Origin of the sequence: Microbulbifer pacificus, assembly GCF_002959965.1 — a bacterium.
GTDB lineage: Bacteria > Pseudomonadota > Gammaproteobacteria > Pseudomonadales > Cellvibrionaceae > Microbulbifer > Microbulbifer pacificus_A.
In genome coordinates this window covers 1-115,343 of the sequence record NZ_PREV01000027.1, presented here as the reverse complement: position 1 = coordinate 115,343, position 115,343 = coordinate 1, and the positions used below count along the sequence as shown (strand labels likewise).

At 57.8% G+C, this 115,343-nt stretch carries 90 protein-coding genes, 1 tRNA gene, 1 other RNA gene and 1 pseudogene (1 of these 93 running past the window's edge); 42 read left to right on the top strand and 51 right to left on the bottom strand.

Annotated elements, in window-relative coordinates:
* Together guaD and C3938_RS11385 are read right to left on the bottom strand one after the other, a co-directional pair.
* A protein-coding gene (guaD, locus tag C3938_RS11390; protein ID WP_105103430.1) for a guanine deaminase crosses the window boundary here: on the bottom strand, positions 1 to 394 show its 5' portion. 905 nt of this gene lie to the left of the window's left edge; only the first 394 of its 1,299 coding nucleotides appear in the window; it begins with the start codon at positions 392 to 394; the stop codon falls past the left edge of the window.
* Between the two features lie 138 nt (positions 395 to 532).
* The gene (locus C3938_RS11385) at positions 533 to 1,306 is read right to left on the bottom strand and encodes a TetR/AcrR family transcriptional regulator (protein WP_233998845.1); all 774 of its coding nucleotides are present in this window, start codon (positions 1,304 to 1,306) and stop codon (positions 533 to 535) included.
* A 439-nt stretch (positions 1,307 to 1,745) separates the two neighbouring features.
* Between C3938_RS11385 and xdhA the strand changes: the two genes are divergently transcribed.
* The 3 genes from xdhA to xdhC are packed head-to-tail and all read left to right on the top strand — an operon-like array spanning position 1,746 to position 6,587.
* Positions 1,746 to 3,293: a xanthine dehydrogenase small subunit gene (gene xdhA / locus C3938_RS11380; RefSeq protein WP_105103429.1), complete on the top strand. Its 1,548-nt coding sequence runs from the start codon at positions 1,746 to 1,748 to the stop codon at positions 3,291 to 3,293.
* A complete protein-coding gene (gene xdhB / locus C3938_RS11375; RefSeq protein ID WP_105104480.1) occupies positions 3,286 to 5,700 on the top strand; it encodes a xanthine dehydrogenase molybdopterin binding subunit in 2,415 nt (804 codons plus the stop codon). The genes xdhA and xdhB overlap by 8 nt, the downstream gene beginning before the upstream one ends.
* Entirely contained in the window at positions 5,697 to 6,587 is an 891-nt protein-coding gene (gene xdhC / locus C3938_RS11370) for a xanthine dehydrogenase accessory protein XdhC (RefSeq protein WP_105103428.1), read from the top strand. The genes xdhB and xdhC overlap by 4 nt, the downstream gene beginning before the upstream one ends.
* Before the next feature lie 89 nt (positions 6,588 to 6,676).
* Here the strand turns inward: xdhC and C3938_RS11365 are convergent, their stop codons facing one another.
* On the bottom strand, positions 6,677 to 13,234 hold the full coding sequence (locus C3938_RS11365; protein ID WP_105103427.1) for a PQQ-binding-like beta-propeller repeat protein: 6,558 nt from the start codon (positions 13,232 to 13,234) through the stop codon (positions 6,677 to 6,679).
* 278 nt (positions 13,235 to 13,512) lie between these two features.
* On the opposite strand from C3938_RS11365, the gene C3938_RS11360 reads away from it, so the two are divergent.
* Both C3938_RS11360 and C3938_RS11355 read left to right on the top strand, forming a co-directional pair.
* A complete protein-coding gene (locus tag C3938_RS11360) occupies positions 13,513 to 14,232 on the top strand; it encodes a YebC/PmpR family DNA-binding transcriptional regulator (RefSeq protein WP_105103426.1) in 720 nt (239 codons plus the stop codon).
* 267 nt (positions 14,233 to 14,499) lie between these two features.
* Entirely contained in the window at positions 14,500 to 16,494 is a 1,995-nt protein-coding gene (locus C3938_RS11355) for a ferric reductase-like transmembrane domain-containing protein (protein ID WP_105103425.1), read from the top strand.
* 117 nt (positions 16,495 to 16,611) lie between these two features.
* Here the strand turns inward: C3938_RS11355 and C3938_RS11350 are convergent.
* The 7 genes from C3938_RS11350 to rlmE all read right to left on the bottom strand — a co-directional run bounded on the left by C3938_RS11350 (position 16,612) and on the right by rlmE (position 23,196).
* Positions 16,612 to 16,696, bottom strand: a tRNA-Leu gene (locus C3938_RS11350).
* A 35-nt stretch (positions 16,697 to 16,731) separates the two neighbouring features.
* Entirely contained in the window at positions 16,732 to 17,178 is a 447-nt protein-coding gene (gene secG / locus C3938_RS11345; protein ID WP_105103424.1) for a preprotein translocase subunit SecG, read from the bottom strand.
* 59 nt (positions 17,179 to 17,237) lie between these two features.
* Positions 17,238 to 17,984 carry a triose-phosphate isomerase gene (gene tpiA, locus C3938_RS11340; protein ID WP_105103423.1) on the bottom strand — a complete coding sequence of 249 codons (747 nt, stop codon included), beginning with the start codon at positions 17,982 to 17,984 and terminating at the stop codon, positions 17,238 to 17,240.
* A 119-nt stretch (positions 17,985 to 18,103) separates the two neighbouring features.
* Complete coding sequence (gene glmM, locus C3938_RS11335) at positions 18,104 to 19,450, bottom strand: phosphoglucosamine mutase (RefSeq protein WP_105103422.1); 1,347 nt, start codon at positions 19,448 to 19,450, stop codon at positions 18,104 to 18,106.
* 67 nt (positions 19,451 to 19,517) lie between these two features.
* Positions 19,518 to 20,360, bottom strand: a complete 843-nt coding sequence (folP, locus tag C3938_RS11330) for a dihydropteroate synthase (RefSeq protein ID WP_105103421.1) — start codon at positions 20,358 to 20,360, stop codon at positions 19,518 to 19,520.
* Positions 20,361 to 20,457: 97 nt separating this feature from the next.
* A complete protein-coding gene (ftsH, locus tag C3938_RS11325; RefSeq protein WP_105103420.1) occupies positions 20,458 to 22,368 on the bottom strand; it encodes an ATP-dependent zinc metalloprotease FtsH in 1,911 nt (636 codons plus the stop codon).
* 207 nt (positions 22,369 to 22,575) lie between these two features.
* Entirely contained in the window at positions 22,576 to 23,196 is a 621-nt protein-coding gene (gene rlmE / locus C3938_RS11320) for a 23S rRNA (uridine(2552)-2'-O)-methyltransferase RlmE (RefSeq protein WP_105103419.1), read from the bottom strand.
* 217 nt (positions 23,197 to 23,413) lie between these two features.
* On the opposite strand from rlmE, the gene C3938_RS11315 reads away from it, so the two are divergent.
* The 3 genes from C3938_RS11315 (at position 23,414) to C3938_RS11305 (ending at position 25,754) form a co-directional block, all read left to right on the top strand.
* Entirely contained in the window at positions 23,414 to 23,716 is a 303-nt protein-coding gene (locus C3938_RS11315; protein ID WP_105103418.1) for a YhbY family RNA-binding protein, read from the top strand.
* A 167-nt stretch (positions 23,717 to 23,883) separates the two neighbouring features.
* Positions 23,884 to 24,642 carry a c-type cytochrome gene (locus C3938_RS11310; protein ID WP_158681660.1) on the top strand — a complete coding sequence of 253 codons (759 nt, stop codon included), beginning with the start codon at positions 23,884 to 23,886 and terminating at the stop codon, positions 24,640 to 24,642.
* Positions 24,642 to 25,754, top strand: a complete 1,113-nt coding sequence (locus tag C3938_RS11305) for a c-type cytochrome (protein ID WP_105103416.1) — start codon at positions 24,642 to 24,644, stop codon at positions 25,752 to 25,754. Before C3938_RS11310 ends, C3938_RS11305 begins: the two co-directional genes overlap by 1 nt.
* Positions 25,755 to 25,830: 76 nt before the next feature.
* Here C3938_RS11305 and C3938_RS11300 read toward each other — a convergent pair whose 3' ends face one another.
* The 13 genes from C3938_RS11300 to C3938_RS11240 all read right to left on the bottom strand — a co-directional run bounded on the left by C3938_RS11300 (position 25,831) and on the right by C3938_RS11240 (position 41,231).
* Positions 25,831 to 26,604, bottom strand: a complete 774-nt coding sequence (locus tag C3938_RS11300; RefSeq protein ID WP_105103415.1) for a rhamnogalacturonan acetylesterase — start codon at positions 26,602 to 26,604, stop codon at positions 25,831 to 25,833.
* 73 nt (positions 26,605 to 26,677) lie between these two features.
* A complete protein-coding gene (locus tag C3938_RS11295; RefSeq protein ID WP_158681659.1) occupies positions 26,678 to 26,947 on the bottom strand; it encodes a hypothetical protein in 270 nt (89 codons plus the stop codon).
* A gap of 130 nt (positions 26,948 to 27,077) precedes the next feature.
* Positions 27,078 to 28,616, bottom strand: coding sequence for a S41 family peptidase (locus tag C3938_RS11290; RefSeq protein WP_233998843.1), 1,539 nt, complete (start codon positions 28,614 to 28,616; stop codon positions 27,078 to 27,080).
* Between the two features lie 279 nt (positions 28,617 to 28,895).
* Entirely contained in the window at positions 28,896 to 30,293 is a 1,398-nt protein-coding gene (gene pntB, locus C3938_RS11285; protein ID WP_105103412.1) for a Re/Si-specific NAD(P)(+) transhydrogenase subunit beta, read from the bottom strand.
* Between the two features lie 12 nt (positions 30,294 to 30,305).
* A complete protein-coding gene (locus C3938_RS11280) occupies positions 30,306 to 31,850 on the bottom strand; it encodes a Re/Si-specific NAD(P)(+) transhydrogenase subunit alpha (RefSeq protein WP_105103411.1) in 1,545 nt (514 codons plus the stop codon).
* A gap of 541 nt (positions 31,851 to 32,391) precedes the next feature.
* On the bottom strand, positions 32,392 to 33,393 hold the full coding sequence (gene modA, locus C3938_RS11275) for a molybdate ABC transporter substrate-binding protein (protein ID WP_105103410.1): 1,002 nt from the start codon (positions 33,391 to 33,393) through the stop codon (positions 32,392 to 32,394).
* A gap of 85 nt (positions 33,394 to 33,478) precedes the next feature.
* On the bottom strand, positions 33,479 to 34,105 hold the full coding sequence (gene mobA / locus C3938_RS11270; protein ID WP_105103409.1) for a molybdenum cofactor guanylyltransferase: 627 nt from the start codon (positions 34,103 to 34,105) through the stop codon (positions 33,479 to 33,481).
* A 123-nt stretch (positions 34,106 to 34,228) separates the two neighbouring features.
* Positions 34,229 to 34,852, bottom strand: coding sequence for a nucleotidyltransferase family protein (locus C3938_RS11265; RefSeq protein WP_199775586.1), 624 nt, complete (start codon positions 34,850 to 34,852; stop codon positions 34,229 to 34,231).
* Entirely contained in the window at positions 34,818 to 35,798 is a 981-nt protein-coding gene (locus C3938_RS11260) for an XdhC family protein (RefSeq protein WP_105103408.1), read from the bottom strand. The genes C3938_RS11265 and C3938_RS11260 overlap by 35 nt, the downstream gene beginning before the upstream one ends.
* A gap of 36 nt (positions 35,799 to 35,834) precedes the next feature.
* Entirely contained in the window at positions 35,835 to 36,617 is a 783-nt protein-coding gene (locus C3938_RS11255; protein ID WP_105103407.1) for an outer membrane protein OmpK, read from the bottom strand.
* On the bottom strand, positions 36,614 to 37,858 hold the full coding sequence (locus C3938_RS11250; RefSeq protein WP_105103406.1) for a cytochrome c: 1,245 nt from the start codon (positions 37,856 to 37,858) through the stop codon (positions 36,614 to 36,616). The genes C3938_RS11255 and C3938_RS11250 overlap by 4 nt, the downstream gene beginning before the upstream one ends.
* Positions 37,859 to 38,404: a (2Fe-2S)-binding protein gene (locus C3938_RS11245; protein WP_105103405.1), complete on the bottom strand. Its 546-nt coding sequence runs from the start codon at positions 38,402 to 38,404 to the stop codon at positions 37,859 to 37,861.
* Between the two features lie 13 nt (positions 38,405 to 38,417).
* Positions 38,418 to 41,231: a xanthine dehydrogenase family protein molybdopterin-binding subunit gene (locus C3938_RS11240; protein ID WP_105103404.1), complete on the bottom strand. Its 2,814-nt coding sequence runs from the start codon at positions 41,229 to 41,231 to the stop codon at positions 38,418 to 38,420.
* Positions 41,232 to 41,834: 603 nt separating this feature from the next.
* Between C3938_RS11240 and C3938_RS11230 the strand changes: the two genes are divergently transcribed.
* From C3938_RS11230 to C3938_RS11175, 11 genes are all read left to right on the top strand, one after another.
* Positions 41,835 to 42,425 (top strand): ANTAR domain-containing response regulator, encoded by a 591-nt coding sequence (locus C3938_RS11230; protein WP_105103402.1) that lies wholly within the window; start codon positions 41,835 to 41,837, stop codon positions 42,423 to 42,425.
* Between the two features lie 45 nt (positions 42,426 to 42,470).
* Complete coding sequence (locus C3938_RS11225; RefSeq protein WP_105103401.1) at positions 42,471 to 43,529, top strand: CmpA/NrtA family ABC transporter substrate-binding protein; 1,059 nt, start codon at positions 42,471 to 42,473, stop codon at positions 43,527 to 43,529.
* Between the two features lie 490 nt (positions 43,530 to 44,019).
* The gene (locus C3938_RS11215; protein WP_105103399.1) at positions 44,020 to 45,486 is read left to right on the top strand and encodes a NarK family nitrate/nitrite MFS transporter; all 1,467 of its coding nucleotides are present in this window, start codon (positions 44,020 to 44,022) and stop codon (positions 45,484 to 45,486) included.
* Between the two features lie 207 nt (positions 45,487 to 45,693).
* Complete coding sequence (locus tag C3938_RS11210; protein WP_233998842.1) at positions 45,694 to 47,415, top strand: bifunctional protein-serine/threonine kinase/phosphatase; 1,722 nt, start codon at positions 45,694 to 45,696, stop codon at positions 47,413 to 47,415.
* 318 nt (positions 47,416 to 47,733) lie between these two features.
* Positions 47,734 to 50,262: a nitrite reductase large subunit NirB gene (gene nirB / locus C3938_RS11205; protein ID WP_105103397.1), complete on the top strand. Its 2,529-nt coding sequence runs from the start codon at positions 47,734 to 47,736 to the stop codon at positions 50,260 to 50,262.
* Positions 50,263 to 50,516: 254 nt separating this feature from the next.
* Positions 50,517 to 50,873 (top strand): nitrite reductase small subunit NirD, encoded by a 357-nt coding sequence (gene nirD, locus C3938_RS11200; RefSeq protein WP_105103396.1) that lies wholly within the window; start codon positions 50,517 to 50,519, stop codon positions 50,871 to 50,873.
* 24 nt (positions 50,874 to 50,897) lie between these two features.
* Complete coding sequence (locus C3938_RS11195; RefSeq protein WP_105103395.1) at positions 50,898 to 53,600, top strand: nitrate reductase; 2,703 nt, start codon at positions 50,898 to 50,900, stop codon at positions 53,598 to 53,600.
* Between the two features lie 67 nt (positions 53,601 to 53,667).
* On the top strand, positions 53,668 to 54,921 hold the full coding sequence (glp, locus tag C3938_RS11190; protein ID WP_105103394.1) for a gephyrin-like molybdotransferase Glp: 1,254 nt from the start codon (positions 53,668 to 53,670) through the stop codon (positions 54,919 to 54,921).
* Positions 54,922 to 55,021: 100 nt separating this feature from the next.
* Positions 55,022 to 55,315 carry an antibiotic biosynthesis monooxygenase family protein gene (locus C3938_RS11185; protein ID WP_105103393.1) on the top strand — a complete coding sequence of 98 codons (294 nt, stop codon included), beginning with the start codon at positions 55,022 to 55,024 and terminating at the stop codon, positions 55,313 to 55,315.
* A gap of 109 nt (positions 55,316 to 55,424) precedes the next feature.
* Positions 55,425 to 56,111, top strand: coding sequence for a tRNA (guanosine(18)-2'-O)-methyltransferase TrmH (trmH, locus tag C3938_RS11180; RefSeq protein ID WP_105103392.1), 687 nt, complete (start codon positions 55,425 to 55,427; stop codon positions 56,109 to 56,111).
* Positions 56,112 to 56,195: 84 nt separating this feature from the next.
* Complete coding sequence (locus C3938_RS11175) at positions 56,196 to 56,924, top strand: dienelactone hydrolase family protein (protein ID WP_105103391.1); 729 nt, start codon at positions 56,196 to 56,198, stop codon at positions 56,922 to 56,924.
* Positions 56,925 to 56,957: 33 nt separating this feature from the next.
* Here the strand turns inward: C3938_RS11175 and soxR are convergent, their stop codons facing one another.
* Positions 56,958 to 57,419: a redox-sensitive transcriptional activator SoxR gene (soxR, locus tag C3938_RS11170; protein ID WP_105104478.1), complete on the bottom strand. Its 462-nt coding sequence runs from the start codon at positions 57,417 to 57,419 to the stop codon at positions 56,958 to 56,960.
* A 302-nt stretch (positions 57,420 to 57,721) separates the two neighbouring features.
* Here soxR and C3938_RS11160 point away from each other — a divergent pair, with 302 nt between their 5' ends.
* The gene (locus tag C3938_RS11160) at positions 57,722 to 58,669 is read left to right on the top strand and encodes an ABC transporter ATP-binding protein (RefSeq protein ID WP_105103389.1); all 948 of its coding nucleotides are present in this window, start codon (positions 57,722 to 57,724) and stop codon (positions 58,667 to 58,669) included.
* A gap of 16 nt (positions 58,670 to 58,685) precedes the next feature.
* Positions 58,686 to 59,447 (top strand): ABC transporter permease, encoded by a 762-nt coding sequence (locus C3938_RS11155; protein ID WP_105103388.1) that lies wholly within the window; start codon positions 58,686 to 58,688, stop codon positions 59,445 to 59,447.
* 97 nt (positions 59,448 to 59,544) lie between these two features.
* Here the strand turns inward: C3938_RS11155 and C3938_RS11150 are convergent, their stop codons facing one another.
* Entirely contained in the window at positions 59,545 to 60,189 is a 645-nt protein-coding gene (locus C3938_RS11150) for a TetR/AcrR family transcriptional regulator (protein WP_105103387.1), read from the bottom strand.
* 218 nt (positions 60,190 to 60,407) lie between these two features.
* Between C3938_RS11150 and C3938_RS11145 the strand changes: the two genes are divergently transcribed.
* Both C3938_RS11145 and C3938_RS11140 read left to right on the top strand, forming a co-directional pair.
* A complete protein-coding gene (locus C3938_RS11145; RefSeq protein ID WP_105103386.1) occupies positions 60,408 to 61,550 on the top strand; it encodes an efflux RND transporter periplasmic adaptor subunit in 1,143 nt (380 codons plus the stop codon).
* Between the two features lie 76 nt (positions 61,551 to 61,626).
* The gene (locus tag C3938_RS11140; RefSeq protein ID WP_105103385.1) at positions 61,627 to 64,668 is read left to right on the top strand and encodes an efflux RND transporter permease subunit; all 3,042 of its coding nucleotides are present in this window, start codon (positions 61,627 to 61,629) and stop codon (positions 64,666 to 64,668) included.
* A 271-nt stretch (positions 64,669 to 64,939) separates the two neighbouring features.
* Here the strand turns inward: C3938_RS11140 and C3938_RS11135 are convergent, their stop codons facing one another.
* From C3938_RS11135 to C3938_RS11105, 7 genes are all read right to left on the bottom strand, one after another.
* Complete coding sequence (locus tag C3938_RS11135) at positions 64,940 to 65,863, bottom strand: glycerophosphodiester phosphodiesterase (RefSeq protein WP_105103384.1); 924 nt, start codon at positions 65,861 to 65,863, stop codon at positions 64,940 to 64,942.
* Positions 65,864 to 66,625 (bottom strand): glycerophosphodiester phosphodiesterase, encoded by a 762-nt coding sequence (locus C3938_RS11130; protein ID WP_158681658.1) that lies wholly within the window; start codon positions 66,623 to 66,625, stop codon positions 65,864 to 65,866.
* Positions 66,626 to 66,702: 77 nt separating this feature from the next.
* Complete coding sequence (locus C3938_RS11125) at positions 66,703 to 67,353, bottom strand: VWA domain-containing protein (RefSeq protein WP_105103382.1); 651 nt, start codon at positions 67,351 to 67,353, stop codon at positions 66,703 to 66,705.
* Positions 67,350 to 68,780: a hypothetical protein gene (locus C3938_RS11120; protein ID WP_105103381.1), complete on the bottom strand. Its 1,431-nt coding sequence runs from the start codon at positions 68,778 to 68,780 to the stop codon at positions 67,350 to 67,352. Before C3938_RS11120 ends, C3938_RS11125 begins: the two co-directional genes overlap by 4 nt.
* 241 nt (positions 68,781 to 69,021) lie before the next feature.
* On the bottom strand, positions 69,022 to 70,146 hold the full coding sequence (locus tag C3938_RS11115; protein ID WP_105103380.1) for an ABC transporter permease: 1,125 nt from the start codon (positions 70,144 to 70,146) through the stop codon (positions 69,022 to 69,024).
* Positions 70,143 to 71,129, bottom strand: coding sequence for an ABC transporter ATP-binding protein (locus C3938_RS11110; RefSeq protein WP_199775584.1), 987 nt, complete (start codon positions 71,127 to 71,129; stop codon positions 70,143 to 70,145). Before C3938_RS11110 ends, C3938_RS11115 begins: the two co-directional genes overlap by 4 nt.
* 15 nt (positions 71,130 to 71,144) lie before the next feature.
* Entirely contained in the window at positions 71,145 to 72,269 is a 1,125-nt protein-coding gene (locus C3938_RS11105) for an HlyD family secretion protein (RefSeq protein WP_199775583.1), read from the bottom strand.
* 485 nt (positions 72,270 to 72,754) lie between these two features.
* Between C3938_RS11105 and C3938_RS11100 the strand changes: the two genes are divergently transcribed.
* The 8 genes from C3938_RS11100 to C3938_RS11065 all read left to right on the top strand — a co-directional run bounded on the left by C3938_RS11100 (position 72,755) and on the right by C3938_RS11065 (position 79,109).
* The gene (locus C3938_RS11100; protein ID WP_105103378.1) at positions 72,755 to 73,348 is read left to right on the top strand and encodes a response regulator transcription factor; all 594 of its coding nucleotides are present in this window, start codon (positions 72,755 to 72,757) and stop codon (positions 73,346 to 73,348) included.
* Positions 73,345 to 73,788, top strand: a complete 444-nt coding sequence (locus C3938_RS11095; RefSeq protein ID WP_105103377.1) for a curli production assembly/transport protein CsgE — start codon at positions 73,345 to 73,347, stop codon at positions 73,786 to 73,788. Before C3938_RS11100 ends, C3938_RS11095 begins: the two co-directional genes overlap by 4 nt.
* Positions 73,788 to 74,207, top strand: a complete 420-nt coding sequence (locus C3938_RS11090; RefSeq protein ID WP_105103376.1) for a curli assembly protein CsgF — start codon at positions 73,788 to 73,790, stop codon at positions 74,205 to 74,207. The genes C3938_RS11095 and C3938_RS11090 overlap by 1 nt, the downstream gene beginning before the upstream one ends.
* Positions 74,208 to 74,332: 125 nt before the next feature.
* Positions 74,333 to 75,196, top strand: coding sequence for a CsgG/HfaB family protein (locus tag C3938_RS11085; protein WP_105103375.1), 864 nt, complete (start codon positions 74,333 to 74,335; stop codon positions 75,194 to 75,196).
* Positions 75,197 to 75,248: 52 nt separating this feature from the next.
* Entirely contained in the window at positions 75,249 to 75,803 is a 555-nt protein-coding gene (locus C3938_RS11080; protein ID WP_158681657.1) for a hypothetical protein, read from the top strand.
* Positions 75,804 to 75,838: 35 nt separating this feature from the next.
* Positions 75,839 to 76,747, top strand: a complete 909-nt coding sequence (locus C3938_RS11075; RefSeq protein ID WP_105103373.1) for a hypothetical protein — start codon at positions 75,839 to 75,841, stop codon at positions 76,745 to 76,747.
* 499 nt (positions 76,748 to 77,246) lie between these two features.
* The gene (locus C3938_RS11070) at positions 77,247 to 78,134 is read left to right on the top strand and encodes a hypothetical protein (RefSeq protein WP_105103372.1); all 888 of its coding nucleotides are present in this window, start codon (positions 77,247 to 77,249) and stop codon (positions 78,132 to 78,134) included.
* A gap of 102 nt (positions 78,135 to 78,236) precedes the next feature.
* On the top strand, positions 78,237 to 79,109 hold the full coding sequence (locus C3938_RS11065) for a hypothetical protein (RefSeq protein ID WP_105103371.1): 873 nt from the start codon (positions 78,237 to 78,239) through the stop codon (positions 79,107 to 79,109).
* 73 nt (positions 79,110 to 79,182) lie between these two features.
* Here C3938_RS11065 and greA read toward each other — a convergent pair whose 3' ends face one another.
* From greA to dapB, 7 genes and pseudogenes are all read right to left on the bottom strand, one after another.
* Entirely contained in the window at positions 79,183 to 79,659 is a 477-nt protein-coding gene (greA, locus tag C3938_RS11060) for a transcription elongation factor GreA (RefSeq protein WP_105103370.1), read from the bottom strand.
* A 115-nt stretch (positions 79,660 to 79,774) separates the two neighbouring features.
* The gene (carB, locus tag C3938_RS11055; protein WP_105103369.1) at positions 79,775 to 83,005 is read right to left on the bottom strand and encodes a carbamoyl-phosphate synthase large subunit; all 3,231 of its coding nucleotides are present in this window, start codon (positions 83,003 to 83,005) and stop codon (positions 79,775 to 79,777) included.
* A 101-nt stretch (positions 83,006 to 83,106) separates the two neighbouring features.
* Positions 83,107 to 84,243, bottom strand: coding sequence for a glutamine-hydrolyzing carbamoyl-phosphate synthase small subunit (gene carA / locus C3938_RS11050; protein WP_105104476.1), 1,137 nt, complete (start codon positions 84,241 to 84,243; stop codon positions 83,107 to 83,109).
* Positions 84,244 to 84,787: 544 nt separating this feature from the next.
* Positions 84,788 to 85,318, bottom strand: a complete 531-nt coding sequence (locus C3938_RS11045; protein WP_233998841.1) for a YfiR family protein — start codon at positions 85,316 to 85,318, stop codon at positions 84,788 to 84,790.
* Between the two features lie 255 nt (positions 85,319 to 85,573).
* On the bottom strand, positions 85,574 to 86,494 hold the full coding sequence (rimK, locus tag C3938_RS11040; protein WP_233998974.1) for a 30S ribosomal protein S6--L-glutamate ligase: 921 nt from the start codon (positions 86,492 to 86,494) through the stop codon (positions 85,574 to 85,576).
* 84 nt (positions 86,495 to 86,578) lie between these two features.
* Positions 86,579 to 86,980: pseudogene (locus C3938_RS18215) on the bottom strand (ATP-dependent zinc protease); the annotation flags it as partial.
* 18 nt (positions 86,981 to 86,998) lie between these two features.
* The gene (gene dapB / locus C3938_RS11035) at positions 86,999 to 87,808 is read right to left on the bottom strand and encodes a 4-hydroxy-tetrahydrodipicolinate reductase (RefSeq protein ID WP_105104474.1); all 810 of its coding nucleotides are present in this window, start codon (positions 87,806 to 87,808) and stop codon (positions 86,999 to 87,001) included.
* A gap of 184 nt (positions 87,809 to 87,992) precedes the next feature.
* Here dapB and C3938_RS11030 point away from each other — a divergent pair, with 184 nt between their 5' ends.
* Entirely contained in the window at positions 87,993 to 88,448 is a 456-nt protein-coding gene (locus tag C3938_RS11030; RefSeq protein ID WP_158681656.1) for a hypothetical protein, read from the top strand.
* A gap of 59 nt (positions 88,449 to 88,507) precedes the next feature.
* Here C3938_RS11030 and dnaJ read toward each other — a convergent pair whose 3' ends face one another.
* From dnaJ to grpE, 3 genes are all read right to left on the bottom strand, one after another.
* Positions 88,508 to 89,629 carry a molecular chaperone DnaJ gene (gene dnaJ / locus C3938_RS11025; protein ID WP_105103366.1) on the bottom strand — a complete coding sequence of 374 codons (1,122 nt, stop codon included), beginning with the start codon at positions 89,627 to 89,629 and terminating at the stop codon, positions 88,508 to 88,510.
* A 144-nt stretch (positions 89,630 to 89,773) separates the two neighbouring features.
* On the bottom strand, positions 89,774 to 91,717 hold the full coding sequence (gene dnaK, locus C3938_RS11020; RefSeq protein ID WP_105103365.1) for a molecular chaperone DnaK: 1,944 nt from the start codon (positions 91,715 to 91,717) through the stop codon (positions 89,774 to 89,776).
* Positions 91,718 to 91,970: 253 nt separating this feature from the next.
* Positions 91,971 to 92,576: a nucleotide exchange factor GrpE gene (gene grpE / locus C3938_RS11015; RefSeq protein ID WP_105103364.1), complete on the bottom strand. Its 606-nt coding sequence runs from the start codon at positions 92,574 to 92,576 to the stop codon at positions 91,971 to 91,973.
* A 286-nt stretch (positions 92,577 to 92,862) separates the two neighbouring features.
* On the opposite strand from grpE, the gene recN reads away from it, so the two are divergent.
* Both recN and C3938_RS11005 read left to right on the top strand, forming a co-directional pair.
* Positions 92,863 to 94,515 (top strand): DNA repair protein RecN, encoded by a 1,653-nt coding sequence (recN, locus tag C3938_RS11010; RefSeq protein ID WP_105103363.1) that lies wholly within the window; start codon positions 92,863 to 92,865, stop codon positions 94,513 to 94,515.
* A gap of 189 nt (positions 94,516 to 94,704) precedes the next feature.
* Positions 94,705 to 95,298, top strand: coding sequence for a 1-acyl-sn-glycerol-3-phosphate acyltransferase (locus C3938_RS11005; RefSeq protein ID WP_105103362.1), 594 nt, complete (start codon positions 94,705 to 94,707; stop codon positions 95,296 to 95,298).
* Positions 95,299 to 95,377: 79 nt separating this feature from the next.
* Here the strand turns inward: C3938_RS11005 and fur are convergent, their stop codons facing one another.
* The gene (fur, locus tag C3938_RS11000; RefSeq protein ID WP_105103361.1) at positions 95,378 to 95,788 is read right to left on the bottom strand and encodes a ferric iron uptake transcriptional regulator; all 411 of its coding nucleotides are present in this window, start codon (positions 95,786 to 95,788) and stop codon (positions 95,378 to 95,380) included.
* A gap of 362 nt (positions 95,789 to 96,150) precedes the next feature.
* On the opposite strand from fur, the gene C3938_RS10995 reads away from it, so the two are divergent.
* Positions 96,151 to 96,495, top strand: a complete 345-nt coding sequence (locus C3938_RS10995; RefSeq protein ID WP_105103360.1) for an outer membrane protein assembly factor BamE — start codon at positions 96,151 to 96,153, stop codon at positions 96,493 to 96,495.
* Positions 96,496 to 96,514: 19 nt separating this feature from the next.
* Here the strand turns inward: C3938_RS10995 and C3938_RS10990 are convergent, their stop codons facing one another.
* Together C3938_RS10990 and C3938_RS10985 are read right to left on the bottom strand one after the other, a co-directional pair.
* Entirely contained in the window at positions 96,515 to 96,844 is a 330-nt protein-coding gene (locus C3938_RS10990) for an RnfH family protein (RefSeq protein ID WP_105103359.1), read from the bottom strand.
* Positions 96,841 to 97,296 carry a type II toxin-antitoxin system RatA family toxin gene (locus tag C3938_RS10985; RefSeq protein ID WP_105103358.1) on the bottom strand — a complete coding sequence of 152 codons (456 nt, stop codon included), beginning with the start codon at positions 97,294 to 97,296 and terminating at the stop codon, positions 96,841 to 96,843. Before C3938_RS10985 ends, C3938_RS10990 begins: the two co-directional genes overlap by 4 nt.
* A gap of 271 nt (positions 97,297 to 97,567) precedes the next feature.
* Here C3938_RS10985 and C3938_RS10980 point away from each other — a divergent pair, with 271 nt between their 5' ends.
* From C3938_RS10980 to ssrA, 5 genes are all read left to right on the top strand, one after another.
* The gene (locus tag C3938_RS10980; RefSeq protein ID WP_105103357.1) at positions 97,568 to 98,986 is read left to right on the top strand and encodes a sodium-dependent transporter; all 1,419 of its coding nucleotides are present in this window, start codon (positions 97,568 to 97,570) and stop codon (positions 98,984 to 98,986) included.
* 46 nt (positions 98,987 to 99,032) lie between these two features.
* Positions 99,033 to 99,512: an SsrA-binding protein SmpB gene (gene smpB / locus C3938_RS10975; protein WP_105103356.1), complete on the top strand. Its 480-nt coding sequence runs from the start codon at positions 99,033 to 99,035 to the stop codon at positions 99,510 to 99,512.
* 101 nt (positions 99,513 to 99,613) lie between these two features.
* The gene (locus C3938_RS10970) at positions 99,614 to 100,960 is read left to right on the top strand and encodes a sodium-dependent transporter (protein ID WP_105103355.1); all 1,347 of its coding nucleotides are present in this window, start codon (positions 99,614 to 99,616) and stop codon (positions 100,958 to 100,960) included.
* A gap of 48 nt (positions 100,961 to 101,008) precedes the next feature.
* The gene (rlmD, locus tag C3938_RS10965) at positions 101,009 to 102,394 is read left to right on the top strand and encodes a 23S rRNA (uracil(1939)-C(5))-methyltransferase RlmD (RefSeq protein ID WP_105103354.1); all 1,386 of its coding nucleotides are present in this window, start codon (positions 101,009 to 101,011) and stop codon (positions 102,392 to 102,394) included.
* 122 nt (positions 102,395 to 102,516) lie between these two features.
* Positions 102,517 to 102,904, top strand: a transfer-messenger RNA (tmRNA) gene (gene ssrA, locus C3938_RS10960).
* A 509-nt stretch (positions 102,905 to 103,413) separates the two neighbouring features.
* On the opposite strand, the gene C3938_RS10955 is transcribed toward ssrA, so the two are convergent.
* The 5 genes from C3938_RS10955 to C3938_RS10935 are packed head-to-tail and all read right to left on the bottom strand — an operon-like array spanning position 103,414 to position 112,308.
* Positions 103,414 to 103,671 carry a hypothetical protein gene (locus tag C3938_RS10955; protein WP_105103353.1) on the bottom strand — a complete coding sequence of 86 codons (258 nt, stop codon included), beginning with the start codon at positions 103,669 to 103,671 and terminating at the stop codon, positions 103,414 to 103,416.
* 34 nt (positions 103,672 to 103,705) lie between these two features.
* Entirely contained in the window at positions 103,706 to 105,382 is a 1,677-nt protein-coding gene (locus tag C3938_RS10950) for an NERD domain-containing protein (protein WP_105103352.1), read from the bottom strand.
* Positions 105,382 to 107,241 carry a DUF1998 domain-containing protein gene (drmB, locus tag C3938_RS10945; protein ID WP_105103351.1) on the bottom strand — a complete coding sequence of 620 codons (1,860 nt, stop codon included), beginning with the start codon at positions 107,239 to 107,241 and terminating at the stop codon, positions 105,382 to 105,384. The genes C3938_RS10950 and drmB overlap by 1 nt, the downstream gene beginning before the upstream one ends.
* A complete protein-coding gene (locus C3938_RS10940) occupies positions 107,231 to 110,428 on the bottom strand; it encodes a helicase-related protein (protein WP_105103350.1) in 3,198 nt (1,065 codons plus the stop codon). The genes drmB and C3938_RS10940 overlap by 11 nt, the downstream gene beginning before the upstream one ends.
* Before the next feature lie 5 nt (positions 110,429 to 110,433).
* Positions 110,434 to 112,308, bottom strand: coding sequence for a UvrD-helicase domain-containing protein (locus C3938_RS10935; protein ID WP_105103349.1), 1,875 nt, complete (start codon positions 112,306 to 112,308; stop codon positions 110,434 to 110,436).
* A gap of 278 nt (positions 112,309 to 112,586) precedes the next feature.
* Between C3938_RS10935 and C3938_RS10930 the strand changes: the two genes are divergently transcribed.
* Both C3938_RS10930 and C3938_RS10925 read left to right on the top strand, forming a co-directional pair.
* Positions 112,587 to 113,570 carry a DNA cytosine methyltransferase gene (locus tag C3938_RS10930; protein WP_105101276.1) on the top strand — a complete coding sequence of 328 codons (984 nt, stop codon included), beginning with the start codon at positions 112,587 to 112,589 and terminating at the stop codon, positions 113,568 to 113,570.
* A complete protein-coding gene (locus tag C3938_RS10925) occupies positions 113,571 to 114,728 on the top strand; it encodes a restriction endonuclease (RefSeq protein WP_105103348.1) in 1,158 nt (385 codons plus the stop codon).
* Here the strand turns inward: C3938_RS10925 and C3938_RS10920 are convergent.
* Positions 114,718 to 115,137, bottom strand: coding sequence for a very short patch repair endonuclease (locus C3938_RS10920; protein WP_105101274.1), 420 nt, complete (start codon positions 115,135 to 115,137; stop codon positions 114,718 to 114,720). The two genes, C3938_RS10925 and C3938_RS10920, sit on opposite strands and share 11 nt — an antisense overlap.
* Between the last annotated feature and the right edge of the window lie 206 nt (positions 115,138 to 115,343).

Here is a 115,343-nt window from a genome sequence, read left to right as displayed (position 1 = left end):
CGGTGGTGGTACCGTTGCGCAGCAGTTCTTCCAGAAAGACCTGGGCAAGCCGGGTGGCATGCTCGGGATCTTCGAATTTGCGCTCCGCCGGGAAGGTATACGTCTCCAGCCACTCCAGCAGCTGTTCGCCGTAGGCGCCGATGATGTCCAGCTGTGGATAGTGGATATGGGTATCGATAAAGCCGGCGGTAATCAGGGTGTCGGAGTAGGTCGTCAGATCCGCATCGGAGAACTTGCCAAGCAGCGTATCCGCGTGCCCGACGTCGAGCACTTTGCCGTCTTCGACCACCAGCAGGCCGTCTTCAAAATATGCGTAAGAAGCCTCGATTCCGACATCACGGGGATCGGCGATGCTGTGGAGAATGGCGGATCGGTAGGCTTTGCGTTGGGACATGGTAACTCTCATCTGGACATAATTTTATTGTGGCCCGCGGTCTCTCCCCTCCGCGGGCAGCAAAAAATTAAACCAGTGAGTGGACCGACGTCAACAAAAACCTGATCAAATGGTCAGAAAAATAGCCTGTCTCGCCTTTCATCCCTCGGCATCGAAATCCAGGTCCACCTCCACCGACTCAAACGGAGGCACGTTCAGCCCACAGCCCCGCAGAATTACCTCGATCAGGAATTTCGCCGCGTGATCGAAGTCCTCGCGGGTGTACTCCGCTTTATTCTCGATCACCAGAATCTGGGTCTGGAAATCCGCATAGTGCTGGGTGGAGGACCAGATCAACAGGATCAGCTGCACCGGGTCCACGGGCGCCATGCGCCCCTCGTCGACCCACTGCTGCATCACCCGTGAGCGGTCGCGTACCCAGTCGCGCATATTGGTGCGCAGATGCTCTTTCAGCACCGGCGCCCCCTGGATCACCTCCATGGCGAACAGGCGTGAAGCCAGGGGGTGGGTGCGGGACATCTCCACTTTGGCCTTGATAAAGCGCGCCAGTGTCATCGCCGGGTCGTCTTCCGGTTTGATGGACTCCAGCATGGCATTCCAACGCCCGGTAATCGTGTCAAACAAGGCGGTGTACAGGCGCTCCTTATTGCTGAAGTAATACAGCACATTGGATTTCGGCAGCTCGGCGCGCTCGGCTATACGCTGGATGGTGGTACCGCGGAAACCGTTCAGGGCAAACTCTTCCTCTGCCGCCATCAGGATCCGCTCGCGGTTGCGCGTGCGGATTTTACCCGGGCGCTTTTTGCGGCCGGGCCTGCCGGCACCTTCAACGTCCATATCCAGTGCGCGGGCAAGTTCGATTTCTTCAGCGTTGTGCGAAGAGCTCAGTGGCGAGTTTTTGGGACGGGGCATAGCGGCAAGTTTGTGATTGTTTTTTACAGGCGACCGACAATAGCTTAACTGCCCGGCGCAGGCAAAAAAGCGCAGACCGATGCCCCCGGCATACCGGCCCACACTTTCCCCCCTCCCCCAACCGGTCATCCCACCCCTCTCCAAGAACCTGTACCGGGACCGAAACGGCGAGCTCGGTCGCAATTTATTTTCAAACCAAATGGTCAGCTTTTACGGCGCATACGGCCACACAACCTTCAAATCAGACTATTTGATCAAATTTTTTACTTGTCCATTTGGTCAAGAAAATGTAAAACAAAGGCTCGCCAGGTTATTCGGAGCGCTGTCCTGGCGGTCGTAACAAAGATGCGGAGAGAGAAATCTGCCGGAACCCGACACCCACAGGGCCGGCAAACACCATCGCAAAATCAATAAGCAAACGAGAAATGCGAGGATCACTGTGATCGAGTTCTATCTGAATGGGCGGCATCGGCAGTTGGCGAGCGTCGACCCCAACCTCACCGTTCTGGAATGGCTGCGCACCGAGGCACGGCTGACCGGCACCAAGGAAGGCTGCGCCTCCGGCGATTGCGGTGCCTGCACCGTGGCCATCGGCACCTTGGATTCCTCCACCGACAGCGAGCGCCTGCGCTACGACAGCGTCAACAGCTGCATCGCCCTGGTGGGCAGCCTGCACGGCAAACACCTGATTACCGTAGACGGTCTGCAAAGCGAGCCCGCACACCCGGTACAGAAAGAAATGGTGGAATGCCACGGCGCCCAGTGCGGCTTCTGTACACCGGGGATCATCATGTCCCTGTTTGCATTACACACCGAAAGCCGCGCCCGCGGTAAAACCGTAGACGATGCGGCGCTGATGGAATCTCTCGGCGGCAACCTGTGCCGTTGCACCGGCTACCGCCCCATTGTGGAAGCGGGGCGCAAGGCCGCGGTACAGGAGTGGCAGCCCGCAGAGGGAACAGAGCAGAAAAGCACACCCGCTGAAATCGATCTGCGCGGCCCCGCCTGGCTGCAAAATCCGGCGATGATCGCGCAACTCAAGCAGGTGCAGAACAACCCGGTTACGGTCGCCGCCGAGAACGGCCGCCGCTACGATGCCCCCATCACCCTCGCCCAGCTGCGCCAACTGCGCGCGGAATTTCCACAGGCCCGCCTGGTGGCCGGCGGCACCGACCTTTCATTGGAAATTACCCAGTTCCTGCGAGATTTGGACCATGTCATCAGCGTAAACAACATTCCCGAGCTCCAGGAAATCCGCGAACAGCAGGACGGCCTCTACCTCGGTGCCGCCGCCAGTTACCGCGCCGCGGAACACGCGCTGGCCAGTCGCTGGCCCCACTTTCACACCATGCTGGAGCGCCTCGGCTCCAAACAGATCCGCAACCGCGGCACCGTGGGTGGCAATATCGGCAACGCGTCCCCCATCGGTGACATGCCACCGGCGTTGATTGCGCTCGGTGCCGAGCTGGAGCTGGACGGTGTGGACGGCGTTCGCCGCCTGCCATTGCAGGAGTTTTTCCACGACTACAAAAAAACCGACCTGCGCCCCAATGAATTTATCCGCGGCGTATGGATCCCGGCCTCCCTGTCCGATGAACAGCTGCTGATCTACAAAATCTCCAAACGCCTGGACGACGATATTTCCGCGGTGCTCGGTGCTTTCTGGCTGAAGCTCGACGGTGCCATTGTGGAAGACTGCCGTCTCGCTTTCGGCGGCATGGCGGCCATCCCCAAGCGCGCGGCCAATGCCGAAGCGGCACTGCGTGGCCAGCCCTGGAACCTGAGTTCCGTCGCCCGCGCGGTCGGCGCACTCGCGGAAGACTTCTCCCCCATGAGCGACGTGCGCGCCTCCGCGGAATACCGCCAGCAGGTGGCCGGCAACCTGATCCGTCGCGCCCTGCTCGACTCGGCGCGCAGCGACTTCAAGCCCGTCAAACACCACACGGACAATAACCACAAGCCATTGATGGTGAATGAATATGCGTAAACTCCCGGACGTTTCCAACACAGAAGAAAACGCACGCAACAGCACGCAGACACAATCCGCTCGCGGCGTCGCCGGCCTTTCCGCCATGCACGACAGCGCCTGGAAACATGTGCGCGGCGAAGCCCGCTATATCGACGACCTTCCAGAACCGGAAGGACTGCTGCACGCCGCTGTCGGCCACAGCACGGTGGCTCACGCCAAAGTCCTGTCCATGGATTTATCCGCGGTGCGCGCCTACCCCGGCGTGGTGGACGTCATCACCGCGGACGACGTACCCGGGCATATCGATATCGGCCCGGTATTCCCCGGCGACCCGGTACTGGTCAACGGACTGGCGGAACACATCGGCCAGCCACTGTTCGCGGTCGCCGCCACCAGCCTGCGCGCCGCGCGCCAGGCCGCGCGTCTCGCCAAAGTGGAATACGAACCTCTCGATCACGCGGTCACCGTGCACGATGCACTGAAAAAACAGCTGTTCGTGCGACCGGACCACACCCAGCAGCGCGGCGATTTTGAAAAAGCATTAAAGGAAGCCCCGCACCGGCTGCAGGGTGAAATCAACGTGGGCGGTCAGGAACACTTTTACCTGGAAGGCCAGGCCTGCCTGGTGGAACCCACCGAAGATGCCGGCGTGCACGTGCACACCTCCAGCCAGCACCCGTCGGAAGTGCAAACCCTGGTGGCCGAAGTACTGAACCTGCCGATTCACGAAGTCACCGTGGAAGTGCGCCGTATGGGTGGCGGCTTCGGCGGCAAGGAAACCCAGGCCGCACCGCTGGCCTGCGTGGCCGCACTGCTCGCGCGCAAAACCGGCCGCGCGGTGAAATACCGCCTGGCCCGCTACGACGACATGGTGCAGACCGGCAAGCGCCACGATTTTTACAACACCTACGATCTCGGCTTCGACGACGACGGCGTACTGCAGGGCGCAGACATTGTGGTCGCCGGCCGTTGTGGTTACTCCCCGGACTTGTCTGACGCTATCGTCGACCGCGCCATGTTCCACTCGGACAACGCCTACAGCCTAGGCCCGGCGCGGGTCACCGGCCACCGCTGCAAAACCCACACGGTTTCCAACACTGCCTTCCGCGGTTTCGGCGGCCCCCAGGGCATGATGACCATTGAAATGGCCATGGACGATATCGCCCGCTACCTGAATCTGGACCCACTGGATGTGCGCAAGCGCAACCTCTACCGGCCGGGACGCGACACCACCCACTACGGCCAGGTGGTGGAACAGCACGTGCTGGCAGATCTGATTGAAAAACTCGAAACCAGTTCGGACTACCGCAAACGCCGGCAAGAAATCGCCGCGTTCAACCGCAGTAATCCGGTGCTGAAACGGGGCATCGCACTCACCCCGGTTAAATTCGGTATTTCCTTTACCGTGCAGCACCTGAACCAGGCCGGCGCGCTGGTGCATATCTATACCGACGGCAGCATTCTGGTGAACCACGGCGGTACTGAAATGGGCCAGGGCCTGTATATCAAGGTCGCCCAGGTGGTTGCCGCGGCCTTCCAGGTGGACCTCGACAAGATCAAGGTCACATCCACCCGCACGGACAAGGTGCCTAACACTTCCCCCACCGCCGCCTCTTCCGGCTCCGACCTGAACGGCATGGCCGCGCTGGATGCCTGCGAAAAAATCAAGGCCAACCTGGTGGCCTTCGCCGCACAGAAATTCAACGTGGCGGAAAGCGAAGTCCAGTTCGCCAACAATCAGGTGATCGCCGGTGACCACCGCGAAGATTGGGCCGCGCTTGTACAGAGCGCCTACACCGCGCGTATTCCACTGTTCTCCAGCGGCTATTACAAAACCCCGAAAATCCACTACGACCGCAGCACCGGCACCGGCCGGCCGTTCTATTACTACGCCAACGGCGCTGCCTGCTCGGAAGTGATCGTCGACACCCTCACCGGGGAATACCGCACCCTGCGCGCGGATATCCTCCACGACGTGGGCCAGTCCCTGAACCCGGCCATCGACATCGGCCAGATCGAGGGGGCCTTTGTGCAGGGTGCCGGCTGGCTCACCACCGAGGAACTGGTCTACGCCGATGACGGCCGCCTGCTCAGCAACGGTCCGGCCACCTACAAAATCCCCGCGGTGTCTGACGCGCCGCTGGATTTCCGGGTCAGCCTGCTGGAAAACAGTCCCAACAAAGAGGCCACCGTATTCCGCTCCAAAGCCGTGGGCGAACCGCCGTTTATGCTGGGCATGTCGGTGTGGTCGGCACTGCGCGACGCCGTCGCCAGTGTCGCGGATTATCGTCACAGCACCCCGCTGGATACGCCGGCCACGCCGGAGCGCGTCCTCGCCGCCGTTACCCGCACCCAGCAATGGGTTGAGGCGCAGGCGAAAGCAAAACCATCTGCGGACAAAGCTCGGGAGGGCGAACCGGCATGATGCAGCGACTCCCCTGGCACAAGGCCGTTGCCGACTGTGAACAACGGGGCGAACCCTATGTACTGGTGACGGTACTTGGGGTCACCGGCTCTGTGCCGCGGGAGCCCGCGAGCAAAATGGTGATCACCGCCGCCGACACTTTCGACACCATCGGCGGCGGTCACCTGGAGTACAAGGTCATCGAACGCGCGCGCGAGCGTCTCAGTAGCCGGCAGCTCGGCTTTGACCTCGCTCACTTCCCCCTCGGCGCCAGCCTCGGCCAGTGCTGCGGCGGCAGCGTCGCGGTATTGATGGAAACGCAGGGTGGCAGTGATGCCAGGCTGGTGGTATTCGGTGCCGGGCACGTCGCCCAGGCATTGATGACGATCGTCGGGCAACTGCCGTGGCAGGTCACTTGGGTGGACTCCCGCGCGGACACCTTCCCGCAGCAGATTCCCGCCAATGTCACCGTGCATCACACCGACGACCCGGCCGGCGACGCCGCCGAATTGTGCGAGAACGCCCACGTACTGATCCTCACCCACAACCACGCGCTGGACTTCGACCTGTGCTGGAAACTGCTGGAACAACGGCGCCAGGGCCCTCCTCCCGCCTCCATCGGCCTGATCGGTTCCCAGACCAAGGCCGTGCGCTTCCAGCAACGGCTGCTGCAGCGGGGATTCAGTGAAGAGGAAATTGCCAACATCCGCTGCCCGGTAGGGCGCTCAGATGTGCCCGGTAAACGTCCCATGGAAGTGGCGGTTTCCATCAGCGCAGAGTTGATCGCACTGGTAGCCACGGAGTCCGGTACCGCGGACAAGCAAAGCCGGCGCGGGCTCCAGTGGAGTCAGCTCAAAACACTGAGTGCACCAGGCGGTGCGGGTGCGTTAAACGCGAAAGCCGGCTGAAGCCGGCCCGCAGCAGTAAAGTTCACAGAGGGTACCAACACCTACCCTGTCTTGCGACCGGCCTCGTGCCGGTCTTTTTTTCCGAGCGACTATTCAGGTAACAAATCGATAGCCGTCAATGCGTTGCCGGAAATATACAGCACACCCTCGTCACTGAGGCCAAGCGCGCCGGAGGCGGCGTAATTCCACACGGATGTTTTGCTATCCAGATCTATTGCGAAAGTTGTCGTGCTGCCGCCGACAAACACGTGCGTCCGTGTGACAACAATATTGGACGACAGGGGTTCACTCGCCTCATAGTTCCACAATACCGTGCCTGTGGACTCATCGATCACCTTGAGAACTCCGGATTCGATGGCAAAAATTTGCCCAAGATGGGAGGAGGGTTGGCCGCGGTAGCTACCGCTTTTCTCCCATAGGATAGATTTTTGCCCGAGGTCAAACACCACCAGGGTTCCATTCTGGATTGCAACGGAATTACCCAGCCCGGTTAGCACCGTCGCCATACCCACGTCATAGCCATGCCAATCAAAACTGGGAAAATCAATACGGTAGGCAAGTTCACCGGTCAGGCGGTCGTACGCGGCAAAGTCTGTGATAAATGCATACACATACTGCTCATCCACGGCCGGAGTAAAGCCGTCGTACTGGGCGGTATTGGCAAACCAGTTTTGTACACCGGTTTCTGCATTGTGCGAATACATACCGCCATAGTAGCCTCCCGCCATGTACAGCTGGCCGTCGAATAGAGTCGGCGCGAGATATTCTGACCATTGATTGCCGTAGGAGGTAGCAAACAGCAAGTTCCCGGTTGTGGCATCAACGCTGCGGATAAAGGAATCCTCATGCCCACCACTTTGAAAATAGACGTTGCCTCCTTCATATGCCGGTGGATTCACACTGTGAATATCATCGTAAGACTTCTCCCACAGAATTTCTCCCGCTGTGCTGCCCAGTCCATAAATACGTTGGTTGCCAAAATAGCTGTCACTGGAAACAAAGACTTTTCCATCACCAGCCGCAACACCGTTCAACTGTGGGGTATCGGCAAAAACCTTGCTCCAGCGGAAGGCAAAGTCACCTTCGTCAAGATCCCACGGGGTATAACCGGTATGATCTGGACCGCCCTGCGAACTCCCCCACACAACCGGTACGGGAAACTCGGTCTGTTCCGTAGGTGAAGTATGAGCGACAAACTCTTCCAGATTGGAAAATGAATCGGAGTCCATGTCCGTTGCGGCATCGCTCGCGTCATTGGGATCCAGACCAACTGCAATTTCCCAATCGTCCCGCATCACATCGCCGTCAGTATCTTTCAACAGTGGAGATGTATTGTGGATCGCGTACTCGTCGAAATCGTTCAGGCCATCACCATCAGTATCGGACACTATGGGAGAGCTGCCCAAGATGGATTCTTCCAGATTTGTCAGGCCGTCATCATCAAAGTCACCCGATGCATCGTTGACGAGTGCATCCAGTCCGTAGGTAATTTCGTACCGATCATCCATACCATCACTATCAGAGTCACCACTCAAAGGATCGGTACCATATACCTTCACTTCATCACGGTCTGAAAGGCCGTCACTGTCGCTATCAATGAGATTGGGGTCAGTGCCCGCCGCAACCTCTTCGCCATCGTTCAGACCGTCTCCATCCGTATCAGGATTGAGCGGGTCGGTCCCTCTTACCAGAACCTCGTCACCATCGTTTACAGTGTCTCCGTCTGTATCTGCTTTATCTGCCCGGGTACCCAGCGCAAACTCTTCGGTGGCGGAGAGATTATCCATATCGTTGTCGGAGTCCGCATCACTGTCATTGTGAGCATCGAGACCATTGCCCGCTTCCCACCAGTCAGGCAGATCGTCGCTGTCGCTATCGATGTCTGGCGTAAAGTCGATAAATTCCGCATAGATCGGCAAGCGGACAAACCCGCTGAGGTTGGAATCCGTCACCACCAGATCTTCGAAACGAGATGACACCATCAAGTCACCATTCATGCGCAGTGATATATCGTAAAAACTGCCACCGATTTCCAGACTGGCCAGCTGATTGCCAGACTGGTCATACTTACGGACATAGCCACTCCAGTCGGCAACAAAAATTTCACCGGTCGCATTGACAGCCACTGATCTGCCGGTGCTTACCGCAATCTGCGACACTACTTGCAGCGTGTCAGGGTCGTACTTGTCAATGGTCGAACCGGTAAATGCGTAGAGGTAGCCGTCCTCTCCCACCGTCAGGTCGATATAGCCACTGCCACTGACAAATTCCAGAGTGCCATCGCTGAGATCGAATACCACCAGTCCCTGATTGGGGCTACCGGAAGTCGCCATATTGGTCACAAAAACCCGCTCTCCGATCGCGTCAATGCCACCGTAGGATGCGTTATTTATGGTGGACCACCCCGGCGCCGCATAGTGTTCCCACTCATGTCGCCTTGGAGAGTAAACACTCAAGATCGGCTCGAAGGTACCGTTGAACACCGCCACACGCCCATCTTCGAGAACGGAAATATCCCGTGCATATCCTGTGTACTCAGAATTACCGGTGACATCCACCTCCTTAAGCAGGCTTCCCTCCATGTCATAGAACTGGATTTTGTTGTTGTCGACGCCGACAAAGCTGGTGCCCATCTCAAAAATATTTTTCAGCGGTGCGACCACAAAATTATCCAGGTACACGGAGCAACCCGAACTACTGCTTTCAACGCTAATGGTCAGCTCTTTTTTTCCTGGAGACACCAAAAACTTGTGCGTTTTCCAGATGGATTGCTGTGGGTACCCAGAATAGATTTCTTCACCGTCGAGACGGACACTCAGATTTTTATGGTAGTTGCTGTAGCAATCCGACATGGCATCGAAAGACAACTCTATAGGAGAAAATGTACGCTCCCAGGTAATAGCGGCTTCACCATTCAGCGACAGACTCAACGCTCCATGACTTGCAAAATCCGCGGAAACCGCGATTTCGTCAGGCGAGGATACAACGACCAGTTCGTCGGGAACATTGCCATCTTCAAATGAGAACAGTACTTCCGACACACTATCGGGAAACGAGGTGTCATCCGAGGGATCAGAACCATTAATGAATTCGATATAGTTTGAGTAACTATCGCTGTCCAGGTCCCCTTCCATATCATCCGCGCTGTTGGGATCGAGCCCAGCAACCAACTCCCATGAATCGGGCATAAAGTCGCCATCGGAATCCTGGGAATTGGGGTCGGTTCCGTACAGTGACACCTCATCGCCATCACTTAAACCGTCGCCGTCGCTATCCGACACCCTTGCGGATGTTGAGGCAATAAATTCTTCCAGGTTGGTGAGGCCGTCGCTGTCCGGATCCTGTCCGGCGTCATCAGAATTATCGTCATCGAGAGAAAACTGAAGTTCCCACCAGTACGGAAGGCCATCACTGTCACCGTCGACAAGCAGCGGTAATTTCCGGAACGACATGCCGCTCCCGGCATCCGGTTCCAGATATACCAATCCCTCGTCATATTGCAGCACCTGCTGGCCATCCAGCACGCCAAGATCCAACCCAAACAGTTGTTTGTTCAGCTTTGTGTCATAGGCGGCCAGCCAAACACTTTCTCCGTTCTGGAACAGGGCCGCTGCCATCTCACTCCACCAGAAAGCGTCGCGCGGGTAAAACTGATTGCTGAGGGACGGCCATAGATCCGATATGGGCAGCTGTTGCAAATAAGGCTTGCCGAGTAGATTGCGCACCACAACATCCCCACCGACAAAAATACGTTCTTCATCGGTAGAAGGAGATACAAAAACAGGCAGCCCCGTATCCCCAAAACTGAAATTCCTGGAGCTTGTGGGATATCCAGAAACCGGGTCGAGGATGCTGCTGCGCAGCGAGCCGCCGGAGTAATCTTCCACCCAGTAAACCCGGCCGCTTTCCGCATGGTATTCAAGTTCGGTGTTATCGCCGTAAACGGTGAAATCTGCGAGTTTTTCAAATTGCTCGCTGAGAACATTCAACCGGCGGTACCCGTAGTCTGTGGCTTCGCCCACAATCAGCTGCTTACCCGCCTGAATCAAGCTGACATCACCACCGGTTACCCGGTATATCCGCTGCGCCTGCAATGGCAGGGAACTGGAAACCTGAAATACAGCGCCAGAATCATCGGCTACCAAAAGCTTGCCGGAATCGGACACTGCAATGGATACCGCGGGTGCGCCATTCAACTCACGCGTCAACAGCACCGGATTGAGAAGCTGCTCGTTAACAAGATCCCAACGGTAAACAGCCTGGTCAGCCGCTGACAGCGCGTAAACGATATTTTCATGGAGAATGGTTTGGGTAACTTCATCGATCACAACATGGCTTTCGACATCGCACTCACTGCCATTTCCCTCATTCACCTCCTGACAGGCAGAATCCTCGGGGTAGGCGTCAAGGGTAAGGCCACTGGTTGAATCTCCCTCGCTGTAGCCGGCGTTCCAGCTGTCTGGCCATCCATCACCATCCGTATCCAGCGATGCGGCCGGATCAGCGGGAAAGTGGTCATCAACATTATCTACTCCGTCATCATCCAGATCGCGATCGGTCACAAAAGTGTGAAAACGATACTCACCAGACCCGTCGCGGGCGACCAGCAGATAGTCATCATCGCGCTTGAGGAGGGTGCTGGGTGTGCCAGTAAATTCCAGTGACTGATAAAAGGCGCCACTAGCGGAATAGGCATTGACGTTTGCATTCCCGGCCGGGCTTGCCGTGGCTGCCACCAGGTCATTCCCGTCATACACCGCGCGATCAAACGGGGACACATCAAACGGGGAGCGTACAGAGCTGCCCATCTCGTATACCAGACCTGAACCCGTCGCTACCCGGTCCACATTATCGAGTACCAACACCTGGCCTTCCGGGTAAAACTCGCTGTCGTAGGAGTACAGACTTCCGGAGTCGAATTGACCTGTACTCTGGTTTACTGTCATGTAACCCAGGCGATAGGGCGCTGAGGAGGAATAGCGGAAATAGAGGCGATCACGGGATTCAGACCAGTCGAACGACTCAAAATGGCTCCGGTAATCCCTTCGGTACATCAGCTGCCCTGAACTGGATAGTGTCAGGTGCGTCTCGCCCACTTCATCATCGCCTATCACGAACAGGTAATTCCCCGCAAAGGCGAGATCGGAAATAGGGAAGCCGACATTTGTAAGCAGCCTGGGCTCGCCGCCAGCCAGATAGCGGATTGCACCGTCAGGATAGGCGACATAGGTTCTCTGGTGGCCTTTGTGAACGAGAATGGTAGTAGGCGTTACCCCGTCAACAGCGAGCCCAATTTTTTCCTCAATACGTTGCGAGTCAGGGAGAAACCGAAACAAAGCCAGCTCGGTTCCCGAGTTTGCAACAAGGAGAATACTGCCGTCTTCATCGGCAAAGCTGTCGGTCACGTCATAATTGGACAGTGCCGTCATGTAACATTGGGCACCATCACCGTGGGCCGCGACGCTGCAGTTACCATCCAGAGGGTAAGCGTCGCCATTGTCCCCAACACCGTCGCTATCGCTATCCATTGTTTCTGAAGGATCGCGAGGGAATGCATCTTCGGCATTGGCTACGCCATCGCCGTCGATATCCAGATCAATAGCATCGGGCTTACCATCTGCATCCATATCGGGGCCAACCGCCGCCAATATCACGGTCGATGGAGCATTTTCCAGCAACTGCACATCGGCAGAGGGGGCAGTAACTGCCGCTTCGGCGAGCAGCAGCTGAACGGTCTCGCCCGCCAGGTAGTCTCCTTCCCCACCAGAGCGTAATGCTCCGGTGCCTGGGATACTCAGTTCGGAGATCAACTGGCGCGCGGCGACTTCGAATACCTGCCGGCTTCCGTCGACGTAGTCAGCCGCAGCCAGAGAAGTGAGGCCATCGTATTGGCCATCGAGCAGGTCGGCAGCCATCCATTCGATTACCCGGTTAACGGGAACCCCAAGCTCTACCGAGATATACCAGATGAGGGCAGCCTGGGCTTCGAGTGCGGTTCGATAATTGAGCAATTGCTGAGTCGCGGGTGCGGTATCGGTAACGAGCGGGCTCTGTTCAAACAGGTCAATCCCCTGTAGCAAATCGAACCCCAACTCGGTAGCGACCGTAGTAGAGAAACTATTTAGTTGGCTGGCCAGTTCAGTGGTGTTTGCCACACCGCCTTTGAGGCGCAGCATTTCGAAGACCATGGTTGTACTAATAGTCGCATAGGCAGGTTCAGACTTTTTCAGCGCATCGGCCGAAACAAACGTTTTCAGCGTGGGGATTATGGGCGCTTCGCCCGTAGAGATGTCCAAGGTGTCCGCATCTGCAGTCACTTCTATCAGATAGAAATCACTCTTCTCCAATTCAAATTCGATGCCGTCGAACTGCCCTATGGCTCCCGTGCTCCCACTGGCGAGCTTGGTTCCCTTCAACGCGGCGTTTCCCATCTGTACGGTGTAAACACCGACATCCGCATTACTCAGAGGTCCCTTGACAGCGTAGCCACCCAGTGAAACCGGTTCGGGGGATTCGGAAGGTGGGTTCGTGGATGGGTCGGACGACTGGGAAGAGCCACCACCACCGCCTCCGCCACAAGCCGTAATAATGTTTACAGACAGCAGCAGCAGGCCGCGAGTTATGATTTTTCTTGTATTGATTGTCATTGTCCGAACCGGGCGTATATTTTTTATTCAAATGACCCCGAATGCCGCAAATTTTGGCACGGAATCCCCCCCATTTAGAGAAGCCACTAAAGCTACGACAAATTGATACATATATGCAATTACAGGTAATTACACGGGCTAGCATTCATTTGCCGGATTTCCAGCCACTCTCCGTGGGCTGGCAACACATCCAGTCCACAGTAACCCACTTCATTTCCCCCCGGGCCGACAGTAAAATCGCGCTTCAATGAAAACCTGCAGTACCGGAGCAATACCCCATGGGCCGAGCCTACCAGAACCGCAAAGAGTCAATGGCCAAGACCTCAAACATGAAGGCCAGGGTCTACAGCCGCTATGGGCGCGAGATTTACGTGACCGCAAAGTCTGGTGGCACCGATCCCAACGGCAACCTGGCCCTGCGCAGCCTGATCGAGCGCGCCAAGAAAGACCAGGTCCCCACCCACGTGATCGAGAAGGCCATCGACAAGGCCAAGGGTGGTGCCGGTGAAGACTTCGCCCGCGCCCGCTACGAAGGCTTTGGCCCCGGCGGCTGCATGGCCATCATCGAATGCCTGACCGACAACCCCAACCGCACCTTCGGCGACGTGCGCCAGGCCTTCACCAAAACCAAAACCAAAATTGGCACCGAAGGCTCCGTCAGCCACAGCTTCGATCACCTGGCCATCCTCGTGTTCAAACACGACGACGAAGAAGCCGCGCTGGAAGCGCTGATGGAAGCGGACGTGGATGTCACCGACATCGAAAACGAAGACGGCAAGCTCTCCGTATTCGCTCCGCATACGGATTACTTCAAGGCCAAGCAGGCGCTGATTGAGGCGTTTGGCGATATCGACTTTGAAGTGGACGAGATTCAGTTTGTACCGCAGACCTATACCCGGATCAGCGGGGACGATGTGGCGCTGTTTGAGAAGTTTATTAACATGCTGGAAGACCTGGAGGATGTGCAGGCGGTTTATCACAATGTGGAAAACCCGTAACTGAGCGGGTACAGCAACCCTTCCCTGGGGAGCCCACTCGGCGGCTCCCCTGATTGCTCTCCCCGAGCCCCTCTCCTTGTAACCGCCTCTCCTTGTATCCCCTCTCCGCTTAAACACCGCGCAAAGTTTTCCCCGTCAGTTTCACTCTGACAGGTACTGTAACCGGAAGAAATACACATATCATGGGCCGCATGTTCAGCGTCATCCCAATCGGCCGTGCCGATATCAGCGCCACCTACAGCGCAATACTAATAACGAGGGATACACATGTTCGCCGCCTTCTTTTCCCGATACCGCCTCAAACGCCGCGCCCGCAAAGCATTTTTTGCACTGGCCGGCACAGACAAGCTGATCGACTTCCGCGAGTGGCAGGCCGCTTTAGGACTCAAAAACCCACTGGTGGCACGCCGGCTGTTCGCCGCTATCGACACCGACGGCTCCGGCTATATTGATGAGGACGAATACTGCGAGTTTGTCGCCACGCTGAAAGACCGCCACTCCCCCCACCGCTACCAACTCCTGTTCGATATTTACGACCTCAACGACGACGGCGCACTGAACCAGAAAACCATGCGCGAAGTACTCGCCGCAAGCCTCGGTGAGCAGTCACTACAAGTGAGTGATGACGACCTGGCGGAACTGGCTCGCTGCTTTCTCTCCGCCTTTCCCAGCCAACGCCGGCACACCGTGAACAAGGCGGAATTTGTCGCCGCGATTGCAGACTTCCACAACACAGATTCGCTGTTTGAACGCTTCGCCCAGACCTGGATCGGCGGGCGAGCCGATAGCAGCGCCCCCGCGACCCAGTCTGCCCCCGAACTGTCCATCGGGCCCGGCCGGCGACTGAGCCATCTGCTGCAAATGCACGGGAAGACCCTGTTCTGGGCCAGCCTCTACCTGCTCGCCAACGGCTTGCTGTTTGCCCACGCCGCCAGCGAGTACGCCGCCCGCGGTGCCGGCACAGCCATCCAGATTGCCCGCAGCGCCGGTGCCTGTCTAAACTTTAACCTCGCCCTGATACTATTGCCCATCTGCCGCAGCCTGTGGACCTGGCTGCGGCACACCTGGGTGGCACACCTGCTCCCCATCGACAGTCTGATCGACATGCATCGGACTGTGGGCTACACCATCGTGCTGTTTACCCTGGTGCACCTCGCAGCTCACACCTTCAACTACTGGGGCGAAGGGTTGCTCACGCCGGATCTGCTGCAGGACTCCGCTTTTGCCACCGGCGCCATCTCCCTCGGGCTGCTGGCACTGATGCTCCGCGGGATCGCCGCCCGGCACAGCCGTCAGCGGGAGCGCTTTACCAGCAGCCATTTGCTCTACGCAGGGTTTATCATCGCGATACTGCTGCACGGCCCCGTCTTCTGGGCCTGGCTGGCGGTACCCGCCGGGCTGTTTTTCCTCGACGCCCTGTATCGCGCATTCATCAAAACCCGCCGGGTAGAAGTGCTCTCCGTGCGCCCCCTGGCAGACGGCGTCACCGCGGTGCGCTTCGCCAAACCTCGCGATTTCCGGTTTTTCCCCGGCGACTACTTGCGCCTGCGAGTGCCCGCCATCTCTCGCTGGGAATGGCACCCTTTTACCATCAGCGCCGCACCGGAAGCGGGCTACTTTGACGTGCATATCCGCAACAACGGCGACTGGAGCGGCGCCCTGCACAATCTCTCACGCAAACAAGACCTGCAACAGCAACTGGAAAACAACGGCCTGCGTGCACAAATCGACGGCCCTTACGGAGCCCCAACAAGCAGCATCTACCGTGCGCCGGTCGCCGTCATGGTGGCCGCCGGTATCGGCGTCACCCCCTTCGCCAGCGCGCTGGAAAGCCTGGTGATGCGACACGAGGCCGAAGACAAAAACCGCCCCCGACAAATCGTCTACTTCCACTGGCTCAACCGCTCCCAACGTTCCTACGAGTGGTTCCAGCACCTGCTCGCAAACGCCGAAACCCGTCTGGGCGATAACTTCCGCCTGCACATCCACCTCACAAGCCTGAGCCACAACCTCACCAACATCGCCATGCAAATTGCCGCCGATGCGTTTTACCGCAAGCACCAGCGGGATCCTTTCACCCAGCTACAGGCAGTCACCAGCCCAGGGCGGCCAGACTGGCAGGCGTTATTTGCGGGGCTTGCCGGCAAGCATGCCGGGCAAAAGGTGGTGGTTTACTACTGTGGCCCCGTGCCACTGGCTAAGGAACTGCAGCGGCATTGTCGGAACTTCGGGTTTGGGTTTTGTCGGGAGCGGTTTGATTAATAGAACAGCACCCCACAGTATCCAACGCACAATGGGGTATGTAAGCAATCCGAGAAACGAAAAAGCCCCGCAGGGCGGGGCTTTTCAGATGTTGCCAGATCTCTCTGGTCTTTGATGTGGTGCCCAGGGCGGGACTTGAACCCGCACGACCGAAGCCACTACCCCCTCAAGATAGCGTGTCTACCAATTCCACCACCTGGGCAAAAACTTTTCAGTTTTTGATTTAAGCCTTTCGGCTTACTGAGGCTGCTCCTCAGTTTGCTGCTCTTCAGCGCCGGCTTCCGGCAGTTCCGCCTGAGGGGCTTCTTCTGCTGCGGGCAGGTCACCTGCCGCCGGGGCTGCGTCCTGAACTTCAGGCACGTCACTTTCGATTGCTGCCGGTACATCATCCTGCTGTTCGCGGGATTCGATCGCCGCCGGCACCTGAGGGATACCGTCGAGCTCCGGCGCTTCATCGCGGCTGGACAGTACCGCCAGGCCGAAGCTGGTGGCGAAGAATACAGTGGCCAGAATTGCAGTCAAGCGGGAAAAGAAATTTCCACTGCCCTGGCTGCCAAATACGGTCTGGGAAGCGCCCGCACCGAAGGAGGCACCGGCTTCCGCACCTTTACCCTGCTGCAGCAGAATCAGGCCGATGATACCCAGCGCGGTGAGGATGTGAACCACTAAAACCAGTTTTTCCATTGTCCAGAAAACCTGCAATCGGGCATGTGCCCTTGCTCAAAAGATTTTGACCGGTTGCGCTAGTCAGCAGCGCGACAGATCTGGATAAATTCGTCCGCCTGCAGAGAGGCACCGCCCACCAGGGCGCCGTCGATGTCGTCCCGGGCGAACAGTTCTGCGGCATTGGCCGCTTTGACACTGCCTCCGTAGAGGATCTGCGTCACCGCGCCCGCTTCGCCGAGTTGCTGGCGAATGAACTGGTGCACTTCCTGCGCCTGCTCCGGGGTAGCGGTCTTGCCGGTACCAATGGCCCATACGGGCTCGTAGGCGACCACGGCATTGTGCCAGGTATCCGTCAGGCCCAGCTCGACAACGGCCTGGATCTGCCTGGCGATCACGTCCAGCGTTTTGCCCGCCTCGCGCTCCTGCAGCGATTCCCCCACACAGAGGATCGGCGTCAGGCCTGCGGCTTTGGCGGCGGCAAACTTGGCCGCGACCAGCTCGCTGCTTTCGCCGTACAGGCTGCGGCGCTCGGAGTGACCGACGATCACATAGCGCGCGCCGCAATCCAGCAGCATTTCTGCGGAAACTTCACCGGTGTATGCCCCGGAGGGTTGCTCGCTGAGGTTTTGCGCCCCCAGAACTACCTGTTCCGCATTTTTCGCCACCGCAGCCACTACGCAGAGGTAGGGAAAGGGCGGGCAAATGACAACTTCGGTGGAGCATTCGTCGGACTCCAGTCCGCTGTTCAGCTCGGCCAACAGTTGCTCGGCAAACGCTTTGCTACCGTGCATCTTCCAGTTGGCAGCTACCAGTGTTTTTCGCATCGGTGCTCCTCCAAGGGGCGCAAATCTTAGCGGTATTGCCGGGAACATACAACCAGGGTTTCCGGATATTTATTGAATTTTCAATGGCTTCCGGACGCGTCTACGAGATCGGGCGCTGTTCAAACGTTACCGACACGCTCCACCACACTGGCGATTTCTCCCGCCAGGCGCTCGACCAGCACGGGGTCCTTTCCCTCGACCATGACCCGGATCAGGGGTTCGGTGCCAGACGGACGCAGTAACACGCGGCCGTCGTTGGCGAGAGTGGACTCCGCCTGGGCCACCGCGGTCTGTACATCACTGTGCTCCAATACGCCGTCACGGCGAGCCAACCGCACGTTGATCATGTGCTGCGGCAGCATCTGCATCTTCTGGCTGAGGTGATCGAGAGGTTCGCCGAAGTCGCTCACCGCGCGCAGTACCTGCAGCGCAGAGATAATGCCGTCGCCAGTGGTGGTCACATCGGTACACACGATATGGCCGGAGGACTCGCCGCCGAGGGTCCAACCATTCTTGTACATCATTTCCAGAACATAGCGATCGCCCACTTTGGCGCGGGAGAACGGAATTTTGCGCTCCTTCAGCGCCAGCTCGAAGCCGTAGTTGCTCATCAGGGTGCCGACCACACCATTGCATCCACCGAGGAACTGCTGGCGGTGGATAGCAATGAGGAACAGCAGCTGGTCGCCATCGACGAGGTTGCCGTGGCGGTCTACGAACATGACACGGTCGCCGTCGCCGTCGAACGCGATGCCGAGATCGGCGCCGCGCTCCACCACCACGTTCTGTAGTTGCTGGGGCTTGGTGGAGCCACAATTCAGATTAATATTGAGGCCATCCGGCGCTACGCCGATGGCGTGTACCTCAGCGCCCAGCTCGCGGAACACCTTGGGGGCGATGTGATAGGTGGCGCCATTGGCACAGTCGAGCACGATATTGAGGCCCTGCAGGGAGTAGCGCCACGGGGTGCTGGCCTTGCAGAACTCGATATAGCGGCCGGCGGCGTCGTCGATACGCCAGGCCTTTCCGAGGTCGCCGGCGGTTTCCATGGGCAGGTCTAGGGCGGCTTCAATTTCGGCCTCCACCTCATCTGGCAACTTACTGCCGTCAGAGCTAAAGAACTTGATACCGTTATCCTGATACGGATTGTGGGAGGCGCTGATGACGATCCCCGCCTGGGCGTGGAAGGTGCGAGTGAGGTAGGCGATGGCGGGCGTGGGCATTGGGCCCAGCAGACCGACGTCGACACCGGCATTGATCAGGCCCGCCTCGAGCGCAGCTTCGAACATGTAGCCGGAAACCCGGGTGTCTTTGCCGATCAGGATACGGCTGCGGCCTTTTCCCTGGCGCTTAGCACCGAGTACTTTTCCGGCGGCGTAGCCGAGGCGCAACATGAAGTCCGGGGTGATAGCACCCTCGCCTACCTGGCCGCGGATGCCGTCTGTGCCAAAGTATTTTCTTGTCATCGTGTAACTCTCATATCCCTGATTCCCGGCCGCATGGGTTCCATACGGCCGCCGCAAACCACCCGGCTTATGGGCAGTCCACCACTTGTTGTAATTTCAGCACATCCACCGTCGCCGCCACATCGTGGACACGGATGATGTGCGCACCGCGCTGGGCGGACAGCATAGCCAGCGCCAGACTGCCCGCGAGGCGCTCGTCCACGGCGCGGTCCAGCAGTCGCCCGATCATGGATTTGCGCGACATGCCCACCAGCATTGGCTGCGCTGATGGCGCCAGCTCCGGCAATCGCCTGAGCAATTCGAGATTGTGCTCGTCATTTTTGCCAAAGCCGAAACCGGGGTCATAGATCACCTTTTCCCGGGAAATGCCCACGGCCACACAGGCGGCGAGGCGCTCATCGAGATAGGCACGCACCTCACTCACCGCATCGCGGTATTCCGGCTTCGCCTGCATAGAGCCAGGCTCCCCCTGCATATGCATGACACACACCGGCAGGCCGGTAGTGGCCGCGGCTTCCAGTGCGCCATTGCGTGTAAGTGCCCGCACGTCGTTGATGATACCCGCGCCAACGGCCGCGGATTCTCGCATTACCGAGGGGGTACTGGTGTCGACGGAGATCACAACATCAAAACGCTGTGCGATGGCCTCTACCGCCGGCACCACGCGATCCAGCTCCTGCTGTTCGGTAACCACTGCCGCGCCCGGGCGGGTGGATTCGCCGCCAATGTCCACAATAGTGCCGCCCTCGCGGCAGATCTGCTCAGCGCGGCGCAGTACCAGATCCAGATCGAGCCCGCCGTCGGCGTAGTAGCTGCCGCCGTCGGAAAAGGAATCCGGGGTAGTGTTGAGAATACCCATTACCTGGGGACGGGCGAGATCGAGGATGTGCTTTCCGCAGCTCAGCTTCATAGGACGGGTCATTAACAGGTCGGAAATACAAAAACGGGCCCGGGGGCCCGTTTTCCAGCGGTGTTTATTTCTTACACAGGAAAAAGCGCTGAATCGTTCAGTGGCCGTTGACTGGTCCACCGACGGGATTGTCGCCATCCTGGGGCTTGGTCTCGGGCTCCTGCACGCCATCGGCAGAGCCGCCGCCGGTGTAGTCGCTGTCGTGCCAGTCGCGCGGCGGGCGCACCTTGCGGCGGGCCATCAGATCATTGACCTGCTCGGCGTCCAGAGTTTCGTATTCCATCAGCGCGTCTTTCATCGCCTCGAGGATATCGCGGTTCTCTTCCAGCAGCTTTTGCGCGCGGGAGTAGCAGGTATCGATGATACGGCGCACTTCCTCGTCGATCTCGTTGGACGTCTTGCCGGAAATCGGGTTGCCGTGGCCGGGCTGGCCGCGGTCGTCCTCACCGTAGTGCAGCGGACCGAGCTTCTCGGACAGGCCCCACTTGGTGACCATGTTGCGCGCGATGTCGGTAGCGCGCTCGATGTCGTTGGAGGCGCCGGTGGTAACACCGTCGATTCCCAGGGTCATTTCTTCCGCAATACGGCCGCCAAACAGGGAGCACAACTGGGATTCCAGCGCGCGTTTGCTCAGGCTGTATTTGTCTTCCTCCGGCAGAAACTGGGTAACACCCAGCGCGCGACCGCGAGGAATGATGGTGACCTTGTGCACCGGATCGTGCTCCGGCACCAGGCGGCCGATGATCGCGTGGCCGGCCTCGTGGTAGGCGGTGTTGGTCTTTTCCTTCTCGTTCATCACCATGGATTTGCGCTCGGCACCCATCATGATCTTGTCGCGGGCGCGCTCAAACTCGTCCATGGTCACCATGCGCTTGTTGGCGCGGGCGGCAAACAGAGCGGCCTCGTTGACCAGGTTCGCGAGGTCCGCGCCGGAGAAGCCGGGGGTTCCGCGGGCGATGGTCTGCGGATCGACACGCTCGTCCAGCGGCACCTTGCGCATATGCACCTTCAGGATCTGCTCACGGCCGCGGATATCCGGCAGCCCGACGAACACCTGGCGGTCGAAACGGCCCGGGCGCAGCAGCGCGGAGTCGAGCACATCCGGGCGGTTGGTGGCGGCGATGACGATCACGCCCTCGTTGCCTTCAAAACCGTCCATTTCCACCAGCAGCTGGTTCAGGGTCTGTTCGCGCTCGTCGTGACCGCCGCCCACACCGGCACCGCGGTGACGGCCGACAGCGTCGATTTCGTCGATAAAGATGATGCACGGGGCCTGTTTCTTGGCCTGCTCGAACATATCGCGCACGCGGGACGCGCCCACACCCACAAACATTTCCACGAAGTCGGAACCGGAAATGGAGAAGAACGGCACCTTGGCCTCACCGGCAATGGCCTTGGCCAACAGGGTCTTACCGGTACCGGGAGGGCCCGCCATCAGTACACCGCGGGGGATGGCGCCACCCAAACGCTGGAATTTGGACGGATCTCGCAGGAACTCCACCAGTTCCTGCACATCTTCCTTCGCTTCATCCACCCCCGCCACATCGGCAAAGGTGGTTTTGATCTGGTCTTCACCCAGCAGGCGAGCCTTGCTCTTGCCAAACGCCATGGGGCCGGAACGGCCACCGGCGCCACCCTGCATCTGGCGCATGAAGAACATGAATACGGCGATGATAATCAGGATCGGGAAGCTGGCCACCAGCAGCTGCTGCCATATGCTGGGAGACTCCGGCTCGCGGCCGTTGAACTGCACGCCGCCGCGCACCATTTCATTGGTGAGCTCGTCGTCGATGATCTGGGGCTGAATGGTCTTGAAGCGGCTGCCATCGGCTTTCTCACCGGTGATCACCAGGCCGTCCACCATCACACTCTTCACCAGGCCGGACTGCACATCCTGTACAAACTGGGAATAGCTGAGGGCTTCATCCCTGGATTGCGGCTTGAAGTTCTGGAAGACCATCAGCAGCACCGCAGCGATGATCAGCCACAACACCAGATTCTTTGCCATATCGTTCAAAGGGTATGCCCTCTTGCCTACGCCTCGGCGTCTGCCTCGGCCGGTAATTCCATTCCACCCAGTATAGGCGGCGAAAATCGTAAATCTGTCGCACCAGTCACCCCGCCGCCACCGGTATCGGGCGAGGAGGGAGATTTGGCGCCTGGTCCTTTTACCACACCGGGAGGCCCGCACCAAAAGCGGACCCGATCCTATGACTCAGCCCTTGAAGCCGCGTGCGACTACATAGACCTCACGGGAGCGCGGGCGGGATGCACCGGGCTTGCGGGTGACAACGGTCTGATACTGACTGCGCAGATCGCGGATCAGTTCATCAAACCCCTCCCCCTGGAACACCTTGGCCACAAAGGCACCGCCGGGTTTCAGGGTCTGACGTGCCATATCCACAGCCAGCTCCACCAGATACATGGCCGCGGGCTGATCTGCCGCGCGTATTCCACTCATATTGGGGGCCATATCGGAAATCACAAGGTCCGCGCGCTCTTCGCCCAGCTTTTCCAGCAGCTCGTCGAACACCTTTTCCTCGGTGAAGTCTCCCTGCACGAAATCCACCCCGGCGAGGGCGTCCATGGGCAGGATATCGGAGGCCAGAACCCGCCCTTTGTGACCAACAAGTTCCGCAGCGACCTGAGACCAGCCGCCGGGGGCGGCCCCCAGGTCCACCACGGTCATGCCCGGTTTGAACAGGCGGTCCTTCTCCTGCAGTTCCTGCAGTTTATAGGACGCCCGCGAGCGGTAGCCGTCTTTCTGGGACTGTTTGACGTAGGGGTCGTTAAAGTGTTCGCGCAGCCAGCGGTGGCTGCTCTTTGATCGGGCCATCAGTTACAATACATCGCTGAAATCCGGGCCCCCGCAGCAAATACAGCGCGGTTGACCGGGATCGGGGTTGATAGAGGCGGGCACATGCAACGCTGCTGCTGACCACACTTTCGTATGACAGCGGGCTTTGTCCCTCTACGCTCACCTATACAGCGTAGGGAATTGCACTGCCTGCCCACAGCGGCAGCCTCTGCCGCATTTAAGGATGGAGTATTGTATGCCTTTAACCGCCGACCGCAAAAAAGCCTTGCGCACCATCGGTCACAACCTCAAGCCAGTGGTCACCGTAGCCGAGAAGGGAATGACGGAAGGGGTGGCGGAAGAACTGAACCGCGCCCTGAATGACCACGAGCTGATCAAGGTCAAGCTGGCCGTCAATGACCGCGATGCACGCCGCGAGCTGATCACCGAACTGTGCCAGCAGAGTGGTGCGGAGCTGGTGCAGGAAATCGGCAAGATCGCACTGATCTTCCGTAAAGCGGACAAACCCAACGCCAAGCTTTCCAATCTGTTGCGCTGACGTCTCCGCCGGGCCGGCCCGAGCCGGCCCTTACCTCCTCACCTCCCCTCACCTCTGCCCCCCGACCTCCCGCGGCCAGTTCAGACACATTCGCCCCTGCTGTCCTCTAGACTGAAAACACAGTTCCCAGAACTGTCTGTTCGTCTGCTGCGGCAACGGAGGCTTCCTTGAAACAGTCACGCAGGTACCGGGTTGTTTCCACCCTGATGTTCTGCGCCCTGCTGGCCGCGCTCGCCGGCCATGCCCAAACCGAAGGCGACAGAGACGGCACGCACATGGACGGCGTCAAACCCCGCGGTGAACCCTTCCGCCCCCAGCCAGACACGGTGCCTGAACGGCCCACTCCTGCCACCGATGCCGCCCGCGCAATTCCCGGTTTTCCCAAAGAAGCGGAAGTCTGTGCCGAGTGTCACGGCCTGCAGGGCGAGGGGCTTCCCGATCTGGGGCCACGCCTGGCTGGCCTCCCCTTCGACTATTTCCGCGAGCAGGTGCATGGATTCCAGACGGGCAAGCGCAACAACGAGACCATGGACACGCTCGGTAAGGAAATTTCCGGCGAACCGCTGGACCGGGTAGCCAGGTACTTTTCCAGCCGCCCGCTCCGCAATATCGCCCCCAAACTGCGCGGCGCCCAGGCAGTGTTCACTGACCCTGCGGAAAGACTCGCCTACCAGGGAGACTGGTCGCGCACCCTGCCCGCCTGTGTTACCTGCCACGGCGCCTCCGGGCTTGGTTCCGGCAATATTCCCCGGCTTGCGGGCCAACAGCAAAGCTACCTCAGGAATCAGCTGCTGGCCTGGAAGAGTGGCAAGCGCACCACCGACAACGACCGGGTGATGGCGACGATTGCCGACAAGTTGAGTGAACGGGAAATCGATGCACTGGCATCTTATTTCGCGACCATCGGCAAGGAGGGCGAACGGTGATGAGCGCATCACACAGCGCCATTCTGCTGTCGCTGTCTGCCGCTCTGGGCGCCCTGCTCCTCACGGCCTGCGACCGGGGTGAAACCCTCAAACCAGCGCCTGCGCTGGAACTGCCAGACCGACAGGCCCCAATCCCGAGTCCCGATCCTGATTCCGGTCTGCCGAGAATCCAGCCGCGACCACTGGAGCAGATTCCTCAGGGCGCCTTCGGCGACAAGGTTCGACGGGGTTACGAGTTGTTCGTGAACACTCAGGAACTGCGCGGCAAATATGTGGGTAATGCGCTCAATTGCGTGAATTGCCATGTGGACGCCGGTCGCCGCGCCCACGCTTCACCGCTGTGGGCGGCCTACTTCGCCTACCCGGCATTCCGCAAGAAAAACGACAAGGTGAACAGCTTTGCTGAACGGATACAGGGCTGCTTCACCTATTCAACCAACGGCGCGCCCCCGCCGGAGAACGGTCCCGAAATCATCGCCCTTTCCGCTTACGCTTACTGGTTGGCCATGGGCGGCCTGATGGATCACTTCGGCATCGACGGGGAGGTACCGGAGATCGCCGACGCGGACCTGGTGACCGGCGCCAGACGCGAGGACTTCCCGCTGCCTGCAGCAATCGCCAGCGCGCTGCCACTGGATCAGCGCGACCAGCTTCCGGGGCGCGGCTACCCCCCGGTGGGCAAACCCGCGCGCGCCTATTCACCCGCGGAAGGTGAAGTCGTTTACGCCGCGCACTGCATGAACTGCCACGGGGTCGATGGACAGGGATCGGAAGCCGCTGGCATTTACAATTTGCCGCCCCTGTGGGGGAAAGACAGTTACAACTGGGGCGCGGGAATGCACAGAGTGAACACCGCGGCGGCGTTCATTTACGAGAACATGCCGCTCGGTAAAAGCATCCAGTTAACGCCGCAACAGGCCTGGGATGTGGCCGCCTATATCAATTCCCGCGAGCGCCCACAGGACCCGCGCTTTGAAGGCGATGTGGAGGCCCTGCGCAAGCGCTATCACAACCACCCCGGTTACTACGGAAAAACCATCGACGGCAGCGTGCTCGGCAGCCACGCCTATGCAGATTTCAAGCAGATGCAATCCGAGGTAAAAAAACCCTGACAGCGGCGCGTTGAAATTGCCGTGCGGGATGCCCGGCGCGGCAGCGTGTAAGCCGCGCGCCGGGATAGCGGCGGGATCAGTATTGCAGGGCCAGATGTTTCGGGTCCGCGTTGCGCAGACGCTTGGCCAGTGGGTGTTCGCGCTTGCGCAGTTCCGCCAGCACCAGTTGCGCCACTTCACGCGCACCGAGGTTGTTCAGGTGAGTATCGTCGCGCACCCCCACCGGGTAATTCGGGTGAAGGTCCGGGGCGATGTGCATAAAGCGCAGCGCGCTGTCCCGGTCGCCCATGGCCTGGAAGTACTCGCGGGTGGTCACCTCCATATCGATGAACTCTACTTTTTCCTCAGCAGCCACTTCCCGTACCAGCGGTGCGTAGGGGTGGGTGTGCTTGATTTTGTACTCACCCTCGAAATAACGGCGGGTGATGGGCGACATCAAGATGGGCTCGGCCTTGGCCTTGCGCACATCGTTGATGAAACGGGACAGGTTAGTTTTGTACTGCTCCGGAGTGGTGTACCGGTCTTTCTTGCTCTCCGACTCGTCGTTGTGGCCGAATTGGATGATTACGTAGTCGCCGGCCTTGAGTTCATCCATGATGCCCTTCCAGCGCCCCTCCTCGATAAAGGTGCGGGTACTGCGGCCATTCATCGCCCGGTTGTCCACCTTAACGGAATCGTCAAAAAATACCGCGAAGGGCACACCCCAGCCCGTTTCCGGGTAATCCTTGATTTCCTTGATGGCCATGGTCGAGTCGCCGGCCATGAAAATGGTGGTCCGGGGTTCGGCAACGGCAGATGCACTGCACAGCAAACCGATGGCGGCAAACAAAAATCTACTCAAGCGTCTCATGGTTGTTAACTCTCTGAAAATTGCACTTACTGAAATTTGCCATTTGCGGAGATGAATGACCGTATTTTCGGCCTTAATCAATGATTTCGGGAATGCAGTTCAACTTGTCCAGCAACCAGCGCTCGCCATCTTCGTCACGCACCAGCCAGCATCCTCGCCTGTTTTTTACCAACCGGAAGATGCGGGGTTTGCCTGGATCCCTCCCCCGCAGATGGGGGGATTGCCCGTTAGCCAGCCGCCCCGTTTCCAGAGCAAGTCGGCTGCTGTCACTGAACACATTCTCAGTCACTGTGACAGATACGCCGTGGTTGGCCTCGATAAGTAACTGTCGCAGCTGTGCCATCCCGTCCACGCTCGGATTCGCTATCCGTGCCGGCTGTTCGGCGCCTACGGCGGTAATCGATCCGCAGGAAATCAATCCAGCAAAAACACAGCAAACGAACAGGTGCCCAAACGCATGCCACGTCATGTGATTACCTCACGTAGATACGGTTTTCACGCCAGACGGGCTTGGTCAGCCTGACGTCTTTTGACGGAGAACCAGCACGGGGTTCCGCTCTCGCACTCATCACACCGTAGCTGTAACAGGAGCCGCTGTTGATGTATGTCAGTGCGGTCGCGAAACGGGCCTCATTGATATCACCCAACGCGTGGTTCCAGTCGTCCGCGACCGGGCAACCGGCGATTTCCACGCCCGCATCACCGGAATGCTCTGGCGTAAAGCCATCGGCGTAGTCGCCGAAACCTTTGTCATTATTGCCCTGGAACTGGATGGTGAAATAGGTAGTGCCGCAATTGTCCGTGGGGTAAAAACCGTAGGGCTTGCCACAGGTGGTATCACCGATCTGAACCACCTCGATGTCGACACCGCGCAGACCGTTAATGATGGACTCACTGGCGGAACAGGTATTGGGGCCGGTGAGCACAAAGACTCTCGACAGGTCCAGCGTGGGCAGAGGGATACCTGCGGCGAGGGAGAAGTACCCGGTGGTTTCATTGATAAACGGTGTGCCCACCAACGGTTCACCGGTAACCGGGTTGGTCTCAGGGTGTTTGTCATTGAACGTCAGGGTTTCAAAAATCCTACCGGCAGTGGCCGCCTCACCCGCGATCATGTAGGACAGCTCACTGGCGAGTGCCAGATAACCGCCGCCGTTGTAACGCAAGTCCAGAACCAGGTCGTCGATGCGTTGGTCCTTCAGGTAATTCACGGCCTCCACCAGTCCCGTCTCGGCGGTGGCGATATGGTCGTTAAACAGCATGTAGCCGACCCTGCGTCCCATACTGCCGTCCACCACGTTTACATTCTGTACCGGGTCGGAAACCACTTCACCGGCGGTGAGTGTCATTGCGTGTTCGGAACCGTCGAGATAACGCATGACGAAATGATGGCTCTCGCCTTTAGCGGAGGGGAACAGACCAGCGTTCAGCGCGTCGATCCCCGCCTGGGTATTCACGTCGATGCTGTAACCGTCGATCGACAGGATACGTGCACCGCGCGGCGGCAGTCCGGGGTCATTTTCTTTTTCGGTATAGGCCACTACGGCTTCGCGCGGCGGTGTCGCACTCAGCAGTGCCCACTGCAGGCCGTAACCAACGGAAATACCCGACTGGGACTGCGCAATCCACTCGTCGGTGGGCACCAGAAAATGGAACTGGTCCTTGGGCGTGCCGGACACGGTGGATGCCGTGGTTACCAGCGTTTCGAAATAATCGTCCGTAGCATACCCTTCCGGATTCTGATCGACGATCTCGTCGTACCAGAGATAGAGGTCATTGCTCCAACTGCGCAGCCAGTTGTTCTCATCCAGCGTACTGCCCTTCACATCCGGGAATGGGTTTCCACTCGAATCAATGCCCGAGCGTGGCGATTCGCAGCGATTGGCGAAGGTTTCCGCTGGCAGGAACACACCCTGCTGCCAAACAACGTCGGTATTGTCGTCGGGGGTGCGGCTCGGCGCCGGTGAACCGCCGGAAGAGCCCCCGCCACCGCAGGCAGTCAGTGCGGCCACGGTCAGAGCCCCCCGCAGGGACTGAATCAGGGGGCGAACAAGGGGGCGAACAAGGGGCCGAACAAGGGAAGCAGGTGAGAAATACGATGCGGCTGCCATGGAGAGTCTTTTTATTGTTGATGCGTTGTATCGTGGGTAGTGCGTTGTATCGTGGATAGATAAACGCCATAGGTTACCACTGGCCTTACCAATGATCGACACCCGTAAATTGGCCAATTCATAAACAAAAAAAGCGGCCACCTCGCGGGGCCGCTTCCAAAAGAATACCGGTTTCGGTGATCAGGCCGGATTCAGCTTGCCCAGTACGCTCTGCAGGCTCTCTTTCGCATCACCGAACAGCATGCGCGAGTTGTCCTTGTAGAACAGCGGGTTGGCGACGCCGGCGTAGCCGGAGGCCATGGAGCGCTTCAGCACCACCACTTTGCCCGCCTTCCACACTTCCAGTACCGGCATGCCGGCGATGGGGGAACCGGGCTTCTCTACCGCGTCCGGGTTGACGGTGTCGTTGGCACCGATCACCAGCACCAGGTCGGTTTTTGGCAGATCGTCGTTGATCTCTTCCATTTCCAGCACGATGTCGTAGGGCACGTTGGCTTCCGCCAGCAGTACGTTCATGTGCCCGGGCAGACGCCCCGCCACCGGGTGGATACCAAAGCGCACGGTTTTGCCGGCCTTGCGCAGCTTGTCGGTAAGGTCGCTCACCGCCTGCTGGGCGTGGGCCACGGCCATACCGAAGCCGGGCACGATCACGATGCTTTCGGCATTGCGCAGGTCTTCCGCCAGCTCTTCATGGGAGGTGGCAACCACTTCGCCTTCGACTTCGCTGTCGCCACCGGCGACTTCACCGTCAGAACCGAAGCCTCCCAGGATCACGCTGATGAAGGAGCGATTCATGCCACGGCACATGATGTAGCTGAGGATGGCACCGGAGGAGCCGACCAGCGCACCGATCACAATCAGCAGGTCGTTGCTCAGCATGAAGCCGGTAGCCGCCGCCGCCCAGCCAGAGTAGCTGTTCAGCATCGATATCACCACCGGCATGTCGGCACCGCCGATCGCCGCGATCAGGTGTATGCCCAGCAGCAGCGCGATGGAGGTCATCACCAACAGATAGACGATCGTGGTGGAGCTCACATCCGCCGGAATGAACCAGGCACCCAGCAGCACACACACCAGAATCGCGATCAGATTCAGCCAGTGGCGCGCCGGTAGCATCAGCGGTTTACCGGAGATCAACCCCTGCAGCTTGCCGAAGGCGACAATGGAACCGGTCAGGGTGATGGCACCGATGAATACGCCGATGAAGATCTCGGAGTTGTGCACGATGTGCGCGGCACCTTCCAGGTTCACGCGCGGATCGAGGTAGCCACCCCAGCCGATCAGCACAGCGGCGAGACCCACAAAGCTGTGCAACAGGGCAACCAGCTGCGGCATCGCGGTCATCTCGACCTTGCGCGCCAGATGGATACCCACTACCGCACCCACGCCCATGGCGATGGCCACAGGCAGGTAGGCGCCGGAGGTGATGCCGGCCACGGTGGCGATGATGGCGACCGCCATCCCCACCATGCCGTAGAAGTTACCGCGCCTTGCGGTCTCGTGGGTGGACAGTCCGCCGAGGCTCAAGATGAACATCACCGCGGAGAACAGATAAGCCATGGATATAACGCTGTTCATGTCTGTTTCTCCTTATCGACGGAACATTTTCAGCATACGGTGGGTTACGAAGAAGCCACCGAAGATGTTGATACTGGCAAACAGTACCGCCACAAACGCCATCACGGTCACCAGCAGGGAACCGGTGGCCCCCACCTGCAGCAACGCGCCGATAATGACGATACCGGAGATGGCGTTGGTCACGCTCATCAATGGGGTGTGCAGCGCGTGGGACACGTTCCAGATCACCTGCCAACCGATGAAGATGGACAGCACGAACACGGTGAAGTGAGCGACGAAATCCGCCGGTGCGGATTTGCCCAACGCCAGCAGTAACGCACCGGCCACGGCCCAGAAGGCTACCAGCGAGAGCGGGGAAGATTTCTTCTCCGGCTTTGGCTCCACCTTGATCTGTGGTGCGGCTTCTTTCGGCTTCTGCGGCGCAGCAGACAGTTTCGGCGCGGGTGGCGGCCAGGTGATGGAGCCTTCCTTCACCACGGTGGCGCCGCGGATTGCCTCGTCGTCGAAGTTGATATTGATCTGGCCGTCTTTCTCCGGAGTCATGTCCGAGAGCAGGTGGCACAGGTTGGTGGCGTACAGGGTGGAAGACTGGGTGGCCGCGCGGCTCGCCAGGTTGGTGTAACCGAGAATGGTCACGCCGCTCTTCACCACCTTCTTGTCCGCTTCGGTGTAGTCGCAGTTGCCACCCATTTCCGCCGCCAGGTCCACGACCACAGAACCGTTCGCCATGGTGTCCACCATGTCGGCGAGCCACAGCTTCGGTGCCGGCTTGCCCGGGATCAGCGCAGTGGTGATGACAATGTCCACTTCCTTGGCCTGCTCACGGAACAGGGCCATTTCGGCATCGATGAATTCTTTCGACATCTGCTTTGCGTAGCCACCGGTACCGGAGCCGTCTTCCTCGATTTCCACGGTGAGGAACTCGGCCCCCATGGATTCCACCTGCTCGCGCACTTCCGGGCGGGTGTCAAAGGCGCGCACGATGGCGCCCATGCTCTTGGCGGTACCGATGGCGGACAGACCCGCCACACCGGCGCCAATCACCAGCACCTTGGCCGGTGGGATCTTGCCGGCAGCCGTGATCTGGCCGGTGAAGAAACGGCCGAACTCGTGGGCGGCCTCAATCACCGCGCGGTAACCGGCAATATTGGCCATGGAGCTCAGCGCATCCATCTTCTGCGCGCGGGAAATACGCGGAATGGACTCTACCGCCAGCGCGTTGATGTTTTTGTCTGCCAGCTTCTGCAGCAGTTCGCCGTTCTGGGCGGGCTTCAGGAAAGAAATCAGCGTGGCGCCAGCGGGGATCAATTCCAGCTCGGCGTCGGTGGGTCCCTGCACCTTCAGCACCAGGCCGGCCTGGCTCAGGCAGTCGGCAGCGTTGGCGCAGATTTTTGCCCCCGCTTTTTCGTATTCCGCATCGGGAAAGCTGGCGGCTTCCCCGGCACCCTGCTCAATGACAACATCAAAGCCCAGCGTTTGCAGTCGCAGTACGCTGGCTGGCGTTGCCGCGACCCGCGCCTCGCCCGGCGCCGTCTCCTTTGGTATGGCAATAATCACCGTTTTTGCTCCCGTTCATTACTCGTCGTTGTTATAGCACCCGTGAATCCGGGCGTGCCCTGAGTGGACACTTTGAATACCGCTGATTGATTCCCGGATATTTATTTCCCGTATTTATTCCGACTTCGGAGCACCCGACAACAGAGCGAAGGCGGGCGCCCCCGGGGAAAACAATTTTTCCAGAGAATTAAAACCTGTTCGGTAAGTCGATGCATTAAAGAAAATAAAATTGGGCGACGGAAATAGAGGTTTCTTATTAGATGGCCAATAGAATTCTATTAAAAATGTGTAAAAAACCGCTGTTTCGAGCATAAATCATCCGAAAAACCACAGGCTCAATGTGACTTTTGCGACAATTTGTTATTTTTCTCAATCGACGGTACTACCCGTCTGAAATTAATCAAATTCCCGCCAAGCGACGATATCCACTCATATAAAAGAATATTTAATTAACTATTCCAAACGGTTTGAAAAATAATAACCCTTTGAAATAGATATCAGTCAGCAATGGAATAGGTAACAGATAAAACCAATATTTGATTTAAATAGAAACGGATTTATCTGAAACCATTTTGACGACCCGCTCAAACCCGCTCGGCTCACCCGGGTCGAGACGCCGCCGATCCAACCCCGTCTCCTTCGGTGTCACACTGTCCGGCCCCGTGCCATCGGGGGCAGTTCTATCCGGAGAGGTGCCATCGGGGGAGGTGCCGTCGGGGGAGGTGCCATCCGTTGCGACGATCGCCAGATAACCGAGAGACTCCAGTCTCTTCTGCACCTGGGGAGACTGCAGGTACTGCAGCAACCGTATGGCCCGACTGCGCTCGCGTGTACCGCGCAGGATGACCAATTGATGCAGGATCGGTGGATGGAAGTGGATCGGAATCCGCATATATTGCCCCCCTTTGCCGGAGGCCAGTGCCTGCCCGTAGGGGATCACCCCCATCTCACCCTCGCCCTGGTGCAGCAGAATCTGCGCATGCCCGGCATGGCCCGCGTACACCATGCGGTTTTTCAGGCGCGGCCACAGACGGAATTTTTTCAGCATTTTCACTGCGGCGTCGCCATCCGGTGCCAGTTGCGGATCGGCGATCACCAGACGGTGCTTACCCTTTCCCAACAACAGGATCAGTTGGCGCGGTGTAAGCTCAATGCGATTGCCCGCCAGCTCCGCACTCAGCGCGGAAAACCCCGCCGCCTTCTCCGCGGGTAACTGCCGGCTCACCCACAACGCCAGCTGTCCGCGTGCGTATGCCTGACGACTGGAAGGAACAATGAGACCGGCTTTTTCCAGCAGGACCGGGCGCGCGCTGTCACCGGAAAGGAAAAGATCGAAAGGTTCGCCCGCGCGAATCTGGCTGTACAGCAGACCACTGGACCCGGCGACAAGCTTGAGCCGGCACTTGCACTGCGTTTCAAAATCCCCGCGCAGGGTCTCCATTGCCGGGTGAAACCCCGCATCGACGGCAAGCTTCAGTTCAGGAAGATCGCGATCGCAACCCGCGAGCAGCAACAAGGTGCACAGCAGAAGTCGTTTGAGCATGAGCCTGAATCTCCCTATCCCATCCCTGGCGCAATTCGCTCCAACCTGTGGCAAAGAGACGCTCGTCCGAAAAGGCTCTTGCCGGCTAGAGATTCAGGCGCTCGAAATCCTGCGGCCGATTGACGTTCAGGTGCCAGTCCCCCTCCGGTGCCGGCAGCTGCATGCAGCCCAGATATCCGAACAGCGCGCGCATCGAGGCAACGGCATTGCCCATGGCCGCGGCGTCGAGATAGCGGCGACAACGCGGATTTAACGGCAGCCAGCAGGGTAGATAAAAATCGCCGAAGCATACTGCCTGCTGCACCGTCTGCCCGGCTACACACAACTGCCGCAGCAGCGCCGGACTCAGCAGCGGCATGTCCACGGGCACAACCAGCAGGGCATCGCAGTCGAGCTGCCACTGCTGCAGATGATCGGCAATCGCCTGCAGCCCACCAAGAGGGCCCGCGGTTTGCACCCGGTCGGGTACACCACCGGGGCGTGTTCCGCTCACCAGAGGCAGCAGGATTTTCACTCCCGCAGGAGGGTTCAGATCATCAAACAGGGATTTGGCCTGCTCAAGAAGCGTGCGCCCATTGGGTAATTCTAGCAGCGCCTTATCGCGCCCCATGCGGCTGGATAGACCACCCGCCAAAACCACAGGACAGACACGACACACGGAATTTCGAGAATTGGCGCCCCCCTGACCGGTGGGCGCTGGTGGAGTGTTCATTTTGCTATCGTCACATCCTTTTGACCGGGCGTATGCCTGCGCGGGGCATCGCGCCGCAAACAGCCGCTACGCCTTTTACGGCAACAGAAAAGAAGCCCGTTTTCAAGCCTCTGTCGCCAACTTCTAGTGCGCAGTCTGATCAATATCCTCGGTGGTGTCGATATCGAAGGTTACCCCAGGGTCTGACACGGACAGCTCGCGGTAGTGCGAGTGAAAACGGCGGATCAGATTTCTCGCCCCGGTGTCGCCATCCAACGCGGCGAGCTCATCCCAGAAGTCCCGCCCGAAAACGACCGGATGCCCAACCTGGCCCCGGTAGGTGGGACGCAATATCGCGGAGCGGTCAGTCTGTGCCAGCAGGGTGCTCAGGGTATCGCGGCGGATCGCAGGCATATCCCCAAGAAAAATGGCCGCACTGTCTACGGTGGCCAAGAGGGGATCGGTGCGGATTGCACAAGCTGCGTCGGCGAGACTGCACCCCAGGCCGCCAGACGCACCGGGAGCATGAATAACCGGCGTATGCGCCGGCAGCCCGAAACTCTCGAGGTCATCCCGGCAGCGCCACACCAGACGCCAGTGGGGAAAGAAGGCTCGCACCCGCGCAACGGTACTCAGCAGCAGGGGCTGACCATTGGGCAACAGCGCGCGGCGTTTATCGGCTGAACCAAAGCGGCGCGAACACCCCGCCGCCATCACCAGTGCGACAGTTCCGTTAAAGCGCATGGCGAGCCAGGCCGCGCTGCACACGCACAATATCCGCCATAACAGCGAGCGCAATTTCTGCCGGAGTTTTGCTGCCCAGAGCCAGGCCCACAGGCATATGAATGCGTTCGATATCCAGCGCGCTCAATCCGCCGGAGCGGCGCAGACGCTGAGCACGAGCCTCAGACGTGCGCTTTGATCCCATTACGCCAATGTAGAAGGCTGGCGTATTCACCGCTTCCATCATGGCAAGATCGTCGATACGGGGATCGTGGGTAAGGGCAACCACCGCGGTGCCAGAGTGACAAACGCCCGGGCTGCCGATGACAAGAGAGGGCAGCACCGGGCGGAAGTCGATGCCAGCGCAATGGAACCCCGCTTGTGCGTCTTCCCGTGGATCGCAGACGATGACTTCGAAACCGAGAGTGCGGGCAAATTCGGCGCAGATTACCGACACCGGCGAAACGCCGGCGATGATCAATCTGGCCGCGGGGCCGACCCGGATTTGCACAGAGGATAAATCCGGGTGCCGTACAACACGCGCTCCGCCACTTTCGTCATCATGCAGTGTTCTGTCACCACCGACGAGATCCACTCTGCGCACCAGGCTGCGCTGACCACACAGGCTGTAAAGAAGGACTTCCAGGTGTTCCTGACTGGAGGGTTCCGCCGGAAAATGCTCAACTAGAACTTCCAGCGCGCCGCCACAGGGAAGCGACACCTTCGGTCCGCCGATACCATCATCGCCGTATCGCAATACACCGATGCCGTGATTCAGCGTTCCCTGAGTCAACCGCGCCAGAAAATCTTCTTCGATACAGCCCCCGGAAAGAGAGCCTATATGGCGGCCATTACCGAGTGCCGCCATCATGCAGCCCGGCGCGCGGGGGGACGACCCAAAGGTCGACAGGACCGTGCACAACCATACGTCTTCCCCCTGATTCACCCAGGTGAGTGCCTGCTCGACGACCTGCACATCCAGGTGCTGCATACTCACGCTACGACCCGGCCAGCGACAGGCCACGAATCAGAAACGCCATACCACCAACGCCTGCACGGCACTTTCATCGGTTTCGTTTCCCAGTTTATTGCGCCAGTACTGGTACTCGATGCCAATGAACAGTTGTTTGGGGCTCTTGAACAGGGCCTTTCCCAGGTCCCAGCGAAACTGGGGCTGTGCCAGCACCCAGTTTTTTACATCACCGAATTCACTGGTGCGGTTATGGATATATTCAATGTGCCCCTCGATACTGAAATCCTGATTGCCGATACTGAACGGAAAGGCGCCATTGAAGTCGATCATATAGCTGTCACCTTCTTTCGGCGCGCCATCGCCGTAGCCGATATCCTGGTAACCCGTAATATCCGTATTCAGGAACGCGTCTCCAGGTACTGCCCAGGCAATACGAATACCCGGCAGGAATTTTTCCACGTTGGCATCCGCGGAGTAGTTGAATCCGGCCACCAGGCCGAAATCTTTCACCGGCCCAAAACTCAGGTCACACCGGGTGATTTTCCCCAGACTGAAGCTTGGATACCACTCGGCGTACACATCCGTATCGTTGTAGCCATCGCGCACGCCATCGTTGATAAAATCCACGAAGAAAAAATTGTCCCCGTACTTCCAGCCACTCGCATGCTGAAGGGTAAGAATGGTGGTATCCGTGGAGCCTCCGGCAAATGGATTATCCAGCCGGCCATACTGCAACTGGGCTTCCGTTGCCGACCATTCCGCGGCCTCAGCGGGCAGCAGGCAGCCCGTTGCCAGGAGCAAGGTAGAGAGCCGAAAAAACCGGCGGTATCTGTTCATTCCATCGCATCCAGATAATCGTGTTCCCGCAACTGGCGACGTATTTCCGCCACGTCTTCCCGCGTCACCGGTTTCTCGGCACTTCCCCAAGCGGCGCGCATAAAATTCACCAGACCGGCCACTCGGGTATCATCCAGTTCGCGATGGAACCCGGGCATACCGGCACGGGCATTGGTGCGGTCCATACGCTGGGCCGGCAATCCGCGCAGAATGACGGCAATCGTGTTGTAGGGGTTTTCTCCGCGAACTGCGGCATTGCGATCCATGGGCGGCGCGAAAGAAAGTGTTATCCCACGACCTTCGCGGCCGTGGCAGGCCGCACAATAGGCAACAAAGTCCGCGCGCCCCTGTTTGAACTGCTCCGCAGCGACTTGTGGGTTACCGATAGTTTCGCTCGTGTTCTCGCTGTCATCCAGCAGATAGGTAATGATCGCGTTAACGTCGCTTTCGGAAAGATGACTCAGGCTGTGTTTCACTACGCTGAACATCTCCCCGACGGCGGTACCGCGCTCGCTGGCGCCAGTCGTAAACAGCAAGCGCAGCTGCTCACTGTTCCACCCCTGACGACGCAGTGACGCGGGCCGTATATCTACCGCATCCCATCCCTCGAGTATGTTGCCAGCAAATTTTTCATCACTTTTCATCGCAAATGCGAAATTGCGCGGCGTGTGGCACTCCCCGCAGTGACCCAGCGCATTGACCAGGTAATTGCCACGCTGCCACTCCGGGCTTTTGCCTTCAGGCGGCGGGAGTGGCGCTTTGTCAAAGAAAATCCAGTTCCAGAAGCCCAGGCCAAATCTCAGGTTGGCCGGAAAAAACAGATCATTCTCAGGGGGGACGTATTCCACCGGCGGCAATTGCATGAAATAACCATACAGCGATGCAATATCCTCATCGGGGATCAGGTAGTAAGACGTATAGGGCATGGCCGGATAGAGATTGCCGTGGGTTCCCTTTCCTCGACGCATGGCCGCCGTAAAATCCTCCAGGGTGTAGTTGCCGATTCCGGTTTTTTTGTCCGGCGTGATATTGGTGGAGTAGAGAATGCCAAACGGCGTATGAAAAGGCCTGCCGCCAATATATGGGCGACCATTGGTCGCCGTATGACAGGCGACACAGTCGCCGGCGGCAGCCAGGTAGCGGCCTTTTTCCGCTGCGGACGGTTTCACTGGCGCCGGCTGCTGCGCCGCCGCGTGGGCGCCTGTCAGCAGCAAAAGAAAAGCGAAAATAAACTTACCCATTTATTCTGCTTCCTTTAATAGCCCCGGGGTCGACTCGATTACCTCCCGGACGGCGCGAAAGTAACGTACATAACCCGTGCAGCGACAGATATGCTCCCCCAGCGCTTCGTCAATCACGCCCTCGATGGCGTTCGCCGATACCGGCTCACGCCGGAGGCGGTCGATCAGCGCGGTGGCGGCATTGACGAAGCCCGAGGTACACCAGCCACATTGAAATGAAAAATTGCGCAGAAATGCCTGCTGTATCGGCGACAGCGCTACAATCTCGCCGTCGCTGTTGCGCTCGGCCTGCCCTTCCACGGTAGTAACGGATGTACCGTTAAACCGGCCCACGTTATTGATACAGCTGCGCACCGGTTCCCGGGAACCGTCTTCACGCTCGACCAGAATCGTGCAGGCACGGCACACGCCAATACCGCAGCCCAGTTTGGTCCCCGTCAGGTTCAGGTACTCCTGGAGGAAATCCAGCAGCGAGGTATATTCCTCCACCTCAAGCGGGCCGATTTTCTCTCCGTTTACCACCATGGACACCGGAATCTTCGCCATTGGATTCGTCTCCTCACAGTACCTGGGGATTAAGCGCGCGGCGCAGTTTTTCCGGCGTGATGGGAACTTCGTTGAATCGCTTGCCCGTGGCCTGGTAAATCGCTTCCGCCAGAGCAGCCACAATGGGAATCATCACCACTTCGGCAATTCCCTTGTGCGGGTCTTTTTCCGTTGCGGGCGGCAGAATTTCGTGCTGTTGATTCCACACCGGCACATGTTTTGCGAGGGGTACCTGATAGCGATTCAAATTCCAGGTGCCGTTGCCGGCGCCCTCTGCAAGGGGTGGCAGGTATTCGTATAGCGCGTGGCCAATCCCCATGGCCACGCCGCCTTCAATCTGCCCCTCTACCAATGGACGTACGATCGTGCGACCGCAGTCCATATAGTTCTGCAGCCCGTGAATACGGACTTCGCCGGTGCCCGAATTCACGGCCACTTCCACCAGCGCCGCGGTCGGCGCGTAGTAGGTCACCATGGCATTGTTCAGCGCGGTACTCGGGTAGCGCACCGCAGAGCGCTTCTCGATCTGGTATTCGTCGCCGCGAACCGTCTCTGCACTGCCCCCGCGACGCAACGCGAGGCCATCGATACTCCAGGTCCACTGGCGCCCATCCAGTTCGAAATCCGCCTCGGTCCACTCCCAGCGATTGAAGCCGTGCACCATCACCCCGGTGACACCGCCATCGCGGTGGGCTTCCGCCGCCAATTGCGCCAGTGTCAGGGGCGGTAAGTCCCCGTAGTGAAGCTTGCCGTCGCGCCATTGCGCAGACGCGCCGTCCAGCTCATCTCTTTTCCACAGCCGCCGGGCCGCGGGTAACAGTCCTTGCTGAAACAGTATTTCAGCCGCTTGCAGTGTTACATGGCTCTGGAAATAGGCGGACATGGACGCGGCGCTCGCCATGGCGGTTACCGGCGTCCACAGGGGATCGGCAGACATCTGATCCTGATGCTGCTGGCTCATGGTATAGGGGCTTTCGGTCTGGAACTGCCGCAGCGCGTGCCAGGCGTCCACCTCCCCCACCGTACAGTGATCCGCCGCGCTGCCGAGAATGTTTTCCAGCAAAAGGGACTGGGCCGTGCCGATACCGGTGCCCATCTCCATGAACTCAACGGCCATCGACAGCCGGCCCGCGGCATCAAACTGAACCGCCGCGCTCGGGGCTGCGGCGCCGGTACCGTAATCCTTGGTGGCGATGGCGTAGCCAGTGCCGAACAGGTAGCCGGGATTCTCCTGCTCGAAGCGTTGTTTACGCTGGACTCGCTCGCGCCACATCGCGTGCTCTCGGGCACGCTCCAGAAGCTCCCGGTAGCGCAGGTCCACCTTGGGTACTGCCCCCTGGGTATTGCGCCAACCGTTCTGGAAGGCATTGCGCAATCGCAATTCGATGGGGTCAATTCCAAGCTCTTCCGCGGCCTGATTTACCATCATCTCCATGGCCGTCATGGTCTGCAGCGTGCCGTAACCACGCATGGAGCCGGAATCCACGTTCATGGATTGATTGGCGACCGCGGAAATATCGTTGCGAGGCAGATAATAGATACTCTGGATCGCACTGGCGCCCACCATGGAAACCGACGCGCTGAAATTTTGCCGACCACCGCCATCCACCTGCATCTCGGCAATCAGGGACTGAAACTTTCCCGTCTTTTTATCGATCGCCAGGGTATTGCGCATGTGGAAAGGATGACGCTTCAGACCCGCCTGGAATTGCTCGAAACGGTTATTTGCCAGCCGCACCGGCGCGGAACCGAAAAGCCCGGCGACCAAGCCGTAGTAGGGAAAAATCGAATGGTCTTTGGCGCCGAAGCCGCCGCCTACGACCGCGGAGTGCACCACGATATTCTTGATTTTTGTGGCGAATGCGCTCTCCGCAACCATATGCGCCGCCAATTCCTGGAAATCCTGCGGCGATTGACTGGTGATAACCAGATGCAGGGTTTGCTGTTCACCGTCGAGCCAGACGTTCGCCGCCTCCGGCTCCATCATCATCGGGTCAATGATCTGGGTCCGGTACTCACCACGCACAAGGTGCCAGTTGCCGGATTCGGTTTCACGCCGGGTTTGATCGTGAATCTGCTGCGCGTAGTACATACCGCGCTCGCTGACATTCCCCGACAGGTTCGCGCCCCTGGGCCACTCCGGCTTATGATCGCGGTAGATGGGAAAAAACAGACCGTCCTGCATTGGCGAGTAGAGATCTTCGCCCTCCGGCCCCTGCGCTCCCTCTACACGGATGATACGCCAGCTGGCGTAAGGGTCTCTCACCACTGGCGGTGTTTGCTCGCCGTAGCGAATCACCTGATCGTTAAACTGGAGTGCCTGTTTGGCGGTGGCGTATTTCTCAAAATCATCGAATAAGAGTATCGCTACCGCATGGCCGTAATAGAGTGGTGACGCGCCGGCGGACAACAGCATTGCCTCGCCGTAGAACGCGGGCAACTTCAGTTTTTTATCCGCCAGGGTCTCTGCCGTGATTTTCGCGTAGGGTTGTGCGTCTGCAGGTATCTGGCTCCAGTCAACACCATTGAACTGCCGCTCTACCCGATTGCAGCGCAGCACAAATGCGTAGTGCTGTTGCTGCTTCCAGCCTGGCATATCGCGGGCGCGAAAGTCCCGGCCAAATATTTTCTGGCCAGTCACCTTGGCTACGCCATCGGTACGAAATGCGGGTTCCGGACCACTGCCCCGCCAGCTCAGCCCATCGCGCCCCAGTTCAGACGGCCGGGCATTCCCCATCTGCCACAACGCCGGCGCCGCAAATATCGTAATGCCTGCCACGGTGCATAGCTTGATGAAGTTGCGCCGGTCGGGGTTGAATCCTTCCATAGTGTTCCTGGATTTGTAGTGCGGCCATGGCACAGGAATCGAACGTTTTGCGTCACAAATGCCGCATGTCGAGACCAGGCTGCCAGCTCCGATCCTGTCACTTCCCTGTATTTCCACCCGGAGCCCACAAACTAATAGCCCCTGGGACAGCGAAGTGCCACACCATCGGCACCGATTTCCCTGGGAAAAATCACGCGGTGAGTGCCGCCACCCCCTCAGCGCGAGCACCAAAAGCGCGCACACCAACCGCGACGCGCACCCTCGGCGTGCAAAATACCGCCTCCGCTGACGGGCAAAGCCAGCGCCCAGAGAGGTAACGCGGCACTGAATAGTTGGTACGACTTTTGATTGTATGAAGACACAGGCAACGGCGCCCGGCAGCACAGTCTGTGCCGCCGGGCTTTTTTATGCCCAGGGAAAAACGGACGACGGACACACCGCCGCTGCGATGCCGCGGGAGAACAGCGATGTGGAAAGCGACCGCCGCCTCCCACCGTACAAAAATATTCACCTGCCAAACATACAGGCGGGGTAAAAGCTGACGAATTCAGCAGCAATACCGACAGGTTCCAGCTGCTGTTCGAACTGAAGTTTTAACGAGCGATGACGACATCCCCCATCAGTATCCTGCTGGTCGACGATCAGCCTGAGCGCGCCGCCATGGTGGCCGAGCAGCTTCATGCCGCCGGCTACAACCTGTTGGCGCAACTCACCAGTGCCGAAGGCCTGCTGTTCCAGGTGGAGAAGCACCGCCCGGACATTGTCCTGATCGACATCGAGTCTCCCGATCGCGATATTCTCGAAAGTCTCGCGGTGATCAACCAGCACAACCCCACTCCGGTGGCCATGTTTTCCGTGCGCGGCGGTGCCGACTTCATCAGTAGCGCGGTGGAAGCCGGGGTGAGCGCCTATATGGTGGATGGCCTGTCCGCCGAGCGGGTGGCACCGGCCATCGAGATTGCCATGGCCCAGTTCCGCAGCTACCAGCACCTGCGCCAGTCTCTCGCGCGCACCCAGCAACAGCTGGACGAGCGCAAGATTATTGAGCGCGCCAAGGGCCTGCTGATGGCACGCAAGAATATCTGTGAGCAGGCCGCGCACCAGACGCTGCGCACCCTGGCCATGAACAGTAATTCCACCATGCGCAATGTGGCGGAACAGATCATCATCCATCTGCAGCGGCCAGTGAAATAGCCTGTGTACACATCCATCAAAGCCAGAACATGCGAGAGAACCACTGTGAGCAGTCTGCACGTCGAAAAACCCAACCTGAAACTCCTGTTCCTGCGCCTGACCGACAGCGCACCGCTCATCGTGGCGCAGGAGCTGGGCCTGTTTGCCCGCTGGGGACTCAAGGTAGTGCTGCAACGGGAAACATCCTGGGCAACCTTGCGCGACAAGCTGATCGGCGGCGCCGCGGACGCGGCCTCAATCCTCGCGCCAATGCCATTGACCCTGCCGCAGACACTCCCCCACTGCGACGAAGCGCTGCTGAGCGGTCTGATCCTGAGCTGTAATGGCAACGCCATCACCCTGTCGCGGACACTCCACGATCAGCTGGATCCCGCCATGAACGACACCGGCGCGGCGCTCAAATGCTTTATCGACATCCGCAGCGGCAAACCGCTGACATTCGCCAGCGTCTACCCCTTTGCCAGTCACACCCTGCAACTGCGTCACTGGCTTTCTGCGGCGGGTATCAACGTCGATGTGGATGTGCGCATCGTGGTACTGCCCCCGGAACAGATGGTGGATCACCTGCGCCGGGGCGATATCGATGGTTACTGTGTGGGTGAACCCTGGAATACCCTGGCGGTGCAGGAGGGGATCGGCGTTGTTGCCACCCCCTGCAATACGTTGCTGCCCGCCATGCCGGAAAAAGTACTGGCGGTTACCCGCAGCTGGCACGAAGCAAACCCGGCCACACACCTGGCGCTGCGCGCCGCGCTGCTGGAGTCCTGCGGCTGGCTGAGCGATCGCGACCGACGCCGGGATGCGGTAGGTATTCTGGCGCGCCCGGAATATCTCGATCTGCCGGAAGCCGCCATCGCCGCCTCTCTGAACGATGAACTGTTCACCCACTGCGGGCGGGCGGCGAGTACAAATCCCGGCTGGCATTTGTTTGCGCATCCGCAGAGCGACCACGGTCGCCCCACGGAACAAAAGGGTCGCGAACTGCTGGCCCTGTGTAACGATATCGCGCCGGTGGATACCGGCGCAGCCGAACTATTCCGCGCCGACCTGTACCAGCAGACCCTGGATTTCGTTCGCCACAATCAGCGACAGCAGGCGCCGTAACGACAGATGCCCTGGCAAGGCATGTTTCAGGAATGTGGTCCCCGCGCCCACTACCGGTGCAGGCAGCGGGCATTCGATACTTAACACACCCCAAAGCAGGGCATCACCGTGCGCCTCCTGCGTGATTCCGCATTTCCGCAGGCGGTCACTGACGCCCTGCCTCTCCGGTTCGCCCCAAAACTCCGCACTTTCGCGCACCAGAGCTGTTCCGTGCCCGGATGTGGCACAGAAATTGTATTCCATTAAGTTGAGTCGGATGCCTCTCTGCGCGGCAGCGAGGCATCCGACTCTCCGCCGGCGCATAAAGGGATTGGCCACAGGCCACCTGAGATAAATATTCCGGCGCAGCAAAAACCGAATACGCGGACATCGAAGTCCACCGGCACAGCCCGCCTGTGCCTGTGGACTTTTTTTATGCCTGTTGGAAACCCACTGGCACCTGTCCAATCACGCGTGATGAGAGAATCAAACGACGCATCGGGGATTTGTCATGGCTTCCGACTCCTTAAATCTGTTTTCCTTCACGGGAAAAATCCGGGTTTTACACCTGACCTGGATCGCTTTCTTCATTACCTTCTTTGCCTGGTTCAACCATGCACCGCTGCTGATGGCAATTGCCGACAGTCTTTCGCTCACCTCCGAGCAGGTGAAAACCCTGTTGATCCTGAACGTGGCGTTGACGATTCCCGCCCGTGTCATTATCGGCATGCTGACCGATAAATACGGGCCACGTCTGACGTACTCTCTGCTACTGGCAATCAGCAGTATTCCCTGCTTCATTTTCGCGCTGGCTGACAGTTTTACTGCGGCGGCCATCGGCCGCTTCCTGTTGGGCTTTATCGGGGCCGGTTTTGTCATCGGCATCCGCATGGTGTCCGAGTGGTTCCCGGCCCGGCAGCTGGGCACCGCTGAGGGTATTTACGGTGGCTGGGGAAATTTTGGTTCCGCCGCCGCAGCCATGACCCTGCCCACCATTGCCCTGCTGTTTGGCGGGCAGGACGGCTGGCGTTATGCCATCGGCATTACCGGCTTGATGGCATTGCTGTACAGCATCGTTTACTTTCGCTCGGTCACGGATACCCCCAAGGGGGGCACTTATTTCAAGCCGAAAAAAATTGGCGGTATGGAAGTGTCCACCCCATCGGACTTTCTGCTTTTGCTGGTCATGAAGGTGCCAATGTACGCGGCGCTGGCGCTGCTGACCTGGAAACTGTCACCCGCCGGGGTGGATATGCTGGCGATGCCACTGGCAATGGTGATGTATGTGGCTCTGGCAATGCTGTATGTGTTTGATGCGAAAAAGTGCTACGACGTCAACCGCGAGATTTTTGTAAAACTGCCGGAGCCGATTCATCGCTACAAGTTCAAGCAGGTAGCAGTGCTGAATATTCTGTACTTCGCCACTTTTGGCTCGGAGCTCGCGGTGATTTCCATGCTACCGCTGTTTTTTTCGGAGACATTTACGCTGGATCCGGTGAAGGCGGGACTGCTGGCTTCGGCCTATGCGTTCATGAATCTGATGTCGCGCCCGGCAGGCGGTCTGATCAGTGATCGTTTCGGGCGCAAGAGCACACTGCTGATTCTGACGGCGGGGCTGGCGCTGGGCTATCTGACGATGAGCATGATCGATGCGCAGTGGCCACTGTATCTGGCGGTGGCGGCGGCGATGGCCTGTTCCTTCTTCGTGCAGTCCGGGGAAGGCGCGGTGTTTGCGGTGGTGCCGCTGATCAAGCGTCGGCTGACGGGGCAGATTGCGGGGATGACCGGGGCTTACGGGAATGTGGGCGCGGTGTTTTACCTGACGGTATTGAGCATGGTTTCTTACCAGACGTTTTTTCTGGTGATTGCGGGCACGGCGGTGTTGGGGTTTGTTACGCTGCTGTTTCTTGAGGAACCGGAAGGTCAGATGGCGGAAGTCATGCCTGACGGTAGTGTGTCTCTGATCGACGTCGCCTGATCGTGCATTTTTTGGCGTTCCGGAACATGCTCCGGACGCCGGATACTTGTAAGCCTTTGCAGGACACACCGTGAACCCATCCATTGGGGGCTTGTCGAAAAGGTCCCTCTTTTCGACAGTCCTGCAAAGGCTTACCAGCACCCGGTTTCACTTCAACCTTCAGATATTTGATCGCCTATTTTGAATACCACCTGCGAAGTTTCGATCGTGCCTGAATCTGATCAAGCGGCTTCCTATTCCGAGAAGCTGGAATTCGCCACCGCCACCGAGTGCGGCCAGCGCGCGTACAACGACGACGCGGTGGCGGTGTATCGGGCGAGTGGGAGTGAGTTGCGGTATCGCGGTTCGCTGGCGGCGATTGCGGATGGGGTGGGGAGTGCGGAGGCCGGGGGTGCGGCGGCGCGGGCGGCCGTGAGTGGGTTTATTTCCGACTATTACAGTACGCCGGATTCCTGGTCGGTGAAGCAGGCGGCGGCGCGGGTGTTGCACGCGTTGAACGGTTGGCTGTATCGCCAGAGTGGCGGCGCGGATGAGGTGCAACGGGGTTGGCTGACGACGTTTTCGGCGGTGGTGTTGAAAAGTTCGACGGCCCACCTGATCCATATCGGGGATTCGCGGATTTACCGTCTGCGCAGTGGAAACCTTGAATGCCTGACGCGGGACCACAGTCGTACGCTGGGGCCGGACAGGACGTTTTTGAGTCGCGCGCTGGGAATGGATGCGCATATCGAGGTGGATTACCGGCAGGAGCCGCTGGAAGCGGGCGATCTTTTCTGTGTGACGACCGATGGCATCCACGATTTTCTGCCGCTGCCGCAGTTTGCGGCGTTGCTGGAAAAGTATCAGCTGGACGCGGCGCAGCCGTTGATTGCGGCCGCACTGGATAACGGCAGTAGCGACAATCTGAGCCTGGCACTGTGCCGGGTGAATATGCTGGAGGCGCTGGAGTCCGACGATCTTGTGCTGACCACCGGCCAGCTGCCCTTCCCGCCTGCGCTGCAGCCGGGCAACAAGATCGACGGCTATGAAGTGCTACAGGAGCTACATGCGAGTAGCCGCAGTTATCTGTACCTGGTGCGGGATCTGGACAGTGGAATTCTGTGTGCACTGAAGGCACCGTCGGAAAACTTCATTGATGATCCGGCCTATATCGAGCGTTTTATCGCCGAGGAATGGACCGGGCGCCGGCTGGATCATCCGGCCATCGTCAAGGTGTTTCCGCCAAAAAAGGAGCGCCGCTTTCTCTATCATGTTATGGAGTATGTGGACGGACAGAATCTGCGCCAGTGGATGCAGCTTAATCCGCAACCGCCGTTGGATCAGGTACGCAATCTGGTGCAACAGCTGGTGAGCGCTTTGCGCCGCCTGCAACGGCTGGAAATTGTGCACGGGGATCTGAAGCCCGAAAACATCATGCTGGATTCCTCAGGTCGCCTGAAGCTGATCGATCTCGGCGGTGCCAATGCGGCGGGACTACTGGAGCTACTGCGCTATCAGGACAGCGCACCACCCGGCAGCAAGAATTACTGTGCACCTGAGTATTTCGTGGGCGACGGCGCGAGCCACCGTTCGGATATTTTTTCCCTCGGCGTCATCGCCTATGAAATGCTTACCGGTCAGTATCCGTATAAAGAGCGCCTCGGCAGCCGCCACTATCAATTGAAGAATTACGCCGGTATGCGCTACATCAGTGCGCGCCAGCACAGAGACAACATTCCGGAATGGATCGACGGTGCTCTGCGCAAGGCCTGTGCGCCGGACCCGAAAAGCCGCTACCCGGCGCTGTCGGAATTTGTGCACGATCTCAGCACACCAAACAGGCGCTTCGCCAATACGGAAACACCGCCACTAATCGAGCGCAATCCACTGCTGTTCTGGCAGACACTGGCGGTGTTGGCGATCCTCTCGCATCTCATTTATTTTCTGTAAGTACCTTCTTTCGCCTGAGCCACCTTGGTGCGCAATTCGCCGGCGCGCACCAAGTTGTACCGCCGATACATTCAAAATCGTCAATAACCCATATAAATCCTGTGGTTTCCCACCACCTGTGCCACTTCAGAAAGTTGGCACAGAGATTGAATACCTAAAGTCACAATCCGAAACTTTTTCCGAACTATTCAGCAAGGCAACGGCGCCTGACGCTCTTCGACAGAAGAGAGGCAGCCGTGCGACCTCACGCCACCAAGCTCCCCTCTCCCTCTGCCGAAGAACCTCAGGTACGCCCAGCGGGCAAATACGGCAGAGATTATGGTCAAGCAGAAAATCGTCGTCATCGGCAACGGCATGGTGGGTCACCACTTCCTGGAACAACTGGCGAGCCGCCCGGAGCGGGCGATGTTCGACGTGCTGGTATTTTGCGCCGAACCCCGCCCCGCCTACGACCGGGTACACCTCTCAGAATATTTTGGCGGCCGCAGCGCGGACGACCTGGCCATGGGCAAGGTGGAGCAGTACCGCGAATGGGGCTACGACCTGCGCCTGAACGATGCCGCAGTGAACATCGATCGCGAAAACAAAATCGTGACCTCCGCCAGTGGCGCTTCCGAACCCTACGATCACCTGGTACTGGCCACCGGTTCCTATCCTTTCGTACCGCCAATTCCCGGTCACCAGCATGCGAAGTGTTTCGTTTACCGCACCCTCGAAGATCTCGACAAGATCCAGGCTGCCGCGCAAAGCGGCAAGGTCGGCGTAGTGGTGGGCGGCGGCCTGCTGGGCCTCGAGGCGGCCAATGCACTGAAACAGCTGGGCCTTGAAGCCCATGTGGTGGAGTTCGCCCCCGGTCTGATGTCCGTACAGCTGGACGAAGGCGGTTCCAAATTACTGCGGGAAAAAATCGAAGAGCTGGGCGTGACGGTGCACACCAGCACGGCCACGGAACTGATCGAGGAAGTGGACGGCGGCCGCCTGCGGATGCAGTTCAAAGGTGAGAGAGAACTGGTCACCGATCTGATCGTGTTCTCCGCCGGTATCCGTCCGGAAGACAACCTGGCCCGCTCTGCGGGTATCACCCTCGGCGAGCGCGGCGGTATCGTGATCGACAACCATTGCCGTACCTCCGACAAGAATATTTTCGCCATCGGAGAGTGTGCTCTGTTCGACAACCGCATCTTCGGCCTGGTGGCTCCAGGCTACTCCATGGCGCGCACGGCCATATCCCTCCTGTGCGGCGACGCGGCCGAGTTCAACGGCGCGGATATGAGTACCAAGTTGAAGTTACTCGGTGTGGATGTGGGATCCATCGGTGACGCCCACGGCCGCGCCGAAGATTCCGCCGCAATCACCTTTGTGGATGAACAGACCGGCGTCTACAAGCGCATGATCACCGATCGCACAGGCAAGAAACTTCGTGGCGCGGTGCTGGTGGGCGATACCGACGATTACGACACCCTGCTGCAGTATCACCTGAACGATATGGATCTTCCCGAGCACCCGGAGCAGCTGATCCTGCCGGCCCTGGACGGCGCCAAGCCTGGCCTGGGTGCAGGTGCGCTGCCAGACACAGCGACCATCTGTTCCTGCCACAACGTGAGCAAGGGCGACATCATTGGTGCGGTGCAGGGCGGCTGCTGTTCTGTGGGCGAAGTGAAAGACTGCACCAAGGCCGGCACCGGTTGTGGCGGTTGTTCCGCGCTGTTGAAAAATGTTGTGGACACGGAGCTGGCGGCGTTGGGAGTGGAGGTCAACAATGATCTGTGCCCGCACTTCCCCTACACCCGCCAGCAGATTTTCCACATGGTGCAGGTGGAAGAAATCAAGACCTTTGACGAGCTGCTGCACAAACACGGTCGCGGCAAGGGCTGCGAAATCTGCAAGCCCACTGCCGCTTCCATTTTTGCGTCCCTCTGGAACGAACATATCCACAAGAAACCGCACGTGGGTCTGCAGGACACCAACGATACGTTTATGGCGAATATGCAGAAAAACGGTACTTATTCCGTGGTTCCGCGCATCGCCGGCGGCGAGATCACACCGGACAAATTGATCGTGCTGGGGCAGGTGGCGAAAAAGTACGACCTGTACACGAAGATCACCGGTGGCCAGCGTATCGATCTGTTTGGTGCGCGTCTTGAGGAGCTGCCGGAGATCTGGCGCGAGTTGACGGATGCGGGCTTTGAGACCGGCCACGCGTATGGAAAGTCTTTGCGTACGGTGAAATCCTGTGTGGGCAGTACCTGGTGTCGCTTCGGTGTGCAGGACAGTGTGGGTATGGCGCTCACGGTCGAGAATCGCTACAAGGGTCTGCGTTCGCCGCACAAGATCAAGATGGCGGTGTCCGGTTGTACCCGGGAGTGTGCGGAGGCGCAGAGCAAGGATATCGGTGTAATTGCGACCGAGAAAGGCTGGAACCTGTATGTGTGTGGTAACGGCGGCATGCGCCCGCGCCATGCGGACCTGTTTGCGACGGATCTGGATGATGTCACCCTGATCAAATATATCGACCGCATTCTGATGTTCTATGTGCGCACGGCGGACAAGTTGCAGCGGACGTCGGTGTGGCTGGAAAACCTGGAAGGTGGTCTGGATTACCTGCGCGAGGTGGTGATCGAGGACAGTCTGGGACTCTGCGATGAGCTGGAACGTCAGATGGGCAATGTGGTGGGCACTTACCAGTGTGAGTGGAAGACTGCGATCAATGACCCTGAGATGGTTAAGCGTTTCCGCCAGTTTGTGAACACCGATGCGAAGGACGAGAAGATCGTATTCGTGGAAGAGCGCGAGCAGCGTCGGCCAGCGACCCGAGAGGAGATCGTCAAGATCTGCGAACCCGCCTAAGTTTTTAATTTGGCCCGGTAGCGGTGGAGCACCGGGTGTGAGGTTTCAGGACCGCGGTAAACCCATCCATGGGCGCTGCGGCGCAAACTTCCTGTTTGCGACGCTCCTGAAACCTCACACCCGGCGCACCACCTTCACATCGAAGTAAATTACTCCGTTCCGTGTCATTCCGGCGCAGGCCGGAATCCAGTTCAGTAGAACTGGCTACACAAGAAAATTTTTGAATTTCACCACCTACTTTGTGGAGAGCCAGAATGAGCGAAGTTGCCATAACCCGCGCCGAGTGGCTGCAAGTCTGCAAGCGATCAGACCTTGTAGCCGATTCCGGAGTGTGCGCTCTTGTGGGCGATCGTCAGATTGCCCTGTTTTTTTTACCCGATCAGGACGCCCAGTTATATGCCATCGACAACTGGGACCCGATCGCCGATGCCGGGGTGATCGGCCGCGGTCTTGTTGCGGAGATCGACGGTGAGCTGACGGTGTCGTCGCCGCTGTACAAGCAGCATTACCGCCTGAGCGACGGCCGGTGTCTGGAAAAACCGGAGTATCAGCTGGACGTATTTCCCGTGGCATTTGAAGGCGACGATGTGTTGATCCGGGTCGGACCATAATCCTTTTGAAATAAGCAGTAGACGATGGCTTTACCAGAACTGTTCAGCGCACGCAGGTCCTGCACGACCTGCCCTTACTGCGGCGTTGGCTGCGGTGTTGTGGCGACGCGGGAGAAGACGGCGGCCGGGGGTGAGGAGGTGATTCGCATCCAGGGCGATGAGCAGCATCCGGCGAACAGGGGCAAGCTGTGTGTGAAGGGTTCTTCGCTGGCGGACACCCTTGGCGATCACGGGCGTCTGTTGAAGCCGCGCCTGCACGGTGTGGACTGTGATTGGGATACGGCGCTGGAATATGCGGCGTCGAAGCTGCGCGAAACCATCTACGAGCACGGGCCGGATTCGGTGGCGTTTTATCTTTCCGGGCAGTTGCTGACGGAAGATTATTATGTGGCCAACAAGCTGATGAAGGGTTTTATCGGCACGGCCAACGTGGATACCAATTCGCGTCTGTGTATGTCGTCCGCGGTGGCGGCGTACAAGCGCGCGTTTGGTGCGGATGCGGTGCCGTGTAATTACGAGGATCTGGATCAGGCTGAGTTGGTGGTATTGATCGGTTCCAACGCCGCCTGGACCCACCCGATTCTGTTCCAGCGCATGCAGGCGGGCAATGCGAAACTGGTGGTCATCGATCCCCGTGGCAGCGCCACCAGTGAAATGGCGGATATGCATCTGGCGATCACGCCGGGCAGTGATGCGGCGCTGTTCAATGGGCTGTTGCACTACCTTGCCGAGTTCGGCGCGCTGGATCACGCATTTATCGAAAACCATACGGAAAATTTTACCGATACCCTGTATGCGGCGGCCGAGTGGACGCCGGAGAGGGTGGCGGCGTACTGCAGCCTGGAGCTGGAGCAGCTGCTCACATTCTACGAGCTGTTCCGTACCACAAAAAAATCCATCAGTTTCTATTCCCAGGGCATCAATCAATCCAGCACCGGCACCGACAAGAACAATGCCATCATCAACTGCCACTTGGCTACCGGGCGTATCGGCAAGCCCGGCTGCGGGCCCTTTTCCATTACCGGTCAGCCCAATGCCATGGGAGGACGTGAGGTAGGTGGATTGGCGAATGTGCTCGCTGCGCATATGGATTTCACCGAGGACAATATCGACCGCGTCGGCCGTTTCTGGAATACAGACAACCTGGCGAGGGGCCCCGGGCTCAAGGCGGTGGATCTGTTCAAGGCGGTGGAGAGCGGTCAGGTGAAAGCCGTATGGATCATGGCCACGAACCCGGCGGTGAGTATGCCGGACGCACGCCGGGTGGCGAAGGCCCTGAAGCGCTGCCCAACGGTGATCGTATCCGACTGTGTGGCAGATACGGACACCGCGCGCTGTGCGGACCTGCTGTTGCCTGCGACAACCTGGGGAGAAAAGACCGGTACTGTCACCAACTCCGAACGCCGTATTTCACGGCAGAAAGGCTTCCTGCCGAAACCGGGTGACGCGCGCCACGACTGGGAAATCCTCTGCGATGTGGCCCGACGTCTGGGCTTCGCGGATGCCTTCAATTACGCATCCCCGGCGGATATTTTCCGCGAGCACGCCGCACTCTCGGGTTTTGAAAACAACCGCGAGCAGGCCCGCCGCGCATTTGATATTTCCGCGTTGGCCAATATCAGTGATACCGAATACGATAACTTCACACCGGTGCAGTGGCCGGTCACCGCTGCCAACCCGAACGGCACGCCGCGGCTGTTTAGCGACGATGACTTCTACACACCGAATGGCCGCGCCCGCTTCGTCGCAGTGACACCCCGGTGCCCGATGCAGGAAACCCGCGACGAGTATCCACTGGTACTGAACAGCGGCCGTATGCGCGACCAGTGGCACACCATGACCCGCACCGGCCGCGCACGTAAACTACTGGACCACAGCGAAGCGCCGGAGCTGCACGTACATCCGCAGGAAGCGCGGAGATTCCGCGTTGAAGACGCGCAGCTGGTGCGTGTGGAAAGTGAACAAGGCCAGTTCTTCGGCCGCGCCCACGTCACCACTAGCCAGAAGCCCGGCCAGCTGTTTGCTCCCATCCACTGGAGCGACAGCCTCGCCCACCATGCTACCGTCAGCGCACTGGCCGCCCCCGTTACCGATCCCTTCTCCGGTCAGCCGGAACTGAAGCAGATGGCGGTAAAGATAGAACCCCTGAATGCCCACAGCTTTGCCTGCCTGCTGCTGCGCACCCGTGCCGCGGAAGAACTGCACCGGTATCTACAAGCTGGCGATGCGCAACTGTTTGAGACGATATTGCACTGGTACCGGGTCCCAGTTGAAGGTGGCTACCGCTTCGAGCTGGCCCTGAAAACTCAGCCGGATTGGCAGGCGCTGGCCGACAGATTGTTCAACCTGCGCGCCCGCCCCCTCAACCGCAAACGCCTGCAATTGCCGAATGGCGAACGCTGGCTGTTGCACAGTGAACAGATGGAATTGCTGGTGTTCACCAGTGCCGCATGGCAGTCCCTGCCAGACCGCAAAACCCTGGAAAGCGCTCTGCAGCAACCGCTACCAGACGCGCCCGCCAAACTACTGCACGATGTACCAGCCGGCGCTCAGATGATATGCACCTGCCTGCAGGTATCCCGCAGGGAAATCGAACTCACCATCGCCGACGGCGCGACATCGTTAGAAGAGCTGGGTAAACGGCTGGGTTGTGGTACGAATTGCGGCTCCTGCAAACCGGAAATCTCAGCACTGCTGACCACAAACCTTGCGGTAGCCGTCGACTGAGGCTTGGCAGGCTCGGTGTGGCCGGCTATCTTGCGGATCAAGCAGATAGCAACAAAAGGCAAGAGCTATGTCAGACGCCTGTGCAGAAAATGGCCTGCGCTCCGTAGAAGCCGCCAAGCAGATGCTGATCGATGGCATCAAACCGATCACCGAAACCGAGACTATTCCACTGCATCAGGCCTGCGGACGAGTACTCGCGGAGCCGGTACTCTCCGCCCTCGATCTGCCCCCCTGCGACAACTCTGCCATGGATGGTTACGCCCTGTGTGGCGAGTTTGAACGCTACACCATCGTGGGCAAAAGCCTCGCCGGCCACCCGTTCTCGGGAACACTGGAGCCCGGACAGGCAACCCGTATTACCACCGGCGCGGCCGTCCCCGCCGGGGCCGACCGTGTGCAGATGCAGGAAAACTGTACACTCGAGGGTGACCAGCTCAGCATGAGCCGCCCCGCCGCTCCAGGCGAAAATATTCGCCACCGCGGTGAAGACGTGCACCTGGGTCAGAGCCTGATCCCCGTCGGCGCCAAAATAAAAGTCCCCCATATCGCTCTGCTGGGCGCGGCTGGCGTGGCCGAAGTCACTGTGCTGCGCCAACTCAAGGCCGCCCTGCTCTCCATCGGCGACGAACTGAAACCCATCGGCACCCCGGTGACGGAGCTGGGCGACGGCGATATCTATGACAGCAACCGCATCGCTCTGCGCGCCGCGCTGGAGCAATTGGATGTGGCTATCCTGGATCTCGGCTGCTATCCCGATCAACCAGAAAGTATCCGCGAAGCATTCATTCACGCCAGAAACAACGCGGATTTTGTAATTACCAGTGGTGGAGTTTCCGTGGGTGAAGCGGATTTCACCAAAACGGTGTTGCAGGAACTCGGCGAAATCGATTTCTGGAAACTTGCCATCAAACCCGGCAAACCCTTTGCTTTTGGCCGCCTGCCGAAAGCAAATGGCGAAGCGCTGTTCTTCGGCCTGCCCGGAAATCCGGTATCCGCCATCGTCACCCTGTATCAGCTGGTTGTTCCCGCGCTGGAAAAGCTTCGCGGTACATCCGAACAATATCGCCAACCGCCAGTGCAACTGCGCGCGCGATTGCTGAACAGCATTCGCAAAAAGCCGGGGCGCACGGATTACCAACGCGGGTTTACCTATCGCGATGGCGATGGTATTCAGGTGGTGGAGACTCGCGGTATCCAGGGGAGTCACATTCTTTCCGGTTTTGCCGCGGCAAATTGTTTCGTGGTTTTGCCTAGAGAGGGAGGGGACTGTGAGACCGGGGACTGGGTTACCGTTGAACCGTTTACTGCGCCTCTGAAATAGATTGGTGGTCCCTGGTAAGGGAGTCCGGTGGCGGCAAAGCACTGGGGATGGGATTTTGAGTTTTATCTGACTGATTTGAATTTTGGTTTGGGGAAATGATGTGATTCTTGAAGTCGCAATTCTGGATGTTAAAGCGGACCAACAAAAAGAATTTGAAATTTCCTTTGGAAATGCCCAATCCATTATTTCTTCGATGCATGGGTATATAAATCATCAGCTGCAAAAATGCATTGAGAAGGAAAATCGCTACATTCTATTGGTCAATTGGGAAAGGCTTGAGGACCATACCGAAGGATTCAGGAAGTCACCTGAATATCAGGAATGGAAAGCCCGTCTCCATCACTTCTACGACCCATTCCCCGAGGTGGAACACTACGAACTCGTCGAACTGTAATTCCTTCGATATGAAGGCAAAGCGCCGCCACCACACTACCCAAGCAGGTACCACAAAACCAAGATGCTATAATCCGCGGCCAATTCAGAATTCCGAAGAAAGAAGTACCATGAGCCGCAGCCGCTACGAGAAATTCAAGCAGGTGCTCCGCCTGCGCCAGCACGACATGACCCTGCTCACCGACCAGGTCCACAAAGGCCAGAACATCTCCGCCATGCTGCGCACCGCGGACGCCGTCGGCATTCCCGAAATCCACATGGTCCAGCCCTCCTACGGAACCCGAATCTATCGCAACACCGCCGGCGGCAGCGGTAAATTCACCGGCAACAGCGTCTACCCCGATATCCAGACCGGCATGGCCGAACTCAAAGGTCGCGGCATGCACCTGTACGCCGCCCACTGGTCCGACCGCGCCATCGACTTCCGCAAAGCCGACTACACCCAACCCTTCGCCCTCATCATGGGTGCCGAAAAAGACGGCCTAAGCGACTACGCCGCCGAACACGCCGACGACCACGTCACCATCCCGATTATCGGCATGGTCGAAAGCTACAACGTCAGCGTCGCCGCCGCGATCATCCTGCAGGAAGCCATGCAGCAGCGCATGAAAGCCGGCATGTACGACAACAAAACCCTCGACGAACAAGACCCGGCCATCAAAGACATTTTGTTCCGCTGGATGCACCCGAAAATGGTGAAGTATTGCGAGAAGTACGATTTGCCATTTCCGGAGTTGGATGAGGACGGCGATATCATTCCGCCAGCTGATCCAAAATACCGTCAGCCGAACCTGTGATTATTGGACACGCGTTGCTTTACCCAACCTACGCGGCTACCCTCTCGGCAGACATATTCAAACCGACTCTCCAGAGAGGAAATAATGCACACCGAAGAGATCGAATACACCGTCGACGGCGAATCCTTTACCGGTTACCTGGCCTACGACGACAGCATCGAAGGCAAGCGCCCGGCCATCCTCCTTGTGCACGAATGGTGGGGTATGAATGACTTCACCCGCGAAGAAGCCGAACGCCTCGCCGCTGAAGGTTTCACCGCCTTCGCGCTCGACATGTACGGTACGGGCATTGGCGCCGACAACCCGGGCGACGCCGCCGCGCTCATGAACAAAACCCTCGAAACCGAAGGTGCCCCCCTCAAACGCTTCCAGGCCGCCCTCGACCTTATCAACGCCCACGAAACCGTAGAACCCGGGAATATCGCCGCCCAGGGCTACTGCTTCGGCGGTGCCGTCGCCCTCACCATGGCTCGCCTCGGCCTGCCGCTGAAGGGGGTGGTCAGTTTCCACGGTGCATTGCAGACCGACGTCAAAATCAAGCCTGGCGACGTTAAAGCCCAGATCCAGGTCTACACCGGTGGCGACGACGACATGATTCCCGCCGAAGACGTTGCCAACTTCGTCAAGGAAATGCAAAGCGCTGGCGTACGCTTTGATTTGATCAGTTTCCCCTGTGTGAAACACGGATTCACCAATCCCGCCGCTACGGGCCGGGGAGAGAAGTTCGGTATTCCCCTTGCATATAATGAAGACGCCGCCAACAGTGCCTACGAAGGTGCCGTCACTTTCTACGACAGAATCTTCCAGGGCTGATCAAGTATCACCCCGCTCAAGCGGACAACCCGATTAATCAGCCTGCCCGCTATCGACCTCGAGATAGCGGGCGCCACTCCCCTCCTCTGCCATCTTGTCTTCCGGGTTCCGCAACGGACAATCCGTCAGTGAAAGACAGCCACAACCGATACAGCCATCCAGCTGATCCCGCAGCGCCGTCAATTGCTCGATGCGCGTATTGAGTGTGGCGCGCCAACTTTTCGACAACTGCGTCCAATCCCGCTTGGTGGGTATCCGGTTCGCAGGAAGGGTCTCCAGAGCAGCCTTGATTTCCTCCAACCCAATACCCGTGCGCTGCGCCACCTTGATAATCGCCACTCGGCGAAGGGCATCACTGCCGTAACGGCGCTGATTACCCGTAGTACGCCAACTGCTGATCAGCCCACGGGATTCATAAAAATGCAATGCGGAAACGGATACCCCGCTGCGCGCTGCCAGCTGTCCCACCGTAAGAACACCATTCTGCCTGGACATAAACACCCTTTCACACATCTTGACCTCAAGTTAACTTGAGGTTTTACACTGCGGCGCACCTAATGACAAGACAGGAAGCAGGAAATGAAGAAACCCGGGAAATCCGTAATTCAACAATGGGTACATTGGATGGCAAACCTGATGGTTGCGGAAAGCCAGAGCCTGCCACTGGCACGGACAGTCGCGCTCACGTGTGTGCAGCCAGACAGGCAACCGCAAATGTACGCCTCAAAACCTGAGGCTAGCGTCAATGCAGAACTTCAAGGCACAATACGTCACTGAATTTTGACCGAGGGGGAAACGTGCAACCGATCATATCCGTTCAGGGCGTCGGCAAAACCTATGCAGGTGGTTTTACCGCGCTTCATTCCGTCGATCTCGATATCCAACGCGGCGAAATTTTTGCTCTGCTCGGGCCCAACGGCGCCGGCAAGACCACACTGATCAGCATCATCTGCGGCATCGTCAATCCATCCACGGGAAAGATCACCGCCGATGGCCACGATATTCAACGGGATTTTCGCGCGGCGCGCAGCAAGATCGGTTTGGTTCCGCAGGAACTGTCCACGGATTCCTTTGAAAGTGTATGGGCCACGGTGAATTTCAGCCGCGGCCTGTTCGGCAAGGCACCGAATCCCGACTACATCGAAAAAATCCTGCGCCAGCTTTCTCTGTGGGACAAAAAGGACAGCAAGATCATGGCGCTCTCCGGCGGCATGAAGCGCCGGGTGATGATCGCCAAAGCGCTGTCACATGAACCGTCCATTCTGTTCCTCGATGAACCCACAGCCGGTGTCGATGTGGAGTTACGCCGGGATATGTGGGAAATGGTGCGAGGGCTGCGCGAAAGCGGTGTGACCGTTATTCTTACCACCCACTACATCGAGGAAGCCGAAGAAATGGCAGATCGCATTGGTGTGATCAACCGCGGCGAACTGGTACTGGTGGAAGACAAACACACACTGATGCGCAAACTGGGCAAGAAGCAGCTGGCAATTCAATTGCAGAGCCCGGTGTCGTCACTGCCGGAATCTCTGAATACATTCGCTCTGGATGTGGCAGACGATGGCAATCAGCTGATCTACACCTTCGATACCCAGCGCGAACACACTGGTATCGCCGAGTTGCTGCGCGCGCTGAATCAGCAGGGTATCGAATTCAAGGATCTGCATTCCAGTGAAAGTTCTCTGGAAGAAATCTTCGTGAGCCTGGTGCACCAGAACCAGAGCGAGCGCCAGCAGGCCGGATGAAAAAGGAGTAAAGTCAATGAATGTTCACGGCATCCGCGCCATCTACAAATTTGAAATGGCCCGCACCGGGCGCACCCTGATGCAGAGTATTGCCTGGCCGGTAATTTCCACCTGCCTGTACTTTATCGTGTTCGGCACCGCCATCGGCGGCCGCCTCGGCGACATCGAAGGCGTGAGCTACGGGGCGTTTATTATTCCCGGGCTGATCATGCTCTCACTGCTGTCGGAGAGTATTTCCAACGCGTCGTTCGGGATTTTTTTCCCGAAGTTTTCCGGCACCATTTATGAAGTACTTTCCGCGCCAGTATCCGCATTTGAAATCGTCGCCGGTTACGTGGGCGCGGCGGCCACCAAATCGGTGATTATCGGCCTGCTGATTCTGATTACCGCGCGTTTTTTTGTGGATTACCATATCGCCCATCCGTTCTGGATGATCGGATTTCTGATCCTGACGGCGGTCACCTTCAGCATGTTCGGCTTTATCATTGGTGTGTGGGCAGATGATTTTCAGAAATTGCAGATCATTCCACTGATGGTGATCACCCCACTGACGTTCCTTGGTGGTGCCTTTTATTCCATCAATATGCTGCCGGAATTCTGGCAGAAGGTGACCCTGTTCAACCCGGTGGTATATCTGATCAGTGGGTTTCGCTGGGCATTTTACGGCGTAGCCGATGTGAATGTGGGGATCAGCCTGGCAATGACACTGCTGTTCCTGCTTGCCTGCATGACAGCCGTATGGTGGGTTTTCCGAACCGGTTACAAGATCCGCACCTGACGGACATCATTTCTGGAAAAAAGCCCGTGGTCTGGCAGGTTGTTGAAAAACAACCTGTCGTTCTCCGCGGGCCTCCGCCCTATTTATCTCTGCGCGTTCAATTCGGCCCATAAGCCCGGGTAAACACCCGCACTACCTCTTCTACATGGGCGGAAACTTCTTTCGCTGACGGTGGCTCGCTACAACCCAGCATAATCTGGATATGGGTGCAGCCGCCCTGCAACATCCCAAAAAACAGCTCCGATGCCCGTTCGGGGTTCAGAACCCGCAACTGGTCCAAATCGCACGCCCGCCGCAAAAAACGGATCATTTCATTGCGGGTACGCATAGGGCCCGCCTCGTAGAACAAATTGGCCATGGTCTGGTCCTGGGCACCCACGGCGCTGAGCAGGCGCATCAGTTTCAGCGAGTCCTCGTGGTAGATCATCTCCAGAAACGCCTCACCGATTTTCTGCAGCATCTCCGCCACCGGCATACCCGGCTCCAGATTGAACATAATCACCGGCATCTGACTGACGCACTTGGCCTCGATAGCCGCGGTAAACAGCGTCTCCTTGTCGGAAAAATGACTGTATACCGTCAGTTTGGACACACCCGCTTCATTGGCCACGGCATCCATGCTGGCGCCGGTAAATCCATGGGTCAGAAACAGATGTTTGGCCGCATCCAGGATGGCCTGCCGCTTGGCGGGGTCTTTCGGGCGGCCGCGGCTGGCAGTCGCGGAGGGCATAGGTTCATTCATCAGTCGTCATCGTCACTCTTTCAGCGCCCATCCACCGCGGAAACACCGGTGGTTGAAACACGCGCTCGCGTCCATTCAATTAGTGGACTCGCGAGTTTAATATATTTACTATACTCGCCAGTATAGCAATGGTGCCGGGGCCGGCAAACGCACAACTGTACCAGTTTCCGTCCGGCCCCCCACCCCCAAAAGAGTGATTCACAAGGACAGAGGCATTCATGCACCGCTTCCACCTACGTCGTTTCCCCTTGCAAGTCGCCACCACGCTGCTGGCGGCACTGGCCCTCAGTGCCTGCTCGGCACCCGAAACAGGCCAAGTCAAACCACCCCGCCCGGCCATCGTGGTACACCCGGAAATGGCCGGCGAACAGCTCGCGGTTTACCCCGGCGAGGTACGCGCGCGACACGAGCCCGCATTGGCCTTCCGGGTGGGCGGTGCGGTAGCCCGTCGTCTGGTGGAAGCCGGAGACCGGGTAAAGCAAGGTCAGCCACTGGCGGAGCTGGATGCGGAAGATCTGCAGCTGCAACGTAACGCGGCACGTGCGCAACTGGAGGCGGCGGAGACGGAAAACCGCAATGCCGCCAATGAACTCGCCCGCTACCGCGAGCTGTTGGGACGCAAGTTGATCGGCGAATCCCAGTTCGATACCGTCAAAACCCGTCACGATGGCAGCGTCGCACAGCTGGAACGCGCACGCGCCCAGTGGAAGGTGGCAAGCAACCAGGCGGACTATGCCATATTGAAAGCGCCCCGCGACGGCGTTATCGCCCGGCGTATGGTCGACGCCGGCCAAGTGGTAAACGCGGGGCAGACCGCCTTTGTACTCGCGGCCGACGGCGAACGGGAGGTGCGCATCGACCTTCCAGAGCAGGACGTCAGCCGCTTCACCATAGGGCAGCCGGTCAAAATTGAACTCTGGTCGCGACCTAGCGAACCTTTTTCCGGTCAGGTGCGGGAAATATCTCCTGCCGCGGAGGCGGGCCTGCGCACCTTTGAGGCACGGGTAGCATTCGACAATGCGGAGCCCGATGTACAGCCCGGGCAGAGCGCGCGGGTATTCGCCCGCACCGGAACCCATCACGGCACCTCTTCGCTGCAGCTGCCCATGGCTGCCATCACTGCCGATGGCGAGCACGCCCATGTGTGGAAACTGAACCCGGATGATTTCACCCTGCAAAAAACCAGCGTTCAGGTTGTGCGCTTCGGTGAGAAAACCGCGGAGATCGTGTCGGAACTCACACCGCAAGACTGGGTGGTTGCGGCCGGTACCCAACTGGTCGGGGAGGGTCAGCGCGTGCGCCCGGTGGATCGCCACAACCGCCCCATCGAACTTGAGGGGAGTGTGGCCCAGGGCTTTTAGAACACAGCCATACGCCATCGGCTAAACGCCAACCATTTTCCTGCACCACCACCGCATACCGTCGAGATACATCACCATGCGATTCAATCTTTCCGAGTGGGCACTGAATAACCGCCCGCTGGTGCTCTACGCCATGCTCATACTCGGCCTTATCGGCGCCCTGTCGTACACGCAGTTGGGGCAGAGCGAAGATCCCCCCTTCACCTTCAAGGTGATGGTGGTAAATACCCTGTGGCCCGGCGCCAGTGCCGAAGAGGTCTCCCGCCAGATCACCGAGCGGATCGAAAAGAAGCTGATGGAGACCGGTAACTACGAGCGGATTGCCTCCTTCTCACGCCCCGGTCAGTCCCAGGTCATGTTTGTCGCCCGCGACAGTATGCGTTCCAGTGAGATTCCCGATCTCTGGTACCAGGTACGAAAAAAAGTCAGCGATATCCGCCACACATTGCCACCGGATATTCAGGGGCCCTTTTTCAACGACGAGTTCGGTACCACCTTTGGCAATATCTACGCGCTTACTGGCCCGGACTTCGACTACGCGCTGATGAAGGACTACGCCGACCGCCTGCAGCTGGCATTGCAGCGGGTGGAGGATGTGGGCAAGGTGGAATTGCTCGGCCTGCAGGACGAACGTATCTGGGTGGAAATCTCCAACGCCAAGCTCGCCTCACTCGGCATCCCCCTCGCCGCGGTGCAGTCCGCACTGCAGGCCCAGAACCAGATGGCGGAAGCGGGTTTTGTAGAAGCGGTGTCCGACCGCGTGCGCATTCGCGTCGGTGGCCAGTTCCAGAGTGTGGAGGAAATCCGTCGGTTCCCGATATATGCCAATGGCCACACCATCGCGCTGGGAGACTTCGCCCAAGTGGAGCGCGGCTTCAGTGATCCACCCCAGCCGCGGGTACGTTTTATGGGCGAAGATGCCATTGGCATTGCCGTGTCGATGAAATCCGGTGGCGATATTCTGCAATTGGGTGAACGGCTGGATGCCGCGGTCAGCGAATTGCAAAAGGACCTTCCCTTGGGGCTCGAGCTGCGCAAAGTCTCCGACCAGCCGGCGGCAGTGAAAAGCGGCGTGGGCGAATTCGTCAAGGTGCTGGTGGAAGCGCTCATCATTGTGATGCTGGTGAGTTTTTTCTCCCTCGGATTCCGCACCGGCCTGGTTGTCGCCCTGTCAATTCCGCTGGTACTGGCGATGACCTTCGGGCTGATGAACTATTTCGACATCGGCCTGCACAAGATTTCCCTCGGTGCGCTGGTACTGGCGCTGGGACTGATGGTGGACGACGCCATCATTGCCGTGGAAATGATGGCGATCAAAATGGAGCAGGGGTTCTCACGGCTGAAAGCCGCGGGCTTCGCCTGGACCAGCACCGCCTTTCCGATGCTGACCGGCACCCTGATTACCGCTGCGGGCTTTCTGCCCATCGCCACCGCTCAGTCCGGTACCGGTGAATACACCCGTTCGATTTTCCAGGTGGTGACCCTCTCGCTACTGGCGTCCTGGGTGGCCGCGGTGATTTTCGTTCCCTACCTCGGCAACCGACTGTTACCGGAGCATGGAGCGCAAACCAGCCACGCGGACCCCTATCAAAAACCGTTTTACCAGCGCTTCCGCCGTGTTTTGCAGTGGTGCCTGCGCTATCGCAAAACCGTGCTGGCGCTGACGGTGCTGGTATTTGTCGGTGCGATCATGCTGTTCCGCTTTGTACCGCAGCAGTTCTTCCCCTCCTCCGCGCGCCTGGAGTTGATGGTGGACCTCAAACTGAATGAGGGCGCCTCCCTGCGGGCCACGGAAGAGGAAGCCATGCGTCTGGAGAAGCTGCTCGCGCAGAACCCTCAGGTGGAAAACTACGTGGCCTATGTGGGCACCGGCTCGCCGCGCTTTTACCTGCCGCTTGACCAACAGCTGCCCGCGGCGAGTTTCGCCCAGTTTGTGGTGCTGACCCGCAATATCGAGGAGCGCGAGGCGGTACGCCAGTGGCTGATCACAACGCTTGCCGAGCAGTTTCCCGCGGTACGCACGCGTATTTCCCGCCTGGAAAACGGCCCGCCGGTAGGTTACCCGGTGCAATTCCGGGTATCCGGCGAACACATTCCTGAAATACGTCGCATCGCCCGCGAGGTTGCCGAGATTGTGCGTGCAAATGACGACGTGGCCAATGTGCATCTGGACTGGGAGGAGCCCAGCAAGGTGGTAAATCTGGACGTGGACCAGGCGCGTGCACGGGAGATGGGCGTAAACAGCGCGGCACTATCACAGGCTCTGCAGGGCTCGCTCTCCGGAGCCACGGTGGGCCAGTACCGTGAAGACAACGAGCTGATTGCAGTGGCCGTGCGCGGTGAGGAACAGGAGCGCCGGGCACTGGCCCAGCTGGGCAATCTCGCCGTGCAGACCGAACGCGGAGAATCGCTACCGCTGAATCAGGTGGCAACACTGGATTATGCATTTGAGGAGGGCATCATCTGGCATCGCGACCGCCTGCCTACCGTCACAGTGCGCGCGGATATTTACGGCAGGCAACAGCCCGCTACCGTGGTGGCAAATATCTGGCCGCAATTGCAATATCTGCGCGAGAAATTACCGCCGGGGTACCTGCTGGAGATCGGCGGCAGCGTGGAGGAATCGGCGCGCGGGCAGGAATCCGTCAATGCCGGGATGCCGCTGTTCCTGCTGGTGGTGTTTACCCTGCTGATGCTGCAGCTACGCAGTTTCTCTCTGTCCACCATGGTGTTTCTCACAGCACCGCTGGGGATTATCGGGGTCACCCTGTTCCTGCTGCTGTTCAACCAGCCATTCGGATTTGTGGCGATGCTCGGCACCATTGCGCTGGCCGGCATGATCATGCGTAATTCGGTGATTCTGGTGGATCAGATCGAGCAGGATAAACTACAGGGACTCTCTCCCTGGGAAGCCATTGTGGAATCCACCGTGCGACGTTTCCGCCCGATTGTACTAACCGCGCTCACCGCAGTACTGGCGATGATTCCGCTTTCCCGCAGTGACTTTTTCGGGCCTATGGCGGTGGCAATCATGGGAGGGTTGATTGTGGCGACGGCGCTGACACTGCTGTTTTTGCCGGCGCTTTATGCGGCGTGGTTTAGAGTTAAAGAACAGTAGAGGTAGTTAGAATTAGTTCGGTGGTCCCGGTAGTAGGGCCTGTGGCGGCACTGCTACCGGGTAATTACTTGTGAGACACGAGCTAGGCGCCCCCCCTCAACCCATCCATGGGGGCTCTTCCGCGAGGTGGCCCGGCCGCTCCATGCATTCGCGGCGCCTTCGGCCCCTCTCGCGGAAGGTCTCACAAGTAATTACCCGGCATCAGCGCCTTCGCGGAAATTGCAGTGTCTTTCACTTACCATCAGAAAAGAACATTCGCAAATTACGGAAATTACTCATCCATCTCGTGCATCAATTGTACTTCCTCGATCACCTTGAACAGGCGATCCGGTCTCTCCGTCATGATGCCGTCCACACCCAATTCTATTAAGCGACGCATTTCCGCTTCATCGTTTACCGTCCACACATCCACCCGCACTCCGTGGTCCTGAACCTGGGATACGGAACTCCGATCAATAAGGGAGATACCTTCGTACTCGGTGGGAATATGCAGCGCCTGATAGCGTGGGCTCAGTAGTCGGAAGGCGTGCAGCCTGGTGGCGAGCGCGAACATCTTGACCTCATCGGAGCCAGCTCCGGTCGCCACATGAGGGCAGTCTTCACGCAGGGTATCGATGGCAGACTGGTGGAAACTCGATACGATCACCTGGTTGCTTTTGTTGAAAGCCATCAGCTTGCGGCACAGGGTGCGGGCCGCGTCCGGGTCCGGAGATTTCAGTTCAATCACCATCGGGTAGCCGGGATAAGTTTTGAATACTTCGTCCACGGTGAGAATACGCTGCGGATTATCCCGGTAGGGAAAGGTTTTACCATCCTGGCTCCAGTTATAGGCGACGTTCAGTTTTTGCAGTTCCTGCAGGGTTTTGTCGCGGATGGCACCCTTGCCTTCGGTGGTGCGGTCAACGGTATCGTCGTGCATCAGCACCAGTTCGTCATCGGCGGAGGCATGTGCATCCATTTCCAGTACATCCACATTCATGGCCGCCATCTGCCGCAGGAATATCGGGGTATTGCCGGGGTAGAGCCCCTGACCGGTGTCATCGGCATGGGCGATCACCTGCGGGCGACGGAACCCCTCGGAAGTATGCTCCGGAAACTGCAACCCCAGATCCGCAGCCGGGCGCGCCGCCAGCCAGCGCCAACCGATAAAGATCAACACCGCAAGTAACAGCAAAGTGAACAGTCGTTTCAACATTTATTCTTCCAGCAATTTCAGTAGCCTGTCCGGCCGGTTGGTGACGATACCGTCGAGGCCAAGGGCGATATAGTGTTGCATCTGCTTTTCATCATCCACGGTCCAGACAGCTAAATGCAGATGGTGCTTGCGCGCGGCGAATACAAACCGGCGAGAGTACACATTCAGGCCCAGGTAATGCATGGGCAACTGCATGGCCCGGTATTCGCAGTGCAGCCAACGCGCAGCCCCCAGCCACTGGGCGATATAGAACAATAGTGCTTCCGGCATGGTGACACCGGTGCGCGCCTGTGGACACAACCGGCGGAACTCGCGAATGACCGCGCGGTGGAATGACGAGACGATCACCCATTCGTGGCAATCTGCGGTTTCAATGGCACGGCTCAGTGCCCGCGCAGCCTCCGGATCATTGTTTTTTAACTCGATGATCAGGGGAACGTTCGGAATCTGTGCAAATACTTCGTCGACTGTGGCAACCCGGATGGGGTTGTCGCGGTAGGGAAAGCAACGACCATCGCGACTCCAGTTGTGCGCGGCATTGAGTGTGCGCAACTGCGCCAGTGTGTGTTCGATTACCGCACCACGGCCATCGGTGGTGCGTTCAAGGGTCGCGTCGTGCATCAGAATCAGGTGGCCGTCTGCAGTGAGATTGAGGTCCAGCTCCAGTGCCTCTACACCCAGTTCAACCATCTTGTGCAGATACAACAGGGTATTGCCGGGATAGAGCCCACAGCCGGATTCATCGCCATGGGCTATCACCATGGGACGCGCCCGTCCACTGTTCCAGCACCCGCTCCCGGGCGTGACATCACTCATGGGTTACTGCGTTCCGTGGCCGTTTACTGCAGGATTTTTTCCAACCGCTCGAGATCGTTTACCACCCGCCAGCTGCCGCCATTCTGCTCCACCTTCTGTTGCCATTGTTGCAGACGGGTCAGGTATGCGTTGGGGTCGACATTGTCCGAGCGCAGTTTGGTCACGTTCAGGGCTACCAGATCGAATCCCTGCAATGCCAGAGGCACCTCCCGGTTGTAACCTTCCTTTATTTCTTCCTTGAGGTCGGAAAAGATCAGGATGGTTTTACGCCCCGGTTCTTTTTCATTGAGAAATTCCACCGCCTGTAACAGACCGCCGGTGATGTCGGTGTAATCCGCCGGTTTGGCACTTGCAACAAAGCTGTCGATGGCCTGCTGGAACGCCTGCTTCTGTTTATTGGTAACACTTGGGCGGTCGTCGAAGGTTACTTTCGCATGGATATTTTTTTCGCTGAAGCTGCCGGTGTTGATGCTGGCCACGGCGAAGGTATCTCCCGGGTTGAGCCTGGCCAGGGTGTAATTGATCACCTGCTGCGCCTTGCCGAGTTCATCGGTATAGGTCCCGGAGGTGTCGATCAACATGTACACCCCCTGATTGCGCGCGATGGGTTCACCGCAGGAAACCAGCAACAGCGCGCTCATCACCCACACCAAAACCGGTATCGGGTTTCTCATAGAGCCTCCTCCAATTCCGCAGGGGATTTGGTTTTATCCGACTTCAATGTCACCTGCTCCCGCCAGCGCTGGAAGCGGCTTTCCAGCCACAGTGGGAAAAAGATGACGATATCGTACACCCTGGCCAGCATCGTGCCGGTGCGCCAGATTCCGGTACCGGTAAGGCGCAATACCACCGCCAGAACCCGCAGGAAAAATGCAGCGAAAATACCGATCACGGTGCGGGTGGAGGCAATAAAATTTTCCAGTGGAATGGCCACAAACGTCAGTGCGAACGGCAGGATAAAGCCCATCCCCATCTGCGCGGCGGTAGTGATCCAGTAGACACTTGTCGTGGTCGCGGCCACTTCGTCTCCACGCAATTGGGCGCTCACCGCCAGGTCTTCCTGCATCAGGATCTCGCGCATAAATGCGAGCCCGGCCTCCACCGAGGCCAGAAAAAATAGCAGTGCAAACGCCGCCCACATCATCCGCGTGCGCAGTTTGTCGTGCAGGGCACTGATCACCGGGAACAGGCGGGTGATGCGCAGACACTCCATCATGAACAGCCCCATGGTGATTTCCACGAGGATAATCACCAGCGCAGATATGTCCGCAATTCGGAAGCTACCGATATAACTGGTACCACCGACCATCTCGGTCATTGGCCGGGCAATCAGGTGGAAGTTGATGAGTGCACCACCCACCGCAATGGCCAACACAAACGCAGAGATGAAAAACTGACTGAGGGAAGAGGACGACAGCATGCGCTGGGCGCGGTCGCTGCTCTGCAGGATTTCTTCGTAACGGTCCATATGGCCATCCACGACTTTGGCACGCTGGTGCACCGTGGTGACCGTCTTGTTGACCTTACCCAGGCTGTGAAGAATCGCGCGCCAGGCAGGCATCATGCGCTTTAACAGCTGGTGTCGTTCGCGCGCGGATTCCCGGTAGGCTTCCAGGGCCTTGGCTTCCGCCTTGCGCATGGAGCCGTGAATGGTCTCCAGCACATCCCCCACCACCGGGTCCTGTTTGGCGGGAATCTCCGCCACGGCCTTAATGGCCTTGGCCCAGTTGGTGGGTTCCGGCGGCACTTCGGCGCTGCGCACATAGTCTTCGTCGATGGCGGTCAACTGCTCGCAGAGTCTGCGGTGCAGGGCCGGATACTGCGCGAGTTCCTTTTTCATCGCGCTCTCGATACGGTCGAATTCCCGCTCGATATGCCGCTCGGTGGCCTCGCGACCCGCGGCCATCAGCACCTCGCGATTGCGCAGTTGCAGCCGCGCCTCCGTCGCTGCGACTGCATTGGCCCCCAGGCGCAGAGACTGGTGGAAAAAACGCGCCAGGGCGTAGATCCCCTGATGCACAGGCCTGCGCGCCAGAAACAACGCAGTCAGCGCAACAATAAACCACAGCCACGTAGGTAAACTCTGGAAAATCTCGGTCATGGTACAGCTTCCTCCCCTGCTGGCATCCAGCAACGATTCTTTTATGTACAGACCCGACATCAGTCTCGTAGTCGTGCGCGTGGCGGAAACTGCCGCCCGAAAAAGTGAAATGTCCCTCGCATGCTATCAAACACACCGCATTATTTACTTTTTATGGGATCACACTTCCGACGCGAAACTCGCCATGGCGGCAAAATATACAAGGGAACTCCGCACTGTATTGCACCGACAGGCTGCCGGCTCAGTCGAGACGTTTGCGGAAGCGCAACACCGTCAGGGTCATCATCACCGCAATAAACACCACCAGCGCCAGCAGGTCCGGCCACAGCTCAAGCACCCCGGCCCCCCGCAGCATCACACCGCGGATCAGGCGCAGGAAATGGGTGAGTGGCAGTATTTCCGCCAACCACTGCGCCGCCTTTGGCATGCCGTCGAAGGGGAACATAAACCCGGAAAGGAGGATGGATGGCAGAAACACGAAAAAGGTCATCTGCATCGCCTGAAACTGGGACTGGGCGCGGGTGGAGATCAGTAACCCCATGGTCAGGTTCGCGAGAATCAGCAACACTGCGGCGATATACACATCCAGCATACTGCCGCGAATGGGCACGCCAAACAGCCAGGTGCCGAGCAGCAGGATCAGACTGGTCTGGATCAATCCCACCAGACCGTATGGAAGTACCTTGCCAATCATCAGCTCCGCGCTGCTTACCGGCGTGGCAATCAGCAGTTCCATATTGCCCCGCTCACGCTCGCGGACGATGGCCACGGCGGTGAACATCACCATGGTCATGGTGAGGATAATGCCGATCAGTCCCGGTACGATATTGATCGCCGACACCCTCTGGGGATTGTAGAAGCTGACAATACTTACCGGACCTTGCGGTAGCGGTACTGAGGACTGACGAACGGGTAAACGAATGTCGCTCTCCGGCGGCGGCTCCCTCACCGGCACCTGCGCCAACTGTGCCGCCGCACTCTGTACCACGGTATCGCTGCCATCCACCAGAATCTGGATTGCCTCCTGCCCCAGTGCGAGACGCCGCTCATAATCGTAGGGTATAACGATGCCCACACTGATCTCGCCGCGGCGCAGCATCGCCATCAATTGCTCCGGCGTCTGCGCGTTCGCCACCGGATCAATCACTTCGGTGGCCAGCATATCCATCACCTGTTGACGCGAAGCGCTCGTTTCCGCCTGATCGGCAATAGCCGCTGGCAGGTGGCGGAGGTTGAGATTGATGGCATAGCCAAACAGGATCAACTGCATGATGGGAATGCCGATGATCATCGCGAGCGTCATGCGATCCCGGCGCATCTGCCGGAACTCCTTCTGCAGTACCGCAAACAGGCGGCGACCGTTCACAGGCGCTCCTGCTGGGAGACCGTGTTCTGCCTATTGCGTTCAGAGTCAGAGGCGTGATGGGTAACCGCCACAAACACATCTTCCAGACTCGGCGTTACCGGATGGATCCGCGCATCAACAGCGGCGGCGCGCAACGCCTCCTGCATTTCCTTCCGCATCGCCTCCGGGGTTACCTGTGCACCCTCGGTCAGGAGACGCAGACTGTTACCGATCTGCGCCGCGCTGATGACACCGGGGACGCCCAGCAACACCTCCCGTGCACTGCGCTGACGGTCGGTTTCCACCAGCAAGGTGCGCCCCGCTATCCTGTCGGTCAGCTCCGCCGGGCTGCCGTCCGCAGCCAACCGGCCCCGGTCGAGGATGGCGAGACGATGGCAGCGCTCCGCTTCATCCATATAGTGAGTAGATACGAGGATGGTGGTACCGCCATCGGTGAGCTCAAACAGTTTTTCCCAGAAATCCCGCCGGGATTCGGGATCCACTGCACTGGTGGGCTCGTCCAGAAACAGCAGTTCCGGTTGATGGATAACGGCACCGGCCAGTGCCAGACGCTGTTTTTGCCCACCGCTCATTGTGCCCGCCAGCTGATCGGCACGCCCCTCGAAGTGATACTCCACCAGCAGCTCGTCGATTCGTGCTTTCGCCGCCCGCGACGACATATTCTGCACCGCGGACAGAAACTCCAGGTTCTCACGTACACTCAGATCGGCAAACAGGGAAAATTGCTGGGTCATATAGCCGATATGCTGACGCAGGATTTCCGCCTCCGCGGGAATCCGCAAGCCAAGCACCTCTATTTCCCCCGCCGTAGGCGTGAGAAGCCCGCAAAGCATCCGGATACTGGTGGATTTACCCGAGCCATTCGGGCCGAGAAATCCATAGATCTGCCGCTTCGGCACCGTGAGATCCACATCGTCCACCGCCTTCAGGCTGCCGAATGTTTTACTGAGCCCACGCGCCCGGATGGCGATGTCGTCGTCCATTGCATCTGGCCGTATTTATTTGTGGTTCTCGAAATAATCGAGAGATTCCTTTTCAGCATCGGGAAACGGAGTATCCGGATACGGCGCACCGCCCTCCTTATACTCTCCAGTCTCGTCATTCTCCGATTCGAAACTCCGGTTTTCCGGGGGCAAGCGCGGAATGTCAGCAGTTCGTGGATTGGCCGCGGATGAGGGAACGAACGCCGCGCGCAGCGGCAGCCCCGCCGGAAGGTGAGCCGCATTCTGTTGCAACTGAATCTCGGCGATATAACTCAGACGCGCAACATCATCTCCGGTCAACGCGTAATAAGGAGTAAAGCTTGGATCATTGCGGACCATACGCACGCGCCCGGTGAATGTCCCGAAATCGCTGTTGTGTTTTCCGCCAGTACCTTCAAGAGTAACCAGCGCCGAGCTGCCCACCTGTACCCGGCTGCGTATGGACTGAGGAACATAGACCCGCGCGTAAGGTGTTTCCCCAACCAACATTACCACCAGCGATGCCCCCACCGGCGCTTCATCCCCAAGCTTGAACGGAATACTGTCGATGAAGCCGCTGCGTGGCGCACGCAGCGTCAGTTTTTCCAACAATACTCTCTGGGCCTCCGCCTCGGCGCGAGCCTGCGCCAGAGAGGCCTCGCCCTGTTCTATATCTTCCGGGCGGTTGCCGCGCTCAAGCTCCAGCAACTGCTCCTGGGCGGCCCGTACCTGTGCGCGGGCACCCGCCGCCGCTGCACGAGCCGCATCAATATCCGATTTGGACGCGTAATTTTTGGGGCCCAGCGCACTCAGACGACGGTAGTCCGCTTCCGCATCCACGGCATTGGCCTGGGCCGCCGCCAGCTCCGCGCGCGAACGCTCTATTTCCTCGGTGCGAGGGCCAACCTCCAGCTCCACCAATGCCGCCATCTGCTGTTTCACCGCGGCCTGGGCAGAGGCCAACCTGGCGCGGGTCTGCTCCGGGTCAAGCTGTAACAGAATGTCCCCTCGCTGTACCTCCTGCCCTTCCCTGACACGAATATCCACAATTCTCTCAGCCGCCGGCGCAGGCATGGCAATGCGGTCCCACTCGAGGGTACCGAGCGCAGTATCTCGCCGCTGGCCACAAGAAATGAGGGCCAGTGACAGCAGTGAGAACATCACCACATCCATGATCGAATTTAGAGAAACAGGTTTTACAGAGTTAATCGAAAATTCTCCATGGCGGAATATTCCCCCCTATTTATCCCACACTCTCAAAGTGACGGCAACCGAGAGAGTGGAATTAGAGTATTACTCCAACATCATGAGCCATTACCTGAAATGCACCAGGTAAAAAACGAGCACCTAAACGAGCACCTATAAACGACTTCTTAAAAATATATTTCTTAACGCAAAAAATCATGTAACAACTGGCATTGAAAGTTTCAGCCCACCCAGAAATCACGTCTACACTCCATACAAATTTCTCAGGGAATGAGATTTTTCACTTAAGTGAAATGGCGCACACTCCGTCTGCAAAACAACAAGAGTGTCCCGCCACTCCAAAAGCACACAAGGAATGTCGGCCGACAGCCAACCCATATTCCAGACAGTGCCAAACATCTTATTTTCTGACATTCAAGGGCTAACTTTTGGGGACATTTATGCCGACTCTCTTTCTGAGCGATTCCGGCCTCCATGGGGATTTGCTGTATTCACTTATTTCAGAATCCCTTCCATTCAACTGGGAAAAATCAGAATTCGGGAAACAAAAACACTGCCTCAAAAACTACGACGTAATCGTTGTGGATTGTTATGCCCTAACAGCAAAATCCACGCCAAGTGCAGAGTTCAACTACTTAAAAAACATAACTCACTCCAGGGTTTTGCTGATCAATTTCCCGGCAGACCTTCCCGGATACATAACCATCCCATTGGAAGACAGGAAATTCATTTTTCTTTGCGACAATCGATCCAGTCAGAAAGAGCTTATTAATAAACTGGATCTTGCCATTCACAACACGCGGACTCAGGGAGACAGTGACTCTCGTTCACAGCTCCTTCTTACCAAACGCGAACAGGAAATACTGGCGCAGCTTACCACCGGAGAACCGAACAGTATCATTGCCTCTCGCCTGCATCTCAGCGAGCACACCGTCAAGAATCACATGTACAACATTTTCCGGAAGATCGGAGTTAAAAATCGCCTACAGGCGAGCAATTGGGCAAAGCTGCATCTCCAGGTTGAAAGGATATGAAGCTTCTCTTTTTGATACTTATATTATTCGCTCAACTCAGTTTCGCTCAGGATGGAGACAGCGGAACCCTGGAGCAATCGAACACCGCGAGTGAAGACAGCGGGCGCATCGAAGATGAAATCAGCGGATTCAATGTAGATCAGACCATCACTCGCACCGGGCACGATTTTGCCCGCTATATGAGCGAGTACCGGAACCTCAACTACCCGGACAGTGATTACAACCTCACCATACAGGAACGTCCGTCTGCACGTTGGGGAAACCTGATCTGGATTACCTACAACGATAAAACGGTATTTCGACGCTTTATCAGTCCGAGCACAAATAACATCCGCGAAATGGCGGAACAGGCATCACAAATGATCCATGAAATGGTGCTTCAGGAGAAAGTTCGTGAAGCATTCACCGATCACTTCGACTTAGGAAAGGATGAACTCTGATGAAATACAGAATAAATGCAGGGGTGCTTCTGATACCGTGCTTCGCCCTTTGTTGCGGCCCGGCCACGGCGACAGAATTGATTTACGAACCACGCAACCCGAATTTCGGTGGCAACCCGCTTAACGGCACCTATTTGATACAGAATGCACAGTCGCAGGATGATCATCAGGATCCGGACCGGCCGGAGGATCTCTACGAAGCTCCCAGCGCCCTTGACCGGTTTACCGACTCCCTGGAAACCCGGCTTCTGAACCAATTGTTGACCGATGTGGGTGACGGCAATAGCGGTGAGTTGGTTACCGATGACTTCATCGTTCAAATTCTCGATAACGATGGTGTTCTTACAGTACTCATCACCGACCGCGCTACAGGTGATAAAAGCGAAATCATCGTCAGTGGGCTAAACCCCACCAACTGATTCAACGCAATCAAGTGCACTTACAGGAAAACCACGGAAGGAAGTAACGAAACAAGTCCACAATGAAGCACCCGGACTGACCCGTAAATCCTGAATAATCGCGAATAATATCGGAGAAACGCGTGATGTTTACCAGAGGTTCAAAAATAGTCACCGCGCTGGCCTTTGCGCTGACAATTAGCGGCTGCACCGCCGTCAAAAATACCGGGGACGCGCTGTTCGGTCCGGGACTGGAAGATGCCAAACTCACCCCGCGAAATAACACCTATAGAGATCTTCTCAACCTGCCGCAACCCAAAGGCAAGATACTGGCCGCCGTCTACAACTTCAGGGACCAGACGGGCCAATATAAGCCAACCCCGGCCAGCAGTTTCTCCACGGCGGTTACTCAGGGCGCAGCTTCCATGCTGATGAACGTACTCAATGAGTCCGGTTGGTTTATTCCCCTGGAAAGAGAGGGGTTGCAAAATCTGCTGACCGAGCGAAAGATTATTCGCGCTGCTCTGGCCAAACCTGACGCACCGGAAAACAACACGATCCTCCCCTCTCTCGTAGCGGCGAACATTTTACTCGAAGGCGGAATCGTTGCTTACGACTCCAACATACAGACGGGGGGCGCCGGAGCCCGCTACTTCGGGATAGGTGCCGACGAACAGTACCGGGTAGATCAGATAACCGTCAACCTGCGCGCAATCGATATACGCTCGGGCCGGGTACTTCATTCTGTTCTCACATCAAAGACCGTCTATTCCAAGGCAATCAGTGGCGATGTATTCCGCTACGTGAAATTCAAGCGACTGCTGGAAATAGAGCTCGGTACGACGACGAATGAACCGGCACAACTGGCGCTGCTATCCGCGATGGAATCCGCGGTGATCCATTTGATTGGCCAGGGCATCGTCAATAATTCCTGGGCATTGCAGAATCCGGAAGATATCAACAACCCCGTCCTGCAGTTTTACCTGAATGAAAATGTTGCATTTCTGTAGAAATCCGGAGGTTGTAATAGCTTACATAATGTCTAACTACCACCTGGACTGAATGATGACTCAATGTTTCAGACGCGGACTGGGTCAGACCCAATTTTTGCTTGCCGGTCCACTGATCTGCTATACCCTTTCGGCACCGGCCCAGGAACTGGCCACCAGCTCAGAATTATCCGCCACCAGCGAGCTCGAGGTTTATGGTGGTTATTCGATTGCCAATATGGCCGTCATCACGCAGGAGGGTAATTTCAACCACGTTTCCGCAGACCAGCGCGGTACGGTCAACTTTCTGTCGGTGGAACAGTCGGGCTACAAAAACCTGCTTTTAACGGCACAGGTGGGAGAAGGTAACACAACCATCGCCAGCCAGGCCGGACAAAACAACATAGCAGCTCTATTACAGGCCGGATATGAGAATCTGATTTTGCTGGAGCAAGTAGGTTATGCGCACAAGGCCAATGTGACCCAGTATGGTGTTGCCAATTCCGCCAATGTAGAACAGATAGGTCTTTCCCACCAGGTCACGATCAATCAGCGTGGAAATGGACTGCATACCTCGGTCGTCCAGACCGGCGTTTCCATGACCACGACCGTTAATCAATACGATTAGCCAATAATTGCCATCGACTCAAGGAAACCTGCATCGTGCTTACGAAGCAATCCACTCCGATCAGTGTGCTTATTCCAGTGATCGTATTCGCCGCACTGCCGCACTCGATCAGGGCTGATGAGAGTGCGATCGACCTATATCAGCAGGGAGTCGAAAACATCGCAATTATCTTACAACCAACGCCCCATAATAGTGATAACAGCTTCGAGCAAAGTCAGAACGGTGTACAGAACAACGCCGAAGGAATCCAGAGAGAAGAGAATTCAAGCAGCATCACCCAGGTGCAAGACGGCGCCTTCAACAACGCGCTCGCTCAGCAGCAATACGGTTCGAGCAACACAGTCTACAGTCTGCAGATCGGCGCTCAGAATTCAACGCTGATATTGCAGTCAGTCGCCTATGACAATAACGTCGCGACACGACAGGGAGGGTTCGGCAATGCGTCTGACGTGGATCAGCTCAATGGGAATTTCAACAAGGTAAGAATCAATCAGGTCGGATTGCTCAACCAGGCAAATGTGAGCCAAAGCGCGAGTTTCCATGGTCGTGTGCATTTGGATCAACAAGGCAACGACAACGACGCCGACGTTCAACAGAGTGGCACGGCTCATTTTACTGCGGCGACGCAGGAAGGAGCATTTAACCAGGCGCAGGTCATTCAGTCGGGTGCCTTGCAGGAAGTCGATCTACTACAGAGCGGCTTTTCCAATCAGACGGAGTTCATTCAGGAGGACAATTTCAATACGGTCAGTGCAACCCAGAGCGGTTCACTGAACCAGACTGCCATTCGTCAAACGGGTGCCTTTGGTCTCGGGGGCAACCACCAGTCCGTTGTCAGTCAAATAGGCACTTTCAACACCACGGGGATTGTCCAGAGTGGCATTTCCGCCACCGCAATCGTCAACCAGTTTGGTAATGGCAACTCTGTTTCCTTGACGCAGTAGCATACCGACCATCCCACCGCTTGATCCAACACGTCCGTTGTGACTTTTCGCTTCCCCATAGGAAATACACGGCAGCCTGGATATCCGCCGGATATTTGCGCCACAAGATAACTTAAGCGCCATATTTGGCCCATTCGGTTATCAAACCCTCTCAACCCGAATAATTACTGCTTAAAAACTGTACTTTTTTCCTACTCTTTCATGACTTCCCTCCTATAGCGCCACACCGGTGCACCGACAACACTCAATAGCAAGACGATCAAATTTCACCCAATCAGGCTGTATTTCAATCACACCCAAGCCGGGTTGTACAAGTGCGCTCTGATTGGTGGATCACTTACCCGAATTGACAAATTCATGGCGATGAAACTCTTTCAGCGATGGCGCTGAACACATCACAGAGTTTCCGCCAACCAGACATGGCGCTTATCGCTGCGTCATTGTGAATCAGCACCCCCGGGGCTGGTTGTATTTAACGTCCGAAGTAAAGGAGCAACTCATGAAGACGTTTTCCCGCATCGCTGCTGCCATCGCACTTGTTTCCAGTGGCAGTGTTTTCGCTGACGACAATATTGCCGTTCAGACCCAGGTTGGCGTGTTCAACCTGGCAACCTCCACTCAACTTGAGGCTCTTGGTGGCTTCAACGAAGTTTACCAAACTCAAATTGGTGCCCTGAACCTGTCCACTGCGCTGCAGGTCGGATTCATCAGCGTATTCAACGACATCAACCATCTGCAAGTTGGCGCACTGAACAATGCGTTCTCTCTGCAGGATGGCTTTATCACCGTTGATAGCGACGCGACCATCAATCAGGTGGGTGTTCTCAACCAGGCGACCACCTTCCAGAGCAACTCACTGTTCAACGATGCCACTATCAACCAAGTTGGCGTTTTGAACGGTGCCACCATCGGTCAGAATGAATCCGCGTTCAACGATGCCACTGTGAACCAGGTTGGCATTCTGAACCTGGCAAACATCAACCAGTCTGCCAGCTTCGGCAACACTGCACTGGCCAACCAGTTCGGCATTCTGAACGTGGCCAACCATCTGCAGCAAGGAAATGGCAACACCTCTGTTTCCAACCAGGCTGGTATCCTCAACTTCGCTGACGTTCTGCAAGTTGGTAACGGCAACGATTCAGTCATCACTCAGGTAGGTGCACTGAACATTGCTGACCACGATCAGTTCGGTGACGACAACCTGGCTTCCACCCTCCAGGCTGGTGTTCTGAACGTTGCCTACGTTGGTCAGACTGGCGATGGCAACGCCGCATTCACTGCGCAGGCTGGTGCACTGAACGTTCACATCACCACTCAAACCACCGACAGCAACCTGGCGGTAGGTACTCAGCTCGGTGTGGGTAACCTCGGTGTAATTATCCAGTAATTAACGCCCGCCCATGGTTCGGCGGCCGACAGGCCGCCGACAACATTACGCGTTCGGGACAAGCCTGAACTTCCTTTGAGGTAAGCAGTAAAGGAGTTTCCAATGAAAGCCTTCCACTACTGCGTACTGGCAGCAGCATTGGCAACGAGTGGCTTAGCCTCGGCGTCAAACAACGTTGCGATCCTTACGCAAACGGGAAATGGGAACGCGGCACTCATTGATCAGACAGGCATGGATGGCAGTGTCATCATCAATACGCAGTCTGGCGGATTCAATCAGAGCAATACGATCGCGGCATCTTTCGGTAGTGTTACGCAACACACGCAATTCGGACTGTTCAATGACGCCTACTCCCTGCAACTGGGTGGGCAGGACAACAGTAGCTCCATTTTCCAACTGGGTTTGGACAACTGGGGCACCGTGTTCCAGATCAATACCACCAATAGTGAGGCGTATATCTTCCAGGTTGGCAACATCAACAATGCCAACATTGTTCAAATCGGCGGCACCGATAATCTGGCCACCATTACGCAGTTCGGGTCTCTTCATAACGGCAATATCGGGCAGTTTGCCAGCCAGGACTCCGATGCGCATATCACCCAGTTTGGAACTGGCCAGCAGGCCTGGATTACCCAGACCGGAGTGGGACATTATTCCAACGTTCTTCAAAGCGGGAATTACAATGTCGCGCTCAGCACCCAGGGTGGGCAGTACAACAGCTCTGATATTGTCCAGAGTGGCACCGCGAACTTTGCCAGTGTGACACAGACATCCAGCTTCAATACCGCGATGGTGACGCAGGACGGTATTGCCAACATCGCCGTGATATCCCAGGTTGGCGTGCTCGGCGGCAATACCGCCATGGTGACCCAGGATGGCCTGCTCAATAACGCTTACATCAGCCAGATGTCGGCTTCAAACGCAGCCGTCGTTTCTCAGTCAGGCATAGGCAACCAGGCAAATATCTTGCAGTAGTCTGACAATATCTGCCCCGAAATAAAAAAGCGGTCCTAAGGACCGCTTTTTTTTGAAGGGAGGGATTGTACCGTCAGATATGTTCGACGGTATCTATCTCATATTCAACCGCTCCCGATGGCGTATTCACTACAACAAGATCGCCTTCCTCTTTACCTATCAGCGCACGCGCGATGGGTGAGTTCACCGAAATTTTCTTGTTCTTCACATCGGCTTCATCATCGCCCACGATCTTGTACGTCACTTCGGAATCATCTTCCACGCGGATAATCGTCACGGTGGTGCCGAAAATGACCTTGCCGGAAGGTTCGATGGCTTTTACATCGATCACCTGAGCCATAGACAGCTTGGCCTCGATTTCCTGAATACGACCCTCGATAAAACCCTGCTTTTCGCGGGCGGCGTGGTACTCGGCATTTTCCTTCAGATCGCCGTGCTCACGGGCTTCGGCAATCGCCTGTACAACCGCCGGGCGCTGTACTTTTTTCAGGTCGTCGAGTTCTGCGCGCAGCGCTTCCGCGCCTTCAACAGTCATTGGTACTCGGTTCAACGGAACCTCCAGAATTCCTCAATTATTCATTAACGAAAAAGCTCTGCCGGTGGCAGAGCTTTTCAGTTTGTCCGCTCTTGTGGCTACCCGGAGGAAGCCATTCGGAGCAAGCCGGTCAGTTTTGCAGGCGCACGACGCGCTGATGCAGTTCCTGCAGGCTGCGCACCTGATGCGGCTCGGCAATCTGCATGGCCATGGCCATGGCTTTTGCTGCCGCCAGAGTGGTGGTGTAGCAAACCTGATGGTTCTCGGCGCTGCGGCGGATATCCGCGGAATCGCGAATGGCCTGGCGCCCCTCGGTGGTGTTGACCACCAGGGCAATCTCGTCGTTCTTGATCATGTCGACGATATGCGGCCGGCCCTCGTTCATCTTGTTCACCGTTGTAACCGCAATGTCGGCATCTTGCAAGACCTTGGCGGTACCGCGGGTGGCCACCAGCTCGAAGCCGAGCTTGGACATCTCTCGGGCAACTTCCACCACGCCGGCCTTGTCCACATCGCGCACGGAGATGAATACCTTGCCGGATTCCGGCAGATTATCGCCGGCCCCCAGCAGGGATTTGTCGAAGGCTTCGGCGAAGGTCTCGCCCACGCCCATCACCTCACCAGTGGACTTCATTTCCGGGCCGAGGATCGGGTCCACTTTCGGGAACTTGTTGAACGGGAATACAGACTCCTTGACGGAGTAGTAATCCGGCACGATTTCCTTGGTGAAGCCCTGCTCCGCCAGGCTCACACCGGCCTGACAGCGCGCGGCGATCTTCGCCAGCGAAGTGCCAATGCACTTGGACACGAACGGCACGGTGCGGGACGCGCGGGGGTTCACCTCGATCACGTAGATCTCGCCGTCCTGGTAGGCCAGCTGGGTGTTCATCAGGCCCACCACGCCCAGTTCGCGGGCCATGGCTTTTACCTGCTCGCGCATCAGGTCCTGCACGTCCGCCGGCAGGCTATAGGGCGGCAGGGAGCAGGCGGAGTCACCGGAGTGCACGCCGCACTGCTCGATGTGCTGCATGATCGCGCCGATCACCACGTCCTTGCCGTCGGATACCGCGTCGATATCCACCTCGATGGCGGAGTGCAGGAAGTGATCCAGCAACACCGGCGCATCCTCGGAAACCTGCACGGCTTCCTTCATGTAGGTCTTGAGTTCGTCTTCCTTGTAGACGATCTCCATGGCGCGGCCGCCCAGCACATAGGACGGGCGCACTACCAGCGGGTAGCCCACTTCCTTCGCGCGCTGAATGGCTTCGTACTCGGAGCGCACGATGGCGTTCTGCGGTTGCTTGAGTCCAAGGCGCATGATCATCTGCTGGAAGCGCTCGCGGTCTTCCGCGCGGTCGATCTGCTCAGGCGTGGTACCGATGATCGGCACGCCCTCGGCGGCCAGGTAGCGCGCCAGGTTCAGCGGGGTCTGGCCACCAAACTGCACGATCACGCCTTCCGGTTTTTCCTTGCGCACGATCTCCAGTACATCTTCCAGAGTCACCGGCTCGAAGTAGAGGCGGTCGGAAGTGTCATAGTCGGTGGATACGGTCTCCGGATTACAGTTGACCATGATGGTCTCGTAACCGTCTTCGCGCATGGCGAGTGCCGCGTGCACACAGCAGTAGTCGAACTCGATGCCCTGGCCGATGCGGTTGGGACCGCCGCCGAGCACCATGATTTTCTTCTTACCGGTCGGCTCCGCTTCACACTCCTCATCGTAGGTGGAGTACATGTAGGCGGTGCCGGTAGCGAATTCCGCGGCGCAGGTGTCCACGCGCTTGTAAGACGGGAACACGCCCAGCTTCTGGCGGAACTCGCGCACAGTCTTCTGGCTGACACCCAACAGGTCCGCGAGACGCTTGTCGGAGAAGCCCTTGCGCTTCAGGAAGCGCATGGTCTTGGCGTCGAGTGCGGAAGTCGGGATGGACTTCAGCGGTTCTTCGATATCCATCAGTTCCTTGATCTGCACCAGGAACCAGGGATCGATGCCGGACAGCTCATACACTTCGTCGATGCTCAGGCCCATACGGAAGGCGTCGCCCACATACCAGATGCGGTTGGCGCCGGCCACGGACAGTTCGCGGCGCAAGAGCTCCATGGAGCCCACTTCCGCCGGGTCCAGTTTCGGCTCGAAACCAAAGGAGCCCACTTCCAGGCCGCGCAGCGCTTTCTGCAGGGACTCTTGGAAGTTACGGCCGATGGCCATGACTTCACCCACGGATTTCATCTGGGTGGTCAGGCGCGCATCCGCTTCACCGAATTTCTCGAAGGTGAAGCGCGGAATCTTGGTAACCACATAGTCGATGGACGGTTCGAAAGACGCCGGGGTGGCACCGCCGGTAATGTCGTTCTGTAGTTCGTCCAGGGTGTAGCCCACCGCCAGCTTGGCGGCGACCTTCGCGATCGGGAAGCCGGTGGCCTTGGAGGCCAGCGCGGAGGAGCGGGACACCCGCGGGTTCATCTCGATCACCACCATGCGGCCGGTTTTCGGGTCCATACCGAACTGCACGTTGGAGCCGCCGGTTTCCACGCCGATCTCGCGCAATACCGCGATGGACGCATTGCGCATCAGCTGGTATTCCTTGTCGGTCAGGGTCTGCGCCGGGGCCACGGTGATGGAGTCACCGGTGTGTACACCCATCGGATCGAAGTTCTCGATGGAACACACGATGATGCAGTTGTCGTTTTTGTCGCGAACCACCTCCATCTCGTACTCTTTCCAGCCGAGCAGGGATTCGTCAATCAGCAGTTCGTTGGTCGGGGACAGGTCGAGGCCGCGTTTGCAGATCTCTTCAAATTCCGGCCAGTTGTAGGCCACACCGCCACCGGAACCGCCCATGGTGAAGGACGGGCGGATGATCACCGGGAAGCCGAATTCTTCCGGGACCTTCTTTGCCTCCTCCATGGTGTGGACGATCTTGGCGCGCGGGGTCTCGAGGCCGATGGCCTTCATCGCCTTGTCGAACAGATCGCGGTCTTCCGCTTTTTCGATGGCGTTCTTGTCCGCACCGATCAGCTCACAGCCGAACTTTTCCAGCACGCCGTGCTTGTCCAGCGCCAGCGCACAGTTCAGCGCGGTCTGACCGCCCATGGTGGGCAGGATCGCGTCCGGGCGCTCTTTCTCGATGATCTTGGCGACCGTCTTCCACTCCACCGGCTCGATGTAGGTGGCGTCGGCCATGGACGGGTCGGTCATGATGGTGGCGGGATTGGAGTTCACCAGGATGACCCGGTAACCCTCTTCACGCAGGGCCTTACAGGCCTGGGCACCGGAGTAATCGAATTCACAGGCCTGACCGATGACGATGGGGCCTGCGCCGATGATCAGAATGCTTTGAATGTCTGTGCGTTTTGGCATCTTTCTTCCGTATCTAATCGGCCGTTATCCGGCGGATAAAATTCTGGTCTTGGCTGCTGGAACCTGCCTTGGGCAGATTCCAGCAAAGGGAAAGCTTTGCCTTAGCGGCGCGCTTCCATCATCTCGATAAACTGGTCGAACAGTGGCGCCACGTCGTGTGGACCGGGGCTCGCTTCCGGGTGTCCCTGGAAGCTGAACGCCGGCTTGTCCTTCAGGCGGATGCCTTGCAGGGTGCCGTCGAACAGGGATTTGTGGGTGATTTCCACATTGTCCGGCAGGCTGCTAGCGTCCACTTCAAAACCGTGGTTCTGCGCGGTGATCATCACCTTGGTGGAATTCAGGTCCTGCACCGGGTGGTTGCCGCCGTGGTGGCCGAATTTCATCTTCGCGGTCTTGGCGCCGACGGCGAGGCCCAGCAGCTGGTGGCCGAGGCAGATGCCATAGGTGGGAAGGCCAGCGTCGAGGAATTCCTTGATCGCGGCAATCGCGTAGTCGCAGGGCTCGGGGTCGCCGGGGCCGTTAGAGAGGAACACGCCATTCGGATTCATCGCCAGCACTTCGGAGGCCGGAGTCTCCGCGGGCACCACGGTGATGCTGCAGCCTCGATCCACCAGCATGCGCAGGATGTTGCGTTTTACGCCGAAGTCATACGCGACAACTTTATAGGGCTGCGCGGCGGGTGCCGGCTTGTGACCCAGCCCCAGTTCCCAGGTACCTTCGTTGAAGTCGTACTTCTCCTTGGTGGAGACGACCTTGGCCAGGTCCATCCCCTTGAGGCCAGCGAACGCCTGCGCCTGTTTCAGCGCTTCCGCTTCATCGATGCTGTTGCCAGTCACAATGCAGCCACTCTGCGCACCTTTGTCGCGCAGGATGCGGGTCAGGCGACGGGTGTCGATATCGGCGATGCCGACGATATTGCGCGCCTTGAGGTAATCCTCCAGGGACTGCTCGCTGCGGAAGCTGGAGGCCAGCAGCGGCAGGTCGCGAATCACCAGGCCGGCGGCCCAGATCTCACTCGCTTCTTCATCTTCGCTGTTGGTACCGGTGTTGCCGATATGGGGGTATGTCAGGGTGACGATCTGACGGGCGTAGGACGGATCCGTCAGGATCTCCTGATATCCGGTCATGGAGGTATTGAAAACTACCTCACCGACTGTTGAGCCTTCAGCGCCAATGGCGCGACCATGGAAGACACTGCCATCGGCGAGCACCAGCAGTGCCGGGGTAGTGCTGGGCATCAGGGATTCCGGTGTAGGAACGGCGTTGTTCAATTCAATCTCCAATCGTCAGAACGGCTTCCGGGCGGGGTGAGAGGGCGTAGCCGGGGTGGCGACGCCAGCTGCAGTTTCAGCTGCAACTTATTTACCGGAAGCCTTTTATAAAAAAGCGAGATGAAACGGCTGCTTCATCTCGCTTTTTTATAAAGTTATTCACGGGCGCTCGCTGTGGCGTTCAACTGGGCTCTCACAGTGTGGCCGGCATCCAGAGAATGCGTATCTGGAGGGCGGAAACTCCGCCGCAACCGGCACTTTTCTGGCTGGAAATCCACGGGCTCAGCGGCCTGATCCGCAACTAGCGGAACCTGTTTCTGGCGCGAGCGACTACGGTGGGGCCTTTCCAAGCCGGGCGCAGATTCTACGGGAAAACGCGGTTGATCGCCAGTACAAATTTGCGCCACGTCTGCAGAGAATGGCACTGCGGACAATCAGGCATGGCTCCAGGAAATGGCAGGGAAAATCACCGACCCCCACAGCACGCATAGGGGGAAAGAAGAATATTCGGTCAGTTGACCTGCTTGCTCAGGCGAAACAGGCTGTTGCCCATTTTCAATTCCGCGCGATCGAGCCGGGTTTTATTCAACTGCAGGGCCATGTTGGCGCCACTGCCAGCAAACTCCACCATGCCGCCAAGGGCGGCGAAGCGGCTGGTATCACTCACGGTCAGCACCGGGAAAAACTCCAACGCCCCCACCGCCTGTGCCAGACGCTCGGCGTCCATATCGCCCATCACCACGATCTGACAGCGACGCGCGCGCATCATTTCGCCATCATTGACCCGCTCCAGAGACACCAGACGCCCCTGAACACGGTGGTGATGCAATCTGGCCGTGAGCGGCGCGACCAGTTCGTCGTCGCCCATCACGCAGATACGGAAGGGGGCACCGCTGCCACTGAACACCTCGATGGGCCATTGCAGGTGGTGCGCGAAATGGACAATGTAATTCACCATGACCTTGCGCCCCAGATCCGTGTCCGAGAGGTGCTCGGCCTGGGCCCTGGCTGGCGATAGTGGCAACAGGAAAATCAGTAACAATAGCCCGAAGCCGCACCCCGCTGCTGGCAGGGACCGCTTCCGGAAAACCGGGGCAGCGTTATGGGGTATATGAGCAAAAGCGGGCTTGGACATCAGATCGAACGCCGGGGCATGGATTCACGCCCCGCACATCGTAGCGGCTTGCGAGGCATCCCCGCCGAAAGGTACGGGGCACCCCAAAGGTTAGTATCTGCCGGCCCGGCTCACCAATGCCGAACGGCAGCCGTGCGCCAGAATTCCACTGAGCGCCAGCCCTCACTCATCCTCAAAAGTGGGAGCACCGGTGATGGTCGGACGCCATTTGAGCGCACGCTCGATCGCCATGATCATATTGCCAGCCACGTCCTTGCGGGTGGCGCTCTCAATACCCTCAAGCCCCGGTGAGGAGTTGACCTCCAGCAACAGTGGCCCCTTTTTGGAGCGGATGATATCTACCCCTGCCACTTTCAATCCCAATACCTTGGCGGCCTTGATCGCCAGTTTGCGCTCATCCGGGCTGATCTTGACCACCGAGGCTGTGCCCCCCTGGTGGATATTGGCACGGAACTCACCTGGCGCCGCTTCCCGCTGGATCGCCGCCACTACCTTGCCGTCGATCACAAACAGGCGCAGATCCTTACCCTGGGCCTCGCGGATAAACTCCTGCACCAGCAGATTGACTTTCAGGGACTTGAACGCGTTGATCACCGACTCCCCCGCCTTGCGGGTTTCCGCCAGTACCACGCCGCGCCCCTGAGTGCCTTCCAGCAGTTTCACAATCAGCGGTGCACCGCCAACCATTTCGATCAGCTCGTTGGTATCCATCGGTGAATTGGCGAAGCCGGAGATCGGAATACTCAATCCTCCCTCCTGCAACAGCTGCAGAGAAAACAGCTTGTCGCGGGACTGACTGATGGCCGCGGAGCCATTCAATGCAAACACCCCAATACTTTCGAAGTGGCGGGTAAGCGCACAGCCGTAAAATGTCTGACTCGGGCGTATACGCGGGATCACCGCATCCAGATTGTTGAGGATACGACCGTCGCGGTAGTGCACTTCCGGCTCGGTGGAATCGAGCTTCATATAGCACTGACGAATGTTCAGGAAGGTCATGCGGTGACCGCGCTCGGCTCCCGCTTCCATGATTCGCTGATTGCTGTAGAGATCCGGATTGGACGCCAGCAGACCGATACGCAAGCCGGTACCCGCCATATGATGTTCGTCGTGATAGTACTCTTCCAGCTGACTCGGGGGCATCTCCCCCAGGCAGAAGCTCTCTGACGGATCCACCAGCATGCGCCCCATCATCGCCTCGCGACCGAGCAGCATCCGATAGCCCATGGAGTCGCGATTGGTCAGCGTCAGTTCGATATCCCAGGCGCTGCCGCCGATGCTGAGGCTGGTTTTGATCACCAGGCGTTTTTCCGCATCGCCGGAAGAGCTGCGCACCGTGCGTTTGTCCAGCACCCGCGCCTCGCAGCGCACTCGTGGACGACGCAGGTTCTGCAGCGGGTGCGCCTCAAAACTCACCCAGGGCTCGCCACCGCGATTAAACGGCTGAATGTTATAGGCGTGCAGGCACGACGTTTTGGCACCGGAGTCCACGCGTGCCTTGATGGCGGGAATTCCCAACCCCGGGAATGCACACCACTCCTCGCTGCCGACGATAATTTTCTTTTCCAAACAGAAGACTCCAAAAAATTATTTGAGTGCCAGCACGTCGCGCATGTCGTAGCGACCTGCGGCCCGGCCAGTCAACCAGATCGCCGCCCGCACCGCACCGCGGGCAAAGGCCAGGCGGCTGCTGGCCTTGTGCGTAATTTCAATACGTTCGCCATCGGCAAAAAATGAAACCGTGTGCTCACCCACCACATCGCCGCCGCGCACGGTGGCGAAACCGATAGTCTCCCTCTCCCGTGCACCGGTCTGACCCTCGCGGCCATAGACCGCCACTTTGGCGAGATCGCGGCCAAGGGTATCCGCAATCACCTCCCCCATACTCAGCGCCGTGCCGGAAGGTGCGTCCACCTTGTGGCGGTGATGCGCCTCGACGATCTCAATATCCACATCGTCACCCAGCACCCGTGCCGCGGTTTCCAGTAAGTTAAAGCACAGATTCACACCGGTGGAAAAATTGGTCGCGAAACACAGCGGTGTCTTGTCACCAGCGCTTAGCATCTGCGCCTTCTGCTCGGGATCAAAACCAGTGGTGCCAATCACGATCGCCTTGCCGTGCTCGGCACAATAGGCGGCGTTGTCGAGCGTGGCCTGCGGAGATGTGAAATCGATCAGCACATCGAATTCGACCTGCGCCAGGCTGTCGACAATCGCGAGGCCGCTGCGGCCAAGACCGGCAACTTCCCCGGCATCCGCCCCCACCAGACTGGTGCCCGGACGCACGATGGCGCCACTGAGTCTGGCCTTGCCATCCCGCTCTGCCAGCGCCACCGCCTCAGCCAGCACACGCCCCATACGGCCGCCAAATCCCGTGATTGCTATGTTTATCGCCATATCGTTCTCCTTTCGGCCGGGCTTGAAAGGCGCGGATTCTACCCCGGTTTCCATTGCGGGCAATACCGCACAGCCAGTCTGCACACCCCATCCAACATATCAGAGTAATGACCCGGCGGTACGCCTTGCGGCGCGGCAATCCTCTACTAGGCTTTTAATAACCTAAACGAACGGGGCGCCAATCATGACGTGTGATACGCAAAATTCTTTTTGGTCGAACTTATCCGCAGCCATTCTGGCGCTGCTGCTTTCATCGCTACTTACTATCTCCAGCAGCCATGCATCCGACGCCAAACTGGGTTCAATGGACGACTTCTGGGAGAAATATGACGATATCGCGGACTGGGTCACCCTGCGTCTGAAATTGACTCCCGAACAGGAGGGCAAAATGCTGCCATTGATGGAAAAGAACTTCGAACTGCAGATGGCCGTCATGAAGGAATACGGTATTGAACCCGGCAAGATGGTCCCCAAGCTGACCACAGAACAAAAAGAGGAAATCGACGCAAAGCTCATTGCCGTTCGCGCCAGTACGCGGGTGGAAGCGGTTCACATCCTGAACGAAGAGCAACTCGAGGAGCTCAAGAAAATCCAGAAGGAATTCCATCAGGAGCTTCGCGCCAGGTTGAAAGACAACTGATCCAGAAACAAAAAACCCGAATCTGTGGATTCGGGTTTTTTGGCGCGCGACAGAAAAACTCAGAGCTTCATATCGCCAAAGAAATTTTTCACCCCCTCAAACCAGCCGGTCTGGCGCGGTGAATTTTTCTTTTCGCTCAGAGTGCCGGCAAACTCTTCCAGCAACTCTTTCTGCTTGGTGGAAAGGTTGATCGGCGTTTCCACCACTACACGGCACAGCAGGTCGCCGGGTGCACCGCCGCGCACCGGGGTCACACCCTTGCCGCGAAGGCGAAACAGTTTGCCGGTCTGGCTCTCCGCCGGGATTTTCAGTTTGACCTTGCCATCCAGCGTCGGCACTTCCATTTCACCGCCGAGGGCGGCGGTCGCGAAGCTGATGGGCACCTCGCAGTAGAGGTTCTTGCCATCGCGCTGGAACAGCTCGTGTTCCTTCACCATCACCTGTACGTACAGATCGCCCGCGGGTCCGCCATCCGGGCCCGCCTCACCTTCGCCCGCAAGACGGATACGGTCGCCGGTATCCACACCCGGTGGCACCTTGACCGACAGGGTTTTGGTTTCCTCGACCCGGCCGCGGCCGTGACAGCTGCCACAGGGATCGGTGATCACTGTGCCGCGACCGCGACAGTTGGGGCAGGTCTGCTGTACAGAGAAGAAGCCCTGCTGCATGCGCACCTGACCGGCGCCACCACAGGTGCCACAGGTCTGCGGCTTGGAGCCCGCCTTGGCGCCGGAGCCATGGCAGGTGCCACAGTTGGCCAGGGTCGGAACGCGGATTTTAACCGTGGTACCACGCACCGCGTCTTCCAGATCCAGGTCCAGGTCGTAGCGCAGGTCGGAGCCGCGCTGTGGCCCACGGCGGCCACCACCGGCACCACCACCAAAGATATCGCCAAACACATCACCAAAGATGTCGGAGAATCCGCCGAAGCCGCCGGCGCCATGGCCCGCCTGGCCGTCCACCCCGGCGTGGCCAAACTGGTCATAGGCCGCTTTTTTCTGCGGGTCAGACAGGATTTCGTAGGCCTCGTTGGCCTCTTTGAATTTGTTCTCCGCCTCTTTATCGTCAGGGTTGCGGTCCGGGTGATATTTCATCGCCACCCGACGGTAAGCCTTTTTCAGCTCCTTTTCATCCGCCCCTTTGCTGACGCCGAGGACTTCGTAGTAATCGCGTTTGGACATAGCTCTGTGTGTTCTTTTTAAAACTGCATAAGGCGCGGAAGCTCTCTCGAACGTCCGCGCCTTCTATGTTCCCCTGCAGGAGCCTGCTTGCAGGCGAACCATCGCAAGCAGGCTCCTACATCTTGGGATTAAAGCGGTAAGTTATTACTTGCCGTCTTTTTTGTCGTCTTTGACTTCTTCGAACTCTGCATCCACTGCGTCGTCGCCGCCGGACTTCCCACCGGAGCTCGCCTGCTCCGCCTGCTGGGCCGCAGCGTCCTGGGCCTGGGCCTGCTCGGCATAGAGTTTCTGTGCCAGAGAGCCTGAGGCTTCGGTCAGCTTGGTGGTGGCGGCTTCGATCGCGGCCTTGTCGTTGCCTTTCACCGCTTCCTCAGCTTCCGCCAGAGCGGCATCGATCGCGGCTTTCTCTTCCGCGGTCGCCTTGTCACCGGCTTCGTCCACAGTTTTGCGGGTGGCGGAGATCAGGCCATCGAGGGTGTTGCGGGCCTGCACCAGCTCCTCGAACTGCTTGTCCGCTTCGGCGTTGGCCTCAGCGTCGCGCACCATTTGTTCAATTTCCTCGTCCGACAGACCGGAAGAGGCCTTGATGACAATGGACTGCTCCTTGCCGGTCGCCTTGTCTTTGGCATGCACATGCAGGATACCGTTGGCATCGATATCGAAAGTCACTTCGATCTGCGGCATGCCGCGCGGCGCCGGCGGAATGTCGGCCAGGTCGAAACGACCCAGGGACTTGTTCTGCGCCGCCTGCTTGCGCTCACCCTGCACCACGTGAATGGTCACGGCCGTCTGGTTGTCGTCGGCAGTGGAGAACACCTGAGACTTTTTGGTCGGGATGGTGGTGTTCTTTTCGATCAGCGCGGTGGCCACGCCACCCATGGTTTCGATACCCAGGGTCAGCGGGGTTACGTCCAGCAGCAGTACGTCTTTCACGTCGCCGCCCAGTACCGCGCCCTGAATTGCAGCGCCCACGGCAACCGCTTCATCCGGGTTCACGTCTTTGCGCGGCTCTTTACCGAAGAACGCGGTCACCTTCTGCTGCACCAGCGGCATGCGGGTCTGGCCGCCCACCAGAATCACTTCGTCGATCTTGGCGGTGGTCATGTCGGCGTCCTGCAGCGCGATTTTTACCGGCTCCAGGGAGCGCGCCACCAGGTCTTCCACCAGGCTTTCCAGCTTGGCGCGGGTCAGCTTGACCACAAGGTGCTTGGGACCGGTGGCGTCTGCGGTAATGTACGGCAGGTTCACTTCGGTCTGCTGGCTGGAGGACAACTCGATCTTGGCTTTTTCGGCCGCTTCCTTCAGGCGCTGCATGGCAAGCGGGTCGCCCTTCAGATCGATGCCCTGCTCTTTCTTGAACTGCTCCGCCAGGTAATCGATCAGGCGCAGGTCGAAGTCTTCACCGCCGAGGAAGGTGTCGCCGTTGGTGGACAGCACTTCAAACTGCATTTCGCCATCGACGTCGGCAATCTCAATGATGGAGATATCGAAGGTACCACCACCCAGGTCGTATACCGCGATGGTGCGGTCGCCGCCTTTCTTGTCCAGGCCGTAGGCCAGCGCAGCCGCGGTGGGCTCGTTGATGATGCGCTTGACGTCGAGACCGGCGATACGGCCGGCGTCTTTGGTAGCCTGACGCTGGGAGTCATTGAAGTAGGCCGGCACGGTGATTACCGCCGCGTCCACTTTCTCACCGAGGAAGTCTTCCGCGGTTTTCTTCATCTTTTTCAGTACTTCCGCAGAGATCTGCGGCGGGGCTTTCTTGTCGCCCTTCACCTGTACCCAGGCGTCGCCGTTGTCGGCTTCAACGATGGAGTAAGGCACCATTTTGATGTCTTTCTGAACCACATCGTCCTTGAACTTGCGGCCGATCAGGCGCTTTACCGCGAACAGCGTGTTACTGGGGTTGGTCACCGCCTGACGCTTGGCGGACTGGCCGACCAGCACTTCGTTGTCGTCGGTAAACGCAACGATAGAGGGGGTGGTGCGATCGCCTTCCGCGTTCTCGATAACACGCGCCTTGTCACCATCCAGTACCGCGACACAGCTGTTGGTAGTGCCCAGGTCGATGCCGATGATTTTTCCCATTGATCTGTATCCTCTTTGCGGCGCGCGCCGGCTCTCAACGTGATGTCTGGCCTGGCGCTGCGCGTTTGTATTCGGTTGCTTGCATATATTGGTGCCGCCACTTTGTTTTCAAGGGCAACACCTTCAATTGGGCGGCACCGTGAGTACCGCTTTCGAGACAGCGCATCGCACTGAACCCCGGGTCCCCGCTGCGGACATACGCCGCTGCGGGTGTCGATCTCTGCCATTCATCGCCGAATTGCAGAGAACTGAACTAAGGCGCCTTGGAAACCACCACCATGGCCGGACGCAGCAGGCGGCCGTGCAGGCGGTAGCCCTTCTGGAACACGTCGAGCACGGTATTCGGCTCCACGTTGCCATTGGGCACCTGGGTCATCGCCTGGTGCAGCTCCGGGTCAAAGGGTTCGCCCGCGGGGTCCACCACCTCCACACCGTGCTTGTTCAGGGTGTCGAGAAAGGACTTGCGGGTCAGCTCGATACCTTCGATCACCGCTTTGTTGGCTTCCTGTTCACTGTCAATGGTGGACAGGGCGCGGTCCAGATTGTCGACCACCGGCAGCAGCTCCTTGAGCAGTTTTTCCGCCCCGAACTTGTGCGCCTTCTCTACATCCTGCTCGGCGCGACGGCGGGCATTCTGCACCTCGGCCTGGGCGCGCAGCACCATGTCCTTATGCTCGGCCAACTGCTGGTGCAGAGAGGCGATCTCAACCTCCTGTGCACTTTCGACCGCCAGCTCCTCCTGCAGGACGTCTTCCGCCGCATGCTGCTGGTCCTCGGTGGGGGTCTCTACTTCGACGGCGTGCTCGCCAGTGTCGATCTGCTGTTCTTCCTGTTGGTCTTCGCTGCGCTCTTTGGCCACTGCTGTCTCCGTCTGTACTCGTCGGCTTGCCGCCAGTTGGGTCAAATTCAGTAAAAACACCGGCGAACGCCGGCAATGCAGGCGTATATGGGGACGTTCCCGCACACTTCAAGCATTACCACCGCCCTTCTCACCGGAGTCCGACAACAAAACAGCTGCCAGAGTAAGGTGGCGCCATGGCGGCCGCGAAAAACAATTGCGAGTCAATTCACACGCGGGGTGATTGAAAATTCTCCGCCAAATACTGTATAAACAACCACTACTAACAACTAGCAAGCGCGATCCCATGTTGCTGCATCTGTCCATCAGCCAGTTCACCCTGGTCGACCAGCTGGAACTGGAATTCGGCCCCGGCACCAGTACCCTGACAGGGGAAACCGGCGCCGGTAAGTCCATTACCCTCGACGCCCTCGGCCTCGCCCTCGGTGACCGCGGCAACGCGGAGCTGGTGCGCACCGGCGCCAGCCGGGCCGATATCCACGCCACCTTCGATATCAGCAGCCACCAGGAGGCCCGCAGCTGGCTGGAGGAGCAGGAGCTGGATGTCGGGCGCGAGGTGATCCTGCGACGCACCATCGGCGCCGACGGCCGCTCCCGCGCGTATATCAATGGCCAGCCAGTAACCCTGCTGCAACTGCGCGCCCTCGGCGAGCAGCTCATCGACATTCACAGCCAGCACGAACACCAGTCGCTGCTGAAGAAGGAAACCCATCGCCGCCTGCTGGACGAATATGCCCATGCGGAGGCACAGTCCGCCGAAGTGCGTATTCACTTCAAGACCTGGCAGGATCAGTACCGCCGCTACCGCAAGCTCGCCGACAGCGCCGAGGAAACCCAGGCACGCCGCGACCTGCTGGAATACCAGCTGCAGGAACTGGAACAGCTGAACCTGAAGCCCGGTGAGCTGGATGAACTGGAGAGCGAACAGCGCCAGCTGGCCAACGCCGGCGATATTCTGAACGGCAGTTACCAATTGGCCGCCCTGCTGAACGGCGGCGAAGGCGATATTGCGGAACAATTACACCGCGCCCTGCATCTTGTTGGCGCCATGCCCGAGCAGACCCAGGCCCTGATGGATGTGGCGCAGATGCTCGACAGCGCCCGCATTCAGGTGGACGAGGCCGCCAGCACCCTGTCGCGCCATATCGACCGCTTTGAGATGGACCCTGAACGCCTGGCGGAAGTGGAGGAGCGCCTCTCCGCCATCTACTCCATTGCCCGCAAGCACAGGGTGCAACCAGACCAGCTGCCGGACGTACAGCAGCAGTGGCAGCAGGAGCTGGACGAGATCGGTGCGCCGGATGCCCTGGACAAGCTGGCCGCGGACTGCGAGCGACTGGAGAAAACCTACCGCGTCAGCGCCGGCAAGCTCAGTCAACTGCGCGCGGCTGCGGCGAAGAAGCTCGCCGAGGCAGTCAATGCACAGCTGGCGGATCTGGCTATGCCCCACGCACGGGTGGAACTGGCACTCGTCGAACTGGATAAGCCCGCCGCCACCGGCCTCGAGGAGGTGGAAATTCTGATCGCCACCAACCCGGGCCAGCCAGCGCGGGCGCTGGGCAAGATAGCCTCTGGCGGTGAATTGTCGCGGGTCAGCCTGGCGATCCAGGTGGTCACCGCACAGACTTCCCGCACACCCACCCTGGTCTTCGACGAGGTGGATGTGGGTATTGGCGGCGCTACCGGCGACGTAGTGGGCAGGCTGTTGCGGCAACTGGGTGAGCGTGGTCAGGTGATCTGCGTTACTCACCTGGCGCAGGTGGCTGCCCGCGCCCACCGGCAGTACCTGGTGGAAAAGCACAGCGATGGCGCCGCCGCGTTTGTCGCGCTGCGGGAGCTGCAAGACGGCGAGCGCAGTGCGGAGATTGCACGCATGCTGGGCGGTGAAGCCACCGCCCAGTCCCTGGCGCATGCCGAAGAAATGCTGAACCGGGCCTGATGGTTGTCACCCGGTGTAATTTCCGACAATCGGACCTGAGTAGTCACAGATAATCGGCCCGGAATCCTTCCCGGGCCGAAATTGACCGAAAGCGGCACAGGATTCACTTTATACTGCCGCGCCCATTGGGTGCGTTACACCACACCAGGGGTTCCAACTACACTGACGGGCGAAGAACTCGGTCATACCATGCAGACAACCATATTCAACACCCCCATTCTCACTCCCTGCCTGCGCCTTCTGGCGCGCGCGCTTCTCAAATTGCACGGCTGGAAGGTCGTCGCCGACGAGCGCGCACTGCGCCTGAAAAAGTATGTGCTGCTGGCAGCCCCTCACACCTCCAACTGGGACGGGTACTTTTTCATCCTCGCGGCACTGAAACTGAAGGTGAACCCGCAGTGGATGGGCAAAGACAAGCTGTTCCAGTTCCCCCTGGGTGCCACCATGCGCTGGTTTGGCGGCATCGCCGTGGATCGCAGCAAGTCCAATAACCTGGTGGAGGCCACCGTAAACCAGTACAAATCACGGGAAGAACTCGTGATCGCCGTTCCGCCGGAAGGTACCCGCGGCAAGGCCGAGCGCTGGAAGACGGGTTTCTACCATATCGCCCGCGGCGCGGCGGTACCGGTAGTGTGCGGTTTTATCGACTTCGCCAAGAAGGAAGCCGGTCTCGGACCGGTGATGGAAATGAGCGAGAACCTGGCAAAGGAACTCGCGCGCTTCGGCAGCTATTACGCCACCAAGGTGGGCAAGTACCCGGAAGACTACACCGCGCCGGTGTAAGCCATTACCGCGTGTCAAACGCCGCGGCTACGGCAGACACAAAAAAGGGAGCTGAAAGCTCCCTTTTTCATTTCCGGGCTCAACCGCCCTTCTTTTTCACATACAACACCAGGCTGTGGCCGGTGAGCTCGTAACCGTGCTCTTCAGCAATCTGATGCTGCAGCTCCTCGATTTTTTCATTGTGAAATTCGATGACATCTCCGGTGTCGGTGCACACCATATGGTCGTGGTGATCACCGCGATCAAGCTCAAATACGGAGTGGCCGCCATCGAAATTGTGGCGCATGACCAAGCCTGCACTCTCGAACTGCGTCAGCACCCGGTACACTGTAGCCAACCCCACATCTTCGCCAGCGTCCAGCAGCATCTTGTACACATCCTCGGCACTCAGGTGCTGGTCGCTCGCGCCTTCCAGCAGCTGTAGAATTTTGACTCGCGGCAGTGTGACCTTGAGGCCAGCCTTACGCAGTTCCTGATTTTCATTCAACATGAGTATTACTTTCCGGATGTGTGCTCGTAGTCGTTATATCGTAATCATGCACACGCCTGTCGGCGGGCGCGCAGTTCGGGTATTATCCACGCCCGATGGTGGCAGCGGAACCCCAAACAGGGATTAGGCCCGGAATCCTCCTATATCCTGTATGAACGGGGGGCGCAGAGAAAGTGATTACCCACTTACACCACAGCGGGACGGGCGATCCACCCGCCGGAGAGGAAACCGGAACCCCGGGTTTCAGCCTCAGCGGGAACTTTGTCGGCCCACTGACGACTATGCTTCTGGCCGGAACTGCAATATTCATCCGCAGCCCGAGACAAACCAGAACCCAATAAAAAATCCAGATGGAGCAATCAATGCCATCCGTTGTACGAATCCTGCTGATCGCGGGCCTGTGTGGTCTCGCTACTGCCTGTAGCCTGTTCAAGTTTCCCGGAGTGCACCGTATCCAGGTCCAGCAGGGCAATATCGTCACCCAGGAGATGGTGGATCAGCTGAAGCCGGGGATGACCCGCCGCCAGGTGCGTTTTGTCCTGGGCACACCGCTTGTAGAAGACACATTCAATCCCAACCGCTGGGATTACATCAATCGCGTGCGCGAACCCGATGGCGAGGAGTCCCAGAAACGCTTCACGGTCTATTTCAACGGAGACCAGCTGATCGAGACCAGTGGCGACTGGCAGCCCGCCGGCTGGCCCTGATTTCGGGTAGCCCGCCAGCTTATTCGCTACCGGCCTGACGCTTTGCTTTTTCCGCCCGCTGTTTGCGCGCCTCCTTGGGGTCCGCGATCAGCGGGCGGTACACTTCCACTCGATCCCCCGGCTGCAGTACATACTCCGCAGCCGCCGCCAATCCCTTGGTGCCCAAAGCCTGACCAAAAATCCCAAGCCGGGCTGTCGCTGGGTCTACCTCGGGGTATTCCCGCGGGATACCGGAGAGCTCCAGCGCCCGCAGCGCGGTGGTGCCCGGCTCCACCAGCATACTGATCAACCGCTGCTCATGGGGCAGCGCGTACACAACTTCCACCGCGATGGTTTTCTGGCTGGTCATCCTTTATCTCCGCTTTGTCTCTCGCCATAAATTTTCCCGGCCCGCTCGCACATGGCATCAACCATCTGATTGGCGATGCCCCCAAACAATTTCCCTACCGCCGCCCCCAGCAGGCGATTACTTACGGCAAACTCCAGGATAAAACCGACCTTGCACGCATTTTCCGCAAGTGGGGTAAACGTCCAAACGCCGTTGAAACGGCTGAATGGACCATCGACCAGCGTAAGCGTCATTCTCTCGGGACGCTCCAGGCTGTTGCGGGTAACAAAGCTTTGGGTGATACCGGCTCGGGCGAGGTCCAGCCGCGCTTCGAGTATGTTTTGATCCTGGTGAAGTACTTCCGCACCGCGACAACCGGGCAGAAACTGCGGGTAACTGCCCACATCATTCACCAGATCAAACATCTGTTCCGCACTGAACATCACCAGCGCACTGCGTTCAATTTTTGTCATTGCTCAACTTTTGTCTCTGCTCAAATAGGCCCACTGCTCAAACATTGTTCCGCAAAGGCATTTTTTGCCTATTCTGTGTCGCACGGGACACATTTCGCCCGTGACGCTACTCAAGGCGGATAAATCCTGCAACAATCGCCCTCCATCCACTCAGGTGAATTCAGGGCGTTTCCGACATTCTCGCCCCTCAGGGTGGGCCGATTCCGCCGCACAACGTGTGACGCAGCGGTAATCAATCAGACGACAAGAATAACAGGCAAGCGAGAAATCTATGTCCGCAGCAAGAGAACATTTTGGATCCCGAATCGGCTTCATTCTGGCCGCCGCAGGTTCCGCAGTCGGTATCGGCAACCTGGTATCTTTCCCGGTGGCTGCCACCAAAAGTGGCGGCGGTGCTTTCCTGCTGGTTTACGCGCTGTTTGTATTCCTGATCTGCCTGCCGGTCATGATGGCGGAACTGGCCCTCGGCCGCAGAACCGATAAAGATCCCGTGGGCGCCTATCGCCAGCTTTCCGGCGGTTCAAAACTGTGGCGTATCCCCGGCTGGCTCGCGCTGATCACCCCTTTTATGATCGCCGTCTTTTATATGGTGGTCACCGTGTGGGTACTGGGTTACATGGTGGAGATCTTCAAGGGGAACCTGGATACCCTCGCCACCGAGGCCTACTTCGGCGAATTCATTAACTCCAAAACGGTGTTCATCTATCTGATCGTGCTGATGGCCATTATCAATGGCGTCCTCTCCCTCGGGGTCAAAGACGGTATTGAGCGCGCCGCCAAGACCCTGATGCCAATCCTGTTCATCATGCTGGTCGCGCTCGTATTGTTTGTGCTCACTCAGGAAAATGCGCTGCTGGGCGTGAAGTATTACCTGATTCCCGACTTTGCCAAGCTCAATGCGGAAGTGGTCAGCAAGGCCATGGCACAGGCGTTTTTCTCCCTGTCGCTCGGCATGGGCATCATGATTACCTACGGTTCTTACATGAAGAAACGGGATTCCATTCCCGGGTCTGCCAAGGCGGTTGCCCTCACCGACACACTGGTGGCGTTTACCGCCGGCCTGCTGATTCTGCCGAGCGTGTTCCACTTTAACCCGCAGATCGACCCCACTACCCTGAGTGACTCCTCCGCCGGCATGATCTTCCTGTTCCTGCCGAAAATATTCCTGTCACTGCAGAGCAGCATTGGCTATTTTGGCGCCAGCGCCATCGCTGCAGCCTTCTTCTTCCTGGTGTTTGTGGCCGCGTTAACCTCTCTGGTTTCCATCATTGAGGTCCCCATCGCCACCCTGCGCGATGAGCGCGGTATGAGCCGCAAACAGGCCATCACCACCCTGGCGGTGGTACAGTTTGTGCTGGCCGCGCTCTGCGCCATGTCTTTCGGTATGGCCGACTGGCTGACCCAGTTCGTGAAGATTGCCGGCAGCGATAAATCCTTCTTCGATCTGGTAGAAATCCTGTTTTACGATACCATTCTGCCCCTCAATGGCCTGCTGGTATGCCTCTTCGTGATCTACAAGTGGAAGCGGGCCAATTTCGACCAGGAGCTGACCGAGGGAGACAGCGGCTTTGCCGGCTCCCTGTCGCAGAAGTACGTGAACTTCGCACTCGGCACCTTCATTCCCGTAATTCTGCTGCTGATCTTCATCAACACCGTTGCCCTGAAGTTCTTCGGCACCAGCTTCATCTGAAGCTGACTGTTTAGAGACAAAGCCTGCAAAGGCGCAAGTTGTACACATGGCAAAAAAGAAGAAAGCCCCGGCTTCCAACACCATCGCCCTGAACAAGAAGGCCAAGCACGACTATTTCATCGAGGAAAAGTTTGAGGCTGGCCTGGAGTTACAGGGCTGGGAAGTCAAATCCTGCCGCGAGGGCAAAGCCCAGCTCACCGACAGCTACGTCCTGTTCAAAGATGGGCAGGCGTGGCTGCTGGGCGCGCGCATCCAGCCGCTCATAAGTGCCTCTACCCACTATGTGACCGAACCGGACCGCACCCGCAGGCTGCTGTTGAACCGCAAGGAAATCGCCAAACTGATGGCCTCGGTCGAGCAGAAGGGCTACACCTGTGTGTGCACCGCGCTCTACTGGAAAAAGCACCTGATCAAGTGCGAAATCGCGCTGGCCAAGGGCAAGGCCCTGCACGACAAACGCGATACCGAGAAAGAGCGCGACTGGAACCGCGAGAAGCAGCGCCTGATGCGCCACGATCACCGCTGATCCCTGATACTGGAGCCCGCCGCCACAAGCGGTGGGGTGACGTAACCTTTATCCACTGACCGTCGACAACACCGACCAGAAGAATAATTACAGGATTTTCCATGAGTGCACCGCGAGGACAGTTCAGTTCCAACTTCGGCTTTCTGATGGCCGCCGCCGGCTCTGCCGTCGGCCTCGGCAACATCTGGGGCTTCCCCACCAACGTAGCGTCCAACGGCGGGGCCGCGTTTGTGGTGGTGTATCTGCTGCTGGCGTTCATGCTCGCCTACCCGGTACTGATGGCGGAACTCACCATTGGCCGCCACGCGCGTCGCAATATGGTGCAGGCACTGCGCGGCATCGCCACCGGCCCCACCAGCCGTGCTGCCGGCACTGTTGCCGGTCTCGCCGGCATCGCGGTCGCCTCCCTGATTCTCAGCTTCTACGCCATTGTCGCCGGCTGGATGGTGGCACACCTCGCCGATCCCTTCGCGCAACTGGTCGGCGCCAGTGACACCGCCCAATGGCTCACCGGTGGCAGCACCGCGCGCAACTTTACCTTCACCGCCATCTTCAGCGGCCTCACCATGCTGATCATTGCCAGTGGTGTGGAAAAAGGCATCGAGCGCTGGTCTACCCTGCTGATGCCGGCACTGATCATTCTGTTACTGCTACTGATCGCCTACGTGCTCACCCAGCCCGGCGCCATACTGGGTCTGGAGGCCTACCTGATCCCGGACTTCAGCAAACTGTCACCGCAGCTGCTGCTGTCCGCCATGGGTCAGGCGTTCTTCTCCCTGTCGCTGGGTGTCGGCACTATGCTGATTTACGGCTCTTACCTGAGCAAACAGGAGAGCCTGCCGCGCCTCGGCGCCCTGGTGACCCTGATCGACGTGGGTATCGCGTTTACCGCCGGCCTGCTGATTCTGCCCGCCATGTATGTGGCGCAGGAAGCCGGCACCCAGATCTTTGCCGAGTCCGGTGAGTTGATTGCCGGCCCTGGCCTTATCCTGCAGGTTCTCCCCGCCCTGTTCGACACTATGGGTACCACTGGTCTGTTCGTGGCCATTGCCTTTTTTGCGCTGATGGTCATCGCCTCCCTTACCTCTTCCATCTCCATGCTGGAAGTACCGGTGGCCTTCTCCATCGAGAATCTCGGCCTCAAACGCAAACCCGCCACTCTGCTGATGGGCGCGATCATCTTCGGTATCAGCAGCCTGATCATCTTCAACTTCGAGACCCTGTTCGGCCTGGTCATCTCCATCAGCACCGAGTACGGACAACCACTGCTGGGGGTTGTCCTGTGCGTGTTTGCCGGCTGGATCTGGCGCAAGGACCAGCTACTGGCAGAGCTGAAAAAAGGGCACGAGGACATCGAGCAAACCCTGTTCTGGAAAGTCTGGCCCTGGTATGTGCGCATCGCCTGCCCGGTGCTGATCCTGGCGGCGTTTGTCCAGTCCATACTGTAACCATCGATTGGGGCCGCAGATCGCGGCCCCGCGTTTTTGTATTCCCTCATGCGTTTCAAGAAATCATCACCTCCACCGAAAAGAAACCGCTCTGGCACTGATCGCGGCACCGGGCGCCCTCACCCCCAGGAAATGCTGGAAGTCGACATCGAACAGCTGAGTCACGAGGTGCGGGGCATTGCCCGCCACCGCGGCAAAACCCTGTTTGTGGACAACGCCCTGCCCGGGGAAAAGGTCAAAGCCCGTATTACTGCCAGTCGCGCCAAATTCGATGAGGCGGTGGCGACTGAAATCCTGGAGCCCGCGCCGATCCGCCAAGCGCCACCCTGCCCCCATGCAGCGGAGTGCGGTGGTTGCTCGCTGCAGCACATGGCGCCAACTGCGCAGATCGAGGCCAAGCAACATATCCTGCTGGACCAGCTGCAGCGTTTTGCCAGCGCGGCCCCGGCGGAGATTCTGCCTCCCCTGACCGGACCCGACCTCGGCTACCGCAGCAAGGCCCGTCTCGGTCTGCGCTACGTGAAACCCAAAACCGGCGGCAGGCCCGAGCTGGTATTCGGGTTTCGTGAAAAAGGCTCCAACAACCTTACAGATATCAGCCAGTGCCTGGTGCTGCCGGAGGCGTTCTCCACACTGATCCCGGAACTGAAACAACTGGTGAAGCGCTGCAACACCCGCCGCCACATCTCCCATATCGAAGTGGCCATCGGCGAAGACGCCACGGCACTGGTGGTGCGCCACCTGCAACCACTGACCGACGATGACCACAGCCTGTGGCTCGGTTTTGCCCGCGACCACGGCCTGCAGCTGTATTTGCAGCCCGGCGAAGAGGCCCACAAAGCGTGGCCCGAAGACGGTGCGGAGCGGCTCGCCTACGCCCTGCCGGAATTCGGCGTCACCCTGCAGTTCCACCCGCAGGACTTCATTCAGGTCAATTTCGACATCAACCGCAAAATGGTGCACACCGCCGTCGAGCTGCTGGATCTGCAGCCCGAAGACCGCGTGCTGGACCTGTTCTGCGGACTCGGCAACTTCACCCTCCCCATCGCCACCCGCGCGCGCGAAGTGGTGGGCGTGGAGGGCATCCTGGAACTCACCCGCCGCGGACAGGAGAACGCCGCCGCCAACGGCCTCAATAACATCCAGTTCCAGGCCGCCGACCTCACCGCCGACTTCACCCGCAGCCCCTGGGCCCGCGGTGGCTTCGACAAGATCCTGCTGGACCCACCGCGCACCGGCGCGCTGGAAGTGGTGCGCAATATCGGTCACTTCAACGCCAGCCGCATCGTCTACGTCTCCTGCAACCCGGCCACACTCGCACGGGATACTGCGGAACTAATCCAGCGCGGCTATCGTCTCAGTAAGGCAGGCGTAATGGATATGTTCCCCCACACCACCCATGTGGAATCCATTGCCCTGTTTGAACGGCAGTAACTGAACGGTCACTAAATTTCTCCACCACCCTATGGTGGCCAGTGACGTTCAGGTATACTCGCCGCCACGCAAATGCGTTTCGTACCGAGCTGCTTCACCGCAGCCGCACGAACAGAGTTTCCGGGGATGACTTGGATTCGACGTTGGTGGCGAAACCATGGGTGCATGCCGTGAGGGTAGCGAATCACGTAAATCCAAAGCTGCATTTTATTAGTTGCCAACGACGACAACTACGGTGCCCAACTGGCTGCGTAAGCAGCCCGTGACGCACTACTAAGGGTTCGCCCTTAGCGGCCTTCAGTAAGGTTCCAGTACCGCGCTGCAGGCTGTCATACAGAACTGGATCGTCCTGAAGCGTACCTGACGTGGATGGCCTAAAACTTATTCAGGCTCGCTCTTCACGTCCTGCCCGCTGGGCTGTAAAGAGCTAAATCAATAGGCGGAACTAAGCATGTAGAGCCTCTGGCAGAGTGCTGACGGACGCGGGTTCGACTCCCGCCATCTCCACCAAATTAAAAAGGCCCGTTACCGCAAGGTAACGGGCCTTTTTAATTTGGCGAGCTGTCGCGAGTGGAACGCTTAGCGAGGGTTCGATCAGCGCGCAAAGCGCGTTAAGACGGCCGAAGGGCCGCCCCGAAGGGGGGTGAAATCACTCCCGCCATCACGCCCTACCAGCGCCCCACCACATGCATACAGGGCGATGGATGACAGCACAGGATAAAGTGGGCAAAGGTACCCCCTTACTCTTACGTCTTGCCCACGATTTTGAGTCGAATAACCACGGAAGAAAACTTCGAACACGACTTCAATAAAGCCATACAAAGGCTCTCTAAACGAATGCGACGCTAATATCCACTCAAAAGATTGCGCCACCAGAGGTAGAGGCTCTCGTCATTAGACTGGGTACTTTATTCATCTGGACGGGTTTTGTGACGGGTTCTTAAAAAATAGCTATGGATACCCTCAATAAATCAATGAGTTAGGATGGCTTTTCGACTCCCGCCATCGCTGCCCCTCCACTACTTAACAGAATAATTTAAGGCCTTGGGGTAGCGAGCCTTCAAGCAATGACCAGAACTCAGTCCATATTTCGCTCCTCCAATACCTTCCGGCTTTTTCTGCGTGAGTTCCCAGTGCGCCCCCATGCTGGCCTTAAGGTTTGCAGGTAACGCATCAACCGGGGCCACAAGCGTACTGTCGGCAGGCCATTCCTGTAGCAGCTCGGGTTTGAACCCTTTCGGATATTTCAGATCCGGATTGATCTCCTTATCTCGCACAAAAGAATTCTGGATCTTTGTTCTATTTGTTTATCTATATCCACCCATCCGCTAACAACTTTTTTTCATTACCAGATGCCACGACACAGAGAAATGCTCGAGCTCTAGTAAAAGCGACGTAAGCCAATTCACGGCGCTCCATCTCTTCTCCGGAAACAACAAGAATAATTACGGGACGCTCAAGTCCCTTATAGCGTTTCACCGTATCCACTACGACTTCTTCGAGTGACATGTCTTCTGCATCAGCAATGGGAATACTGGTTCCACTAGACCGTTCCAGGAAGCCAATCCGCGCGGACGGGCTGTTTACAAGCACAGCAATCTCGCTAGGCGCGACCTCTTCATTGAACACGAGTCGTCGAAGCTCCCTGAAAGCTGCCTCGATTTTAGCCTGCTCGGTCTCCGCCTCGATCCAAGCAACCTCAAGCCCATCAGGGCCATCTGCAGTGATGTCGGGACCGGAATAGTGCACCAGTGCGCTATTGTGAATGTTTTTTGTGTTCCGAAGGTTCCGGGAAAGGCGGACAGGTACAACGCTCAGATCATGAATTCCGGTTCCAGCATGCTCGTATACCTTCTGATTGCTGTCCATGAAGACCCGAAGCCTACCTTCACTTTTCAGGCAGGCATCGATTGCGATCCACCAGTCAATTCGAAAGTCCTGGCCTTCATCGATAATGATCGTGTCCCATTTCAGCGAAGGCCGGGATTCCACTGCTTCGTATAGCGCGTTCGGAAGAATGCTTTCGTAGAGCTCTTGTCCGCCCGGATCGGTCGGTACCGGAATATCTGCCAAGTGTGCCATACGGCCACAGAGCGAATGAAATCCGACGACCGTAAGGTTTGGAATATTATTCAACGTCCTTTCGAGATTCTTTGCCAAAGGTCGGCTGAGACAGGTGAGCAAGGTCTTTCGGCCACTCGCAGCAGATCTGATTGCCTCCTCGACTGCGACCACCGTCTTTCCTGTCCCCGCTCCACCGCGTACCAGTGCGCGCGGAATCTCGGCAATTGTATCAAGAATCTGATACTGGGCAGGCTCAAGAGCGGTAAACTCAGCATCGGCTTCGGCGATTGCCGCACCGATCCGAAAACTCAGGGTGAATGGCTTGGCTAGCAGGTCCTCGAGCGCGGCAATTCCGTCATGCCCGAGGCCCTGACAGTTATCGGGCCTCTGCCCTTCCTTCATGCGCTCCGCGATCCAATCACGCAGTCCGTTACGTAACTGAGTGGAGCAACAAAATATTCGCCCGGGACGGTCGGAACCGAGATCTTTTGGAGGTGAGGCCGCACTCGGGAATATCACACCATGTGTTGTGTGGATGTAACGGCGTTGCCACCGGTTCGAGGTATTGAGGCGCTTCAAGATCTCGTACTTGGCACTTCTCGCTTGCCCAACGGGATCTTTAATCTTGTGAACAAAACCAAAGGCGTCCTTGCTTCGCCACTGATCATCCGTTGGGTCGTATGAGATCTCGCCGCCTTTAACCTCGATAGCGAGGATCCCATGGTCGGGATGTGCGATCAAAAAGTCGCACTCGCCATCCTTTTCATTTCCCAGTCTGTCGGTCCCGAGCCATGGGCTCGAATAGAAGACCTGGAAACTGTCGTCAAGGACTTCGGCGAGCCTATTGTATACGCGCACCTCTGCCCGGCGCCGCCGATCTTCCAGAACTGAACGGGGGAGTTTTCTGGGCCAGAGCACAGCCATCAGGATCTCCTAAGCATGTCTTCAAAAAAGCCGAGACCCGAGCCAGTGCCATCGCCAGTCAACAGTCCACGATCGAGAAAGCTGTTGAAAACCTCGCAGGATGTTTCCGGCGCAAGGCAGCAAGCGTGACATACCGAGTGTGAGTAGCTGTTGACAGCTCCCATCATGTCCGTAATACAGATCGGGTCGGACGAACACCATTCGATCGCTTCGATTGCGCGCTGTAGAATGCCCTCAATTCGCCCCGCCTTACCCTGTCTTTCCAGGCCGCCAAGTGTACCGTCTGAGTCCGGCGTGGCCGTGTAAATGAGTAGCCCTGCCATCGAGTCATCACCGGTTCCAGCATATATTCTCTCCTGCAGGGACGCAGACGAGTATCCGCATTCCAGTGTCAGCTGACGCATGAGCGCGTGAGCAAGGGTATGGCAAAGCATGTAGCGTGCCGTGATCGGCTCGGGTGATCTCGCGTCATCACCGTAGCGATCCTTCCAGTCGGCCCGATGTCGTGTATCGCACTCGGCAGCACGCTTGACCACATCTGGTCGGCTTTCCCACAGTGACAGCCGTTCCTCATTCAGAGCAAGAAAGATACCTTCACCACGCACCTCGATTGCGGGGAGCCAGTCTAGAGGTTCTTTTGAGAGCGCAGCGACTTCAGGCGAATCCGGGTCACCAGGGGGATTGATCCGCGTGAACCCCCTTAGGGCGCGGACCTCTCGTAATCGGACCGCACGAACCACGCGAGACACCCAGGGAGCGATTTCTGTTGCCACCGCTACACGGCGGGTTTCGAAATCAATATCGTGAGCTCGACTGCGACCCGGTTCCGTAACGAACTGGCGGTACTCAGCGGGCCTCAGATCATCGGTGCGAACTTGTCCATACGACGTGAGGCGGGCCCGGATAACCTCTGCGAGTTCGGCAGGGGTCATGTCGAGCTCCTTTAGAACACTCTCGAGATCACCCTTTGCGAGTAGCTCGATGTAATCCTCAAGCTTCGAGAGATCGTCAAGGTTTACGAGCGCACTCCACCAGTCCCCGAGCGCCTCCTGAACCTGGTCGGACCACGGAGGAATACTGAGAGCCGACTCCGTGACGGCAAAAAAGAGGTTCGACGCACCTCGCTGGACAGCATTTTGCTCCTGTCCACATTTTTCGTCTCCGTTGGCCAACCAAGGGCGACGTCCCCGACACTTCGGCCCACGCTCCCACGTTTTCTTGGAAAAAACGCCATCCATCGACCTGCGAGCGCCGCACTTATTGCAGCTCAGAATCAGACCGGCAAGGCCTGGCTTCTCTGAACGAAGGAGCAAGCCGGGATGGCGGTCAGGGTTATCTCGCTTTGATATAGCGCAATCCGGCGTGTGCCCCACCCACCAATCCCACGGAAACTCGTCCACATGGCCTTGCTTACATGCCATAACAAAGCGCACCGGGATCACGAAAACTTTGTTACCGCCATGGGATTTCTCGGTACATGAGGGGCAGTAGCGATACGCCTTGCCCGGATCGCCTTTCCAGCGCCTTTCTGGCTTGATGACATCACAGCCAGGGCATTGCAGCCAATTCGGGAATCGTACTGCAACGAGGCGCCTTGTGTCGGGCTCATCGTCCTTTCCACGTTCCAGTGTGACCGGAGGTGTTCTGAAACCTTTGACGCCAAGCTTCTTCTGAAGACGTGTCTCCCGGATAACTTGAGGATGGGCCATACCTGCGGGAGGGAAAGACCGGTCCCATTCCTCAAGCCCTGCCGCGATACCGGAAACAGCACCTCCACCTGCCCTGAAATCCACTACTGAACCAGGGCCGAATGTCGTAACCACTGCGCTGCGGCGAAGCTCCTGAAGTTCATTCTTCATATGTATCATCCTTTGCCCTGAGGACAGGGGCCATTCTGAAAGGTGTTCCTGCCTCCACCGTCCGCATTGAATTCAGTGTTGGCCACGCATTTCCTGTATCACGTCCCGCGGCCCTGCGTGCTGCGGCGCGTTCCGCACTTTGGAGCAGGGATTTACCGCCCTTGTAATCGCTCCAGTAAACCTCCGGAGACCTTGCTCTCCACGCGTCAAGCCGCCGCTCGAGCTCTTCCCTCACTGCCCGCTCCTCGGGATCGATGCGATTAGCGCGTTCGACGATCCGGTCAATGATATCCATCGCCTTGTCTTCGGCGTCGTCATCCATGCGAGGAGAATCGAGCATGTCAGGAACCAAGTGGCGGACAGCTGCCACCAGCGCGGCATGCATCGCCCGGTCGCGAGCTCTCGATGCGAACGGTGTGACGCTTGTTGCCTCGACGTCCCGATAGAGCGTCTGATGCCAGCTGCAAAATGTCTCGAAATGCGAGCGATCCCGCGCTTTCGCGTTGTTGAGAACGGAGACGACCAGTCCACTCACTCCCCCCCGACCAACCCGGCTTGTGGACTGGATATACTCTGCAATGGTTTTAGGCTGACCGTTGACCAGCATCAGCCCAAGACGCGAGATGTCCACGCCGACGCTCACCATATTTGTGGCAAGTACGGCATCAACCGCGCCCGGGAAACCGACTCGGATATCCAAGAGGTCGAGCATCCCTCGAATTTCCTCCTGTGTTCTTCGGGACGTCAGTTCTTCGACATTGCTGAGGGGTCTCTCTTCCTCAGACCGAGCCTTCGCATAGAGGGAGATACTGTCCGTCACGTCGTCTTGCATCAGAACGAGCGCGCCACCCAGCTCGCGAAGTGAGTTGAAATAGCCAACGAGGGTCCAGTAGGCGTCCTTGCGAACATCATCACTGAAGGCACCAAAAGCGGTCTGTAATAGGGAGCCGGCCACGGCCTGTAGTGTAAACTTTGCCGATCGCCCTGCTGTCGTGGCCCCAAGATATCTTCGGCCTGTCGCGGTGGGCCGTCTGTCGCCGACAGCAAATCCGGAATCATCATGGTCGATAGCGGGAGGCGGGAACTGAAATGCGTCCCGATCGAATAGCGCCAATACTTGCTCAGGTGCCCTGCGGATGGTGGCAGTCGAGCCGATGATTTTCGTCCTGTGTCCGCGCGTAGCGAACAAAAGGTCAAACGCCGCCTCGTAGGTCCCCGCAATCGTCCCCAAAGGTCCGGAAATTAGATGGAGCTCGTCCTGGATGATGAGATCCGGTGGCGAGCCATCCGAAATGCCAAAAAGGCTGTTTGTCCTCCTCTCCCTGACGATCTGGGCAAACTTGTCGGCCGTTCCGATCAACAACGTCGGCCGGCTGTCATAAACATCGTCGTCGACCGTGAATACTGGCAGTGGCCCGTACACTATGCACTTTTCGTTCGCGCATTCAGCGCTTACGGGTGAGGTCGCATTCTCCATCTTCCAGGTTATTTTCCTGCTACAGGCCGGACAGCGGGCCAGCTGCTTCGGCGATGCGACTTCCGATGAACCCCGGAGGGAGGTTAAGGCCTCCGCCCGCTTGTTGGGAGTCGCATCGCCCCCAACCCAAAGACCAATCGAGAAGGGCTCCTCGCCCTGGAGCGGCATGCCCTCCCCTGAAGCCACGCGCCCCAATCGTATTGCCTCGAGAGCCACTATCATGGCAGCCGAACGCGCAAACTGTTGCGTTGTTAGAAGACGAAGTGTGTAGCGCATAAGCGCACACACGCCGCTATGATCATTTGGGTCATCGGAAAGCCGGCGATAAACCGCGACGCATGCAATCAGTGCGAGGTAGGCTTCAGTCTTGCCACCACCGGTCGGAAACCAGAGCAGATCCATCATCCCTCGATCCTGATGATCCCTATCCACCGAGGATGGAGCACTGAGCAACAAAAATCCCAGCTGGAACGGGCGCCAACGCAATGGCCCGTGGCGGCTCTTGGAATTGTCCCATGAATGCTGCAGGTGCATGGCGAGATTTGCCAGCTGGAATGCCCGCCGCAACCGCGGGTTCGTGCCCAGCTCCTCCACCGATGCCTGCATGCGCTCAAGTGCTTCCTCACATCGGCCAAGGTGTGCCTTTGCAACATCACTGAGTGCAGGGTTTACATCTCCAGGGTCGTCGACACGTTGCCGCTGCAGGTTTAGCCAGCGCCCGTAAGCGCTGCAGAATGCCAGAAGTGCCTCTTGGAGGGCCGCCGAATCTGCAGAAGCCAGAGCCTCGGCCGACAATGGATCGAAGACCCGCCCCCCTTTGCCAAGCTCAGCAAAGAACTCGTGGCCATTGGGGTCTACTCCCTCGACGATCGCTGACGGCAGCCAAGTGGTGGCGACCCACCTCGCCGCGGGGTGCTGTCCTGCATCGATGCCCAAAGCTTCCCATTCCGCAGAGCAGACATGCCCCACCGCGAACTCCGAGACATTTCTATATAGGAGTGCCCCGCTTTGCTCATCAGTGACCTGAGCGACCGCACCTTCGTCCTCTCGCTCCGGACCCGCGGAAACCGGGCGCCGGGGGGGCTTTGGCACGAGGGAGGTACCCTCGCACGGCTCTACATGGATTGCGGTCTGAAAAAGTGTTGCGGCCTCGATTTCGTCGCGGCTCTGTTCAGCCGTGATGGTGTTTACCAGCGTTAGAGTTACAAGAACGGCATTCCCCGCGCGGATACAACGCACGCTTAGGGAAACATCGGGAATCTTATCGCCGTGTTTTGCAAGACGTACCTCATGCGTGGGGCCTGGTGAGAGCGCCAAACTCGAGATTTCCACTCTGTGCGGTTGTCGGATCCACACATCAATATTTTCACGTTTCTCTTGTCGATATGTGGCAAAGGTGCATGTGACGCGAACGTACGGTGTTCCTTCGGAAGCGCAGCTGAACGAAAGGCCGGCAACAGAGGGCTTCTGAATCGAGCGTGTCCTGACTGCATCGTTCTCGCTATCACTCTCCTCGCTGGTGCCGGAAGCCGCAGTTGCGAGGCGTTCATCATCCTCGCCCGACATAGCAGTACGCTGTGGCCAGAGAATACCCGTAAGATAGACATCGGAAGGGCGTGCCGTGATTTCCTCGTATGTACTGTGTGGCCCGACCAGATCCTCAGCGAGCCGGCAGGCAACAACATCTCTTTCATCTGATTTATCTTGCATTGTTGCTACCTTTTACGCTTACCAAAATAAAAAGATGGGTAGGCAGAAATTTTCGGTGCCAGTATGAAACCGGAAGACGCCCAGGGCTCATTCAGGACTTCAAGCTCACTGTCGTCCGACGCCAAGACAATAGTGGAACAGCCCAACCCCCGTACGTGATTGACGTATCTTGGCGGTGTATGGCTGCCCTTCTGACTCCTATTCGTAAGGATTTCCCAGAGATCATATGTGATGTTGCGCGTAAGAGATCCGACACACGGCCCTTCACTGTCAGCGTAAATCCGATAGCGCCAATCAAGATCGGGGTCTGCCGTCAGCGAATATGTGGTGACGACATCAGCTACCTTTGCGAGGAACCCCTGTGCAGCAGCGGCATCTCCTGGACTGAATTCACTCCGCCCAACGAGCCCGCTTGCGGATATGTCGCCGTCACGACCGGTCTCAATCATCGTTTTACCTCTCATCGTCCAGCCATAAACTCGACCGGATGAAAGTGTCCCTGATCTGGAAGCAAGCCCTTCACCGACAACAAGAGAGGTTCGTGCCCGCGTGGCGCCGACAAACAACACACGCGCCTCCTCAGCCTCATCTGCAATGTCTTCAAACTCTCCGCCTTTCGGCAGGAGCAAAACAACGTTACTTGCCTCGCGGCCTTTGCTCGCGTGAATGGTCCCGACAATCGGTCCAGGAAGACCGTGTTCTGCCAGAGCCAGTTCAACGGGCGGCCGATTCTGGCTCAACCGGCGTCTCAATCTCTGCATATCAACTGATCCGTCCTTTTTCCCGGCAATTCTCAGGAGACGACTCCATGCGTCGGCAGGGCCATATTCCGGAGCAGCTTTGTTCTCGACCCGTGCTGACCACAAATCCAGAAAGACACGCTCTGGAAGGAATGGCTCGAGGAAATCAAAAAAGCAAAGTGCAAGCCAGGATGGCAATGTTGCGCCATAGCCCGAGAGACGTAGTCGATGCGGGAGATCACAGAATTGCGAGGCCATCAGGACTTCGGCCCTGGTTCGGAAGAGCAGGAGATCTTCAGCCGTAAAGTCAGCAACTTTCAACTGTCTCCAACTAAGCCCGCTTCTATCCGCCAAATCCCTGATTTTTTGAGCGGTTTCTGCGTGTAATCCCACCCTTTGGTTTTGAGCGTCGAGCAATTCCCTTCGAAGTTCAGAGAATATTTTCCTAAGCCCGGGGGAGGAAGTACGGTGGATCTTTCGCAGGGCAACGGTTGTAAAGCGCCGCCCCTCCGCACTTCGAAGTCGGTCGAGTAATGAGCTTCCGGGCTTTGCGGATGCAGCTTTGCCGCATCCGATCGCAGCATCGGAAAAGCCATAGATTGCCTGGGCTTCATCGGCGAATACGGTTACCCCACAGTCTACAGGCAATCGTTTGACCAGCGCTTCAATCAAATCTGCCCGCTGACCCACAAGGTCCTGAGCCTCGTCGATTACGACGTGCTCTATCTGGGATAGCTCGTCTGCAACATCTTCATCATTCTCGAGAAGTTCGATAACACGCTCGATGTTCTCCTCGTAGGTTCCGGTGAGCCGGGCGCTCGTATCGTGTCCGGAATGAATGGACCACGCATGGGAGTCGACGGTTGCTATTCGGATCGAGAATGAATCGTCACCCACATATGAATGAAGCCGGGCACGGATTTCCGCAACAGCGGTCCTGGTGAAGCTGATCATCCATGTGTTGGTTGGCTCGATATCCTCCTCGCTGATCAGATGTGCGAGGCGGGCGCAGGCAACTGCTGTTTTACCCGTCCCGGGACCTGCTTCGACGGCAAGCCGTGCTTCACTGTCTGCTTCTATCACTGTGAGCTGATCCTGATCCCAACCTGAGCTCAGAGGTGCCTTTTCAGCGATATTCATCAATTAACAGCTCCACTTTAATTATTGTTTTGACTTGGACCGGAAAATGGCATGGTTGACGAGGCCATCAACGGTTTTGTTATTAACATATAACCTGAAATTGTACGTGAGTTCCAGAAATGTGGAATAGACCCTGCCGGCGCCCAATTTGATGCAAATTCAGTCAAAAGCTGCACGAATATCCGGCAGAGCCCCGATCAACGGCAAAAGCCTTACCCGGGGATGATTTGGCCTGGTAAGATACTGCGAATTCTTTCAGACTCGCTCTAGTATAAAATATGATCAGCTTTGTAGATCTCTTCTGTGGTGGAGGCTTTGGGGCCCGTGGAGCCGTGAACGCGGATGCCCGGCCATTGCTGGCCGTCGATGCGTGGGATTTGGCCACCAAAACCTATAAAAGCAATTTTCCATCCGCAGAGGTTATCTGCTCGCCGATAGAAAGATTAAAGCCTTCACAGCTGGCCAAGAAGTACCGGCCAGATGTCTTATTGACATCTCCCGAATGCACTTCTCACTCCATAGCCCGCGGAGCAAAGCCAGGCAGTGAGAAAAGCAAAGAAACAGCTATTGGAATAATTCCCTGGATAAAGGCCATGCAACCAAGATGGCTTATTGTTGAAAATGTAAACCGGATGAAGAAATGGGGACGGCACAATGAGCTTATCTCCACTATCGAATCATACGGATATACCGTTAATGACCTGTATCTGAATGCTGCTGACTTTGGCACTCCACAGGCCAGGAAGCGGATGTTTTTGATTTGCGATAAGGAAGGCTCAGTCATCACTGAGGAAGATCTTAAATCGCTTCACAAGAGAGGCTTGAAAAACGCAAGGTCAGTTATTGACTGGTCTGGAAAGTACAAAAGCACCCCTCTTTACAAACCCGGGCGCGCCCAGGCCACTATTGAGCGCGCTGAAAGGGCTATGGAGGCTCTCGGTCACGGCAAAGACTTTATTATCGTGTATTACGGTTCCGATTATGCAGGGGGATGGCAATCTCTGGATGCTCCACTTCGCACGATAACCACATTGGACCGTTTTGGGCTGGTAACCTGGGATGGCACTACTCCGTACATAAGAATGCTACAGCCACCAGAACTGCTGAAGGCCATGGGGGCAGGATCCAAACATACTCTTCCGCACGGTAACAGAAGAGAAAAAGTTAAATTGTGTGGGAATGGTGTTTGCTCACCGGTGATGGAAATGATTTTTAAACAGATTTCCCAGATTCATCTGGGCGAAATAGATCTGGCATCCTAAGTGAATCTTTCGAAGACTGACTTGATTGTTGACCGTGTTTACGGTGGATCCCGGGAAGGAAATGCTTCGGATGATCCACTTCCCAAACTTTTGGGGGTAGACAGCGGGGCCGGCTTCCGACATCTGGGCAAGCGGCCGGAAATAGAAACGCTCAAGCTGCTCGCGCTCAAATCAAACTTCAATGATCCAGACTGGCCCGATCACCTGGACACTGAAAGCGGATTGTTCACTTATTTTGGAGACAACAAATCCGTCCGCGAGATTCATGACACTCCGAGAAAGGGCAATTTAATTCTCAGAAACCTGTTCGATGCCCGACATACCTCAACTTCCTTTGATCACTTTCCCGTAATACTGCTGTTCGGCGGAACAGGGCAGTATCGCGATGTACGATTTCTTGGCTTGGCTGTTCCTGGTGCCCAGGATCTTGGTCCGGATGAAGATTTGGTAGCGATATGGCGGGCCAAGGGTTCCGCTAACCAGCGCTTCCAGAATTATAAATCTATCTTTACAGTCTTGAATGTTCCCGTTGTATCACGCAAGTGGATTGATGACATCAAGGAAGGCCTTACCGTAAATTCCCCACATGCGCCGAAAACCTGGCTTGACTGGGTAAAATCCCGAAAATTTACCCCTCTTTATGCACCCCATAGCCTGGAAATCCGCAGTAAAGAGCAGCAGCTCCCCGCAAAGACCGAGGATCTGAAAATACTGGAATCAATTTACAGGAAGTTCAAGGAAAACCCCGTACGTTTTGAGTACTGCGCTGTTGCAATTGCCAAGCTTATGATGCCAGCCATTGGTTCCTGCGAGATCACGCGTCCCTGGCGAGATGGAGGGAGAGATGCCATAGGAAGCTACAAGATCGGCAGCGGACCCAGTGCCATCGAGGTGGACTTCGCACTGGAAGCAAAATGCTACAAGCCCGGATCTGGTGTTGGTGTTGGTGTTAAGGAGCTTTCCCGCCTGCTCTCCAGGCTGCGGCACCGCCAATTCGGGGTTCTGGTGACGACATCGTACTTGGCTCCCCAGGCGTACACTGAACTGAAAGATGACAATCATCCCGTAATCATTATTTCAGGGGCAGATATTGTAAAAATTCTCAAGGAAAAAATCGGATCATATCTAGCCATAACCAAGTGGCTCTCTAACTTTTAATCTGTCGCGACTCTAGAGTTCTAACAACTACTTCTACGCAATCGTCCAGCGAATCCTTTATTTCATGCTCCCAGAACCTGATAACTTTCCAACCCTGACATTCAAGTAGAGCGTTATTCTTCTTGTCTCTTTCGACATTTTTTGAAATTTTTTCCTCCCAGAATTTGGCTCGTGTTTTAGGCGGAGTGTAGTGCTTTGGACACTTATGCCAAAAGCAGCCATCAACAAAAATAGCCACTTTAGAAGTTGGGTATATAATATCTGGTCTACCTGGCAATTTATTTTTTATTCTATACCTTAAACCCAAAATCCATAGTGCCTTACGGAGACTCAACTCTGGCTCAGTATTGGCCCCCTTTATTTGTGACATGCAGTATGCTCGCTGCTCGGCAGACAAAACATCTGTCATTCTGACACTCCCAATCAAGCAGTCCCAAGATTCCTAAGCCACCGTTATTTACTCAACATTTTTTATTCTATCCCTCACTCTCTAAGACAAGGCATTTCCTTTTAGGAAAATTTTTAACATATTCTCCTTGCTTTTCGAAAGGAGATAATACGTCTGTATCTGCACCCTTTAATTTGATACTTATCGACCCAGAGCAGCTATGCTTC

What these genes read in the sequence shown, in the direction of transcription:
- C3938_RS11385 (WP_233998845.1), bottom strand. Translation starts at nt 1,306, where the DNA reads ATGCCCCGTCCCAAAAACTCGCCACTGAGCTCTTCGCACAACGCTGAA.
- xdhB (WP_105104480.1), top strand. Translation starts at nt 3,286, where the DNA reads ATGCGTAAACTCCCGGACGTTTCCAACACAGAAGAAAACGCACGCAAC.
- xdhC (WP_105103428.1), top strand. Translation starts at nt 5,697, where the DNA reads ATGATGCAGCGACTCCCCTGGCACAAGGCCGTTGCCGACTGTGAACAA.
- C3938_RS11365 (WP_105103427.1), bottom strand. Translation starts at nt 13,234, where the DNA reads ATGACAATCAATACAAGAAAAATCATAACTCGCGGCCTGCTGCTGCTG.
- C3938_RS11360 (WP_105103426.1), top strand. Translation starts at nt 13,513, where the DNA reads ATGGGCCGAGCCTACCAGAACCGCAAAGAGTCAATGGCCAAGACCTCA.
- C3938_RS11355 (WP_105103425.1), top strand. Translation starts at nt 14,500, where the DNA reads ATGTTCGCCGCCTTCTTTTCCCGATACCGCCTCAAACGCCGCGCCCGC.
- secG (WP_105103424.1), bottom strand. Translation starts at nt 17,178, where the DNA reads ATGGAAAAACTGGTTTTAGTGGTTCACATCCTCACCGCGCTGGGTATC.
- tpiA (WP_105103423.1), bottom strand. Translation starts at nt 17,984, where the DNA reads ATGCGAAAAACACTGGTAGCTGCCAACTGGAAGATGCACGGTAGCAAA.
- glmM (WP_105103422.1), bottom strand. Translation starts at nt 19,450, where the DNA reads ATGACAAGAAAATACTTTGGCACAGACGGCATCCGCGGCCAGGTAGGC.
- folP (WP_105103421.1), bottom strand. Translation starts at nt 20,360, where the DNA reads ATGAAGCTGAGCTGCGGAAAGCACATCCTCGATCTCGCCCGTCCCCAG.
- ftsH (WP_105103420.1), bottom strand. Translation starts at nt 22,368, where the DNA reads ATGGCAAAGAATCTGGTGTTGTGGCTGATCATCGCTGCGGTGCTGCTG.
- rlmE (WP_105103419.1), bottom strand. Translation starts at nt 23,196, where the DNA reads ATGGCCCGATCAAAGAGCAGCCACCGCTGGCTGCGCGAACACTTTAAC.
- C3938_RS11315 (WP_105103418.1), top strand. Translation starts at nt 23,414, where the DNA reads ATGCCTTTAACCGCCGACCGCAAAAAAGCCTTGCGCACCATCGGTCAC.
- C3938_RS11305 (WP_105103416.1), top strand. Translation starts at nt 24,642, where the DNA reads ATGAGCGCATCACACAGCGCCATTCTGCTGTCGCTGTCTGCCGCTCTG.
- C3938_RS11300 (WP_105103415.1), bottom strand. Translation starts at nt 26,604, where the DNA reads ATGAGACGCTTGAGTAGATTTTTGTTTGCCGCCATCGGTTTGCTGTGC.
- C3938_RS11295 (WP_158681659.1), bottom strand. Translation starts at nt 26,947, where the DNA reads ATGGCACAGCTGCGACAGTTACTTATCGAGGCCAACCACGGCGTATCT.
- pntB (WP_105103412.1), bottom strand. Translation starts at nt 30,293, where the DNA reads ATGAACAGCGTTATATCCATGGCTTATCTGTTCTCCGCGGTGATGTTC.
- modA (WP_105103410.1), bottom strand. Translation starts at nt 33,393, where the DNA reads ATGCTCAAACGACTTCTGCTGTGCACCTTGTTGCTGCTCGCGGGTTGC.
- mobA (WP_105103409.1), bottom strand. Translation starts at nt 34,105, where the DNA reads ATGAACACTCCACCAGCGCCCACCGGTCAGGGGGGCGCCAATTCTCGA.
- C3938_RS11260 (WP_105103408.1), bottom strand. Translation starts at nt 35,798, where the DNA reads ATGCAGCACCTGGATGTGCAGGTCGTCGAGCAGGCACTCACCTGGGTG.
- C3938_RS11255 (WP_105103407.1), bottom strand. Translation starts at nt 36,617, where the DNA reads ATGAACAGATACCGCCGGTTTTTTCGGCTCTCTACCTTGCTCCTGGCA.
- C3938_RS11250 (WP_105103406.1), bottom strand. Translation starts at nt 37,858, where the DNA reads ATGGGTAAGTTTATTTTCGCTTTTCTTTTGCTGCTGACAGGCGCCCAC.
- C3938_RS11245 (WP_105103405.1), bottom strand. Translation starts at nt 38,404, where the DNA reads ATGGCGAAGATTCCGGTGTCCATGGTGGTAAACGGAGAGAAAATCGGC.
- C3938_RS11240 (WP_105103404.1), bottom strand. Translation starts at nt 41,231, where the DNA reads ATGGAAGGATTCAACCCCGACCGGCGCAACTTCATCAAGCTATGCACC.
- C3938_RS11230 (WP_105103402.1), top strand. Translation starts at nt 41,835, where the DNA reads ATGACGACATCCCCCATCAGTATCCTGCTGGTCGACGATCAGCCTGAG.
- C3938_RS11215 (WP_105103399.1), top strand. Translation starts at nt 44,020, where the DNA reads ATGGCTTCCGACTCCTTAAATCTGTTTTCCTTCACGGGAAAAATCCGG.
- nirB (WP_105103397.1), top strand. Translation starts at nt 47,734, where the DNA reads ATGGTCAAGCAGAAAATCGTCGTCATCGGCAACGGCATGGTGGGTCAC.
- nirD (WP_105103396.1), top strand. Translation starts at nt 50,517, where the DNA reads ATGAGCGAAGTTGCCATAACCCGCGCCGAGTGGCTGCAAGTCTGCAAG.
- C3938_RS11195 (WP_105103395.1), top strand. Translation starts at nt 50,898, where the DNA reads ATGGCTTTACCAGAACTGTTCAGCGCACGCAGGTCCTGCACGACCTGC.
- glp (WP_105103394.1), top strand. Translation starts at nt 53,668, where the DNA reads ATGTCAGACGCCTGTGCAGAAAATGGCCTGCGCTCCGTAGAAGCCGCC.
- trmH (WP_105103392.1), top strand. Translation starts at nt 55,425, where the DNA reads ATGAGCCGCAGCCGCTACGAGAAATTCAAGCAGGTGCTCCGCCTGCGC.
- C3938_RS11175 (WP_105103391.1), top strand. Translation starts at nt 56,196, where the DNA reads ATGCACACCGAAGAGATCGAATACACCGTCGACGGCGAATCCTTTACC.
- soxR (WP_105104478.1), bottom strand. Translation starts at nt 57,419, where the DNA reads ATGTCCAGGCAGAATGGTGTTCTTACGGTGGGACAGCTGGCAGCGCGC.
- C3938_RS11155 (WP_105103388.1), top strand. Translation starts at nt 58,686, where the DNA reads ATGAATGTTCACGGCATCCGCGCCATCTACAAATTTGAAATGGCCCGC.
- C3938_RS11150 (WP_105103387.1), bottom strand. Translation starts at nt 60,189, where the DNA reads ATGAATGAACCTATGCCCTCCGCGACTGCCAGCCGCGGCCGCCCGAAA.
- C3938_RS11145 (WP_105103386.1), top strand. Translation starts at nt 60,408, where the DNA reads ATGCACCGCTTCCACCTACGTCGTTTCCCCTTGCAAGTCGCCACCACG.
- C3938_RS11140 (WP_105103385.1), top strand. Translation starts at nt 61,627, where the DNA reads ATGCGATTCAATCTTTCCGAGTGGGCACTGAATAACCGCCCGCTGGTG.
- C3938_RS11135 (WP_105103384.1), bottom strand. Translation starts at nt 65,863, where the DNA reads ATGTTGAAACGACTGTTCACTTTGCTGTTACTTGCGGTGTTGATCTTT.
- C3938_RS11130 (WP_158681658.1), bottom strand. Translation starts at nt 66,625, where the DNA reads ATGGTGATAGCCCATGGCGATGAATCCGGCTGTGGGCTCTATCCCGGC.
- C3938_RS11125 (WP_105103382.1), bottom strand. Translation starts at nt 67,353, where the DNA reads ATGAGAAACCCGATACCGGTTTTGGTGTGGGTGATGAGCGCGCTGTTG.
- C3938_RS11120 (WP_105103381.1), bottom strand. Translation starts at nt 68,780, where the DNA reads ATGACCGAGATTTTCCAGAGTTTACCTACGTGGCTGTGGTTTATTGTT.
- C3938_RS11110 (WP_199775584.1), bottom strand. Translation starts at nt 71,129, where the DNA reads ATGGACGACGACATCGCCATCCGGGCGCGTGGGCTCAGTAAAACATTC.
- C3938_RS11105 (WP_199775583.1), bottom strand. Translation starts at nt 72,269, where the DNA reads ATGTTCTCACTGCTGTCACTGGCCCTCATTTCTTGTGGCCAGCGGCGA.
- C3938_RS11100 (WP_105103378.1), top strand. Translation starts at nt 72,755, where the DNA reads ATGCCGACTCTCTTTCTGAGCGATTCCGGCCTCCATGGGGATTTGCTG.
- C3938_RS11095 (WP_105103377.1), top strand. Translation starts at nt 73,345, where the DNA reads ATGAAGCTTCTCTTTTTGATACTTATATTATTCGCTCAACTCAGTTTC.
- C3938_RS11090 (WP_105103376.1), top strand. Translation starts at nt 73,788, where the DNA reads ATGAAATACAGAATAAATGCAGGGGTGCTTCTGATACCGTGCTTCGCC.
- C3938_RS11085 (WP_105103375.1), top strand. Translation starts at nt 74,333, where the DNA reads ATGTTTACCAGAGGTTCAAAAATAGTCACCGCGCTGGCCTTTGCGCTG.
- C3938_RS11080 (WP_158681657.1), top strand. Translation starts at nt 75,249, where the DNA reads ATGATGACTCAATGTTTCAGACGCGGACTGGGTCAGACCCAATTTTTG.
- C3938_RS11070 (WP_105103372.1), top strand. Translation starts at nt 77,247, where the DNA reads ATGAAGACGTTTTCCCGCATCGCTGCTGCCATCGCACTTGTTTCCAGT.
- C3938_RS11065 (WP_105103371.1), top strand. Translation starts at nt 78,237, where the DNA reads ATGAAAGCCTTCCACTACTGCGTACTGGCAGCAGCATTGGCAACGAGT.
- carB (WP_105103369.1), bottom strand. Translation starts at nt 83,005, where the DNA reads ATGCCAAAACGCACAGACATTCAAAGCATTCTGATCATCGGCGCAGGC.
- carA (WP_105104476.1), bottom strand. Translation starts at nt 84,243, where the DNA reads ATGCCCAGCACTACCCCGGCACTGCTGGTGCTCGCCGATGGCAGTGTC.
- dapB (WP_105104474.1), bottom strand. Translation starts at nt 87,808, where the DNA reads ATGGCGATAAACATAGCAATCACGGGATTTGGCGGCCGTATGGGGCGT.
- C3938_RS11030 (WP_158681656.1), top strand. Translation starts at nt 87,993, where the DNA reads ATGACGTGTGATACGCAAAATTCTTTTTGGTCGAACTTATCCGCAGCC.
- dnaJ (WP_105103366.1), bottom strand. Translation starts at nt 89,629, where the DNA reads ATGTCCAAACGCGATTACTACGAAGTCCTCGGCGTCAGCAAAGGGGCG.
- dnaK (WP_105103365.1), bottom strand. Translation starts at nt 91,717, where the DNA reads ATGGGAAAAATCATCGGCATCGACCTGGGCACTACCAACAGCTGTGTC.
- recN (WP_105103363.1), top strand. Translation starts at nt 92,863, where the DNA reads ATGTTGCTGCATCTGTCCATCAGCCAGTTCACCCTGGTCGACCAGCTG.
- C3938_RS11005 (WP_105103362.1), top strand. Translation starts at nt 94,705, where the DNA reads ATGCAGACAACCATATTCAACACCCCCATTCTCACTCCCTGCCTGCGC.
- fur (WP_105103361.1), bottom strand. Translation starts at nt 95,788, where the DNA reads ATGTTGAATGAAAATCAGGAACTGCGTAAGGCTGGCCTCAAGGTCACA.
- C3938_RS10995 (WP_105103360.1), top strand. Translation starts at nt 96,151, where the DNA reads ATGCCATCCGTTGTACGAATCCTGCTGATCGCGGGCCTGTGTGGTCTC.
- C3938_RS10990 (WP_105103359.1), bottom strand. Translation starts at nt 96,844, where the DNA reads ATGACCAGCCAGAAAACCATCGCGGTGGAAGTTGTGTACGCGCTGCCC.
- C3938_RS10985 (WP_105103358.1), bottom strand. Translation starts at nt 97,296, where the DNA reads ATGACAAAAATTGAACGCAGTGCGCTGGTGATGTTCAGTGCGGAACAG.
- C3938_RS10980 (WP_105103357.1), top strand. Translation starts at nt 97,568, where the DNA reads ATGTCCGCAGCAAGAGAACATTTTGGATCCCGAATCGGCTTCATTCTG.
- smpB (WP_105103356.1), top strand. Translation starts at nt 99,033, where the DNA reads ATGGCAAAAAAGAAGAAAGCCCCGGCTTCCAACACCATCGCCCTGAAC.
- C3938_RS10970 (WP_105103355.1), top strand. Translation starts at nt 99,614, where the DNA reads ATGAGTGCACCGCGAGGACAGTTCAGTTCCAACTTCGGCTTTCTGATG.
- rlmD (WP_105103354.1), top strand. Translation starts at nt 101,009, where the DNA reads ATGCGTTTCAAGAAATCATCACCTCCACCGAAAAGAAACCGCTCTGGC.
- C3938_RS10950 (WP_105103352.1), bottom strand. Translation starts at nt 105,382, where the DNA reads ATGGCTGTGCTCTGGCCCAGAAAACTCCCCCGTTCAGTTCTGGAAGAT.
- drmB (WP_105103351.1), bottom strand. Translation starts at nt 107,241, where the DNA reads ATGAAGAATGAACTTCAGGAGCTTCGCCGCAGCGCAGTGGTTACGACA.
- C3938_RS10940 (WP_105103350.1), bottom strand. Translation starts at nt 110,428, where the DNA reads ATGCAAGATAAATCAGATGAAAGAGATGTTGTTGCCTGCCGGCTCGCT.
- C3938_RS10935 (WP_105103349.1), bottom strand. Translation starts at nt 112,308, where the DNA reads ATGAATATCGCTGAAAAGGCACCTCTGAGCTCAGGTTGGGATCAGGAT.
- C3938_RS10930 (WP_105101276.1), top strand. Translation starts at nt 112,587, where the DNA reads ATGATCAGCTTTGTAGATCTCTTCTGTGGTGGAGGCTTTGGGGCCCGT.
- C3938_RS10920 (WP_105101274.1), bottom strand. Translation starts at nt 115,137, where the DNA reads ATGACAGATGTTTTGTCTGCCGAGCAGCGAGCATACTGCATGTCACAA.